This is a genomic window from Helicobacter aurati (assembly GCF_003364265.1).
GTDB classification, from domain to species: domain Bacteria; phylum Campylobacterota; class Campylobacteria; order Campylobacterales; family Helicobacteraceae; genus Helicobacter_A; species Helicobacter_A aurati.
Genome location: NZ_NXLW01000004.1, coordinates 1 through 115,343 on the forward strand (window position 1 = coordinate 1; position 115,343 = coordinate 115,343).

Here is a 115,343-nt window from a genome sequence, read left to right on the forward strand (position 1 = left end):
CATACAGAATAAGCGGATGATTCTTGGCAATTTCAAAGCTTGCTTTTAGATTCATTCCCTCCAACATTTCAAAAGTAAAACATTCTTCTGCTCCAACTTCTTTAATACGCGTCATAGCATAAGCTATTTGAAAGATATTATGTGAGGCAATACCAATATTAATGTATTTAAAATGAGAATCTTGCAAGATATGTCGCATCATATAGTCAATAATTTAATTTAGTCAATAATTGATAGATTTATTTAGATGAGATTTCTTTCATTTGTTGCTTCAAAACTTCACACAATTCGTTTGTTTCAGCTTCCACATACAGCAAGGTATCATTATAACGTAGTTCAAGATTCTCTAAAAACTCTCTATTATTAGCATCAATTTTATCATGCAACGTGCACATTTGGAGAAACCCATTTGCCATTCTCTGTTGATAGAGATCATAAGCTTGTTTGTCTTGTTGTGTGAGTTGTTTTTCTAATTTATCGCCTTTCAACGGATTACCATCTTCATTGGTGTATTTTTCTGCGATTCTAGTAGCCTTTTGCGAGGCTTTACCCATATTAACTATTGCATTGACAAATTCACACATTTCTTTCGGTTTATTCCCATACTTACATTTATTACCGTCAGCCCATTGTTGTACTTCTTCATTAGAAAATTCAACTATTCTCTGTTGTGCTCGCGAATGCACTTGATTTACCATATTTTGTAAATTATTTATATCAATATTGTCATAAGTTAAGCCCAATTCTGATAGCAATGCTACTAAGCAAAAAGCAGTAAAAACTTGTTTCATGAACCCACCTTCCTATTTGTTTGTAAAGCTTGGTTGTGTTGCGATGTTCTTTTAGTGCAACTAAGCCGTCCTTATATTTTGTCTCTTAATCCGCTTAATTCTCGCTCTATAATATGTTTAAGCTCCATAATTAGCAGGAGGCATTGAAGCAATTATTCAGCCAAAACCCTTCTGCCTAGATTCCCATACCGATGAAATGCAATGCTTGCCGCCCTCTCTGTGTGGTAATACAGCAGCTCAAAATAACCATTATCATAAGGTTTGTGATTAGCGATAAGCTTGCCTTTCGCGCCACATTCCTTAATAAGTTTTAGACAAATTTCGCTGTGAGAATCTAATGCTCCCAAATAACGAATAAGCTCATATTCTGGGGCATCAGCGATGAAGTCTTGCAGGCTTTGATAAGCAATAGTGAGATTCTGAATGCCCATTGCCTTGCTATTCTCTAGCACAAATTCTAATGCTTGGCTAATTTCTGTTGCTTTAATACTTAAAGTAAGCTTGGTATTAATAATCTGGCATGCAGCAATAATCTTGAGAATATCGCTTAATGTGTCCTCTTTGCTTACGCGATAGATAACAGATTCAACGGGGATATAATAAAAGATGTTGTCTTCACCGCGAATATGCACAACATCTCTTTTTTGTATAAATTCTTTTTCATTGTAGTATCCATAACTTTGGATGCTTTTTAACGTCCCTTTCACTTCGCTTTCTAAGCTATGCCCTTGTAAGTTTGATATTATGAAGTGTTGGAATCTATCTTCAAAGACGTTATTGCTTTGTGTAGCCTCTGCGATAGTCGCCGCGTCTCTTTCTGTCTTAGCCGTTATGTTAAGAAATTGTGTTAAATAGTTATATCCGCCTGCCTTTCTACCAAATCCAATTGCAGATTTTTTAATGCCGCCAAATGGTTGTCGTAGCACAATTGCCCCCGTAGTTGGTTTATTAATGTAGATATTTCCTGCTTGTATATGTCGCAAGTAGTATTCCCACTCTCTCTCATCAAGGGATTCTAAGCCGCTCGTCAAGCCGTAGCCTGTAGAATTGGCGATATGTAGCGCATGTTCTAAGTCTCTCGCGCACATGACAGAGAGGATAGGAGCAAAAAATTCATTAAGATGAGAGAAGCTGCCCTCTCTCACGCCATACTTGATACAAGGCTTCATTGCATAGGGATTTTCATTCGCGAAACTAGGCTCTAATGCCCATTCCTCATCTACTTGTAACTTTAATCCTTCTTTAATTTTTTCATTAATAGTATCACTAAGATAACCAATTTTATTCTTGAATTCAAATGGCGAACCGACATTTATGCTTTGTGCCGCATCGACTAAAGTACGTTTAAAGTTTTCGTCTTCATAGACTTCTTTTTCAAGGATAAGTAGCGAAGTTGCACTGCATTTCTGCCCAGAGTTTGAAAAGGCTGAATGTAGAATGTTCTTAGCGGCTTGGTCTCTATCCGCCATTTTGGTAACAATTGTCGCATTCTTGCCTCCAGTTTCCGCACTTAAGAATAGGGTGGGGTTTTGTTCTAAGATTCTGTAAGCAGTTTCTTCTCCGCCTGTAAGAATCGCGAAATCTGCCCTTGCTAAAGCCACTTCGTTAATATCTTTCCCGCTTGCTGGGAGAAAGACCAAATATTCTTTTGGCAATCCTGCTTCATAGAAGCATTCACAGATCATACTGCCCGTGATACATGAAATATTGGACGGCTTATAAATTACACGATTCCCGCTAGCAAGACTTGCTGCAATGCCACCCACAGAAATTGCCACAGGGAAGTTCCAAGGCGTAATAACTACACCTATACCTTTAGGACTAAAGTCATAATTATTATGTTCTTTTAGAATCTTCTGCATACTGTGTGGATAAAATCGCAAGAAATCTATAGCTTCACTAACTTCGGCATCCGTTTCTATGAAAGTTTTGCCAACTTCTAGCGCAGAGATTCCAATTAAATCGTTTCTCTTAGCCGCAATAATTTCAGCTGTTCGTAAAAGAATATTGCCCAATTCTTCAAAGCTTAAGATTTGCTTACTTGCTTGCAAGAAATCTACTGCTTGCGTGATGCTTGCTGCGCTTGCATTATGCACTACTCCAATCAGATGGTTTTCACCTTTTGCTTTAATCTCGCGACTATCAGAATCTTTTATTCTGTTTTCGCCAATAATAGGAGTAATAGTAACGGGAGTAAAATTCTGATACTTCTGTTTAATTTGATTTGCCCATTCTCTATTGCACGCAAGGACAAAATCAGTATCAGCTTCATTGTGGAATGTTTCTAAATTCGCTTGATTGGTAAAAGGTGCTTGCAATCTGTTTTGATTTCTATAACTTGTATCACGTACAGATTCCATGCCATGCAATGATTCAATAAAAATCTGTTCTTGTTGTTTCCATGCCGCAGAATCAATTTCCAAATCAAAAGCATAACGCATAAAATTATCTTTGCCCGTGTTTTCATCAAGTCTTCTAACAAGATAAGCTATTGCATTATTGAAATGCGAATCACTACAAACTGGCGCATACAGAATAAGCGGATGATTCTTGGCAATTTCAAAGCTTGCTTTTAGATTCATTCCCTCCAACATTTCAAAAGTAAAACATTCTTCTGCTCCAACTTCTTTAATACGCGTCATAGCATAAGCTATTTGAAAGATATTATGTGAGGCAATACCAATATTAATGTATTTAAAATGAGAATCTTGCAAGATATAATTAAGCATTTTATTGTAATTGGAATCTGTATCGACTTTATGTCTGAACGTTGGGAGTTCCCAATCTTTGATGCTCGCTATTGTTTCTTCTGATTCCATATTTGCCCCTTTAACTATGCGAATCTTAATAGGGGGCTTACCGTCTTCTACTCTTGCTCTTGAAAAAGCAACTAATTTTTTAAGATATTCATAAGAATCTGGTATATAAGCTTGCAAGACAATGCCCGCTTTAATATTAAATTTTGCAATAGATTCCATAAAAGCCGCGACGGTGAGTTCTAAATCTTTAAATTCTTCCATATCTAAATTAATAAACTTTGGATTACCATTTTCTTGTTGTGATTGCGCTATTGCATAAAGTTTGTCTAATCTTTTAACAATTTCATCTTTAGAATATTCAAAATCAAGGATATTAATTTGTGAAAAAATAGTGGTTATTTTAATTGATATGTAATCAATATATTGTGAATTGAGAGCGTTTTCATATTTACGTAAACGATAATTTGCCTCTAAATTGCCTAATACTTCTTCACCAATTAAATTCACATTCAAGCCAATATGCTGTTTTTTACGTTTGTCAGTATGCTTCTTTAAGAAAATTGGATTCTCATCGAGTACCATTGTTTTAGTATCATTTTTGAGATTCTTAATAAAAAAGGGGACACTTAAGGCAGGAATATTTTTACCAATGCCTAGAAAACTTTGCAATAAGATTTTTTCAAATGGTGAAAAAAAGTCTGCTATGCCGTATCTTTGCAATGTGTGCGAAATAAATTCATAAGCAGTCAAATGATCTTTAGAGCGAAAACTCTTGTCGAGCAATTCAATAAGCATGACTTTATTTTGAGGATTTTGAAGCATTTTCATCATTTTTTTACGAAACTGCTTTTCAGAATAGCTTAAGTCTTTGTTAATTTGATACTGTAGTTTTTTAGCGAGATCTATACTTTCTTTTATGGCGTCTTGCATCGTTGCTCCTTAACTTGAAAATGAATAAAGATTTAGGCTTATTGTATCTTAAAGTTTATTAATTACAACGCAAAATCTTGTAGCCCGACTTGTGTAATTTTGGTAGATTCTAATAGGAACAAATAAAGAGATAAAGCCTATATTGCTTTAGGAATTTGTTAGAAAGTTAAGTCTATTATATGGGATTCTTGAGCCTTGCTATGCAAGACTTCATAATAACAAAGATATTGCCGTGTTGCTCCTGCTTTGTCATGTTGAATGAATATGAAACATCTCTATTTGAATCCTTATTGAGATATTTCGCATTTGCTCAATATGACAAAGGGAAGAGCGGGATTCTTTAGTCGCTGCGCTTCTTCAGAATGACAGGCTATGGTTTTACAAGTACGTATTATTTATACTTCATTTCAGATTCTCTTTTTGTCATGTTGAGGCGAAGCTGAAACATCTCTTTTTGTTTTTAAGAGACTCTTCGCTTTTTTGCAAAAGTCTAAGGCACGACAAACGTTATTATTCCTCTATTCCTCCGCCCAAGCAGAGCGAGGGAATTTCCACTTTTTCCACCTATGCGGAAAGGGGTTAGGGCGGGTTATTGTGTTAATTCTTATCTTGTTATGTTGAGCCTCATTCTTGTCATACTGAGTTTGTGAGGCAAACAAAGTATCTCTGTTAGAAGTTTTTAAGAGATTCTATACTTTGAGATTCTTTACCTTGCCTCTTTGATATAGCTCTCATACTCTTCATCACTTAAGAGTTGTAGCCAAGTAACATTCTTGCCATCTTTTTCGTGCGTTAGCGCAATATGCGAACCGCTTTCACTTAGTCCCGCGCCATGCCAATGTGGAATATCTGCCGGACAAAGCACCGAATCGCCCTCATGTGCGACATGCACAACTCCCTCTTTTGTGCCTGTGTAAATCGTGCCTTTTGTAACAATAAGCGTTTGCCCCGCTGGGTGCGTATGCCACGCTGTACGAGCACGAGGGCTAAAGCTAACAAGCGCACCGCTATAATTGCGATAATCCCCGCTTTTAAAAAGCATTTTGACATTAACTTCGCCGCTAAAGATTTTAGAATCTCCCTTAAAGCTTCCTAGACTTCCGCTTTTGATAACTTCTTGTGCCTTTTGCATTTGTGCCTCCTTTGCTAAAAGATTAAGACTAAATAGACCGACTAAGCCAACAACAAACAACTTTTTCATTTTTTTCTCCTTTGTTTCTTGTATTGTTTTGTGCAAAAACTGGGCTTATGCCTGTGCCGATAACTGCGCCTGTGATGGTGAGAGTTTTGAGGAGTTTTCTACGATTTTGCATTATGTTCCTTTGTGTTTTGATTTTTGGATTATTGAAATATTAAAATCATAAGTCCCAAGCGTATTTGTGATAGAAAAAAGCAAATTTGCATACATTTCAGTTGCCCTAGCACTAATGATTCCATCTAAATCAATAATATTTTCTCTATCCCAACCAAAGCTTTCTAAGATAGAGGTAACTTTTCTTTCGCCTCTGCACTATCGCCAGATATAAAAGCATTATGATTGCCACTTAAGCTTTTTGGATTAAGCATTAGAGTATATACATTGTATTTAGTGTTTGTCAATGGCTATGGTTTATTAATCCTTAAACTTTGGCGGATTCCAAACTCTGGCTCTGGGGTTAATCGTGCGATAAGATGCGCGATACTCTTGCGTGAAATCAGCCCATCTGGATTCTTAAATGTTTCACCCTTTTGCGTTAGCTCATAATCTAATCAGCATTACTAAACCAACATGGGCGAATAATCGTGTATTTGAGATTCGAGCTCTCAACAAGCAGCGCATTTTCATGATGGGAATTAGCGCGGAGCTAATGCGACCAAAATTACGATTTGGAATCTCTTGCACCAATGATTAAGACTTTCATATTCCCTGTTTTTAAGGATTTTTGCAAGCTAGACTAGCCAAGCCCAAGCTAGCAGCAAAAACCAATAAATTTTGAATAAATTTTGCCATGAATGATTGGCATTTTTCTCTTTCATCATCTTATCCTAGCACTTTGCGCAAATGCGACCTGTAATTCGCGATATATTTTTCAATTTGTGGATTTTTTATTACATTATTACACATAAAAGTGGGCAGAACTTTCATTCCCAAAAATTCATGTGTTTTATGCAAAGGATAGTAGACCATTTCCACGCCCAAGCTTTCAAAAAGCCCTTGCTTATCCCTAAAAGCCTCAAGTGGCGCATTCCACGTAACGCTTAACATCACCCTTTTGCCACTTCTTGCAAGGTTTGTATAATCCTTGCTTTTTCATTGCTATCTGTTGTGCTTAAGCGCATTAATTTTAAATCATATTTTTTCAAAATGTTGTTTTTATATAAATCCCTTTGATATTGCTTTGTTTCTTGCTTGTGAAAAGCATAACCATCGACTTCTATGGCGAGAATTGGCTGTTTATTCATCGTGCTATAAAGTAAAAAATCCAAATGCGTGAGCGGATTTTGCGCATATTGTTTTTCGTTTTCATCAAGTAAATGATAGGATTTTAAGAGTTTATACAAGGGATAATGTATGACAAAATCTAAGGCGAAATTATTTTCTTCTAAGATTTCTTTAAGTAAATGATAGATGAGGTTTTCCGAATCATATTTTGAAACTTTTTGCTTATTCTTAAAAAATTGATGTCTTAAGCTTGTGTTTTCTTGGTAAAGCAAATCAAAAACAGAATGAATCTTGCTTTCTTTAAGCTCAAAATTATGATATTGCACATAATCAATAAAATCACGAATATGCCCTTTTTGTTCGTAGATTTTATGTGAAACAACCATTCTTAAATACCGCTTTGCTCGTGTTATCGCAACATTGAGCATTTGCGGGTCGTCTATAAATGCGTTTGATTCGTTTGCTGTGGTGGTGATGATAATAGCTTCTTTTTCTCTACCTTGATATTTATGCACGGTATCAATTTGGATTTTTTGGCTTATCTTGGATAGGTGATTTTGCAATAATGCTTTTTGCTCATTAAAGGGCGTGATGATGCCTATGTTTTCATGTTCTATTTTTGCTTCCAAACTTGGCAAAAGCTCTTGCATGACAACTTGTACCTCTCGCTTATTGCTTTGCCCTCTTGCAAAGTTTCCCTTTGGAGTAATCAATACTTCTATTACATCGTTTTCATAAGAATCTTTTGAAAAAATGACAAGTTCATTGTTATAAAACTTTTTGTTACAAAATCCAATGATTTTAGGATGACAACGATAATGCTCTTTTAAAAGCACTTTAGGAACATTATTTAGACTCTTGCTTGCTGAAGAAAGAAAGCTTTGCAAAGCATAATCATAATGCTTTGGAATAGAAAATTTCTTTGAGAGTATTGCGATTTTCTCTATATCGGCTTTAGAAATAACATTCCCAAGCTGCTTGCTATCACCTACAATAACGATGTTTTTCGCCGCACTTAAAGCAAGGATTGCCGTGCTTAAATCCACTTGCGAAGCCTCATCTATAATCACATAATCAAATACACAATCAAAATGCAGTGAGGATTTTATAGAATGCGTGGTGCTAAAGATAATAGGATACTCCCCTAAAAACTCTTGTGGCTTATCATACAAATCCTTAAGGCTAAAAACTTTGCGTTGTTTTTGGGAATCAAATTTTGTCTTTAAATGATTTTTTAAAAGTTGCAGTGAAGTGTTTGTGAGATTTTTTAGAATCAAGTCTTTATCTAAATCTTGTAATTCTTTCTTATTAGATTCTATGCTCTTTTTCAATTCGTCAAGTTTGTAGAGATAATACAAATTTTCATAAGTGCTTAAAATATCATTCGTGGCTTGCTTATAAAAACTAAAGTTACCGATACCTTCAAGAAAAATGAGCTTGAGTTTAGAAAAGAATGAAATATTTTTGTTATTTTCAAGGGCTATTTTTATTTGGAGTATCTTTTGTGAAGTAAGTGTTTTGGGGTTTCGTATTTTAGGCAAAAGATAAGACTTTTCTTTTATAAAATACTCAAACTCTAATGAAAAATCTTTTAAAAAAGATTGATTCTTCGCTAAGTTATTTTGCAAGATGAATATTTCTTTAAGCTTTGTGTTATAAAGCTGTATTTGTTCTATGTGGCTATGAATATTGATTGCCTCATAGCTTAAATCTGCATACTCACCACTTTGATTTTGTATGAAAGATTCTTTATTCTCTTTGTTACCCAAAAACGCGCAAAGGTATTCTAAATCATAGTCTTTTAATTTTTCATAGACATTTTGTATCGCTGCATTATTATTTGAAACCACAGCAATACTTTTATCTCTATACAATAAGTTGGCGATAATATTAAGTATGGTTTGTGTTTTGCCTGTGCCTGGTGGTCCTTCTATAATGCTGATTTGATTTGTCAGTGCATTTTGTACGGCTTGAGTTTGGGATAGATTCGAACCAAAAGGAAAGAGTAGGGGCTCTTTATCGGTAAATTTCTTGCAAATTCCATGCAAATACGCATATAGAGCTAAGTTTGATTGTATATGTGTGATTTTGTCAAAGAATTTTTGTAAAAGCGATAAGCCTTGCTGATCTTTTAACCCTATACTTGAGACTATTTCTTTGCAATAAGTAAAAACATCTGCTTTTTTAGGTTTGCTTATCTCTAACTCACAAGCAGGTATGAGTTTGGAGCTTTTATCGTTAAAAAAGATTTTATAGTATTCTTTGAAAAGAATGATTGTATTGACATTGTAGAATAAAGACTGCTGGAATTGTGTCTGTGGATTAATAATCTGCGGGTTGTCAAATACTACAAATGTTCCAGCTTTATGAGTGTAGATTCGATGATTATGAAAAAACTTAACTTTTAAGCATTCATTTTCGAGAGTATACGATTCAATATCTTGCGTTCTATCTTGATTTTTTAGAAGAATCAAATATTTTTGTGTATCCATGGCTTTCCTTATTGCTTTTTCTAACAAAAGACTTTACAATTTGTTATAACGCTTGCTTTTATCGTGTTTGATTCATTTTATGTTGTGATTTATTTATCTATTTGTCAGGTTGCCCCTTTCTTTTGTCATGCTAACCTCCCGTTGTCATGTTGAGCGTAGCGATGCGGGAGCGAGTAAATTCCCGCCGGGATAAACATCTCTTTGTTAAACGAGATTCTTCACCTTGCAAAGCCGGTTTAGAATGACAAATGCCGAGATTTTTGAGAGATTCTTCAGTCGCTTTGCTTCCTTCAAAATGACAATGCAAAGATTGAAATTCTTCGCTTTCTTAATGAAAGCTTAGAATGACAAAGACACAATTTAGAACGATAATTTTTGCTTTGTTATTTTGATTCTATTTCTTACCACATTGCGCATTCTTTCAAAATAGAAAAATATTTTGAGATTCATGCAGAAATTGAAAACATAGTGATTTTATAGCTCCATTTAATGCTTATTGCAAATTGTATACTACTATTTTATTCTTTTTTCATAATGAATAGATTGGGAGATAAAGTGCGATTTATTCTTATTTATATTCTCTGCGGTTTGTGTCTAGCACAGACGACAGAGATAACTCAACAAACCAATATAAATTCTAAAACACCTTTTAACGATACAGACATACAAGCAGAGTACCAAGCTATACAACCCCCACCAATTGCTTCTAAGACTGCATTGGCACATCAAAATTTTTTCACACGATTCAAAATTTATGAACCATGGTATATCATTCCAGCATACTACAGTTTTAGTAAAATGTATAGCCATACTTTACAGAAAGTAGACTTCAAATCACAGATTAGTTTTCGGCTAGAGTTATTAGATAATGTGCTATGTGAATTTTGTTCTTTTAGCTTTGATTACACACAAAAAATATATCTACAAACTTATAATTCCGCTCAAAGTTCGCCCTTACGAGATATTGATTTATCACCCCAACTAAGCTTTATCTATAAAAAGCCGTTGTATCTAGGCGGAAATAGCTATATCAATTGGCTCTCTATAGCGTATACACATGTAAGTAACGGAGAAGATGATAAAATCCTCGTAGAAGATTCTAGAAACACCGTACGTAGCAAGGCACTTGATAGAATCATCTTTGCGGCAAGCTATAAAAATGGGAATTTTACTATCCAACTTAGATTGTGGGCAATTATTAGCGTATTTGATGGAAAAACAACTAATCCAGATATTGGCAAATATATTGGCTATGGAGATATAAAGCTCGCCTATCAATACCGAGATCATCTTATAGAATTTACTGTCAATAATATTGTCAATAATTACTTTAATCGAGAATATTGGAATTTTAAAGGCAATGTAGAAATAGATTATAGCTATGGAATCACAAAACATTATGCTATCTTTTTACAATATCTAGTGGGACATGGAGATAGTTTGTATGAATATAGCTTGCCTGTTAATCGCATAGGTATCGGGATAAGATTAAGGGACTTTTGATGGCTTAACTGTGCAGAAATAACACATTTCAAGTTCTTACTGTATTACTCTCTTTGTATTTAATCACTATAAAAACGCATTTTGCTACAATTATCAAGATTATTATATTAAATATTAAAGGTAATTCATGGATATGAATATTGCTCAACATTATTTTAACAATGCACAATATTCTAAATGTGTTGAATCCTGTTTACAAGTTATTGCGAAGAGTATTGAAAATATTGAGGCTTGGGGGTTATGTGCGTTAAGTTATGAAAAATTAGGTAGAAGAAGTGAAGCTATCGATTGTCTTCAAGAAGCCTTAAAAATCGATAAAGTCAATGGAGGAGCTAATGCGTTCTTTTTGTCTCTAAACCTCGCGGAATTTTACAGACGTAGCGACATGACACTGCAGGCTATTGCTTTACTAAGTAGCTTTTTGCCAAGACAAGATGAAAACTTGCATTTTAATCTCGCTAAGTGTTATGGTGATTTACAGGATTATGAGCAATCTATCAAACACTATACGATGGCTATCCAGATTAATCCCGCTGATATGCACGCTGTATTCAATCTTGCCAATCAGCAAGCAGCGATTGGTAGCTTAAAAACAGCATTGAAATATTATTTGCTTGCCTATGAAGGTGGTATAGGTGATGCGGGTATTAATTTAGCGCAAACTTATGCGGATTTAGGTAATATAGATTCCGCCCTTGCCCTATACCAACAGCTAGAACCAATGTATAGCAAAGATTCTAACTTTTACTTTAATTATGCAAACACTTTATGCGTTGCAGGGGATATTGAACTTGCAAAGCAAGCCTATATCAAAGCCCTTTCTCTTTATGGTGATGTACGTTACATTATTAATCTTGCGTATTTATTTCTAAGTATAGAAGATTTTGAACAAGGCTTTTCTTTATATGAGCATCGCAGACCGCTCCTTGCTTCGGCAAAAACTAATCACTTCCCTAAGCACTTTCTTGACTTTGGTTTGCGAGATAAGAATGAGATTCTAAGATTTATTGAGGATAAAAAAGTTGCGCTTTACCACGAGCAGGGATTCGGGGATAGCATCATGTTTGCGCGTTTTATCCCGTTACTTTTATGCAAGCAAAAAATACTTTTTGTCTCAAAAGAATTATGTGCTTTATTGAGTTGTTTTAATTTGGAAGTATATACTACTTTTTCGGAAGACTATGATGTTGCTATTCCGTTGCCAAGTTTGGCTTTTTTATTGGCAGATTCTCTAACTATTAGGGAATCTTTGCAAGAATTTTCTGCATTACTCTTGCAATTCCTGAATAATCATCCTAAAGAATCCGCAATACAAGAATATCTTGGCATAACATTAGATAGCGAGCCACACAAACCACAACTTACTGACTTGCCTACAACAATGCAACAAACTACTCATGCGATTCCAACTTATCAATCAACTAAGGAAGAATCATCCTCCAAACGAATGCCAAACAATGACAAAAAAATTTCACAAGTAGCGCAACAGGCACAAACGTATTCTTCAACTACTACTTACACAATAGGCGATAAAATATTAAGGGTTGGATTGAACTTTAGCTCAAATCCGCATTTTCAAGATGCGCGTAAAAAATCTCTTTATCCTCAAAAACTCTTAGAATCTCTTCCTAGGGAAGGGTTGCAATATGTCAGCTTGCAATATGAAGGATTAGATTCTGATTTATCACAAGAATACCACGTGCTAGATATGTGTGAGCATATTAAAGATTTTCATGATAGCGCGCTAATCATTAAGAATCTTGATTTAGTTATAAGTATTGATTCAGCCGTAGCGCACTTAAGCGCGAGTTTAGGGATTGAAACACTCGTGTTGCTACACAAAAAACATGATTGGCGTTGGGGTAAAATAGGGCAGCATAAGACAACGATTTGGTATGACAAAACGCAGCTTTTTATCCAAGAGATTGCTTATCAATGGGATAAGCCCCTGAAAGAATTACAAAAATATCTTGAAAAGAAAGCGCGATTCTAAGAATCTACTATACACAGAAATGAAGAATTTCTTCTTCTAAGTCTGCTACCTGATAGATTGAGGTATGTATTTCCTTTTTACCAAAAAGAGAGAGAATTTCAGATTCTAAGGCAAAATTTGGATTGATATTTGTGCGAATTTCTTGCTGGATTTCCTGTAATGTATGCAAATCATCAAGAGCGTCCATTCTCTTTGAATCACCGCCTTTGAGTGCCTTAAAAGTGGCTTTTGCAAATTTAGCAAAATACGCCGTAGACAGAATAACTTGTGCCTCTTGCGTTGGCAATGTATTGGTGCGTAATTTCGCAAAGAGATATGCATTGCTTGTGTGCGGATCAAGCATATAATGCTCTTTAAATGCCTGATTGATACCCTCAAGACAAGCGGTATCGCTGAAACTACGTGCTTCAAATACTGTTTGAAGTTGTGCTAATTCTTCTTTTGTAAGCGAGAATATACGTTCTGTATCCAGAGATTCCATATATTGTTTTGTCTTCTCTGCGCCAAAGTATGCAAACAGCAATCGTTCGATGTTAGAACTTTTGAGAATATCCATAGCAGGGGAAAAAGACGTCACAAGGGTCTTATTGCGTAAATCATAAACACCCGTATTAAAAAATTCACTCAAAATATCATTAGGGTTACAAGCAATACAAAGTTTTGTAATCGGCACACCAAGCTCTCTAGCAAAAAACCCCGCAAGAGCATTGCCAAAATTTCCACTAGGTACAATCACATCAAATTTTTTTATGCCTTGTTTGAACATTTCTCTAGCAATCACAAAATAATAGACGATCTGAAAAGCAATGCGCCCTATATTCACCGAGTTGGCTGCACTTAAGGCATAGCCTTTGCGCGAAAGCCGCTCGCGAAAGCTTTGCTTGTTTAGCAGCGATTTTAATGCGCTTTGCGCAGTATCGAAGTTACCATGAATGCCAAACACTTTTAGATTCGGCGCAGTATGTGTAGTCATTTGTAGTCTTTGCACTTCGCTTGTGCCTCCACTTGGGTAGATACAAATCGCACGTATGTTAGTCGAATTAGCAAAGCCATGCAAAGTAGCAGGTCCTGTATCTCCGCTTGTAGCACTAAGAATAAGATATTTTTGCTTTTGCTCTTTTGCTAAGGAATCTAACAGGTGAGAAAAGGGCTGCAATGCCATATCTTTAAAGGCAAAGGTTGGTCCATGATAAAGCTCTAAACAATACAGATTCCGGGCAATTTGGATAAGCGGCGCAATTTGGGGATGTCGAAACGACTCATAGCTTTGCAGAGCGGATTCTATATGGGAATGCCCTGTTGTCGCAAGAGATTCTATAATGCCTAATTGCGAAAAAACTTTTCTACATATCTGCGTATAATTTGCTTCTTTAAGCCATGAGAAATCTTGGAATGACGTTATATTAGCAAATGTATAAAGTCCGCCTAGATCGGCATTTGGATCGAGGATTGCGTCAGTGAAAGTTGTATAAGTTGGGTTATTACTGCGGGTTTGTGTAAGATAATTCATGCCACCTCTTTGAAAAAGATTAAAGAATGATTATAGCCTATTCTTTAATCCAAAATCTTACATTCATGTTGTTATCAAATCGTATAGAAGAACAAAAACGTTACTTATGTGATTCTAAATAAGTGATGGCTTCCAAGGCAGCTTGCGCTCCGTCTCCAGCAGCACAGACTACTTGTTTAGGAGCATCTACACGAATGTCTCCGGCTGCAAAAAGCCCCTTAACGTTTGTGTGCATTTTAAGATTGACATTCACTGAACCAAATTCATTGACATCACAAAGATAAGAACCATCTGTTTGTTTTAGAATCTGATTATTTACATCATATCCTACAAATTCAAAGATTACAGGCACTTCTAATGTGCTAATTGTATTTGTTTGAAGATTCTTTATTTTAAGGCTTGATACGCCTTTGTCATCACCGCAGATTTCTTCTACCGTATACGGAACAAGGAAATTAATTTGTGGATTATTCCTTGCATGCTCTACGGTGATTGGTGCGGCACGAAAGCCATCCCGCCTATGAATCAAATGAACTTTGGAAGCAAATTTGGTTAAGTAAATGGCTTCTTCTAGCGCCGTGTCGCCACCACCTAAGACGGCTACTTCTTTCTTTTTATAAAAGAATGCATCGCAAGTGGCACATGTGCTAACGCCTCTCCCCCAGAATTCTTGTTCGCCCTTAATATTGGATTTACGTGGTCTGCCGCCAGTTGTAATGATAACTGATTTTGATTCCGTAGCTTCTTCACCCTTACCGCTGTTATGTATAATAATGAAGTGAGAATCTTGCTTCTCTATGCGAATAACCTCCGACATAGTATGTTTTAATCCAAAACGAAAGCATTGCTCCTGCCAAGGATCCATAAAGTCAAGACCAGATTTAATTTCTTTTACTCCAGGGTAATTTTCAATTTCGCTACTGCCTGTAATTTGTCCGCCAGGTGCCCCTTTTTCAAATAATACAACTTCTTTTATCCCACCCCTTGTCGCATACAATCCAGCAGACAATCCAGCAGGACCACCGCCGATAATTGCTAAATCTATCATAGTTAGCCCAACAAAGCATTAAGCTTTTCTTGCAATGCCGGCTTAGACGTTACGCCAACTAATTGATCTTTGATTTCACCATTTACCATAAAAAGGATAGTAGGGATACTACGAATCCCGAATCTTTCCCCGAGACTTTCTTGTTCGTCGGTATTAACTTTACAAATTTTTGCACGACCGCTATATTCTTCTGCTAATTCATCAATAACAGGTGCTAGCATTCGACACGGACCGCACCAAGGTGCCCAAAAATCTACCAGGGCAACACCTTGTTTTACTGTTTCGTCGAAATTACTATTTGTGAGTTCTATATATTGTCCCATGCTATTCTCCTTAAATTAGAACTTAAGAAACGATTACGTTGTTTAAGTTGAATGATTATAACAATATTTCAGTTAATGATATAATCAGGTTAATCTCTACCATATTTTAAAATGAAAATAGATAGTTATAGATAAATTTTATTGTTTAATGTTAAATAAATGGTATCGAAGTTATAATGTTTTTCCAATCAAATAATCGTTATTTATTATCTATGAGATATGATAATTTTTGTAACATTATTAGATATGCAAGCTACTTTCTTTACAATAACAATAGCAAAAAACTTGAGAATAGAGTAGAATAAACCATTATGCTAAACTTCATTTGGAGAATTAAATTCCAATTAGAATCTACAAGTTTCGCACATAATTTCATATATTAAGGAGTAGTCATGAGTAAAGATACAGTCACTCTTACTAATAATACGACAGGTGAAAGTTTTGATTTTGATTTAATTACTTGTACACGAGGACCAAAGGCTATCAATTTTAGCAAACTCTTTGAGACTGCAAAGCTATTTTCTTATGATCCAGGTTATAGCAGTACCGCAGGCTGTGAATCTACCATAAGCTATGTCAATGGTAAAAACGGTGAATTGCTCTACAAAGGCATTCCCATTCAGGAGTTGGTTGCAAACTATAAATTTACTGACGTGTGTCGCTTGTTGATTACAGATGAAGGTTTGCCAAAGAATCAAAACGAGTCTGATGAGTTTGATATAGAGTTACGTCATAGAGGCTTTTTACACGAAAGATTAAAAAGTGTTTTTACGGCATTCCCAGATAAAGCACATCCTATGGCAACTCTATCGGCACTTGTGAGTGTTTTAGCAACACTTTATTATGATCATAAAGATATGGATGACGAAGATGATTATCAAACAATGGCAAGGAGAATCATTGCAAAAACTGCAACAATGGTTGCATTTTGTTATCGACACAGTATTGGTGCGCCATTTATCGAGCCAGATGTGGAAAAGAGCTATGTTGAAAATTTCTTATATATGCTACGTGGTTATCCACACGGTCGCTTTAAACGTAAGTTGCAAGGGGAAGAAAGCATCCGACCCGTTGAAGTTGAGGCTCTTGATAAGATTCTTACTCTCCATGCGGAACATGGGCAAAATGCTTCCACTACAACAGTGCGCAATGTAGCTTCTACTGGAGTGCATCCTTATGCGGCTATTTCCTCTGGAATATCAGCCCTATGGGGTCCTGCACATGGTGGTGCAAATGAGGCGGTATTAAGGCAGCTTAATGAAATTGGAGATGTAAATAATGTTGATAAATATATTGAACGTGTGAAAGATAAAAATGACCCCTTTAGACTTATGGGGTTTGGGCATCGAGTATATAAAAACTATGATCCAAGAGCAAAAACCCTAAAAGCTTTAAAAGACGACCTAAATAAGCGCGGTATCAAAATGGATATGCGACTTAGTGAAATTGCCGAAAAAGTAGAGGAAGTAGCACTTAACGATAGTTATTTTATCGAGCGCAAGCTTTATCCGAATGTAGATTTTTATAGCGGTATTATTCTTACAGCACTAAAGATTCCAACCGAGCTCTTTACTCCGATATTCGTATTGGGAAGAATGCCCGGGTGGTGCGCTAATTTAATTGAACATGTTAAAGATCCTTCTGTAAGGATTACGAGACCTAGGCAAGTGTATTTGGGTAAATAGTTTAGCCCGATTTAAGCAAATTGGTAAGTAGAGATAAGTAGAGAGTTGGCTTTGGGCTCAAAGCAATAGGTACAGAAGTGTTAATATTCGAAGAATATCGTTTTGCTTTTTTGAATTGAATCAGTTGAGAGTTCATTTGCTAGGTTTGTATAGCTTTTATAAGCAAAGTCTGCTTGATATCTTTTATTTCTTTATAATGTAAATGATTCTGTGGTTTTAAAAGGATGAATCTGATCAAAAAGCTACGAGTTTCGATGTTGGTAATCGTGTAGTTGTTATTGTCGTTATTAGGTTTTTGTAATTTTTAAACTCTGTGATATTTGTTCTAAGATTATTTAATAAAATTAGGATTCAATATTGAGGTTATATATAATCGAAGAGTTGAAAAGTTGCAATAATCGTGATTTGTTGTATTAACTTTTTATTTCATAAAGCAGCAAGAAATGAACCAAGAACTTCCAAGAATTTGAAATTTAAATTCCAAGATTTAGATTTATGGTTTGTATCGATGCAATTCGCATCGATACAAACTAACGAACCACAAGATATAAATCATAAGTTATTCTCTAATATTAGAGAATAATATCCAAATTTAATATCCAACTTAGCCTTTTGTTTTTGTGCAAGCTTATATGATTCTAAGCTTGATTCTGCAGAAGTTACATTATGTATGAGGTAAATTATTGTAATAATTCTTCGACAGTGTGCGATAGTCTTCTTGCTTGATCTGCATTAATATTTAATACTTGTTCCCCACCTTTTAATGCTTTTTCGTATGCTTCTTTATCCATAGCTACAAGTACATATATTATTTGCGGATTGGATTTCCTGTCAATCCATCTTTCTACCATTTGTGTTTGTTGTAGATTCAGCTCCACTTTTTGTTTGGCTGCTTGTAGGTTGTTTTCAGAAATTTTCATACCATCACTTTGTGCTAAATCTTTGATTGCTTGTTCTACTTTAACACTCACGGTTTGTGCTATTTGGATCCTAGCATTCATAGTAGCTTGATTGGTTGCATAGTCTATGTTACCGTCAAGAAATTTAGCCGAACCCACTGCCACAACCATTGCATTAGCCTTTTCCTTCCCTGCTGCAATGCTATTAACCCATTTAGGCTCGTCAGAGTTAGAAGTGACTGACTGGGATTTATCCCCACAAGACAATAAGAATACTCCAAGAATAGCAGCGAAAGCAGCTTTGTTCATGTAAGATAATATATTGTTGTTTTTCATCATATTCCCCTTAAGAAATTCAAACTGATTCTTATTTTACAATAAAATTGTATATGACATTGCAAAATCGATTTGAAGAAATGACAAGATTCTTAATTACTATATTATTCCTAATATTAATACTTAAATCATTGTAGTATTTAAAATTCATTACTTAAGCTATTGTTATTCGAATTACGAGGATGTAATAGCAAAAGCCCTTGCAGGAAATCCGGGAAATCCTTTAAATTTAGGCACACCAATTATTATAATGCTTCCACAAGGAGGCAGTAAGTCAAGATTCTTTAATAATTCAATTTGGTATTTGTTGTTTTCCAAGACAAATTTCTCTGCCAACAAATGCCCATTTTTTCTAATATCACAGCTTGCATCGGTATCCAATGTCTCATGTCCTATTGCACATATACCACGTTGATTGATTAAGAAATCTAAAGCCTCTATACTCCAACCGGGAGTATGTGATACACCGTTTGAATCCTTGTGGGTAAAATCTTCTTTTTCCCAACGTTTACTCCATCCACTTTGGAAAGCCACAAAACTATCTTGTGAAATTTCTCCATATTCTTTTTCGAAATCAATAATATCTTGAGTTGTTAGAATAAAATCAGGATTTTCTCTTACCTCTTGTTCTTTATTAATGACAAAAAGAGGCAGAATAAACTCTTTAAGCTCAATTTCTTCGAGTGTTCTTTTGTTTTCCACAAAATGCACAGGGGCATCGATATGCGTACCATATTGCGTTACAAAAGATACCTTATTGACGAAAAAGCCATCTCGTTTTACTGTATAAGGCGTTTCTATTTCGACATCAGGAAAAGAACCAAATTTTGGAATCTTGCTATGTACCTCATGTGTAAGATCTATCCATTTCCCTTTACGTAACGTTTCTAATGCTTGTGTGATGGCAGTTTGTGTATGTGTCGTTTGTTTCATTGTACTTCCTTATATTACAGAATTTGACGCGTCAAAGATTGTAATCTTGGATTCTAAATGGTTATAGCAAGTGCCCCAATTTATTTTTTTTGACTTTAAGATATTCTCTATTATACTCATTTGGTTCAATAATAATAGAATCTCTAACACATTTTGCATATTTTTGCATTTGATTTATTTTACGAGGATTATTGGTGAGCAATCTAATTTCAGAAATATTAAAATGCTTGAAAATTTCTCCTACAATATCATATTCGCGCATGTCTTTATCAAAACCTAATGCTTCGTTTGCTTCTACGGTATCCATGCCACCGTCTTGTAAATTATAGGCATTGATTTTATTGAATAATCCAATACCCCTTCCTTCTTGCCGCAAATAAATCAGCATGCCGCCTTGCTCATAGATTCTTTGCATAGCAAAAGCTAACTCGGGTCCACAATCGCATTTTCTTGAGCCAAATACATCTCCAGTAAGACATTCTGAATGAATACGCACTAAAGGAATGTTTGGCAAAGGATCGGTGAAAACTACTAAATGCTCCACAGCAGTTTCTTTTGTATTGGATTGCTGGTGTTTATATTCGCGAAATGCTTTGGTTTGAAAATTGCCAAACCTTGTGGGCAACTTCGCTTGGTTTGAAATTTCAATATTCATAGTGTTGTCTCCAAGGAATATTTGTTTTTCATTGAAAAAACAAAATAGTATCGTAGAATTAATATAAAACATGAATTATAGAGTATCATTCTAAAACTATAGACAATAAGCCTATATCATCAGTAAATTCAAGTGATATTTAGGATTCAATAATGAAGTTTGTAAAAGGATATGACATGAGTAAAAGTGAGGAATTATCAAGAGGTGATTGTTTGCAAACAGAAGCAAAACAAGGCAAGGTGGATAATCAATTGTTGCAACTGGAGCAAAAGCAAAAAAAGTTTTGCAAGAGCGGGAAACTTCCTAGAGGGTTCGAGCTTTCTGGCATTAAGTCGTATATTAAATACAAAAACCGTTTTGATCTTGCGTTGGTATATTCACAAGAAGATTGCAATGCTGCTGGAGTGTGGACGCAAAATAGCATGCAGGCAGCTTGTGTTCTTTACAATAAATCACATATTCAGAATCCTATTCGAGCAATTATGATTAATTCGGGTTGTGCGAATGCCTGCACTGGGGTACAAGGAGATAAGAATTGTTTCAGTCTTGCTAAGGCATTAGCTAATGAATTGCAAATAGATTCTACACAAGTTTTGTTAGCTTCCACAGGAGTTATTGGAGAGCAATTACCCATAGAGAGGATGTTTTGTGCTATTCCTAAGCTAGCAGCTAGTAAAGCCACTACTAGGGATTCTATTAAATACGCAAGTAAAGCTATTATGACGACGGATACTTATCCAAAAACTTACGGAGTAAAGGTTTCCTTTGGTAAGTTGAAAGGTAGAATTTGGGGGATGGCGAAAGGTTCTGGAATGATTCACCCCAATATGGCGACCTTATTAGGTTTTATCCTTACGGATATATCCATAGATAAATCTCTCTTGCAAGAAGCATTGCGAGAAGTCGTACAGGAGAGTTTTAATCAAATTAGTGTTGATGGTGATACCTCCACTAATGATATGATTATTCTTCTCTCCAATAAAGCAGCTAAGAATCAAGAAATCACAACACAAAATCGCGATTATCAGGAATTTAAACGCGCATTAATGCAGGTGTGCGTCTCTCTTGCCAAACAAATCGCTAAAGATGGCGAGGGGGCAACGCATTTATTAGAAGTAATACTTAAGGGGGCAAAAACAAAAGAACAAGCACGTAGGCTTAGTCGAGCGGTTATTTCCTCGAATCTTGTTAAAACAGCTATTTTTGGTAAAGACGCAAATTGGGGTAGAATTATTTGCGCTATGGGGTATAGTGAAGTAGCATTTGATGCAAGTAAATTACACTTGGTTTTTGCTAGCAAAAATGGCAAAGTTACGATTGTAAGGAATGGTGTAGGCGTAAAATTTAATGAGAATAAAGCACGTAAGATTCTTAGTGCGTCAAAAGTGCGTATGATTATTCATTTATATGATGGAGAATATGAAGCAAAAGCTTGGGGTTGTGATTTAAGTTATGGCTACATACGTATCAATGCTGATTATCGCTCATGAAGTTGTGTTAATCTTTGGAATCTTTTAGGATTCTAAATGTCTTGTATCAGCAGGCAATTGGCGATATTGCGGTTGTTTCAAGCAATTGTTCGATAATGTAGATTCCGATTTGAAATAAGGCAAAAATATAGGTGAGTTATGAATCATAAGAATCTAAGAATTAACGCAAATAATCATCCTCCATTCTAACAATATCATCTTCTCCTAAATATTCACCTACTTGTACTTCTATTATTACCAAATCAATATTGCCCGGATTTGTCAAGCGATGTGTCTCTCCCATAGGAATATAGGTTGATTCATTGGGTTTTAAAAAAAACTCTTGCGTACCTATTTGGACAATGGCACTTCCACTAACGACAATCCAATGCTCATTCCTATGATAATGTTTTTGTAGGCTTAATCTCTGTTTGGGTTTTACAAGGATACTTTTTAGTTTGTAGTGATGAGATTCTAAGAGAACTTTATAATTACCCCAAGGTCTATGTACTTCGTTGTGATTGTTTACAAGATTTGCATTTGTTTTTTGTAGCGTCTGTACGATTTGTTTTACTTCTTGTGTGCTCCCCTTTTTCGCGATAAGCAGCACATCAAACGTGTCGATAACGATATAATCATTCAACCCAATAGTTGCCACAGCCTTATTTGACATGATGAGATTATTAGTTGAATGAATGCTTTCTAATATTCCCTTACTGATATTGTTTGCTGTGTCTTTGTGCCATAACTTTCCCCATACTTCTTGTAAGGCATCAAAACAACCTACATCGTTCCATTGAAAATTTCCCTCTACCATTTTAAGCTTTTTTGTTTTTTCTATTAAGGCATAATCAATGCTTATATCTTCTATTTTCGCGCTTAACGTTTTATCTATTCGCAAGAATTGATGTGATGATGTCTGTTGTCTTTGCAAGCTTTTAACAATTTCCAAACATATCTGATACATTTCTGGTTGATATATTTGCATTTCTTCCAGAAATATTCCTGCTTCATAGCAAAACATACCACTATTCCAATAGTAACAGCCTTGTTGTAAATAAGCTTGCGCAACGTCTAAACTAGGTTTTTCATGGAAGGCAATCACATTATGTGTCGCGCTGTGCCCGTTATTATAATCCTTATTGGTTTCAATGTATCCATAACCAGTGTGCGCATAGAGAGGAAGAATGCCAAAAACAACAATATATCCTTGTTTCGCTAGAGATTCTGCTTGTCTTATACTTTGTTTATAGGCTTCTTCGTTATCGATTAAATGGTCGCTAGGGATACTCAATATAATTTCATGTGGATTAGTTTGTGCGGTTATTAGCGCGCTTATCGTAAGAGCTGCAGCGGTATTGCGCGGGCAAGATTCTAAAATAAAGGAATCTATCGCAATATGTTCTTCCTTTGCCTCATCGAGTGCCAAAAAATAATGTAATTCATTGGTGATAATCTCAAGTCTGTCTTGTTCCTCGTTGCGCAATAATTCTGCATTGCGTCTAAGTGTGAGCTTGAAAAGAGAATCTTCGCCTATGAGTTTGATAAATTGTTTTGGCATTAAGCTTCTAGAGAGAGGAAATAGTCTCGTGCCACTGCCACCACATAGAATCGAAATGGTCATTTTACCTCCATATTGCTTGCATTTGAGGGTATGTTAATGCGAGAACTTTTTGCAGTGAAGAATCAACTAGAGAATCTAAATAGCTCTGAATCTTGGCTTTTTTGAGCCATACGGGATTTTGTATATTGGCTAGATGTTGGAGTTGCTCTATTGCTTTATCCATGCTGTCTATTTTATCAATCAATCCTATTTCTAAGGCATCATGCGCATTAAATATTCTACCATTTGCAAAGAAATCAGGATTCTGATTCTTTAGTCGTTTTCCTCTAGCCTGTATTACATCAGAATAAAACATTTGGTAGTTTTGTTGTGTGAGGGTATTTATCATATCAGATTCTTGTTTGCTCCATTCTCTTGTGATTGTGCCAGCCTCTTTGTATGCTCCTGCCTTTGCTCCCTGTGGTTTAATGCCCATTTTTTGCATGATTTCTTCGATGTTATAACTTGCAAAAATCACTCCAATAGAACCTATTAGCGCGCCTCTATTGGCGTAAATTGTTTCTGCATACATGCCTGCATAATATGCACCACTTGCCATAAGTGATTGCACATAAGCAACAACAGGCATTCTCTCTTGCAAATCCTTTATCATATCTGCTATTTCAATACTCGCGCCAACGCCTCCGCCAGGAGAATTAATAATAAGCAATGCGCCTTTAATGTTTGGATTCTTTTTAATAGTTTCTATCTGTTCGCGAAAGACATTGCTGTCCATAATAGGAAAGTCGAGATAGATTTTTGCTAGATTCGGAACGGCATGAGGTTTCCAATCAAAAGTATTAAACAATACAAAACAAAGCAATAAGACAATAAGCATGCCTTTAAAATATTTTGTGAAAAATTCTAGAATCTTTACAATAGTGCGACATATTGTGTAGAACAAACGCATAACAATCCTTAAAATAATATTCTGATATTATATCCTTTATTTAGATTCTGATTATCAATCTACTTAGTATCATCTAAGGCAATACTTCGCCTAATATGATATTATTCTCTAATAGGCTTTGAATTTTAGGATATTAACATTATTCTTTGGTTTTATAGAGTTTCTGCTTGAGGTTTGTTGTTTGTCTTTGGCTTATAGGTAACAAGAATAGAATCTCATATTGATTTAGAAAGGGCTACTTACATAAAGTGGAGTACATGGCTCATAAAAATCTTTTTTATCGAGTATTGTAGGTAGAATCAGGTTTGTTTGTGGATTCTGTGTTTGTCCAAGTTGTATTTGCCCGTCTTTATAAAAAAACGATTGATTACCAAAAGCCTTAATTTCGTTGTGCGTATTAAAATGAAAAATATTTGTTGCATAGAGCGGAATATGTTTTGTGAGATGAAGAGTTTGTAGAAAAATATGTGTAAGCTTGATTGCACTAAGACTCCCAGCCCCTCTTGCATAGTAAATACCTGTGATGTTATTGATATTTTGTAGCACGTGTATAATTTGAAATATAGCAGCTGTGCTTTTGGTATATGGTGCAACGTGTGTATGCGCAAAAGAAATGTTACAAGGATAGTTATGATATTTTACGTTAGTCGACTCTAATGTTTGCTTGTCAAATGTAAATATATTGGCAAATAGGAAAGGCAGAATATCGCTAACATGTCCTTCTATTTGCAATGAGACTATAAGTTGTTTGTTGTGCAATGGGGGAGATTCTCTATCGGGGATATTGGAATATACGGCGAATATTACCGGGCTTTGTACGCTAATTAACAACAAGTCGCTACTATCAAATGCTTTCATAGCCATTTCTCATAGACAAAAAGTATCCAAACAATACATAAAAAAAGCAATCCAAGCATTTGCGCTGCGCTTCCCATGTCTTTGGCTTTCTTTGTGAATGGGTGTAATTCCAAGCTCGTATGATCTATGGCATTTTCTATTGCTGAATTAAAAAGTTCAATGATGATACATAAAAACGCGGGCAAGATTAAAAGAATCTTTTGAGTAAATCCATCGCCTAACCAGATTCCTGCAATGCACGTAATGAAACCAATACAAACAACTTGACGAAATCCTTCTTCATCAATAAACGCCGCTTTGATTCCGTCTAGTGAATATAATGTAGCGCAATACAGACGTTTCATGCCTTTTTTACCTTTTTTGTTGTTTCTAGTGAATTGTGGGGATTGCTTGGAGGGAGTGTTTTTGTCCATATTGTTGTCCGTTTTTATCTAAATTGTAGCATGATTTTGTAGAACTTCTGATTGTGCAGTTATATAGAAATGCGTAAAATATGAAAGTGGATTTATATACTGCAATAAATGGCTATTCCCGTGATAACAAATCCTAAGCCCATTGTGCTAAATGCTGCTTTGCGATTCTTTTTTGCAAATGAAGTTACAATAAGCCCAGAGAGATAAAACAACATAAGCGAAATAGAGAATCCTATTGCAATTATGTCAAAGTAGTACTTTCCCTTTGATTTGTGCATAAGCAATAAAACACCATAGAGACTTCTCTCTACCGCGCGTAATACATAATCACCATTCTTTTCCTTGATAATCGAGACGTTGTAACGTAAATTTCCCATGGTTGGATTTCCGCGAAACATGCGCACTTCAGTATTCTTTGGAATTTCTAAATTATGCTTTTGCAATATATCTATCATAGTTTGAGCTTCTTCCCCCTTGTTTGGCGCAGAGTGAAGCTTGTATTCAGAGATATTAGCCCATGCGTCCTCTTTGAAGTTGCATATATAGAGTGCGCCTGTAAGTGCATAAGTGATTGCTGCGGGGAGGAAAAAGAGACTTAAATAAGTATGGATTTGCATCCAGCTTTTTTTGGTAATTTTCATGTGAATCCTAAGTATTTAGTTTATGATAGAGTTATTATATTATAAAAAGTTTTATTATTATTAAATAATAGTTAATAACTATTTTTATTTATCGTTTGTAGCAGAAAGATTCTATGGATTTCATTGTAAGGAATCTGAATTTTTTACAAAAAAACCGATTTATTAATGGAGATTAAATGGGAGTATTGTAATGAGAAAGATTCTTTGTTGTATCAGTATAGTATGTTATTTTGTCTTGGCTAAAGCTCCAATTGAGCCTAGTTTTTCTCTGCATAATCATGAAATACAAGAACCGCCGGCTCTGCCACAAGTTTATGGAATGGTGTTACCAGATACCATAAATTATTTTTCTCAATCACATAAAAAGCAGGAATTTAATGCCTTTTTGCCAGAATTTCCAATGATTATGCAAGTATGTGCAATCACGGAAACACCCGTTTATTATTATCCTAATAGAGAAGAATTACTTAATGGTTGTTATCGCGGCGATAAAGGATTAAGTTTCTTTGAATTGCAACCTTATCAATATTGGCAAACATTAAAGGCATTACAAGAAGTGCAACTTATTCCTCAAATAGCTAATCACAACGTTATTAGAATCTTGATTAATTATAAATATGCTTATAGTGACCAAATTACAACCACTATCGAAATAGGAGATAGTAATTATCCTGCCACATCAATTGTTATTAACGGACAAACTTTCCATAATAACTATGACGTTGTTAGTGCTTTTTATGGTTTGATTAAGGGAATTCAAGAAGAGGCTTATCCTAGAGATACTGCAATGTATTAAATCGAGTTTTACTCTATTGGATTCTGAAATCAAGTGTTGTGTTTATTCGAAATCTAAAGTATTCAGAAAGGCTTTTGCCCGTTCTGTTTGAGGATTCGAGAAGAAATCATTGGCATTACCTTTCTCTACTACAAACCCGTTTTCAAAAAACATCACAGTATGGCTAATGCTTCGTGCAAAGCGCATCTGGTGCGTTACAATAACCATGCTCATCCCTTCGTTGGCAAGTGATTTAATAACTTCTAACACTTCCTTGATCATTTCGGGATCCAAGCTGGCGGTTACTTCGTCAAATAGCATGTTTTTAGGATTAAGACAAAGTGATCGCACTTTGGCTATCTTTTTTTTCTGCCCGCCACTCAAATCTCTAGGATAACTCTTGGCTTTTGATTCTAATCCTACCCGTTTCAGCCATGCTAATGCTTCAGTTTGCGCTTGTTCTTTATTCTTTTTTAACACTTTTAACGGAGCAAGCAGAATATTGTCTAACACGGTTAAGTGCGGGAAAAGTTCATAGCTTTGAAATACCATGCCTATGTATTGTCGTACTTGTTTCCAATTTGTTTGTTTATCTAACTGCATGCCGTTGAGGAGAATCTCACCACTATTTATTGTTTCTAATCCATTGAGGCAACGTAAAAAAGTGCTTTTGCCACAACCGCTTGGTCCAATGATAGAAATGATTTCTCCCTCATGCAAACAGAAATCTATGCCTTTGAGAATCTGATGAATGCCTAAGCTATCGCTAAAAGATTTTGTAAGCCCTTTAGTTTCTAGGAGGACTTTAGTTTTAATCGGATATTGAAGATTCTGCATTGGTATATTGCTGTACAAATTCAAGGATTTTTTTGGCATGCCCTTTCGCTTTGACATTATAAAAAGCCTTTATAATGCGATTGTTATGAATGATAAATGTGCTACGAGTAATGCCTTGCACTTCTTTACCATACATTATTTTTTTACCATATACATGATATTGCAAAGCAACTTTTTTATCGGTATCGCTAAGAAGGGTGATGGCAAGATTCTGTGATTGTATAAATTTCTTATGTGTAGAGACTTTATCTGGACTAACCCCTAGTACCATAACATTAAGGGCGTCAAACTCTTGTATTAGCGCGCTAAATTCTTGCGCCTGTGTGGTGCAACCACTTGTATTATCTTTCGGATAAAAATACAACACAATAAGATAGCCGCTTAAATCCTGTAAGGCTAACTCTACCCCATCTTCATTGGGAAGACTAAAATGTGGGGCAATGTCCCCTGCTTTTAGTCTGTTAACTTGCGCAGATTCTGCTTGCATGATACTCCTTTATTTGGGTTTGAATTGCATTATAACGCATTTTAAATAACTCTTCTCTAGCAGGAATGATTGATAGATAAAGTGCAACTAATGGTCTTATTGTTTATATGTGTGTAAACTTGTAGCTTATTATTTGCAAAGGAATATTATGCGTAATACCATTATTCTTGTTGACACTTTTGGGTATTTTTTCCGAAGTTATTATGCCTTACCTTCATTGCAGAACTCTAAGCATTTTCCTACTTCTTTGCTCACAGGGTTTAGTCATTTTTTGTTTAATCTCTATAAAGAGAATCCAAATACTTGTATTATTTTTGCGCTTGAAGGTAGCGGTATTAACAGGCGCAAAGAAATCTATCCTCTCTATAAGGCTAACAGACAAGAAGCCCCCAAAGATTTACTCTTGCAACTACCCATAGCCATAGAATGGCTAGAAAAAATGCAAATACCACAAGTAACGTTTGACGGTTATGAGGCAGATGATTGTATTGCTAGTCTTGCCAATCTTGCAATCTCCAAAGGCTTAGAAGTGCAAATCATTAGTCATGATAAAGATTTATATCAGCTTATTAATGAGCAAATCAGCCTTTTTGATTACACGAGGAAGAGAAAAATCACAGCCAAAGAGTGTCAAGAAAAGTTTGGTGTTTTACCGCATGAATTTATTACTTATCAAAGCATTGTGGGCGATTCGAGTGATAATATTCCGGGCATAAGAGGCATCGGTACAAAAGGTGCGCAACGTATTCTCGCTCATTTTAAGGATTTGTCTTCGCTTTATGAAACACTGCATAATGATGAATCAAAGCTTGTCGCTCTTTTTGGTAAAAGAATAACCAATCTTATCGCAGAGCATGAAGATTTAGCGTATCTTAGTCGTTCGCTTGTTACCTTGCGAACTGATTTGCTAGCAGATTATGATTTTTTTGCCTTGCAAAATGATAATAATCCTATGCCACTATTAAAAATACAGCCAGAACTCGAAGAATATGAGCTTCATAAGATTCTCTCTTATCTTGTAAATTATCAACCCGAATTAGCTACGCAAGAGCAAGCTATACAGAGACAATCTAATGCAGCAGATTCTATTAAGGGGCATAAAGAACAAATCCCTCCAATTTCTCCAAACAATACAAACAATAAATTTCATTTTGTTTCTCATGCCCTTACAGATTCAGAGGAATTATTCAAGATTCTAGAATCCATTCCCAAAGAAACGGTTATTGCTTATGATTGCGAAACAGACGGATTGAATGTAAGAGAGAATCGTATCGTGGGGTTTAGCTTTTGTTTTGATGGGATAAATGGCTATTATGTCCCCTTTTTACATGGTATTGCAAAGGAAGAAAAGCAAGAAACCCTACTCGATACGACACATGATTCTATCAAACAGATTTCGATACAAGAAGCAAAGCAGGCGTTAGAAATTCTTTTCTCTCACACTTTGGTTGGACATAATATAAAATTTGATATTGGCATGGCATGGCATAATTTTGGAATCCTGCCAACACGTCCTATTAAAGATTCGATGATTCTTGCGTGGTTGCTTAATTCTCATCAAAGTGTAAGCCTAGATAATCTGATGCGAGAATATTTTGGACATCAAATGATAGCTTTTGATGATATTGTAGCCAAAGGAGAGACTTTTGATCGCGTTGCCATAGAGGTTGCTAGCCAATACGCAAGTGAAGACGCAGTGGCTACTTATCAGCTTTACAATAGATTAGAATCTCTTTGTCCACCAGACCTCTTACGGCTTGCAAATGATGTGGAATATCCCTTCATTCTTACTCTTTGTTTTATGGAAGATTCGGGTATTGCAATTGATCGGGAATATTTTTTGAATCTTAAGCAAGAATTTACAAAGAAACTTCATAGCTTACAACAACAAATTTATCAAGAATGCGGACATGAATTTAATATTAATTCTCCCAAGCAGCTAGCCGAAGTTTTGTTTCATCACCTTAAACTTGATTCTACACATAATAAGTCGCTTAGCACAAATGAAGCGGTACTTCAGAATCTTCTTGATTCGCATCCTGTTATTTCTTCTTTGCTGCATTATCGAGAGGCTTTTAAGCTGCTTAGTACCTATATTGAACCTCTCTTAAAGTTAAGTAAAACACAGCACAGAGTTTATACTTCGTTTATTCAAACGGGCACTAATACAGGACGTTTAAGCTCTAAATCCCCGAATTTGCAAAATATTCCCGTGCGCAGTGAATTAGGCAAAAACATCCGTGCGGGCTTTGTGGCAGAACATGGCAATATGCTTGTGAGTCTTGATTATTCGCAGATTGAACTCCGTCTTCTCGCACATTTCAGTCAGGATTCTTCACTAATCGAATCTTTTAATAACGATGCGGATATTCATGCAGAAACTGCGAAAAAGATTTTTCAAGCAGAATTTGAAAACACAGATTCTGATAAGAGGGTTTATTTGCGTAGTGCCGCTAAATCTATTAATTTTGGTTTGATTTATGGCATGGGCGCAAGGAAACTCGCGCAGACATTGCGCATTAGCAATACTGAAGCAAAGAAATATATTCAAAGTTATTTTGCTAGTTTTCCTACTGTGAAAAAATATCTCGAATATAAAAAAGAAGAAATTTTACAGAAAGGTTATAGTGAAACATTGCTAGGAAGAAGGAGATGCTTTGATTTCCTTAATGCGACAGAATTTATGCGACAAAACTTTTTACGTGAGGGCGTGAATGCTATCTTTCAAGGAAGTGCAGCAGATCTAATAAAATTAAGTATGAATGCTATCTTCAAAAATCTTGCGGATTTTCATATCGATTCTAATAGTCGTGAAGTCTATCCGAAAGCACGAATGCTTCTACAAGTGCATGATGAGCTTATTTTTGAAATAGAGGAATCACGGGTTAAGAATCTTGCCTATCTCATTAAGGAAGTTATGGAGAATGTGTATCATTTAGAAGTGCCGCTTGTTTGCAATATTGCCTTCGGGAAATCTTGGGCAGATTTGAAATGATAGAAGTCTTAAGAATGTTTTGTGCTAGTTGCCTGTATTTCTTAACTAGCTTTATTTCGATGTCGTAAGGAATGGTATGGATTCAAATGCAAAATTTATGAAAAAGATTCAGCAAATCTCTTCTCTTGTGAGCAAACTTAATCTCGATGATTTTCTTGTGCGATATAGCGAATATTTTTCGCGCGCCTTTAATGCACCGTCTTACGATAATGCACATAGAGATTTGCTACACACTAAAGTTTTGAATCATATTTTGGAAATTTTGGATTCTGAAAAACTGCAAGCACTTATTGCGCACTTTGATGATAAGGTGTATTGTGTTAGCTTGCCTACATTGCCTAAAGTAAGGGAATTAGATCAGCAATTGCTATGGCTTAGTAAAGGGGCGAATCTTACGATAGAAGAGGTTATTGCATGTGCGCAGATTGTTAAAGTTTTCTATGATTTGCAACAAGAAGATTCTTTGCAAGGAAAACAAGATTTCTTTTCAAAGTACTTACAAAGCTTTCAATTCCCATCAGATATTCTTGTGTTATTAACTTATTTTGTTTTCGAAAAAAACACACAAGAGAATTTTTATTGTATTAAAAGAGGTGTAGATAAAGAATTAGATTCTTTACGCGATGCCTTAGAATCTAAAATGCAGGAGAAAGAAAGGAAATTAAACAACGCTATTCATACACCGCACTTGGAAGAATTTCTTGTCGATACACAGCTACATTTTATTCAGGATACTTTGACATTGTTGTTGCGCGCAGGGTTTGCTAATATTCTTCCTGCAAAAGTTATTGCTCGTTCCAATCGTGGGTTTTTTTATGTTGTGCCTATGTATTTGGAATCTTTACAGCAAGAAATTATTGTTTTGCAAGATAAAATCAGACAAAGGATAGCCTTTTTAGCCGCTGAATATAGCAAAATTTACGCAAGGCATTTGCCCTTTTTACGTTATGTGAATAAGGAATTTGATTGTCTTGATAGGGTTCTTGCTCGAGTGCGTTTTGCAAGAGATTCTAATTTGGAATTTGTATTTCCGTGCAATGCTGATACAGATTCTATTGTTTTGCATGAGTATGCTCATCCAAGTCTCAAGAATCCAAAGCCAATTACTCTTCGTTTTTCTAAGAATCTTTTGCTTATTACAGGTGTTAATGCCGGCGGTAAAACTATGCTGCTTAAAAGCGTTTTAAGTGCTTTGTTTTGCGTGAAATATTTTCTGCCCTTTAAGATTCACCCCCATAAATCACATATTCCTTTGGTGCAAAATATTGTTATCATTTCGCAGGACCCACAAAATAGCAAACAAGATATTTCTACATTTTCAGGGCGAATTAAAGAATTTAGCAAGATTCTGCACCAACGTAATCTCATTGTAGGAATTGATGAAATTGAATTAGGCACAGATTCGAGTGAAGCCGCTAGTCTCTATAAAATTTTGTTGGATTATTTGTTGGATAATGGAGTAAAGGCTATTGTTACTACGCATCATAAGTTTCTAGCTTCGCTTATGGCAGATAATCCCCATACACAATTGCTAGCTGCGCTTTACAATATCAAAGAAGCAAAACCACAATATGAATTTATTGAAGGTATAGGCAAAAGCTATGCAATGGAGTGCGCCGCTTTATATGGTATTCCTATGAATCTGATTATGCGAGCAAAGCAACTGCATGGAAGTCAGGCAAATAGTTTAGAAAAATTAATTGAAAAGTCAAATGAACAAATCACACAAAACAAACAAAGAGAAACCAAATTAGAATCTCTTATTGCACAAAAACAAGCTGAATTACGTGAGTTAGAGCAAATGAAAGCCATGTTAAAAAAACAATTTGAGACGCAAAGTCTCAATCTTAAAAGGCACTACAATGAAGCAATTAAAGAGGTAAAAATGCTAGCAAGGCAAACTTCTTTGCAAACAGAAAGCCATACACAAAAACAAGACATGTTAAAAAATATTCACAAATTACTTAACAAAGCCTCTAAGCAAAAGCAACAAGAGCCCCGCATTGTTTTGCAGAGTGATAAACGTTATGAGATTAATGAGTGGGTAAAATATCATAGCAATGTTGCAAGAATTATTGCTAAAGAAAATACCCATTCTTCTCAATCACATAAAGGTGAAATGCACTTTTATACAATCGAATTACGTAATGGCGTTAGATTAAAAGGCATTCCATCAATAGAATTAGAAAGCACGAAAAATACCATTGCTCCTCAATCCTCTTATACCTTACAAGCCGATATTCAGGCTCGCACGAGGCTTGATTTACATGGTTGCACGAGAGAAGAAGCCTTAGTAAGCTTGGAAGAATTTCTCAATCAGGCTCTTATGGCGCGATTTGGAGAAGTATTAATTGTGCATGGCAGAGGGAGTGGGATGTTACGTAGTATTGTTATTCATTACTTAGAAAACGCAGATTTTGTACGTGGATTTGTTGACGCTCCTGCAAGTATGGGCGGCTCTGGAGCGAAAATTGTGTATTTGTGTTAATAGCAAGAACAAGCCTAATTAATTCTTATTGTCTGCATTTTGCTACAATGCCATTATTTAATAGAACGGACAACAATGGGACATAGACATCATAATGTATGCCAGCCGCAAGTTTTTTGCCAGCGAAAATCTTGTTTTAAAAAAACCGCTACTTTTATCATTGTGGGTTTGTTACTGCTTTTGCTCGATCAACTCATTAAATTCTATTGTATCTCTCTTGCTAATCCACGTGATATTCATGATTTTGTTATGATAGCAGAGGGCAAGGTTATTTCTCTAGCCTTAGTTTACAATACAGGTGTTGCCTTTTCGTTTCTTACTTCTTTGGGTGAATGGCTTAAGTTCATACAAGTCGGTTTTTTAGTAGTGATATGTCTTGTTTTGTATTTGCAAAGGCAATTGTTTTTGCAACACTATCTCGCTTTTGCGTGTATGTTAAGCGGAGGTATTTCCAATGTATTGGATAGATTCTTGCACGGGGGCGTTGTAGACTATATTTATTGGCATTACGGCTTTGATTTTCCTATTTTTAACTTCGCAGATATATGTATTGATTGTGGAATAGCCCTTTTTCTTTGGCAAACCATTCGCATGTCTAAATTCCGTCAATAAATCTATCTGTTCTGAAAACTAATCATTGTTATAAACTAAGTAGAATCAGAGTTATATTTTATTGAAAAGGCGTATTATGAATGTAATTACTAGGGCATTAACATTTGAAGATATTCTCCTTATTCCAGCGTATTCTGAAGTTTTACCTAAAGATGTCAGTATACAATCTATGCTTACGAAGAATATTAGTCTCAATATCCCCTTTGTTAGCGCAGCTATGGACACAGTAACAGAATATAAAGCGGCAATTGCTATGGCGCGATTGGGCGGTATAGGGATTATTCATAAAAATATGGATATAGAATCTCAAGTAACGCAAATACGTAAAGTCAAAAAAAGCGAAAGTGGCATTATTAATGACCCTGTTTTTATCACTGCAGATAAAACCCTACAAGATGCCGAGAATATTATGGGGAATTACAGTATTTCAGGTGTGCCTGTTGTAGATAAAGACGGCGTTTTAATTGGAATCCTTACCAACCGTGATACAAGGTTTGAAACTGATTTTAGCAAGTTAGTTGGTGAAGTTATGACTAAGCCGCCATTGATTACAGCAAAAGTGGATATTAGTCTGGAACATGCTAAAGATATTATGCACAAGCATCGCATAGAGAAATTGCCTCTAGTCAATGAAAACAATGTATTGCAAGGTTTAATTACAATCAAAGATATTCAAAAATGTATTGAATATCCACAAGCAAATAAAGATTCTATGGGTAGGTTGCGTGTAGGTGCTGCTGTGGGGGTTAAGCAGATTGATAGAGCCTTGGCTCTTGTCGATGCTGGAGTTGATGTTCTTGTTTTGGATTCTGCGCACGGGCATTCTAAGAATGTTATTGATACATTAAAGGAAATCAAATCAAAAGCGGATATTGATGTTATCGTAGGCAATGTTGTAACTCCAGAAGCCACTAAGGATTTGATTCTAGCAGGTGCAGATGCGGTAAAAGTAGGAATTGGACCAGGAAGTATATGTACTACACGTATTGTGGCTGGCGTTGGTATGCCGCAAGTTTCTGCGATTGATGGTTGTGCTCGTGTTGCTAGAGAATATCAGATTCCGATTATTGCAGATGGAGGGATAAAATATAGCGGTGATGTTGCTAAAGCTTTGGCTATCGGTGCTTCAAGTGTAATGATAGGTTCTCTATTGGCTGGTACCGAAGAAAGCCCCGGTGATTTGGTGATATTTCAAGGAAGACAATATAAAAGTTATCGCGGTATGGGAAGTATCGGTGCCATGCAGAAAGGCAGTGGTGATAGATATTTTCAGGAAAATATTACGCAGGATAAGCTTGTCCCAGAGGGAATAGAAGGTAGAGTGCCTTATCGAGGGAAAATCGCTTCCGTTTTACATCAATTGGTTGGGGGATTGCGTTCTTGTATGGGATATTTGGGTGCACAAGATCTTGTTTCTTTGTGGGAGCGAGCGCGTATTGTTGAGATTACTTCGGCGGGATTACGGGAGAGTCATGTACATGGTGTTGATATTACAAAAGAAGCACCTAATTATCATGGTTAATTTAAGGAACTTTTCTTGCTCTTTGTGTAATTTTAATGAACGCAAGAGATGTCGCATAAAGATGCGCTCAATTTTCAACGTTTCAAATGCAATTGATGTTGCAGTAGATTCAACAAATAAAGGGAACTTATGGATTCTTATCAGCAAAACAACCTACAACCATTGGGCAGCTTTGATAAAGCACAAGCACAAATTAATGAAAATTCGATTTACCAACAAAATCTTCATGCCTTAAGTTATCGCGACCCTTTATTATTTTATAAGCTTCTTGAGATAGAAACAAACACAAATTATGAAGTTTTTATGGGAAGTGATAGTGCAAACTTTAATATTATTGAACTTGCGAGCAATACTCCCCTCTATCAAGGCGATCCGTTGCAAGAAAATCTCGCTGTGCTCAAGCAATATGAAGTGTATCGCTATTATCCTTATCTTTATGCGTATGGATTAGGTAATGGAATCCTTTACCGCATGATGCTTGGAAGTGAGATTCTAAAACGTATTGTCGTAATCGAACCAGAGCTAGAAATCATTTATATTGTTTTGAATCTTATTGATTTTAGTGAGGATATTTTTAATAATCGATTGATTTTGTTGCATTCTCCGTCATGTAATTTTTATATGATTAATTCCTTGTTTGATATGGATAAATTCTCGAAAATTTATTCAAAAGTCTATGATTTGCTTTTACCAAATGTCTATTATGAAAAATATCAAAGTGAAATTATACGTATCAATAAAGATTTCGTCCAAGCCATCGAGCATAATGTCGTCAGTGTTGGCAATGATACGAAAGATGCAATCATTGGAATCAAGCAGCACATTGAGAATATGAAATATTCACTTTTTTCGCCATCACTTATAGAAATTCATTCCCATCTTAAAGAAAGGGATACGGCAATTATTGTTGCTACAGGACCCAGCCTTTATAAGCAGCTTAATCAGCTCAAGGAAATTGCGCCTTATGCAACATTGTTTTGCATTGATGCAAGTTTCCCGATTCTCTATAAACATGGTATTAAGCCAGATGTTGTTTTTTCTCTTGAGAGAGTGAAAGAGAGTGCGAAGTTTTATACAGATGTTCCTAAAGAAGCACAAGAAGATGTGATATTTTCTCTGACATCTATTGTGCATGAAGATACAATTCATGCAATTACAAATGGTGTGAAGCAGTTTAGTTTTCGTCCTTTTGGCTATACAACTTTATTTAATTTTTATGAATACGGCTATTTGGGTATCGGAATGAGTGCTGCAAATATGGCGTATGAGCTCGTTGTGCATTCAAAATTTAAACGTTGTATTCTTATTGGGCAAGATTTAGCTTTCGGGGAAGACGGTACAAGTCATTCTAAGGGTGCTGTGTATGGTGAAAATGAGATTAAGCCCAAAGAAGGGAAAATATTTGTAGAGAGATATGGTGGTGGAGGTGTTATTGAAACAACAGAGGTGTGGAAGCTTTTTCTTAATTTTTATGAAAAAGATATTGCAAATACGCCATACAAAATTGAAGTCATTAATGCCACAGAAGGAGGAGCGAGGATTCGTGGAACAATTGAAATGCCCTTCAAAGAGGCATGTGCACTTATTCCAAAAGTCAAAAAGAAACAGATTGTGCTTAATCCACCAAGCAAAGCAACATCGGAGAAAAACCTTGCGAAAGCCATTGAAATTTGTGAGAATTGGATTGATTATGGTGAATTGCAACAAGAAAAAGTTGAGAATGTATTTCTTGAGCTTATTAAGTTTTTGCAAGAAATTGAAGAACTCAATAAACAAAATCGTCTTCAAGAGTTTAATTATGAAACAATGGATAAGCTCATAGATTCTATTGATGAAATTAAAGACATGTTTAATTCTCGTGTATTTCATGACTATTTTACAGATGCCTTGCAATCTTATATTTTTCATCAAGAGCTTGATATAGCGCAACTTCTTGTGCGACCAATAGCAAACACCGATGACAAGAAAGCAAAAGAGCTTGAGTGGCTCTATTGTCATAGATATTGGCTTTTTAGTCTCGCAGGTGGGATTGATACGGTTGTAACGGTTGTAAGACGTGCTTTAGAATATTTGACAGGAAAAAAATATATCAGTCAGAAAGATAAAAAGGCACAAAAGAGCAACGTATAAATACAATTAAGCTTAGAATAAACAATGTTAATCATCAATAAATGGGGTATTATTTTTATTATGCTAAGATTCGCTTTTCTTTAAAGGATTATGATGTGTCTAGCCATTCCCTCACAGATTGTTAGTATTAATGCAGAAAATAATACTGCTCTCCTCGATACACTTGGAGTGCAACGCGAAGCAAGTCTTGATTTAATGCAAGATGATGTAAAGATAGGGGATTTTGTGCTTTTGCATGTCGGTTACATTATGGCAAAAATTGACGAAGAGGACGCAAAAGAAAGCCTTAAACTTTATGCACAGATGATAGAAGCATTAAAGGAAGAGGAAGAGGAACTCGAAATACTATCTCATTATAGAGAATCTCATGTCGATCATGCAAGCACTAGGAGAAATTGTGAATGATACTATTTTGCAGCAAGTAGAGATACCATCAAATTTACAACCACACTATTATGAGATTCTTTTTAGCTTGGATTGTAAAGACAATGTTGTTGATGAAATTCTCGCACAAATAATTGCCGATAAGATTCTTGAACATGGTGAAGCTGTAGAGTTTTTGTCTAAAGATATGATTGATGTATGCAATTTTAAGAATGGGTAATTCACGATTCAAGTTGCATGTTACGAAAACAAATTGTCTTTTTTTGTCTTTTTTTGTCCACAAATGTTATGCAAGCACTAAGTATTTCTTCGTTTACGAAGCCTAAGGTAGATACCAATGAAAATAAACGCGGATGGGAATTAGATTTAAATCGCGTATCACTGAATTTTACGCAATCTTCCCTTACTAACCAGAATCTCTACACAAATTTTTCTGATAGCAACCTTAAAGGTAATTCACAACTAGCTTTGCAATTTTTCTTAACTTTCAATGCAAGTTATTATGCAAGAAGATTTGTGGTCTTTAATTCTCTGGTTGGGGAATATGGTTTTACTGAAGTGCAACAAAACAATGATACTACTGTACGTAACAAAAACTTAGATAAATTTCTCATTTCTGCTGATTATACACAAAGGGTATGGGATTTTGATTGGGGTTTTGAATCATTTGAAATGGGACCATATATGAAATTCTCTTATCAAACAGAGTTTGTTGCTACACAAAGGATAGGAAGAAGACAAATTTTTACTTATACTTTAGGAGCTAAACTTTTTGAGGGAAAATATATCAAAGGTTTTTATCTTAATGTGTTTGGCGAACATGACGCAAATCCCAATATAGGGCTAAACAGTTTGGGACTTGAAACAGGTGTAGAATTGGAATATAAATTTAATTCTAACGTTCGTTGGTTGTATCTTACGAGTTTTAAACAATACCTTTTTAATGCTCGAAATTCGCTTATTAATCCCAAATATCAATTTTTACTTGAGACACGTATCGAAGCAAAACTTTTTAGACGTTTTAGTATTGCTCCTATGCTACGTTTTTATATGTTAAAGGCGGAAAATATTGAAGTGCCTGCCTCGAATTTGATTTTGGGAGTGTCTTTTGGTTTTAGTAAAATGCTTGTTCCTCCCGATCAAGTCGCTAAGGGTGTCTATGACTTTTCTAATTGATTGGAAGTTACAAAAGAGTAATTTTTAATTTTTTTATACGATGTTCTTCAATGCTTAGTACTTCATACTGACATAAGGAGTCGCTGATTTTATCCCCTACATTTGGCATATCACCAAAGACATTTAGGACATAGCCTCCAATCGTTACCTGCATAAAATTTTCATGATATTCAAACTTAAAAAGTTCTTCTATTTTTTCTAATTCCAATTTTCCATCGACTTCGTAAGATTTTTCATCAATTTTTTTCAATTCTTCTGCAGGCGTAGAATCTATAATAATGTTTCCCATAATTTCGTGCATAATATCTTCTGCTGTAATCATTCCCGCTGTTCCACCATATTCGTCAATAACAAGGGCTGTATCAACTTTCTTCTTATTCATTTTTAAAAGAATTTGCGATATAGATGCACTTTCTGGGACGACTAACATTTTTTTCACATAACTATCAAATGACATAGGCTGATATTTATTTTTGATACTTGCAGCTAAAATATCGCGAATATGAATAATTCCTAGAATCTTATCCTTACTCCCTTCACAATAAGGATATCGAGTATGATGAGGTTCGGCAATAATAATATCGATATTCTTTTGGTATTCTAGTTGTTTATCCAGACAAACCATATCTTTTCTAGGTGTCATAATTTCTCTTGCAAGAGTATCTGAAAAATCTACAGCATTTTTAATAATTTCTCCTTCTATGGAATCTAAGAATCCTCCCTTAAGGCTTTCTCCCACAATAATTTTCAGCTCTTCGTCACTATGTGCTTCACTATGTGCTTCGACTTTGAGAATCTTCAAGAATATTGCAGAAGCAAAATCAAAGAATTTAATAACGGGATAGAAAATTGCCCAAAAAATATAAAGCGGGCGCGCAATAGTGAGACAAGCTTGTTCACTCTTTGCAATAGCAACTGATTTTGGTACAATTTCTCCCAAGATAACATGGAGTAAGGTTACTAAACTAAACGAAATAAAGAGACTTATTGAATCTATGAATTGTGTGTTCTCATGAAAAATATTGCCTATACTGTGCAGTACGAGAGATGTTATATGATTCCCTACCCACCCAAGTGCTAATGAGCTAAGGGTGATTCCTAATTGGGTAGCGGACAGATAACTATCGAGAGAATACGACATTTTGAGAGCAAGTTTAGCAGTTTGATTGTTTTGCTTGACTAGCTCTTCTAGCCGTGAGCGGCGCACTTTAACTAAGGCAAATTCTGAAAGAACAAAGAAAGCGTTAAGAAAAATTAGAATAAATGCTAAGATAACCATTCCAAACGACTGATAAGGATCCGTATCCAAAGGTATCTCCTTAAGATTGCGAGTTAGATTTTAGAGAATCCGAAATTTTAAAACTCGTATTTCATTGTATCATATTTATTTACTAAAGTTTATTAAAAATTGTCAATATACAAAAATATTATTTACTACCATTAAATATTATTAATGGTTGTTATATCTGTATTATTTTATTTATTAAAGTAACTAATATTTTAATTTGTAAATATTGCTAAATATTAACATGTGCTATTTGGATTTTGTTATTTGTAGCAAATAGAATTGCGTATTGCTATAATTATCCTAATATATATTTAAGGAATACTATGGGATTATCAATCGGTATCGTAGGTTTGCCAAATGTCGGTAAATCCACGACTTTTAATGCTTTAACAAAGGCGCAAAATGCAGAAGCTGCAAACTATCCTTTTTGTACGATTGAGCCAAATAAGGCGGTTGTGAATGTGCCAGATACTAGGCTAAATGAACTTGCTAAGATTGTGAATCCGCAAAGGATTCAGCATTCTGTCGTGGAGTTTGTGGATATTGCCGGGCTTGTGCGCGGGGCAAGTAAAGGTGAGGGGCTAGGCAATCAATTCTTAGCAAATATTAAAGAATCTAATATGATTTTACATATTGTGCGCTGCTTTGAAGATGCCAATATCACGCATGTAGAGGGTAGAATCGACCCGATTAGCGATATTGAAATTATTGAGCTTGAGCTGCTTTTTGCTGATATTGCTAGTCTTAACAAACGTATTGAGAAATTGCAAAAAGAGAGCAAAGCCCAAAAAGGCACAAACGTACAACTTGCCTTAGCGCAAGAGCTTTTGGCGCATTTAGAATCTAATAATCCTGTAAGGAGCTTTACTAAGCGCGATAATGAGGCATTTATCGCATTAAATAAAGAATTGAGATTCTTAACTAATAAAGAAGTGATTTACGGGGCGAATGTAAGCGAAGAGGGCTTAGAATCTGATAATGAATATGTAGCAAAAGTGCGCGAATATGCAGCACAAAATGGCGCGATAGCCATTAAATTATGCGCAAAAATAGAAGAAGAAATGGTAGATATGAGCGATAATGAAAGGTCGGAGTTTCTAGCAAGTCTTGGGGCAAAGCAGAGTGGGCTAGAGCAGATTATTAGAGAGGGATTTGCTAGACTTGGGCTTATAAGCTACTTTACTGCTGGAGTGAAAGAGGTGAGAGCTTGGAGCATTAAAAAGGGCGATAGCGCACCAAAAGCGGCTGGTGTGATTCATAAAGACTTTGAAAAGGGCTTTATCCGTGCGGAGTGCATTAGCTATGCGGATTTTATTAAATATGGTGGCGAGGCAAAGGCAAAGGAGGCTGGAGCTATGCGTATCGAGGGGAAAGAATATATTGTGCAAGATGGCGATGTAATGCACTTTAGATTCAATGTGTAACTTTATAATAAAATGTATGCGAGAGTGGCAAGGTTGAATTTTAAAGGAGGAGGAAATGCGATATTTTATAAGTTTAATTGTGTGCGTGGGTTTGATATATGCAAGTGATTTTGAGATGCCCGTATTGAATCAAGAGTTTATAAAAAAAGGCTTTTTGCAAACAAGTAGGGCAGATTTAGGCGGAGTGCTTCAATGTGAGAATATGAGTGGTAATAAAGTTAAGAATCTTAAAACTTTTAACACAATCAAATACAATGCAAAAGCCGAATCTAAAGCTCTTTCTTTGATTGTGGATTCTATTATACAATCTCGCATAATGCGCATAAGGGAGACAGAAGAAATCCCCCACATCAAAGAACTTGTAACATTAGCAAAAGATTCTACACTTGCTAAAGTCTATCTTATGCAGTTAGCAATAGCGGATTATCACTCGCCTTGTTATACTTGTTTGAGGTTTATACATGAACAAATAGATTTTATCTCGACTTTTATGCCTGAAAAAGTAAATGATAGAGAAGTGAAGGGTTTTATGGATTTTAGACATTCACAACCAAGTAAAGAGCTTTTAGAGCGGCTTGTGAGTTTAGATTCCTATGCTTTAAGTGGTGAAGAATTGCTTTGTGAGGGATTACATAAGCAAGATTCTGTTTTGCTTGTGAATGCTTATGCGCATTTTGCGCTCTCTGGGCTCAATACTCGCGCACTCAATACTCTTATGCAAGGGGCACTTTGGGGTAACACAGACGCAGCAACTCTTATACTTTTTTTGCTTGACAATGGTATTTATCTTCCTACTAATAAAATAGCGGCACAAATGCTTGAAATTGCCATTACAAATGGGGATTATCAAAATGCGCTTAAAAATAATCCTACGATTACAAAAAGCCTTGCAGTTGTTGAGAGTAGTGCTTTAAGTAATATTTTTGAAAATATCGCTCATTGGCGTTATGTAGCTTGTGGCTTTATTTTACCAGCTACTGATAGTAGATATGCAAGACTTAATGATGAGATGAAAAAAGACATAGCACTCACATGGTTTAATCTAATAAGTGCGAGTGCGATTGCAAAGCAGAGTATCTATGATATGGGTGATTCCGTGTGGCAGCAAACTTATGGTGATATTTTAGATTTTAAAAAAAATACAGCTAAAAAGTATTAGCTCGTATCCTTTTGTGAAAACTTATAGAAATGTGAAATAGTTGCTTTGATGTTTGCATAATTATCTAAAGTTAAACTACGTTTATCGCGATATTTCAAAGGTTTATTTATCGTCTCAATCCTTTGATTACCCTGCGCATCCATTATCCGCGGCAATATGGAAAGTCTTTAGATTCTGTATTGAAATTTTTAACTATCCCTAAAATGGCATTATTTGCAAAATTTGCTTTCTTTGTATGAAAACTTATTGAATCATCGCGAATATCTATGAGCAATACGTTACAATAAGCCGCAATTTACTTAAATTTGTAGTTTCATTGGCATTCATTTTATTATTGTTGCATCATTTAAACATAGAATGTGCGCGCTAAAGTAACAATTTGCCTTTTAACTTTTCAATACTTTTCATGTAATGTAGATTTTATAAAAAACTTCTTGGAGGCATTATGTTTGTTCGAATTATCCAGCGATTTTTTTATGCAATAGCGATTCTAATTTTTTTGATAGCATTGGGATTACGTTTGGTTTATTTAGAGCAAAGAGCCGACTTGCATATTGATGAGGGATTGTCTATTGTTCTTTCAGAATATAATGATTACGGATGGGGGAAATTTTATCCAGAAGGTACTATTTTAGATGCCCATACATTAAAAGAAAAATTATTGTGGAATGATGCAACTATTAGCGGGGCATTAAACGATATTTTCAAACTATGGAAAAACAATCGTGATATACCACATACTAATTTGTATTATAGCCTTTTTCGTTTGTGGCATATTGGCTTTGCGGACAATGAAATAAAGAGTCTATTCTATCGTGGCGTTTCTCTTAATTTTGTGTTTTTTATTCTTTCTTTTTGTTTTGCATTTTGTCTAGTAAAAAAATTATTGTATGCAATGGATTCTGATTCTGATAAGACTCTTGTACAAATTGCTATACTTGTCTTTTTATCGCTTAGCTTTCTTAATCCAGCTTCTATTACCAATACTTTATTTATGCGACCATATATGTTACAGGAATGTTTGTTGATGATGTTTCTGTGGGCAAACACCAATCTTTTTTGTTGTTTGCAAGGCTATCAGAGGCAAGGGTATTTTGCAAATAACGTTTTTCCAAAAGAATTACGAAAACAGATTTGGCGGTTGTCTTTTTTGTTGGTTGTACTCACATCGTTTTTTCTACTTTCGGGTTATTTTGGGGCTTTATTTGTTTGCATGGTATTTATAACTTGTGGCGTGTATGTTGCTGTGTATATTAAAAGATATATATATATATATATAACATTAGCATCTTTAGTTTTAACACCCTTACTTTATCCCAAATACTTCAGAGGATTCTTAAAAGATAGAGGAGTAGAAGCAAGGCAAAAAATCAGTTTAGAATATTTGTCGGATTCTATTGGGAGCATTACGGAATCTTTTTTCACATTGCTCTATACACATTTAGGCTTATTGCTAAGTATTTTGTTGTTATGTAGCTTTGTGTGGTTTTGTGTCCAATTTATCAAGGCTAAATCGCTACGATATATTATGCAAAATAATCTAATAGTTTTTTATTCATTATGTGCTTTGGTTTGGATGTTCCTAGTGATATTTGTTGCTCCTTATAAAACGTTGCGTTACATTATGCCTGCATTTCCTGTACTTTTGTTGTGCGTGCCTTATTTGTTATGTTATTTGCGGGAGATAACAATTACAAAGACTCGGAGCTATTTACTAGCGATATGTATTAGTTGTGTTGTCTTAAGCAATGTTTTATATCTCTCTTTATACGGCAATCGTGTTGAGAATATTGCTCAAACAGTTGCACGACAAATTGCTTTATTAGAGCAAAAGACATCAGATTCACTTGTTGCTATATCTATACAAGAGAGTGCGAATTATGCTATTTTAATACCGCATATTACAGCAGGTCATTATATGTTTTTCCATAATTGTGCGAAGCTTCAAGAATCTTTAAGTAATCCAGAACAAAAGTTTGCTGCATTAATTATAGAAAGAGGTACTTGCAAGAATGTGATTCAGACTATCGCAAGAGTTTCTACGCGTGAAGAACTTGGCGGATTGGTGATATTTTATTTCTCGAAATAAAGAGAATAAGATAAAACTTAGATACTTATTTTTGATAAATTTAGGATAAGCATGCTATAATAAAAGCTTTTATAATTCTAATAAAGGGAGCAATATGGCAAATCATAAATCCGCAGAAAAGAGAATCAGACAGACACAAAAAAGGACAGAACGTAACCGTTATTATCGCACAAGAATAAAAAATATTACTAAAAGCGTACGTGAGGCTGTTACAAATAATGATGGTGTAAGTGCGGCAGAAGCATTTAAGATAGCAAATAAAGAACTTCACTCGTTTGTTAGCAAGGGAATTTTGAAAAAGAATACCGCTGCAAGAAAAGTTGCAAAACTTAACGGGCTCGTTAAAAAGCTTAATCAGGGAAAGTAATTTAGATTCTGAATCTCCAATATGTTAATAGAAAAATTAAAGCCAATCATTGCAAGAAATGAAGAATTAGCTGCATTGTTAAGTACACAAGAAGTACTATCTGATATGGAGAAGCTGAAAAAATTTAGTATAGAAAAAAGTGAAAGCGATGAAATTGCGCATAAAGCAAAAGAATATTTGAAAGTCCTCGATGATATAGCAAGCAATAAGTCTTTATTGGATGATAAAGATTTGGGCGAACTTGCAAAAGAAGAGCTAAAAGAGTTAGAGCTAAAAGAGTTAGAGCTACAAAATGATATTAAGATTCTTTTAATTCCCAGGGACCCTAATGATAAAAAGAATATCTATTTAGAAATTCGCGCAGGTACAGGAGGAGATGAAGCTGGAATCTTTGTCGGAGATTTGTTTGGGACCTATTGTCGTTATGCTGATTCTAAAAAATGGTATGTAGAGATTATTAGTTCTAGTGAAAATTCAGTCGGTGGATATAAAGAGATCATTGCTTTAATTAAAGGTGATGGAGCCTATTCGCGTTTAAAGTATGAAGGTGGTACGCATCGTGTGCAGCGTGTGCCAAAAACAGAATCGCAAGGAAGGATACATACTTCAGCTATTACAGTAGCTATCATGCCAGAGGTAGATTCTTTGGAAATCGCCATTAATCCAAATGATTTAAAAATTGATGTCTTCCGCAGTGGTGGGCATGGGGGGCAAAGTGTAAATACCACAGATTCGGCTGTGCGCATAACACATATCCCCACAGGAATTACAGTGTCTATGCAAGATGAGAAATCTCAACACAAGAATAAAGATAAGGCATTAAAGATTCTACAAGCGAGACTTTATGAGGCGGAGTTACAAGCGCAGATCGCACAAAATCATGAGGTAAGAAAGAATCAAGTAGGCAGTGGCGATAGGAGTGAGCGTATACGCACTTATAATTATCCGCAAAATCGCATAACAGAGCACAGAATCAATCTTACTCTATATAGCCTCGAAGAAATTATGTTAAACGGCGATTTAGATAAAATAGTCGATCCATTAATTGCGCACACACAGAGTTTGCTATTGGGCAGTGAGTGAATTTTATGGGAGATTTAAAGATTGAGATGATTTGGATAGATTCATCTTTTGTTGCTATTTAAAGGATTAAACGTGTCTTATTTGGATAACAAGTATCAAGATTCAATACAAGGCAACGTCATTTCATATTTAAAAAATTCATTTGAATTTTCTCTTCTTTTTAAAGAGGGCATGCGAATAAATCACGAATGCCTTTGCATTTATGCCCTTTCTTTCAAACGTTTTAAATATAAAGTATCTCATAGTAAAAAATACTTTCGTGAGTTAGATGCTAATATTTTATTGGGATTTAGTATCAATAGAAAAGTTGCTAAAGCGACGAAACGTAATCTTCTCAAACGTCGTATTAAGGCGATTATTGTAGATATTGGTAAAAAAATACGATTGCAGGGGCTTACTTTTGCTTTCGTTTGTCGTAAGGGAGTTATAGAATGGGATTTTTATACATTGAAAACATACATTACGCAAACTTTGCATACTATAAAAAAAATGTTTCTACAATCTGCTCGCTATAAGAACACTCGGAGGGCACAAATTTAAACAAAGAAGTCAGGTAACGGGCAACGTATCTAACGTATTAAACGCAAGATGTTGCTAGTTTTGTATTTCTAGTCTTTGTTGCAACATTAGCCTTGTTTCTTAATAAGTGTTTTTATAGGGATGTTTGAGTCACTGAAATATGACTTTAAAGATTCTTTATAAAATCTGCTATACGCATAAACCCTTTTTTGATTTGTTCTATATCACAAGCAAAGCTCATGCGCACAAATCCATCCATGCCAAATGCGCTTCCCGGTACCAAAGCCACACCATTTTTTTCTAAAAGCGATTTACAAAATTCCATACTATCACCGTTAAATCCTCTTATTTTTTGAATGTTGATAAAGAGATAAAAAGCACCTTCTGGCTTTATAACGCTAATACCAGGTATCTCTTTAATCAAATTACATGCCATATCTCTACGTTCTTTAAATGCTTCACGCATGTGGCTAATATCAAGATCTACACTCCCATCTAATGCTGGGATAGATGCTTTTTGCGTAATGGAATTAATATTAGAAGTGCATTGACTCTGCAAATTATCCATAAGTTTGATGAGAGTTTTATCTTTGGAGGCAGCATATCCCATGCGCCAACCTGTCATGGCAACACATTTGCTTAATCCGTTAATGGTAATTGTACGTTGTAGAACTTCATCGCTAAGAGAGCCAATGCTAGTAAATGTACCTTCGTAGATAAGTTTCTCATACATTTCATCGCTAACAATCCATAGGTTATGTTTGATTGCTATCTGGGCAATGGATTCTAATTGCGCTTTACTGTAAATCATGCCAGTAGGATTTGAGGGACTAGTTAGCACAATCGCTTTTGTCTTGGCAGTAATGGCAGCTTCAAAATCGGTACCGCGCGCTTTAAAATCATATTCTTCAGTTGTCGGAATAAAAACGGGTTTTCCACCGCTATAAATGACTAATTCAGGATAAGTTACCCAATAAGGTGCGGGAATAAGTACTTCATCTCCTTCATTGATAATAGCTTGAAAAACATTAAATAGAGATTGCTTCGCACCATTGCTAACAATAATCTCTTTAGAATCATATTGCAAATTATTTTCTCTTTTGAGCTTATTGGCAATAGTCTGCAATAATTCGGGTATCCCAGCTACACTTGTATATTTTGTAAAGCCAGAATTGAGTGCTCGCATAGCTTCGTCTTTGATAATCTGTGGGGTATCAAAGTCTGGTTCTCCCGCGCTAAAACTTAAAATATCTTTACCCTGTGCCTTTAGGTCTCTTGCCAATGTGGCTACTGCTATTGTAGCAGATTCACTAAGGCTTAGAATTTTCTTGGAATATTGTGGCATACTAATTCTCCTCAAACAAAATTAGCCTAATGCTAGCAAAACTAAAGCAACTATAAAAATAATCTTACATTAAATTTATCATCTAAAAATATCGATATGAAAAAACTTAACATTTTATTGTCGTTTGTTGTGATATTAACATCTATTTTATCTCTTTCGCTAAGTTTTAGTAAGAATCCTATTAGACAATCTGGTAGAGGATGAGAATCTACAAATTTTATTTCTAACGTTTCAAAAGCCTTATCTTTGAGATGGGCGATCTCGTTACTATTTGCAATGTTAAACAAATTGTTTTTAAAAGCTTTAAAGGATTCATAGTCGTGAATATGCCCTGTGCATATAACGGAAAGTTTTTTGTTGTCTATATTGCCTTCAAGCATAAAACCCATATCCATTGTGTAACTCCTTTTTAATGATTGAGAATCTTTGCTAGTATTTTCATAGCTTCACTTAAGTCTTCTTTAAAATGATAGATGATGCTTGGCACAATGAGGGTGAGGATAACAAAAGCCAATGCAATTTTAATTGGGAATCCAATTACAAGCAGATTAAATTGTGGATGTGTTTTCATAATCATGCCAAAAATAATATCTGAAAGCAATATAACTGCTATAATAGGAAAAGCCATAGAAAATCCGATAAGTATCATGTTACTAAAGGCTTTAACGAAATATTTTGCTATATCTGTTGTGTTAGTCGCAAGGAAGAATCCTCCCAAAGGTGTATCATTAAGTGTATACGCAATAATATCAATCAGCATGTGATGAAAATTGAAATGCAATGCCATGAGTATTGAAAGCATACTTATCACTTGTGCAACAATAGGTTTTGTAGTGCCGCTTGTCGGATCGTAGGCACTAGCCATTGTGAAACCCATAGAGAAACTTGCTAAGTCTCCAGCAAATATAATGGAGGAAAATGCAATCTGCAATATAAGTCCACACACAAAACCTAATGTAATTTCGAATAAACCAGCTAGGATAAAACTTGAAAGCGTCGGATACGATATTATATCTCGTAAGGTTGGCATAAAGACTATTGCGAGTATAAAAGCTAAAGCTGCACGAGCATTTATTGGTATTATCTGATTGTCAAAAAAAGGAAAAAATGCAAGTATAGAGCTAAAACGTAAGAAAAGGAGCAAGAAAGCCATAACATTAGCATTAGTAATGTAGGGGATAAAATCTAACAAAATATTCCTTTTAAGTAGAAGTTCTGTCTTAGTTTGCTTTTTGATGTCCTTACTTAATGAATCATTGCCAAGCTAATAGAGATTTGTTATCGATGAAACTCAAATATCTCGTTATTGCGCTAATTATTTGAGGCAATTCCTAAGCTACAATATTTTTTACACAAGATTTTCTTGATTAGCAAATTTTGTCTACCGAAAGAGGTTTATAATTGTTGAAATTACCATTTAGTCTTTATTATGTTTTTGTATTAATTGTGATTATAGCATATAATGCAATGAAAAATAAAAGTATCTAAGGTATAAAGTCTAAGTAATAACCTGTGTATTTAGATTCAAAAGTTTGTATTTTCCTGTAGATTCTGCGTTGTTTCTAAAAATACTATTTGAATTTTAGTTTTGAAAGATTTGCTATGCACAAACAATAGGATATTTCTATTACTTTAATTTATTGTTTCAAAGTCTTTCAAAAATTCCAAAGAATATTCCTTTGTATTTGTGTTTACTCTTTCAAAATATTTTTAGCCACTCTTATACTGAATAATCATCTTAAAAGATTCTAAAACTTCTTGCTCATTTATTTTAGAATCTTGCTTTATAAAACTTCTTGCTCTATTCGTTTTTTTGCTATTTCAAAATATTTTTTCTCAATCTCATAGCCTATAAAAAAGCGATGATTGTTTAAGGCAGCAACACCGTGAGAGCCACTGCCCATAAATGGGTCTAGTACAATCTGCCCTTCTTGTGTAAGAAGCCTGATAAGATGAGAGATAAGACACACGGGTTTGGGCGTTAAATGCTCTATTTTTATATTGCTTTCATTCTTTCTTGTGTGTTTGCTAACTTCCATTACATTACTTGGAAACCTGCCATCCAAACTCTCTTTTGTATTAATAAGCCCCAATTGATGTTTTTGCCAATTCTGCACGAATGTCCCCTCTTTTGGTTTTTGTGCCAAAACCATAGGTTCAATCTGTGGTTTAAGCTGTGGTGTCTTGTATCCTTCTAGCTTTTTGATTAGAGATTTTTTTTGTTCCTCTGTTAGATTTTTATCTTTTTTTATAAAATGATTTTGCGAAAATGCCTTTGCTTGCCCCTCATATTTCCAAGCCAACATATCTCGTATTTCAAACCCTGCCAAATCTAAACTCATCGCCATTCTATGATAGAGTCTTGCCTGCGAAAAAACGACACAGAATCCACCAGGTTTGAGCACGCGTAAAAATTCTTTTGCGAGAGGATTCATAAAAACTTGCAACCGTTCACCCTGCGTTCTATCAAATTTCATACCCACAGGCAACCCCCCAACCACACCACTTTTTGAAGCTTTAGTTTTGAGATTTGTATCGTTCCATTCATTGTCCATTCCATCAATAAAATATGGCGGGTCAGTAATAATGCAATCTATCGAATTATCCCCGAGATTCTGCAAACCCCTATGACAATCCTCATTAAAAATCCGTACATCTTGCAATTTGCTAGAATCCCTCATTAGATGAGAAAATGAACTTATATGTTGTGCTTCTCCTAATGTAGCAGGCATAATTACCCCTAATGCTTTGAATTATAAGATGTTATTAATCGATTGAAAGTTTAAAACGAAAGTTATAATTTTTAGCTAATTTTAGCAGGTTATGTGTTGGATGGTGGCGATAATATGCAGGCTTGATTTGATGTTTGGAAGACTAGGCGTAAATGTAGGGGGGTGGCGAGTGAGAAACTTAAATATATAATGCATGTATATCAATGTAGATTGAGTAAGCAAGAATATGTTTTTAAATGTTTTACAAAATGCTTTATAATATGTTATACCATAAAAGAGAACTTAGTGCAGCTACAAACACTTTATAATTTTGCGCATATTTTTTCTACACATAAATATATTAATTATATTGCGCGCGCCCATGATAATATCATTGAAATGCGACTTGATTCTACGTGTTACTGCGTTGATTTGGATAAATCTAATCCTTACATATATGTAAAAGAAAGCTCTTTTAACACAAAGACTTATCGCGCCCCTTTTGATATAGCTTTACATAAATATTGTTGTAAGTCTAGCATTCAATCATGTAAGCTTGATGGCATGAATAAGATTCTTATTTTTGAATGTTATGTAAAAAATACTTATAAAGAAAAAAAAGTTTTTTTGCATTTAGAGTTGATTAATCGCGCTACAAATGCAATTATTGTTTGCGACGGTATGATTATCTCGGCTCTTCGATTCTACTCTTTACCTCGCGTGATTCAACCCAGGGAAGCCTTTACTCCTCTATCCCAACCTAATTTCACAAAACATTTATTACTAGAAGACAAGGAACTTTTCTTGCATTCCTTGCGACAACATTATCAAGCTATGCAAGATGCACTTGTATTGCAACAGAGAGATAGGCTTTTACGAAAGTTGCAGAGCAAATGTGAAAAGTTGCAAAATTTATATGATTCCTTGCCATCTATTAAACAATTAGAAACTACGAGAGATGAATATATTATGTTGGCGAACTATATTTTAACACATTTAAGCGAGATTGCGCCTTATAGCACAAATCTTCAAATTGCCAACATGAATTATTTGATTCCGCAAGAAAAAAAGCCCTCTTTAGTTAGTCAGAGATTATTTAAGCAGGCAAAAAAGCTTAAACAAAAAATTCAGCATAGTAATTTACAAAAACAAAATCTTGAATCTAAAATTACTTTTTTACGTAATCAGATGTTGTTTGTTCGGCAGGCCAGTTTAAAAGAACTAGAAATGCTACAACAAAAAAGAATAGAGAAAAAAAACAAGGTAAAAAATCGTTTTGAAAGTTTTTACATTAATGGAATCCGCATAAGTATGGGTAGAAATGAAAATGAAAATATTTGTTTATTACAAAGTGCTAAGGCGGATTTTTTTTGGCTTCATATCAAAGATGTTCCATCTTCACATTTGATAATCCATGCTAATCGTGTAGATTCTGATGTCCTTGTGCAAGCTGGAATATTTCTTGCTAGACTTTGTGGTATAAATGATAAAACAGTTGTGATAGACTTTACTAAGCGCAAGTTTGTAAAGATTGTGCAAGGTGCAAATGTGGTTTATTCTAAAGAAAAGACACTATGTGTGCATCTTGATCATTATCATAAGGAGTGATTCATGGCACTTAATTCTATTGGGAATCTTACTTATATTAATCAAGCTAGTAGTGCAACAGCCGCTATTCAGGCAAATAATATGCCACATCCAACTGCAATTAATCATAGTATATTTCATGAACAAATGCAAAAAATTGAAGAAGTCCGTCCCACCGAACAATCGCACAAGATAGAAGATAGAGAGGGCAATGGCAAAAGAGAATTTGAAGAAAAAAAGGAAGACGAACAAGAAGATCCCAATGGATTTGAGTCAGCCTTAGAAAATACTCTTCATTCTAAAACACATTCTACTGAAAATAAAGATATAGAATCCGAACGAGTGGTTACAGAGGACACGATGCTCATGAAATTAGATTTGCATTTGTTGGATGTCAAAGGGTAGTGTGTCTATGTGCGATAGATTAAAATGTTCGTTTAAGAAGGTTATCGACACGCAAGATGGTAGTTAGCCTATCTCCCTGTTTAGCAATTCCATACATAAGATTTTCTTGTTCATTAAAAGTGTCTGGAATAGGGTCAATCAAGCTTTCATCTATGCGAATAGCCTCTGTAAGTTTATCGATAACAAATCCGGCAATTTCATCATTATGGTTTACAACAAGATAACGGGTATCACCATCTTGTTTATTTGGTGCAATACCAAACTTCATGCGTAAATTAATAAGCGGATAGACATTTCCGCGCAAGTTAAATACTCCCATAACATAATTTGGTGTGCCTGGCACACGTGTAAAATCTATGGGCTTAATAATTTCTTTAACATTAAGAATAGGTACGGCAAATTCCTCTGTCCCAACGACAAAGCCTATTAGTTGAACAATGTTTTCTGAATCACTTTGTAGTTCAGAGTTATCGAGTTGCTGTCTTGCAAATACATCTTTTAATTGTTTGTTATCCATATTTATTCTCCACTGGTTTGCAGATTAATATTTCGTCTTACAACATTGAGTAAATATTCCGGAGTATACGGTTTGGTAATATACTCGGTCATTCCAGATTCTACACCACGCATTCTATCAGTTTTGCTTGTTCTGCTTGTTACTGCTATAAGAGGTAGATTTTTAAAACGATTGTATTTACGAACTTCGCTAGCAAATGTATATCCGTCCATACGTGGCATTTCAATATCTACTAACACTGCATCTAAATCATGGTCGCCATTCTTCACTATTTCGAGTCCCTCTAATCCATTACTTGCTTCTAATACGGTAACGCCTAATGGTTTAAGGCATTTTTTCATAATCGCACGATCTGTATTGCTGTCATCAATTGCTAAGACAACGTAATCACTTGGTGCATGTTTGGCTTTTGTAGCAGCGGTTTGCGAAACAAGATTGTTGACACTCACTTTTACATCTTTTGCCATATCCATCATGGCTGCAACATCTGCAATAAGTGTAATTTTACCATCTCCACGTACGGTTGCACCAGCAATACCTTCTGTACCTTTCAAATAATAACCTAAAGATTTAATAACTACTTCTTCTTGTCCAATGAGGTAATCTACAATCACTCCGATTTTCTGTTCTGCTAATCCAATAATTACAACATACACTTCATTGAGACTTTCTAATATAGAATCTACTTTAAAAATATCTGCTAGTCGAACCAAGCTCAAGACTTCGTTACGTAGCCTCAATACACTTTTGCCATCAACCGTGTAAATTTCCTCTTGTGAAACTCGCACGGTTTCTAAAACTGAACTTAGAGGAATAGCATAATATTCTTCTTGTACGCCTACAAGTAATGCTTGCATAATTGCAAGTGTGAGAGGAATTTTTAATTTTTGTGTTGTGCCTACACCTTTTTCAGAGTCTATTTCGATGATTCCATTGAGTTTTTCAACATTTGTTTTTACAACGTCCATTCCTACACCACGACCACTCACATTTGTAATGCTTGCAGCAGTCGAGAATCCAGGTCTAAAAATAATTGCAAAGGCTTCTTTATCGCTCATGCTATCAACATCTCGTTCGCTAAGCAGTCCTTTTTCAATTGCTTTTATTTTTAGCATTTCTGCGTCAAGACCTTTTCCATCGTCTTTAATTTCAATAACAATGTGATTTCCTTCGTTATATGCTTTTAGCTCCACTTTACCCGTTTCGTTTTTACCATTTGCTTTACGAACATCTGGTGTTTCTATTCCATGATCACATGAATTACGTATAATATGGATTAATGGATCACCAATCTCTTCTACGATTGATTTATCGAGTTCAGTTTCTTCTCCACTAATAATAAGTTCAATATTTTTACCTAATTCGCGACTTAAATCACGAACCATTCTAGGAAATTTACTAAATACCTTGCCAACGGGCAACATTCGCGTTTTCATTACCGCCAATTGTAAATCCGTTGTGACTGTGCTAATAGAACTCACTACTTGGTTAAGCTCCTCTAGGAATTTTTCACCATCATAACGTTCTTCAACATCACCATAGATTCTAATTAATCTATTTTTGCCTAAAACGAGTTCCCCAATAAGATTCATGAGGTGATCTAACCTTTTTACGTCCACACGTACTGTTGGTTCAACTGCAACTGAAGGTGCTTTTTGTCCTCCATCTGGAGATTTTGATTGAGGTTTCGCAGCTGGCTTTTGTGCTGGTGGAGCAGCTTCTGGTTTTGGGGCTTGTGCTTCTTGCTTGCGTTTCTCTTCTCTACGTTTTTTGTCTTCTTCTTGCCGTTTCATAAGTAGTCGTTCAATTTCTGCCTCTACTTCTTCTGCGGACATATTGGCATAATCAGGTTCATCATCAGTTGTTTTGTCCGAAGTTTCATTATCTTTGCTGACAGTCTCTGTGCTGGTCGGTTGTGCTGTTTGTTGTTCTGGTGTAGCAGGCTGTGCTTGTTCGGTAGCTGACGTTTCGTCTGTTGGGCTATTGCCTTTCGAGATGGCTTGTAATTTTTTTACACAGTCGTTAACATCAATTCCACTATTGGCATCTGTGCCATTATCGCGAATTACATGAAGAAGTGCTTTCATAAGGTCAATAGACTCTAAAATAACATCCATTATATCTGGAGTAATTTTTAGTTCACCCCTACGTGCCTTATTGAGAACATCCTCCATATTGTGTGTTAAGTGTGTGAGTACATCAAAATTCAAAAAGGAACTAGAACCTTTGATTGTGTGCGCTACTCTAAAGATTCTATTCAGTAGATCTAAATCTTCAGGATTATTTTCTAACTCCACCAGATCTTGGTCGAGTTGTTCAACCATTTCAAAGGCTTCGATCAGAAAGTCTTCCATTATTTCTTGCATATCATCATTCATTAAAACACCTCACAGCATTTATCATTTTGGCTATTATTATATCATAAAAAGTAATATTTTGAATCCTATTCCAAGATTTTCACTATTTCATCGTAAAATATCTTTGCATCAAATTTAACCAAATATGCGTCCACTCCTATACCTCTGCTCTTTTCTGCGCTAAATTTATCACAAATAGAAGAGTTAAAAATAAGAGGAATAGCTTGGAATCTTTTGTCGTTTTTAACATATTCAGCAAAATGAAATCCGTCCATTTTAGGCATTTCAATATCAGATACAATGAATCGAATGTAAGAACTGATACCGCTTTCGTGTTGCTCGTAGAGTTCGTTTAACATTTGGATCGCCATACTGCCGTCATGTGCTTCTAGCACAACAAACCCCATTTTTTTAAGATTTTTCTTTAGCAAAGAACGTGCTACTGTGCTGTCATCTACAATCAGGACATTGCCTTCAAATTTTTTGCTGATTTCCCCTAACTCTTTTTTATCCTGTTCATTACTATAGAAATCAAGATCGTCAACAATTCCTTCTAGATCAAGGATAAGTAATGTTTTGCCATTCTCAATTCGTGTTGTGCCTGTAATCTTGCTTCTCTCTATATTGTGGCTATTAGAGCTGAATCTTGCTGCTTGCACATTGTCCCAATTAATCCGCCGTATGAGTTTTGCCTCATGTACCAAAAAGCCAATTTTAAGATTATTAAATTCAGCGATAATAATACGTTTTTTCTTAAGAGGAATTTGCAATTCTCTGTCTTTGATATTAAGCCAAGCCGCCAAGTCAATGAGTGGTATAATTACTCCACGTAAATCAAATACACCGATGACATAATCAGGACTAGCAGGTAAATCGAACGTTTCAGTCATTTGGATAATTTCTTGCACTTTAGCTACATTGATTCCATAAATGCCTTCATATACTTCGCCGTTAATTTCTTCATTAATGCGAAAGTCGACCAATTCAATATCATTTGATGATATCTTAGTTGTATATATGTTTTTTTCCACTTGGTGCCTCCTGCTTGTAATGCAATTAGTATGTTTTTGTACAATATAAAGATGGTAATGCAATATAATGGATATTATCTTGATGTAAAGATTGCCCTAAATGAAAATGTCCCTCAATGATATAAAATATATCATCGTGTTTCACGTTGTTGTTTTCAGTTAAAGGTACGATAATATGTTTTTGATATTGTCTTATCCTTTTTAGCATAAATTCCTTAAAGTCAGAACGATAAAATGAAAATTCAGCTGTTATTCTTTGGCTAACTCTACGTGAAATATTGCGGTAAATTATACCACAACTTAATCTATCTAATACTTTGAAAAGAAATATTGAAACATTACTATTAAGAATTTTTCTGTATTGGTTATAAAAAGAGTTAATCCACAGATCGCCGTGTGCCAAAATGCAGGTATTGTTTTTCCAATTTTTGAGAATAATAGGCTGCATATAATAGGTGTAGATTCTTATATTGTTTGGATTGTATTGTATATGGTGCGTTGTATTGGCTGGGGAATCTAAAGTGTCTCGCCATATATGTTGCAAGCTAAAATCGTGATTGCCCTCAAGGAATATAATCGTGTTAGTTAGGCTTAGTTGGGAAATGATGCAAATGAGTTCATGATTCTCTAAACGGCTACTTTGTAGAGCACCGATTAACAAATGGAAAATATCTCCCATAAGAAAAACCTGTATTCCCTTAGGAATACATAAAAAAAATTTTTTAAGCTTATTATTACCTTGTTTGAAGTGAGAATCTGCAATAAAAATAGCATCTTCTTGCAGTATTATATCTTCAATAAAAGTCATGTTATCTCCAAAAAGACGTTGTTGTAAAAAAAATATGTAAAGTATTCTTTGAATTATGCTATACTACCCACATAAGATAAACTTCATTATTAGGGAGAATTTATGGAACTTATTATTAACGGTGAAACACAAAGTTTTCATGAAAATATTTCTGTTTCTGAACTTTTAAAAGAGCTTAATGTTGAAGAAAGAATTGTAGCTATTTCACTTAATTCGGACGTTGTTAGAAAAGGAACATGGGAGCAAATAATATTGCAGAACAATGATAGACTAGAGTTGCTACAATTTATGAGTGGTGGATAATTCTACCTTATCCGAGCCAGAATTTATTCATATCGACATAGCAGTGTTGTGTATTGTTAAAGTTCAAGAGTTAGCATTTTAAGCTTGGTTGGGATTCTGCCCAACAGGAGTTAGTATGATACTATGTGCTTTTGAAAGTTAGAGTAGTTTTTGGATGTTATTCATGTTGTTTTTCATTTATTAATTATTAATCAGAGATCATTCATATCTTTTCTAAAAGAATTGTCTGTTTTTCATATCATTTAATCTTCTTTTTCTGCTATTTAGTTTCGAACTTTTATAATAAAGGTTTTATACTACTAAAGTTTAGCCTCTTAGAATCTTGTTATTATGTTATTATCTCGCATAATTTTATGATGGCTTATTGCGCTTTCGTGTTTTCAGTTATATATTATCTTATTAAAGTGTCGTGTATAAATTGGATTATGTTAATGCTCCCTATTGGTTTTGGCATGACACGTTTAGTCAAGTTGAAATATAAAAGTATTTTGTTAGTTACTCGTAGCTTTCTCATTTGCTATTTTTATCATTTGTGCGATACTTTCGTCAAAATTAGAGGATGTATTTTCATCTTGATATAGAAACTTTTCCATAGAAGCTTTTTTATCAATGGCTTCATCAAGCTCTGTATCATTGCCTTTGTGATAGCTTCCGATACGGATAAGAACTTCGTTTTCTTTAAGCAAAGCCTGCATGCGCCTAAATTTTCTTGCAGCCATTTTATGGTCTTCAGAAATAATGTCATTCATTACCCTTGAAGCAGAGTGAAGAATATTGATGGGTGGATAGATTCCAAAATCAGTGAGATTCCTATCTAGCATGATGTGTCCATCCAAAATACTACGACTTTGGTCTGCAATAGGATCGTTTGAATCATCGCCCTCCATAAGCACTGTAAAAAATGCCGTGATGCTACCTTTTCCTTCTTCTTTTCCGGCTCTTTCCATAAGTTGTGGAAGTAGAGTGAGTACAGATGGAGGATAGCCTTTGCTTGTAGGCGGTTCACCTAGTGCTAGCCCAATTTCTCGTTGTGCCATTGCAAAACGGGTTATTGAATCCATAATAAACAAGACGTCGTGTCCTTGTTCTTTAAAAAATTCAGCTACAGCCATAGCAGAGAATGCTCCATATTTGCGCATAAGCGGAGAGTCATCGCTTGTTGCTACAACAAGCACAGTATTTTCAAGGTTACCACCAAGATTTTTTTCAATGAATTCTGGCACTTCTCTTCCTCTTTCGCCTATCAATGCTACAACTTTGATTTGCGCTGTACTGCCTTTAACAATCATGCCCATTAATGTAGACTTTCCAACACCAGAACCTGCAAAAATTCCTATTTTTTGTCCTTTACCGCAAGTTAATAATGAATCTATGCTTTTTACACCAACGCTAAATATTTCATCTATTAGTCCACGCTTGAGTGCCGAAATGGGGGCACTAATAATTGGAGTATGGGTATTTGTGTGCAGTGCGCCTAGGTTATCAAGCGGGATTCCAAGCGGATTAATCACTCTGCCTAGTAATTCCTTGCCAACAGGAATATGCAATCCTTCCTTTGCAATCATTACCTTATCTCCGCTTTTGAATCCCTCTGTAAAACTAAAAGGGCTAATACTAAAAATGTCTTTATGCATTGCAATTACGATTCCTTCTGTGCGCGTATCGTCTCCGCGAATAAGCCACACCACATCACCTACACTTGGTGATAAACCAGTAGCTTTAATAATATTTGTTTCAACTGAAATAATTTCACCAAAATTTGGGGAAAGATTCTTAGAAAGGCTAAGTCTTTGTTTAAGATTTCGTATAGATACGTTGGGGTGTCGTATAGTCGTAGCAATATTGGAATCTAACATTTTTATTCCTTTAAAGATTTACAAACAATGAAATTTTGGTTACAATTATTAAATTATAACTTAAAAATCCTTAAGGACAGCTATGAATGCACAAAGAATAAATGATGCCAATGCGACGGCAAGTGGCATAATTTCTGCTGATGAGATTAGCAAAACACTTGATTTGCTTGCTCATAAATATGCTAAAACCGCTAAAGTTGACGGCTTTAGGCGAGGTAAAGTTCCAGTAAGTGTCATAAAAACTCGATATAAAGATAATTTAAGGGAAGAATCTAGGCAAAAGAGCATTGATGCTTTTTACGCTAACGCTATAAAAGAATTGGGGTTGCAGCAAAAGGATGTTATAGGGCAGCCGTTGGTTGTAAAATTTGAAGAAAAAAGTGAGGGTATTGAACTTGAGTTGAAGATAGGGATTACTCCAAATTTTAGTGTTGAAAATGTAATTTCTTGTATGCCGCATTTTGAGTTACAAAGTATTACTGACGAGCAAGTAGACAAACGTTTGGAAGAAATTGCAAAAAATCATGCTCCAGTTATCGATTCGACTGATACAACGTTAGTAAATGGGCACATCGCGCATATTGATTTTGAAGGGTTTTTAGATGGTCAAACGTTTGAGGGTGGCAAAGCGAATGGATTCGATCTAGTCATTGGGTCTAATCAGTTTATACCGGGCTTTGAAGATTCTCTTATTGGTATGAATGTTGGTGAGGAAAAAAGTATTGATGTTACATTTCCAGAGGATTATCATGTTGCAAACCTTGCGAATAAACCGGTTCGCTTTCAGGTGAAACTTCACGCCATCAAACAAAAGGGAGAAATAAAAATTGACGATGCCCTTGCAAAAATGGTTTTAGGAGACAAAGAGGAAAATACATTAGAAAAGCTTAAGGAGCAAATTAGAGAGAATTTGCGAGCAGAACATAAAATGAAGCTTTATAATGACAAGCTTAAAGAGGAAGCTTTACTTAATATTGATAAAGCTTTTACATTTGATTTGCCGGAAAATATTTTAGAGCAAGAGATGAATGTATTGTTCAACAATGAAGTTGCTATGATGAAACAAGAAGAATTAGAGGAATTGCGGAATAATCAAGAAAAAGGCAAAGCCTTACGTGAGGCGCAAAGATCAAAGGCGGAAACTAGCGTTAAAGTTACTTTTATTGTAGATAAACTTGCAAAACAAGAAAAAATTAACGTTGATGATAAAGAGGTGTTTCAAACTTTGTATTATGAATCTATGATGAGTGGACAGAATCCTCAAGAAGTCATTGAGCATTACCGTAAAAACAATTTGCTTCCAGCCATAAAAATGGCGATGATTGAAGATAGGGTGATTACGTATTTATTAGACAAAAGTATAGGATTGTAAGAAAAGCATTTGAGGGGTTAATTTATATATTCTTTTGTGGAAGCCTCACAAGAGTTAATTGTTAAGAGTAGACAAGAGTGTGGTTGTCGTTTTTATGATTTGATGGTGAAAGATGACAATAAAGAAATTCTTTGCTTTTTAGAGGAATGGCAAGATAAAGAGGCATTGGATTTGCACATGAAAACAGAGCATTTTATCAAGGCAATGGGCACATTGAAGTCTTTTTGGACGCAAGACCCACAAGTTGAAATTTATCAAGAGATTTAGAATCTCTAGTTGTGTTGTATTATTACAATAGTTACGATGATATTAGTTTCGGCTGCCCGGTTTGTAGGCAACGGAGCTTTTGCACAATGGACAAGAATCCGCAGGATAAATCTCAAAAGAGAAGTTAGCTAAAGCAAACAATGGGAGATTCAGTGGAAGTTTACAAGTTACTTGTTGTTTGTCTTTTGTAATGACGTCTTGCTCATTTTCATTTCTTTGTCGTTGCTTATTAGGTAGAATCGCTTCACAGAATCCACGATTTGCAAGCCCAGCGAATGCCGTTACTACTGCTTCTTGTTGCAATATACACTGCGCGCTTTCAAGCGCGCTTCCCCCAGTCGTAATAATATCTTCACAAATTAAGACTTTTTCCCCCTTTCTTACTTGGAAGCCTCTACGCAATGTCATTTCCTTATTGATTCTTTCTGTAAAAATAAACCGCACATTAAGTGCACGTGCAAGTTCGTATCCTGCCAAGATTCCTCCAAGTGCAGGAGAGCAAACGCATTCTACCTCGATATTATATTGTTTGATGAGATTAGCTAATGCTAATGCAAGCTTTTGTCCTACTTGAGGATATTCTAAAACCTTTGCTGATTGCAAATAATATTGTGTGTGATTTCCGCTACTAAGCAAAAAGTGCCCTTCTAATAGGGCGTTATGTTCTTTATAAATTTTTTCTATGTCTATCATATTGCTTTTTCTCCATTGATTTGTAACTCTATTTTCATAGCCATAAATTACCGCCGCCAAGTTTTATTTAAGCTTGAATGTACGTATGTGCAAGCAATTCAATATAAGCAATATAGCATGTTCAAATGCAATAGCTCTAAATATGTTTTATTGTGTTAAATTTTGAGAATCTCTTCTTCTTTTGCTTTTACCATAGATTCTATTTTTTTGTTGTATTCATCGGTAATTTTTTGTATTTCATCTATACTTTTTTTGCTCTCATCTATGGTTATAGTTTTATCTTTTTCTAGTTTTTTTATAGCATTGTTAGAATCTTGTCTGACATTACGGATAGCTACTTTTGTTTTTTCGCCCATTGTACGTGCTTGTTTTGCAATTTCTTTACGTTGTTCTGAAGTCATTGGGGGAAAAAAAAGCTTCACAGAATCTGCGTTGGTATTGGGATTAACGCCTATATTAGCCTCCTGTATTGCCTTTTCAATATTTTTTGTTAGTGGTTTCTCCCATGGAGTGATGATAATTGTATTGGAATCTTGAATAAGGATTGTGGCTACTTGAGATAATGGCGTAAGAGTACCATAATAGTCTATGCGAATATTATCAAGTAAGCTAACGCTTACTCTATTGCTTCGTAGAGTGGTAAAATCCCTTTGCAAAGCATTAAGGCTTTTTTGCATAGAATCTTTTGTGTCTTTATAGATATTTTGCAGCATATATTTCCTTCATGCGTGAAATTAATTATTGAGAATTTGTAGGTTTTTGTTGTTCTTGGTGTTGTGAGTCAAAAGGCGGTATGGGCTGTGAGTTATTTATTGTCGCATTGTCCTTGCTTGTCCCTGTTATATTATTTTGATTAAGTATGGGTTGTTGTTGATTGGCATTAAGATTAGGATTGCTAAGGGGTGTTGTATTATTTGTGTTGAAGCCATCAAATGGTACGGAAATAGGCAAAGTTTCTTTAGGCAGACTGATTCCGTCTGTAATACTTTTGTTGGCTTTAACATTATATAAATATCCTAATGCAACGGTATTTACTATAAATACCAATCCTAAAAACATGGTTATTTTTGCCATGAAGTTTGCTGGACCTTTAGCACCGAAAAGACTCTCATTACTTCCGCTGTAAGCACCTAAGCCAATGCTCGAGCTTTTTTGCAACAGAACTACTGCTACTATGCTGATAGATAGAATAACTTGTATAATAATTAGGATGTCAGTCATTATTTGCTCCTACAAATAGCAAATTTAGGATAAAGATCCTATCTAAATAAGATTAATAATACAAAATGCAATTTAATGTGCGGAGTTGATAAAGGCTAGTGCGGTTATTGAGCGTTACCTGCTTGAATGAGAGAATCATAATAGCCAAAGTAATCCTTACGACTTTTTTTGGAAGCAAACATATAGGTTAGTGAACCGCCACCGTCAAAATCTATGCGCGTATAAAAAGGCGATTGAGGAGTAATATGGGCGGGCAATGTGATATTGTGCTGATGGATAGTTTTTAGATTCTGGCAATTAAGCACGGCGAGTGTGTTGCTACCCATGATAAAAACCAAGCCGACAGCGTATTCATTGCAAGCGGCAGGCAACGTTTTGCTAGTTGGATCGTGCTTGCCTCTTGAGTTAAGAAATCCCATAAGTAAATCCGAGCTAACAAAGTCAATAAAAGGATATTGTGCCTTTATGGCATTATAGGTTTTTTCATCGGGGGCAATTAAGAAAGCTTTGTTGTTATAACTTCTAAAGATGACTTTATCATTCTTTTGTGGTGTGATTCTAGGTGTAGGCAAATAAGGTTGCTGCAATTGAGTAAAAGGCAATATTTTAGCCGTAGCGGTTGCTCCATTGACATTTATAACTTCAACACTTGCTGCAATTCCTTGGTAGGATTCCAAATCGCGCATAACAATTCCCGTTTCACCCACCTTGAGACTCATAGCGGGAAATGTAATAAACGTTGCGTTGTTAGATTCTGCGTTTTCTACATCGCCAATTTGCGTTATTTCGATTTGTGTAAGATTTTTGATTTCTGCAATAGATTCATGACTCATTGCGATTTTAAGTGAATCATTCTCAATATTGCTTTTGTCCGTATTACTTTGTACGTATAAACTACTACACAAAAACAACATAGCGATATATCGTAGCATAATCTTCTCCATTCTGAAAACCAAGATTATAACTTAAGTATTTTAATAGATACTTGTGTATAGGCAATGTGTTGCTTCTTACTTGTGCTTGCAAGCAAAAAGAGATTAAAAAGTATGGAGCAGAGATTGCAGTGCATAATCCTCCTTTGGTCATGTTTGCGCTTGTATTTCCCAATAGCAACGAAATAATGCACGTCCTATTTCAACTCTTGAATTAATAGGATCTGATGAGACTTGTTCTTTGTAAGAATCTATCGTAGATATTAATACTGAAATAGAGCAATTAGAGTCTTTGTGTTCTGATTGTTTTTCTCTTGTAGAGGGAAATGAAAATGCCTTTTTACAAAATAAAGCTCGCATAGAATCCACTTTAACATCTTTTAGGGTTAAGTCGACGTTTCTTAGGTTTATGGCTAAAGAGATATAGAGCTTTTTTAAATGTAAAAGGATTAACATGCGCGAGCAATTAGATAAATTTTATTACTCACTAGAACAGCTTAAAGTCGTAGGTTATGTCTATGACAAAAAAGAATGGAGAGCTTGCACGAGAATATATCCAAGCTGCTGATTATATCATTTTCCCAATTAGTTCAGATTCTCCTTGGCAGCAAGATGAAGCTAAGGAACTTAGAGATCTCTTACAACCACAAAGCAATGCCGACGTAGACCACGATGTTTTTTATCAAGAAATCAAGAAAATTATAGATGATAAAAAGCCCGTTATTGTCATTCTCAACAGGAAACAAAACTATGATGAAAAAACGATGCAAAGGGTGGCAGACAAAGTCTATGATAATCTTGAGAAAGTTCAATTAACAAGGGAAGATATAGGAAAGAAGCTCACAGTTTGCACAGTGAATGCACGAGCGCGCTAAGGGGAAAGCTTGAGGGCAAAAATCTCCTTTTAGAATCTAGTAAATTAGCAGAGTTGGAGTTGCGTATCAAAAAATTATTTGCAAAAAGTGGGATTGCAGAGATTATGCGTACTTGCAATAACAATATTGCGACATTTGCCACACAGGTTAAGCGATCCATCGATAGCAAGATTGATAATGAAGAAGCAAAAATATTGCAGGAATGCCTGACTTCCTTAGAGTCAACAAACAGAGATGAACGTTCTAATCTTGATTCTATAATTAATGAGGAATCAAACCGATTATTGAATGACTTACAACGTATACCTTATGAAGAAGCTGCACGTGCTTCTTCGCACTTAGCTTCTACTCAAGAGCAAATACAACAAAAACTTAATGGAGAATTGCAAAGAATCGTAGATGAGATTAAGAGTGAAGTTTGGCATGTGCAGGCAGAATATGCAGCAATCACTCATGGTGATTCTGATTCTAGCGATACTCTTTCTACCCTTGCAGCCCTAGCAGACATGGTTGGCAAGGTAGTGGTATTAATCCCCCATCATCCTATAGCGAAAATAGTCGCGCCTATCGCGCTAGCTGCTAAATAAATTCTTAATGTGCTTAGCGATGCAGAGCGAGAAAAAGAGAAGCGCAGGCAATGCAGTACTATAATAGTATAGACAATACCGTTAGGGAATTAAAAGAGAGTTTTAGAAGAGACAAGCAAAGTACTTGATTCTATGTTTGAATGTGTTATTAAGAAAACAAATGAGCAGATTCAATCAGTTACAACTCATGACAATAAGCTTGCAGAGCTTAAAGAAAGGGTAAGGAATAATATTGAAGAGCGATTGCCTACTTTATTGTAGTGTGGAAACATTGGATAGGTTCGTTTGTTTGTGCGGATTGATTGAAATGAATGTATCAACTTGATGAATGAAGAGTCTTTAGATTCTCTATCAAGAATCTTAGCATTTAGAATCTTGACATTTAGCTTGCCACCAACAAGACATTTCGATGTTTTCCCATAGAGGAATAATTTCCCCAATTTTTGACGTTATAAGCTGAAATTTGATTTTCTTCTGTTTTACTCCCTCTTGATAGAGTTCATAGAGTGATTGCAGTGGCTTACTCCAATGATGCGGTGTGAGTCGATGATGGGCAAATCATCTGCGCTAAAAATATCTACGTCTTTAAAGGGTTGGAAAACAAAAGGAAACGAAGAAGCGCTACTTTTCAATAACGGGTCTAATAAAATAGTTTTATCGCGCAACCAAAGCATAAGCGAGGAATGTCCAAACCACACAACACTATCTTGTGTGTGGGGTTATTTGTAAATTGCTTTTTATATGCGGATTGCAACAAGCGGTTGCGGGAGTAATGTCGAAGTATGAAATGCAATAAGGCTTTTTGGCTTGCTGTTGATAGGATTCTATGATATGCAATTCTTTAGAGGGGAATCGCGCCTTGTTAGTTGAGGTGCGAATCGCTGTTGTTACTAGGCTGTGGTTATGGGCGCTTTGCCGTTATGAAAATACGGTGAGTTTTTACGTTCGTGTAAATTGCGCACTTCTTAACCCCCTGTTGATAAGCAATTAGCAGCACATTGAGATTACCGCTAAGAATCTATTAGCTGAATTATAATAAGTGTAAGCGAGATACCGCATAAACTATGAAAAATCCCCCAATAAATAGGAAAATACAAAGCAGAAAAGCAAGCTTAAAGGCAGCTCCTCCAAAGGTAATAAACTTTTTGAAGTCAATTTGAAGTCCAAGCGCGCACATAGCCATTGTTAGACAAAGAACAGAAAGGAATTTTGCCCATTCAATAAGTGGTGCTGGCAATGCAATCAAAGAGTGTATTATAATTACTACTAAGAATCCTATGGCAAACCAAGGGATATAAAGCTGTTTGTTTGTGGTTGCTTGTGTAGAAAATTTTTCAAGGCATAATGGAATAATAAGCAAGGCTGGAGCTAAGAGCATAACACGAATCATTTTTACAATAAGCGCATAGGTAGCACATTCTTGTGAGATTGCATCTCCTGCGCCAACAACGTTTGCAACTTCATGCAAACTAATACCAATATAGAGTCCTTCTTCTATTACATTAAATGGGATAAAGCCTAGCTTGTAAAGTATCGGGAAAAGAAACATGCCTATTAATCCAAAAACTACAACCGTTCCAACAGCAATAATGCCTTTATGTGGAGCAGATTTGAGAGCAGATTCCATAGCTAGAACTGCTGCTGCGCCGCAGATAGCACTACCTATGCTTACTAAGATGGCTAATTCTTTATCAAGCCCTAAAAATTTTATTCCAATAAAGACACCTAAACCTAGAATCAAAACTACAATTGCTAGAGAAAGCAAGATTCCTATGATTCCAACGTTATTAATATCGCTTAAAGAAACATTGAAACCATAAAGGATAATGCCTAGTCGTAGGATTTTTTTTGCACTAAAAGTAACGCCAGCCTCTAGCTTATTGTTTATAGAAGATGTTTTTTGATAGATAAGTGAAAGTATAATTCCTAAGCAAATGCCAATAATGAGTGGAGAGATGTGTAGCTCTCTGATAATGTTTAAATGTCCGATAAATATACTTGCAAAAGCAATGCAAAGCGCGAGGCAAACCCCTCCTATATAATGAGGTAGGGCGCGGAAAATAGAGTTGTTCATATAGAGATTCCTTATGTAATTGAGAGTATCATTGGGGCTCGAATTGTAGCAAAACATAGTATAATTCTGCTTGGATTCTTGGATCTATCATAAGTAAAATGAAGGAGGTAATATGCTAAACAATAAAGATTCTAAACAGATAGAATCTTCCTTTGATACAGCTGAACACAACGATACTGAAGCCCAAATTGCTGTTTTACGTGAGGAAATTGACAAGATAGATTCTAAGCTCATTACATTGCTTAATGAGAGGTTTGAGTTTGTGAAGCAAATAGGGCATCTTAAGGTGCAAAATAATGCAACCATTTATCGCCCAGATAGAGAAAGATTGATTATCGATAAATTACTAAAATATGCTAGGCAACACAATCTTACCAATTTAAATAAAGAGCGATTAGAATCTATTTTCTATGAAATATTTGGAGTAGCACTCAATATAGAAATGCCACAAAAAATTGCTTTTCTTGGTCCTCTTGGGAGTTTCTGCCATCAAGCCGCAGAAACAAGATTCGGTCCTTTGAGTTATTATTTGCCTGTTAAAACCATTACGGCTGTTTTTCATTCATTACAAAATGGCAATGCAAAATACGGCGTTATTCCACTTGAAAATAACACTAATGGAATGGTCGGAGAAAGCATTGACAATCTAGCGAAGTATTGTTTTAGTATTATAGGCGAGATTGTTTTTGATATTCATCATAGTTTTGCAACCACTGCTAGCTCCCTTACAGATATTGATAAGATTTACTCTAAAGATATTGCATTTGGGCAATGTAGAGATTTTATCAATGATTATAATTTATATGATATTAAGCAAATTGCTGTTAGTTCTACTGCTTATGCCGCGGAACTTGCTAGCAAAGATTCTAAAAGTGCTGCGATTTGTTCCGAAATTGCGGCAAAACTTTATAAATTACCTATTATGTTTCATAAAATTCAAACAAGTTTTAACAATCAAACGCGTTTTGTCATTATTAGTGATTTTTTTAATCCTCGCGCAGAGAATCATAAAACTTCAATATTCGTAAGTATAAAAGACTTTGAAAAGTCTGGATCTTTATTTGAGTTACTACGTGATTTTAAAGAAGAGAATATTAATATTACAAAAATCGATTCACGACCTATTTATTATGATAAAGGTTTTCGTTCAGGATTTTATATGGATTTTCATGGACATAGAGACGATCCAAATATAGCAAGGATTTTTACCAAGCGAAAAGATGAGATTAAATGGCTTGGCAGTTACCCCGTGTTTTATTAAATGTTAAAAGGATCGTATAATTAAGTCAATTTCAAGTATAGAAGTGTTTAAGTTTTGTACTTTGTATTAAAAATTATGATTTTGGTTACGGGAGAGGGATTTGAACCCCCGACCTTTGGGTTATGAGCCCAACGAGCTACCTGGCTGCTCTACCCCGCGATGAGTATAAGTGTATTTGCAAATGTATTTGTTTGGCTGGGGTACAAGGATTCGAACCTCGGAATGGCAGGACCAAAACCTGCTGCCTTACCGCTTGGCGATACCCCAATGAATTAATACATTTGAAATTCAGTGAATTTAAATATAAAGCGTGATTATAACATGTAAAATTTAGAAAGTCAAATAATCTTGCTATAATTTTTATAAAAATAGAGAAAAGGTTCTTTATGTATCAACAGCGAGTAAAAGAAGCAATCAACTCAATAAAAAAAGGCGAAATGATTATTATTATGGACGATGAAGATAGAGAAAATGAGGGTGATTTGGTTATGGCTGGTATCTTTTCTACGCCACAAAAAATAAACTTTATGGCGCAAGAAGCACGAGGATTAATCTGTGTTTCCATCACACAAGATCTTGCTGCAAGATTGGATTTACCACCCATGGTGAGTAAAAACGATAGTAATCATGAGACAGCCTTTACCGTTTCTATTGATGCCAAGAGTGCAAGGACGGGTATATCTGCCTATGAGCGAGATATGACAATAAAACTTATGTGCGATGTGAATACTACACCTAATGATTTCGTAAGACCCGGGCATATTTTTCCTTTAGTTGCAAAAGAAGGTGGCGTGTTAGCTCGCACAGGACATACAGAAGCAAGCGTGGATATTTGCAGACTCGCAGGTGTATTGCCGCTTAGTGTTATTTGTGAGATTATGAAAAAGGACGGTACAATGGCCGGAAGAGGCGACAAATTTCTACTTGATTTTGCCAAAGAGCAGAATCTGAAAATACTTTACGTTTCAGATATTATTCAATATAGGCTTAATTATGAGAATCTTGTTTGTAAAATCACAGAAGAAAATTTTATATTTTTAGGTGTTCCATGTACTCGCGTTATCTTTCGTGATCATTTGGGTTGTCGCCATACTGTTTTTACCTTTCAGACAGATTCTATGCACGTACCACTTGTTAAGTTTCATACAATAAAGAGTGATTTAGCACTTTTAGAGAGCGCAACGGAATTTGATGATCTAACGCGCGGCATTGCAAAGATTCAGAAAGAGGGTGGTTATTGCATATTCTTGAATGCAGATTCTACACAAAATAAAGATGTAAAAAATTACGGTGTTGGTGCGCAAATCTTGCGTTTATTGGAAGTTGAGAATTTTAGATTACTTAGTTCCAGCAAGAGTGAGTATGCTGCCTTAAGCGGATTCAATCTTAAGTTGATAGAGAAAGTAGAAATTTAATTATCTTTGTAGTGGCAGCACCTTGAAGCAATATGTAAATCTTATAGATTTTGTTTATCTGCTAAATATCGTTATAATATGGAATCAATACATTTAAGAAAGGTTCGCAATGGCAATTGATTCTAACAGACAGAAAGCTTTAGAAAATGCGATGAAATTAATTGATAAAGCTTATGGTAAAGGCATGCTTGTACGTTTAGGAGACAAGCAGGTAGAGAAGATTGATTCTATTTCTACTGGTTCTCTGGGGCTTGATTTAGCACTTGGTATTGGAGGGATTCCAAAAGGTAGAATTATTGAGATTTATGGTCCAGAATCAAGTGGGAAGACAACTTTATCATTACAAATTATTGCAGAATGTCAAAAGAGTGGAGGTGTTTGCGCGTTTATTGACGCGGAGCATGCTCTTGATGTGTATTATGCAAAGAATTTAGGTGTAGATACAGAAAATTTATTGGTTAGTCAGCCAGATCATGGAGAGCAAGCTTTAAGTATCTTAGAAACTATTGCATGCAGTGGAAGTGTTGATTTGATTGTTGTAGATTCTGTGGCAGCCCTTACCCCAAAAGCAGAAATAGATGGAGATATGGGCGACCAACATGTGGGGCTACAAGCGAGACTTATGAGTCATGCGTTGCGTAAAATAACTGGCGTGCTTTTTAAAATGAATACTACCGTTGTTTTTATCAATCAGATTCGTATGAAAATTGGTGTTATGGGTTATGGTAGTCCTGAAACTACAACAGGTGGCAATGCACTCAAGTTTTATGCGAGCGTGCGAATTGATATTCGTAAAGTGGCGACTCTTAAACAAAGCGATACGATTATAGGCAATCGAGCAAAGGCAAAAGTTGTGAAAAATAAAGTTGCCCCACCTTTTCGCGAGGCGGAATTTGACATTATGTTTGGTGAGGGAATTAGTCGCGAAGGAGAAATTATTGATTATGGTGTGAAACTCGATATTATTGATAAAAGTGGCGCATGGCTTTCCTATGGTGATAAGAAGATAGGGCAGGGAAGAGAAAATGCTAAGGTATTCTTGAAAGAAAATAAAGAGATTGCTTTAGAAATTGCCAATAAAATAAGAGAACAAATAGGAACAAGTGAAGAAATTATGCCTCTACCTGATGAGTTAGAAAACACAGAGCAGTAGGATTTGTCGCCGTGCAACGTTTATAATCATTAAAGTTAGCAAAAGTAAGTATAATTTATTTGTGTTGCTAATAAAGTTTTAATAGTTGATGATTAGACATGCGATAAAGCAATCCCACAAGAGTTTTGATAGATAAAAGAGCAGAAGTAGACATGTGTAAGTAAACTAATTGCCCCGTGTGCCAGCAAGCGTTTGTTTGAGTGCAATTTGTTTGATGTTGAATCGTACTTTAGAATCTTGTGGAAACTATCAAAAGATCTATGTTCGTAAGAGGTTTTAAGTGTGCTGAAGATTCTAAGAAGTCCAATTGACAAGCTATTATTTTGAATATTTCAGACTTGCATTATGAATATTGCTTTATAGCCGCACAATAACGCTACATTACTCTATCCATCATAAGCTAATTTGCCCATTTTGGATTTTATCATTCAATGAATGCCATTTGATTGAAATATTACCGCGTTGTATTATTGTCATATTAGAATTAAGTTATCGCGTGCCGCAATAGTTAATTTACTGATACAAAGCAATGAGGTTTTGATAGGTTGTATTAGAATATTTTTGGAAAATTTGAGTTTTAAGGAAGATATTTTTGCAGATTATTATCGATTCTTGTCATATTATTATAGCTGCTGTGATAGCCTTGTGTCTTTTTGTTCTGATATTGTATAGAATCCAACGAGGTTCACGTAATCTCAAAGTGCTAGCTGCTGTTGTATTTAGTCTTTGTGTGCTTAGCACAACGATTTATGCTTTTAAACAGAGTTCAGATACCCGAAGAATTGCAGAATTTCAGAAAGCATTTTATGCTGATAAGGTTCTTACATGTAATTATCGCGATTCACAAATTGCCATTCACAAGAAACATTTTATTTATAGATCAGATTCTTTTATGTTTTTGGGCAAGGATTCTCATAAAGGTATAGCCGTGAATATTTTAGATTGTGAAAGTTATCAATCGCCACAAAATGATGAAATTCTTACAGATTGACGTTATATAAGGATGGTTATGGAAAATACAATGCTAATTTATCAAGGTAAAGATGTTTTATTATCTACCCCAGCTAAACCTAGGATTATTAGTGTGGGGTCTTTGGAACAATCTAAATATATTACACTGCATCGAGTTATATTTGAAGAACAAGGCAAAAGAAAAGAGTGGGACATTGCTAAGTCGCATGATAGCGTTGCTATTGTGCTATATCACAAGGATAGAGATGGCTTTATTTTTGTAAGGCAGTTTCGCGTTAGTGTGTTTTTACAAAATGAAAGGCATGGATATATGTATGAGTTATGCGCTGGGTTATGCGATAAAAATGTTGACATAATGCAAACCGTTATCGAAGAATTGCAAGAAGAATGCGGTTATTTTTTATCGGGGGATAATATAATCCCTATTGCCGAGTTTTATAGCAGTGTCGGTATGAATGGAGCAAAACAACATCTTTTTTATGCAGAAGTAAGTTCTCAAGATAAAAGAGCCTTTGGCGGTGGTCTTGCAAACGAAAATGAAAATATCGAGCTTATTTTTGTACCACGGGCGTTAATAAGTGAATTCTTAGACGATGTAAATTGTCCAAAAACGCCTTCTTTATGTTATGGGATTCTTTGGAGTCAATCCAAGATTCTATCTAAGGTTTTTTGATTTTTGTTATAATTGTTTACTTTATGGGCTAAGGAATACATGATGAGTTCCAAAAAACTTGATGTAAGTCTTGCTAAAATAGAATCGTTAAAAGCAAGCTCTTATGAAAAAGATGTCATTCGCAGTGCTTTTTATAACCATCTCAATAAGATTCCTCTTTCTGCTGAAGTGCAACGAACAATGCGAAAATATAATATAAGTTTTGCGCAACAAGATATTGTAGTCGGGAATTCGCAAGCTTTACAGAATCGCAAAAATCATTATAAAAGAACTTATCAACCACAATCCATAGAGAAAAATCATACTACTCGTGATACAAAAGTTTATAAAAGAAGCTACTTAGATTCTTCTGATAACAAATCACAGCAACTTATTGTAATACTCCAAGAAGCAAATGTATTACGTTTAGAATCTGATAAATTGCTCGCACAGTGCAAAGATATTCTGGTTTGTTGTTTTACAGCCAATGAGCTTTCCTACGGTATGATTACTTCGCTCATTACTAATATCACTGATTCTTTTACGAGGAATACACAGGCATTACAAGAGTTTCTTACTCCGTTTTTGGATATGTTCGATGGTTTGCACGACGGTGCTAAAGAAGAGATTTTGCAGAAAGCAAATGTATTTTTGCAAACAATGCGCGATCTTAAGGAGATAGCTACAAACCTGTGTATTAAACTATCTGCTATACGTGCGAAGTCTGTCCTTAAACAAGAGAGCGGTATTAATGATTATTTAGAAGATACAATACAAAAAATGGAAGCTTATTTAAAATAAAGGTTATTATGAAGAAGAATAGCACAACAAAACATCAAAAAATCGGCAAGCTACATTCCTTAGGGAAAAAGACTCATTATCATTTTACCTATAATCCGCAGATTTTAGAATCTGTTCCTAATCCACATCCTCAAGTTGATTATTTCGTTAAATTTAATTGTCCAGAATTTACTGCTTTATGTCCAATTACTGGGCAGCCAGATTTTGCAACAATTTATTTGAGTTATATCCCAGACCGTAAAATTGTTGAATCTAAGTCGTTAAAACTTTATTTGTTTAGTTTTCGTAATCACGGCGGATTCCATGAAGATTGTATTAATATTATTGCGCAGGATTTGATTAAGATTTTGGATCCACGTTATTTGGAAGTATGGGGAAAGTTTACGCCTAGAGGGGGACTAAGTATAGATCCGTATGTAAATTACGGGAAAAAGGGAACGAAATTTGTCAAGATGGCAAGGAAAAGACTATTATTGCATGATTTATATCCAGAGACTATTACAAATCGTTAATGTATAAACTTACACAACGATCCATAAGCTCTTTTATGCGCAAGCATTGTTACTTTTGATTTTTGTAATGAAAATAAATAAAATGTTTGATTTTATATTTATATAAATGCAAGTGCATAAAATATTGTTAGCACCTTACAAAGATATTCTTATTAAGAGTTTTTGGCATTACTTAATATAAAAATAATGTATAAATAGAAAGCAATAGTTTCTTAAAACTTCTTCTTATGAACATCGTCAAAAATTTCTTGTGCTACATTGCTTATATCACGTGTAATCGAGTTAGTACTGTTAGCAATTGTTGTATTTTCTTGCGTTATACTTTCTAATTGTGCCACCGACTCATTGATTTGTGTAATGCCAGCAGTTTGTTCTCTAATAGATTCTGCCATATCATTTACAGACTGCACAAGAAGATTCATGTTTGCTTCTATTTCTCCTAGAGACTTCTGTGTTCTTTCTGCTAATTTTCTTACTTCATCTGCTACAACTGCAAAGCCTCTGCCATGTTCTCCTGCACGTGCTGCTTCTATGGCTGCATTTAATGCTAAGAGATTGGTTTGGTCTGCAATGTCTCTAATGATTCCAATTACATTTTTAATGTCTTCTGTCTGTGAAGTTAACTCATTTGTTTTTTCAGAGATATTTTGCATGGACGAAGTAATCTCTTCAACGGCAGTCGCACTTTCTTGTAGTGAATTTGCTTGCGTATTGTTTGCAGTAATAAGTTTATCCATTGAAGTTTTTAATTCATCGCTCTGTTTAGAAAGCGTGGCAGCAAATGCAGCAGAAGCTTTTAGCATATTTTTGATCTCATCTCCTAGGATATTCGTGGTTATTTCTACAGCACCTTTTGCATCTTGAATAGAATCGGTGAAATCAAGCCGCTTATAGCTTTCAAATACTTTATTAATAGTATTCATATTCGCTCCAACTTTGAGCTGTAAAGTATTTAGCATATTGTTTAACACACGCGATAAATCAATAAGTATAGGGTTGGCGGGAGTTTTTGTAATACGCAAAGTAAAATCACCAGATTCTATGAGACCCAAGACAGAAATCGCTTCTTCAACAACATTCCTATCTTGGGCTATATTGACTTGAATAAGCCCGATACTGTGTTTGATCGCAGCCGTCATTTTGCCTAGTTCATCATTGCAGAGAATTTGGCGATCTTTTATGTCGTCTTTTTCATGTCTTAAAAAGGCAAAAAAGTCAAAAAGATATTCTTGAATATCAAGTATACGATTACTTACACGCCATTTTATATATGCCGCAGTGACTAAGGCTATAAGAAGTACGGCGACAATAGATGCAATAATAATAGTACCTAGTATATGCATTACCGATTCTTGTATGGCATCATTTGGTGCTAGAGCAATGACTGCCCAGTGTTTATCTGTGTTTGGAAGTTGTACGTTAAAGAGTGCAGCGGTTGCTGAAGCTTTGTTTGTGATTGAATAATATTCATATAATCCATTTTTACGTTGTTGGATAGCCGTAAGGATATTTTTTGCATATTCCGTGTTGTTGTGTGCAATAAATTCTGCATCGACAGCTTTAGGATTAGGATGAGAGATAATTACGCCTCTTTGATCGACTAACATACGAATCTCTCCCTCAAAGCTTTTGTCACGTTTAGTCAATATGTCTGTGATTCTATTGATATCTAAGAAAGCACCAATGGCTCCGATTTCTTTTTTATCTCGATCAAAAACAGGAGCGAGGATATTTACTCCAAAAACCTCTCTCCCACCGATATTCATTCGCTTAGGATTCCCAAATATTATATTATTGTTCCCGCCTTTTATAAATTGCTGAAATGCTGAATCATTAAGTATGTTTTTGTCAGCAGGTAATTGGTTGTTGCCATCAGTGATAAAGAGCAATTCATTTGTGTCGAGTTTACTAAGAGATTTTTCTGAGGGAATTATGCTTGAAGAGTCTTTAAAATAAAGATAGCCAAAGGTTATAGATGGATTAGAATCTACTAGACTGTCAACAATATTAAATAGTCTGGCTTCTGTTGGTTGTGCGGTATTTTCAAAAATGCCGTCTATAATCCTTTGTCCAGTGTTAACAGAAATTGCGCCATCGGATAAAATAGAAGCTATTAAGTTGGCATATCTTGCTGATGTATTATTGAGAAGTTTATTTGATTCTTGTGTGAAACTTTCTTTACTAATGTTAGCAATAATAAAAGCAATCGAAATCATGACTATAACTACTATTGATATAACAACGGCAGAAATTTTTGTCCCTATTCGAAGATTCTGAAAAAAAATCATTTGTAATCCTTATAATTAAATAACCGTTTTATTTCTCGCATAATACCAAAAAAAAAAAAAAACAACCTTAAAGTTTTGATAAAAATTTTTATTTTTTAATAAAAATTATTTAAAAATAAAAATTTCGTAATTTTATGATTTTTTCGGAAAAAACTTGATAAAAATTTCATAGAATCTATGAAATTTGATTTTTTAGTTATATTATTATGTAAATTTGCATTCTATTTAGATAAATATTAAATATTATTTAAGGAAATTGTATGGCTTTTACTGATTCTAGAGAAAAACAAGTTGATAATTTTTTGGTTTCTAAAACAGATACAAGGGGCAAAATCTTGTATTGTAATGAAGAATTTATTCAAATATCAGGGTACACCGAACAAGAATTACTTGGTAAACCCCATAGTATTGTGAGACATCCTGATATGCCCAGAACAATATTTCGTTATCTCTGGAGCAAAATTTCGATGGGAAGTGAAGTAAACGCTTATGTTAAGAATCTTGCGAAAGATGGCTCATTTTATTGGGTATTTGCTAATGTTTCACCGTCTTTTTCTTGTGTAGGCAATGAGATTATTGCCTACAATTCAGTGCGCAGAAAGCCAAATAGAAATGGGCTTCAGATCATTGAAACCTTATATACCGAATTAAGGCAACATGAAAAAAGAGGCTTAGATGATGCCGTAAAGTGGTTCCATGAGTATTTTACCTCGAAAAATGATACTTATGAAAATGCTATTTTATGCTTACAATCAGATACTACGTGTAATGTGAGGAAAAATAAATGATGGTTATATTTTTATCTGTATTAATCTCTATACTAATTATAGTACTGGCGATTGTGGTACGTAAGTTCGCAAGTTGGAAATCCAGAGCAATCTTAATAAATAAGTTTTTAGATGACATTAATGCGGGAAACTTTGATGTTCGAAGAACGAATATTCCAAGAGATGAATTAGGTGATATTCCAAGAAAGATTAACAAACTTCTTGATCAGATACAAACCTATAATACTGAAACTAGTACTGCCTTTCATTATGCAGATACAGCTACAATCCAACGTGAAGTAATGACTGATGGCTTATTGCCAAACCTTGCTGGTATTGGTAGTAGAATCAATAAAAATATTGAAGCTATGCGAGCGAATAGAATCTTACAGAATAAGCAACTTTTAGACAACGAATTAGCACAGGTTAATGAAAATGCCTTGCAGTTGGTTGATTTACAACAAAGTTTTAGAACAAGTGTAGATAAGCTTTTTAACGTCAATCGTCAAGTTGAAGAAGCTGCACAAGAGTCTCAAGCTCATGCCGGAGGAGTGAATCAAGCTTTGTCTTCACTAGATGAACTAAAAATACTTGCAGAATCCAATAATCAAGCTACTAAAACATTAGCACAACGTTCAACTGATATTGATTCTATTGTGAATCTGATTAATGATATTTCTGAACAAACTAATCTTTTAGCTCTTAATGCCGCCATCGAAGCAGCACGTGCAGGAGAGCATGGCAGAGGCTTTGCAGTCGTAGCAGAGGAGGTACGGAAGCTAGCAGAAAAAACACAAAAGGCTACAAGTGAAATCCGCACAAATATTTCTGCCTTACAAGAAGATACAAATAATATTTCTACTAATTCCGAAGATATGCACATCAAAATGAATGTCTTTAGCGAATCTATACAAGGATTTTCGGATATGCTAGAAAAACTTAATGTTTCAACAGAAGATATAAATCATACTCTCAAAGAAGTGGTTTCTCGCCTACATATTAATCTTTTTATGGTTGATCATATTATCTTTAAACATAGTGCTTATTATATGGCTTCGGTTGAATCAGATGAAGAATTAATGAGTAAGGAACAATGCCATTTTGACAAATTCTTGATTGATGGCAAAAAGGATTATGGACATACAAGTGGATATCAACAGTTAGATGAGATTCATGCTTCTATTCACCAACATGCAAAAGATGGATTACAAAGAGCAAGAAGCAGACAAAATCCTAAAGATGTTGTTGTTGATTATAGATTAATGGAGAAGGCTTCCAAGAAATTCTTTGTAACTTTGGAAGAGATGATTCAACAGAAATTTCATAAAAGAAAGCAAAGTTAATTATTTCTGATTTATCATGTTACTGACATTGCACTTGATACTCGATAAGCTTATATTAAAGCAATAAGTATAAAATAAAGTACAACATTGGTTGTATGTTTGAAATTCACAGAAGCATGAGGCTTTCAGTGTTTTATTTAATTTTACTTTGTGCTAGCTTTGAACATATAAACGCAAGAGCAATGAATCCTATACCAATAAGCCCTGTAATTACTTCACTTATTTCAATAAAAATCTTTAATAGCATTATGCAAGCTAGCGCACAGATAGCATAATGTGCACCATGCTCAAGGTAGATATATTCTTGCAATGTTTGCTTTTCTACCAAATAGAGAGTAATGCTTCTAACAAACATGGCTCCTACCCCTAAGCCTATCATAATAATAAATATATCATTGCTTAATGCAAAAGCACCGATTACACCGTCAAAACTGAAACTTGCATCTAAAACTTCGAGATATAAGAATCCCATAAGTCCACTACGCACGCCACTATCCCCTAATGTAGAGCTAAAAGCAGAGAGGAGCAAATAGAGAAGTAAAGCAGAGAAATAAGCCACCCCAATCATATACTCTTTAGTAAGTAGTAAGAGAATGACGCCAATGCTAGACGCACATAATAGAGAGATATTTGGAATATTGGCAAGCTTTTTTGTAAGAGGATTTGATTCTATCCATGTAAGCCATTGTTCTTCGCGAGTAGAATCAAAGAAAAAATGTAAAAAAACCATAATGAGGAAAGCACCACCAAAAGCGTAAACTTGAGCAATATTGTTTTCTAGTGCTTTATGATACTTTTCGGGATTGTGTATTGCAATATGTAGAGTGTCATAGAATCCCATTTGTCCAGCTACCGAAACAATAACAATAGGGAAAATGAACCGCATACCAAATACTGCAATGGGGATCCCCCAATAAATAAATCGCTTACGCCATTTTATATCCATTGTATGCAAAACTTTCGCATTCACTACAGCGTTATCAAAAGACAGGCTTACTTCAAGAATAGAGAGTAATGCACAGATGCAAGCAGCTTGCCAGCTCCCTAAAGAAAAAGCAATGCTAAGTCCAATTATCGTGATGAAAAATGAGCTATAAAAGTGTTTCATGCAAATCCTTATCTAAGTTATGACGAAGTATTCAAGAATTAGTCCAATCTCAAGAAGTTTTAGCCTTTTTGTTTTTGCGGAGTTCTCTAAAAATCGTATAAATCGAAGTTTGCTTGCTACCTCTGGTTATCATAAAGCTTTGTTCAAAGAAGATAATGAAAGTAACTAAAGCACCAGCTACGAGCGAAAGTGAGACAGAAGTCATTGTAATAAAATTATTAAAAAAAGCGAGTAAATAATTAATTTGTTCGGGCTTATCTGTGTTTTGTAGGAAAGTAAGCAAGGAAATAATGCTTTTGTATCCATAGCTACCTGGGAACATGGGGAGCAAACCAGGGAAAACAATCACTTCAACGGGGACCTTGACACGTTTAGCAATCACCATAGCGCATCCACCCATGCAAAGCGATGCAAAGAAGCTAGCCGCGGCTAAACTAAAAATCGGAAAAAGCATTAAGATTGAACGTATAAGATAACCCAATCCAGCTATTATAATGATACCAAATAGAATCTTTTTTGGAGGGTTAAAAGGATAACCAAAACCTAACGCTGCAATCATCGCGAATATCATATTAATCCCGATATGTTCAAACGAATCGGAGCTAAAGAAATCTGTGTAAAGAATTTCTGCAATTTGCGGAAAAGATTCCATCATGTTAAACATTAATAATACTCATTTTAAAAATAACCAAAGTCATATAGCCGCCTATCGCAATACAGGTAAGCCAGACACACATATTAATTCCTCTCCTAACCGCCATAAGTGTATATTCATGAAGAATATCAACCAGCGCGTTAATAATTTGCATACCAGGAATGAGATAGATAATACTACATCCTACTGCGATCTCTGGAGTACTTGTGATTCCAATAGAGACACCAAGATAAGCAGTAAAGGAAGAAGCAAAGGCAACTAGCACTAAAATTCCACGTACGTCAATTTGCAGCTTATTAAGGATAAAACGTAAAGAAAATCCGACTAAAGTTCCCACAAACACACAAAGCAATGCCCCTAAATCTCCGTTAAAAAGCTTACAAAGTGTTGCATTCGCTAGACTTGCAAAAAAGAGCGTTGCAATAAAGCTATGATTCTTTACACTCATAATATGTTGGAATCTAATGTTGGCTTCTTTGAGTGTAATACGATTATCATAAATTTGCCAACTCAATGCGCTTAAATCTGAAATAATACGTAAGTTCATACTTACTAAACTATTTGGTGCTACTCGCGTGCGTCTATTATTATAATTATCTTTTTGCGCAATATTGAGCGTAATATACTTTAACCAAATAATCATATTAACTTCATAACCAAAACTATCACCAATACGTTTTGTACAACGAACTATTCGTGATGTATACGCGCCATTTGCAAGTAGGCTTGTAGCATATAGAGAGAGGAAATCAGCCAACTCTTCAATACTAGCACGAGTGGTTGTTGATGGCTTGGGATTTGATGGGGAATGATGTGAAAGATTTACATTATTTGTCATGTTATGCAATGTCTGCGTTGGTAATTTTACCTGTTTGTCTTGCTTCTTGGTATTCTTGTTGATTCCATTCATTAATAACATGTCCTTTGTCTATTCTTAATATCCTTTCTGCAAGCTCTATTGTGCTTGGTCTATGAGCAATAATAATAAGAATTTTGTCTTTTTTTAAGAGATTAAGCGTATTTTTAAAGACTTCTTCGGTGTGCTCGTCAAGTGCGCTTGTTGCTTCATCGAGGATAAGAATATCGGGATTTTTATAAATAGCTCTAGCGATAGCTATTCTCTGTCTTTGCCCGCCGCTAAGATTTGTTCCAAATTCTTCTAACATAGCGTGGATTCCGAGTTCAAAACTCTCTACAAATTCGTATGCCTGTGCTTTCTTCAAGGCGTCTATTACTCGTTCTTCGTCTATTGTATTTCCGTAAGCGACATTGCTTGCAATACTACCATGAAATATAAAAATCCTTTGTGTAACAATCGCTATATGTTCTCTTAAGCTTGTTTGTTGCAAGTCCTTAATATCTATTCCATTAATGATTACATTCCCGCAGCTTGGTTCATAGAATCGTAGAATAAGATTCACAAGCGAACTCTTGCCGCTACCACTTTTTCCAATTAACGCCGTAACGGTGTTACGTTCAAACCTTGCATCAAGATTCTTTAATGCTTCGAAGTCGTCATATTTTAAGGTAACATTTTTGACTTCGATAGATTGAATCGGTGCTTGTAGTGTTTTTGTGCCGTCTTTTATATTCGGTTCTCTATCGAGTATATCAGAGATTCTTTCGCTTGCAACGAGTGCTGCTTGCACACCTACAAAGCTTCCATTAAGATTCTTAATTGGCTTATATAATAGGAGCATTGCTGCTGTAATGGAAAAGAACTCCCCTGTCGTTAGTTGCCCGTGGATAACTTCTCTACCGCCTATGATAATAACAAGGGCAATAGCAATAGAAGCGAGAAATTCCATAATAGGCGAAGTAAGGAGACTCGTGCGTGTGGATTTTCTTGTGAGTCGGAACATATTGTCGCTTTCACGTTTGTAGTTATTGTATTCTAATTTTTCGCCGCAGTTTGCTTTAATGATTTCAATATTATTAAAAATCTCGAGTAGCCTAGAGGACATATTTGCACCGCTTTGAAAGCTTTCATTGGCAAGCGAACGTAATTTCTTAGCAATTATGCGAATAGGAATAAGGCAAAGCGGCATAATGGCAAAGGCTAGTAATGCAAGAAATGAACCATTATAGAGGATTACAACAGCGTAGGCGAGAATCGTCAAACAAGTATTGACAAGATTCATAAGATAACAAGTAGCGAAATCAGTTACTGTGCCAATGTCATTAATCCTCGCAAAAAGCTCGCCCCCTCGTTTTTTATCAAAGAATCCAAGCTCAAAGCTCAAGAGATGTTTGAGCATATCTTCACGCATTAGTCGATTCACATTTGCGCTTATATAGGACATATAATATCCATGAATGTAAGCACCTAAACCTTTTACAAAGAAAACTGCTATAAGTGCTAAGGGGACTAGGTATAGCATAGTTTCATCTTTTGCTTCAAAGACTTTGTCGGTTAAAGGCTTCACCACATAAGCACTGCCTCCAGAGCCGATAGCTCCAATTATTATGCCAAAAAGTACCATGCTGTAATGCCACTTGTGCATGACAATATAGTGCCAATAACGTTTAAAAAAAAGTTTTATATCTTTTTTTAGGTTCAGTTGAGGAGAAACCGTGTCAGGCTGCATAAAGCCTCCTATTCATACAAATCACGATGGCATTATAACATCAAGTTATTAATACCATTAATGCGCAACTTGTAGCGTAAGATACACATGCCGTCTTAAATGTGTATCTGGTTGCTTCTCTTTTATAGTACTTTGTTATTGGATAGAAATAGGAGTAGAAGAGGGTTTTTTGCTGCCTCCTGTAATTTCATAAAATGCTTTCAATATTGGATTCTCATTATGTTGATATTTCGCTATGCTTAAGAGCATGGATTCATAGTCGCGTGGAATAACCTTAAAAAATTCATATCTATCAAAGTTTTGCAGAATCTTTTTTGCAATGTCAGATTGTGTGTATTGTATGTGTTTTGCAATAAGCGATTCGACTTCATTGGAATCTTGAGAATCTAATTCACGAATATCTACTAATTCTGTATTAATATGTGAGGTATTATGTTTACCGTAAATATAAGCGATACCGCCGCTCATGCCAGCTGCAAAGTTTCTACCAATATCACCAAGTACTACTACAACACCACCAGTCATATATTCACAACCATGTTGTCCTACTCCCAAACAAACTGCCTTGACGCCAGAATTACGGACACAGAATCTCTCACCAACGACACCGTCTAGATACACTTCTCCTTCGATTGCACCATAGAGACAAACATTTCCAGCTATGATATTTTCTTCTGCTATGAAGTCTGCTATGGGCGATTTTTGTACGATAATTTTTCCTCCACTTAATCCCTTGCCTAAATAATCATTGGCATCACCAATGATTTTGAGTGTTATACCATGATTAAGAAAGGCGCCGAAGCTATTGCCGCCATTCCCATGCGTAATAATGGTAATACTATCATCTTCTAAGCCCTTTTTACCGTGTATACGTGTGATTTCAGAACTTAGAATCGTTCCAAATGTTCTCCCAGTGATATTGCTTATTTCCAACTCTAAATGTACTTTTTTGCCTTGCGTAATTGCAGATTTGACTTGAGGTAAAATGACGCTAACATCTTTACTCATATCTAAATTTAGACGTTGATAGTCCTTGCAAAACGTGTTTGTTTTATTGACAGTTAAAGGGTTATGTAGGATTCTCTCTAAACTGATTTTTTGTGCTTTTTTATGGGATTCTTTTGTGAAATTATGTGAGCTTAATGAAATAGCTTTATCAAAAGACAATGATAATGTGCTGCTACGCGATAATTTATCACTACGACCTACCATAGAATCAAGATTTTTAAAACCTAGTAATGCCATATACTCGCGGAGATTCTGAGCAATAAAGTGCATAAAATTCACCACATGTTCGGGCTTTCCTGTGAATCTTTTGCGTAAAAATTCATTTTGTGTTGCAATCCCAAATGGACAAGTATTGAGGTTACATACGCGCATCATTGTGCAACCAAGCACGACTAAAGGCGCAGTAGCAAAGCCAAAATCTTCGGCACCAAGCAATGTTGCAATAGCCAAATCTCTCCCGCTTAGTAATTTACCATCAACCTCTAGTCGTACTTTTTCGCGCAAACCATTCAGAATCAAAGTCTGATGTACTTCAGCCAATCCTAATTCCCATGGTGTTCCAGCATTTGCAATTGAAGTTCGCGGACTAGCTCCTGTGCCGCCGTCATAGCCAGAGACTAAAATCGTATCAGCACCAGCCTTAGCAACACCTGCAGCTACTGTGCCTATACCACTTTCACTTACTAATTTCACTGAAATTTTTGCTTCTCTATTGGCGTTTTTTAAATCAAAGATGAGTTGCGCTAAATCTTCGATTGAGTAAATATCATGATGAGGAGGTGGCGAAATAAGAGTAACTCCGGGCGTTGAATTTCTTGCGTTGGCTATCCATGGATAGACTTTTTTACCCGGAAGTTGTCCTCCTTCGCCTGGTTTTGCCCCTTGTGCGATTTTTATTTGAATCTCTTTGCTGTTGACAAGGTAGTTGATACTTACTCCAAACCTCCCGCTCGCCACTTGTTTGATTGCAGAATTTGCACTATCTCCATTGCTAAGGATTGTGAATCGCTCTTCATTTTCACCACCTTCGCCCGTATTGCTTTGTCCGTGGATTCTATTCATTGCGATAGCAAGGCACTCGTGCGTTTCTTTTGAAATAGAGCCATAGCTCATTGCACCTGTTTTGAATCTTTTAACGATAGATTCTACGCTTTCTACTTCATCAAGAGAAATTGCTTGTGAGAAATCCATATCCATGCAGTGTCGAATATGGGTGAATTTAGAATCTACAATTTGTATATATTCTTTAAATTCCTTGTAATCAGCATTTCTACATGAATTTTGTAATTTGTAAATCATAAGCGGGTCATAGAGATGCTCTTCTTTTGTGCTGTCTGTATTGCCATGCAAATAATTGCCGCTGCGATACCCATGTAATCCACTGCTTTCTAATTCTTGTGTAAAATTATCTGTATTTTTATTCATTGTATAACCAAACGCATTGCCGTGCAACCGTATAACATCTTGCAAAATATCATCGCAATCAATGCCCTCAATGTTGGTTTGTGTCCCACTAAAATGGGAATCAATAAGTTTCTTGGAGATTCCTAAAGCCTCAAAGATTTGCGCTCCATTATAGCTTTGCAGTGTGGATACTCCCATTTTTGAAGCAATTTTAATAATACCGCTTGTTGCCGCATTAATAAAGTTGTTCATGCCCTCTTGATATGCAACTTGCAATCTTCCTTGTTCTCTCAATAAAGCAATAGAATCGTAAACCAAATAAGGATATACCGCTGTTGCTCCATATCCAAGCAAACAAGCTAAATGATGAATTTCTCTTGGTTCAGCACTTTCTATCACAATGCTAGCCTTTGTACGTTGCGATGTGCGAACCAAATGATGATGCAACGCAGAAGTAGCAAGAAGGCTTGGAACATAAAGATGATTACTATCTAAACCGCGATCGCTTAATACAAGGATTTGCACACCATTTGCGATAGCTTCATTTGCTTGTAGGAAAATTCGCTGCAATACTTCCTCTAAGACATTGATTTCGCCATAAATGTCTTTATAGAGTTCGTTTTTTTCAAAAAGAAGTGAGATTGTTTTACTTTTGAATCCTTTAGATTCTAAATGTGAGATTTTATAGAATTCCTCATTACTCAAGATAGGACGTGAAATACGTATTCTTTTCGCATTGTCTGCGCTAGGCTTTAAGGGATTGCCCTCTGCGCCTATGTAGTTTCTGCAGCTTGTAACAATTTTTTCGCGCATAGAATCTAATGGTGGATTAGTAACTTGCGCAAAAAGCTGCTTAAAATAATTAAAAAGCGGTTGAGGATTTGGGCTTAAGAGTGCTAGCGGTGTATCTACCCCCATACTTGCTAGAATCTCCTTCCCGCTTTGCGCCATTTGTTCAATACTTAATGTAAGTTCATCATAGTTATAACCAAAAGCTTTCTGTAATGCTATGATATGTTGTGAGTTGAGCTGTGTTTGAGGAATCGCGGGTAAGGAAGTTTTGCTAGTTTTTGCATTGGCAGCATGAGTTGTATTGTTGTTGGAATCTGTATTGTTTTTTTCTGTCTTTTTGCTGCAAGTTATTTGCGTATTGTTGTAATAATCGCAGTCTTTGTCTAAATCTTCAAAATTGACTTTGTCCAGCACAATGAGATTTTGCAACCATTTTGCATAGGGCTTTGCATGAGCATATTGCATTTTAATTTCTTCATCTGCAATAACTCTGCCTTTTTGTGTATCAACCAATAAAAGTTTTCCGGGCTCTAGCCTCTTTTTTTCTTTAATATTGGCTTCGTTGATTCTAAGTGCCCCTGTTTCACTTGCAAGAATTAAAAAGTCGTCTTTCGTAATATAGTATCGTGATGGACGAAACCCATTTCTATCAAGGCTAGCACCCATAACCACACCATCACTAAAGATAATAGAAGCAGGTCCATCCCATGGTTCCATGAATGTGGAGTTAAATTCATAGAAGCTACGTTTTGTTCTATCCATAGAATCGTTTTTGCTCCAAGGCTCGGGTATCATTAGCATGATTGCTTCTTCTAAGCTTCTGCCATTCATAATCAGAAATTCCAACGTATTGTCGAACATTGCTGAATCGCTACTAGGCTTCGCGATAATTGGAAAGACTTGCGAAAGGTCGGTAATATATTCTGATTGACAAGTTCCTTCCCTAGCTTTCATAGAATCTACATTGCCGTTAATTGTGTTGATTTCACCATTGTGTACCATATAGCGGTTAGGATGGGCGCGCTCCCAACTAGGAAAGGTATTGGTTGAAAAACGCGAATGCACAAGGCAAATTGCGGATTCCACATTAACATTCTGAAAATCAAGATAGAAATGACTAACTTGTGTAGAAACTAACATGCCCTTATAGACAATAGTACGCGAAGAAAAACTAGAAATATAAAACTTGGGAATATTGATTGCCTTTTTTTCGATAAGTCGGCGAGTGATATAAAGTTTACGTTCAAATTCAGTGCCCCTTGCAATTTCTCTTGGCTTTTTTACAAAGGCTTGCAGAATATACGGCATTGAATTTCTTGCAGCTTTACCGATAATGGCTGGATTTGTCGGTACTTCACGAAATCCTAATAATTCCAAAGTATTCTCTTGTATTCCTTGTAGAAATATAGCTATACCCTCTTGTTTGGAAGTTTCATTAGGCGAAAGAAAAATTTGTGCCACTGCATAATCACCTTCATCGGGCAAAGTGAAATGAAGATTCTGTGTTTTAAAAAATTTGTGTGGAATCTGTATGAGCATTCCCGCGCCATCCCCGCTATTTTTTTGTGCTCCACCTCTGTGCTCTAAATTTTCTAAAATTGTCAGCGCATCTTTAATGAGTTTATGTGATTTTATCCCTTTGATATTCGCAATTGCACCAATGCCACATGCATCATGTTCATTACGAGGATGATATAGCCCATTTTGAGTGAAATGCTGCATATTATCTAAGTCTATCATCTGATGCTCCTTGAATTAAGTTTAACCTAAGCTTATGTATTATAACTAAAAATATTCTTTACAAATTGGAAAATAAAAATGATTCATATTTGATAAATATTAGGGTTATTAATTTAGAAGATTTCACATAGATAAAATCTGATTTTAGAAAGGTTACGAGATTTTAGATTGAATATAAAATTGCAAATTAAGAAGAGATTCCGATTCTAAACATATTAAATTGCAGTTTTGACTGTTTGCGTTTTCGAGAATGTGCTGATAACGGGCTGTTTGTTCAAACTTTAGAGAATTAAGTAAGTCTAAGAAAAAATTAAAATTCAGATATGCTGACATTAAGAAGCAGACTTTTATTAAGCACTATAAATTCAAACATGCTAAGAGTTTTATAGTAACTAAACGTGATTTTTTGTATAATTTCGATTTTCTTATTTTATTATTTACAAGTTTTTTGGTTAGAATAAGAAATCTATTTTATTTATCTTAGGAGTTGCATTATGAGTTCAGAAATTTTTGATAAAGTCAAGACATTAGTGGCAGAAGAACTAAAAGTTAAGGAAGAAGAAATTAAGCCTGAATCGGACTTTGTAAAAGATCTAAATGCAGATAGTCTTGATGTAGTTGAGTTTATTATGGCACTAGAAGAAAAATTTGAGATAAAAATTCCCGATGAGGCAGCAGAAAATATTAAAACTGTTCAGGACGTAGTTAATTATATTTCTGAATATAAAGCTGATTCTGAATAACTACTAGGATATTTTTTTGTTGTAAGGAATAGCATTGCGAAGAGTTGTAGTAACAGGAATGGGTATGGTCAATGCACTCGGATTAAACAAAGAGGTTTCTTTTGAGCGCGTAGTCAAGGGAGAATGCGGGGTTAGACATATACAGTCTTTCGATACAACAGATTTTCCCGTTCAAATTGCAGCTGAAATTGAAGGATTCAATCCCGAATCTGTCCTTGAGGCAAGAGAAGTAAAGAAGGCGCATAGATTTATTCAATTGGGGCTGCTTGCAAGTAAAGAGGCATTGTTAGATAGTAGCGGAAAAGCAAAACAGTCTTTTTTGGATTCTAATTTAATGATTTTAGATGATATTAACGAAAGATTTGGAATCAGCTCTGCTGCTGGTATAGGCGGGCTTGAGAATATCCAGAGTAATTCTATTGCTTGTTATACTAAAGGTCCTAGACGCATTAGCCCTTTTTTTATTCCTTCTGCCCTTGTCAATATGCTAGGCGGATTTATTTCCATTCAACATAACCTTAAAGGCGCAAATGTTTCTAGCGTTACTGCTTGCGCAGCAGGTACGCATTCGATTATAGAGGCTGCAAAAACAATTATGATAGGCAGTATGGATAGAATGCTTGCTGTTGGCGCAGAATCTACTATTTGTGCAGTAGGCATTGGTGGATTTGCTGCGATGAAAGCACTTAGTTCTTGTAACGATCCACAAAAGGCATCGAGACCTTTTGATAAAAAACGCGATGGATTTGTTATGGGCGAGGGTGCTGGAGCATTGGTTTTAGAAGAATATGAGCAAGCAAAGGCACGAGGAGCATTTATTTATGCAGAACTTTGTGGGTTTGGTGAAAGTAGTGATGCTAATCATATTACTACGCCAGCACCGCAAGGTGAGGGTGCTTATCGTGCTATACGGGATGCATTAAAAATGGCAAATATCAGACCAGATTATATTAATGCACATGGCACAAGTACATATTATAATGATTTGTTTGAAACCCAAGCATTAAAACGTGCTTTTAATAATGATGTTCCACCTGTGAGTTCAACTAAAGGGCAACTAGGACATTGTCTTGGCGCAGCAGGATCGATTGAATCTGTCATTTCAATACTTGCAATGCAGAATAGTGTTATGCCTCCAACAATTAATCAAGAGGAAAAAGATGAGCTTTGCGATCTTGATTATATTCCTAATTTTCCCAGACAAGCAACTCTTAAAAGTGTCATGAATAATTCATTTGGGTTTGGTGGAACAAATAGTGTAGTGATTTTCAAGAAAGTATAATTGCATGGCAACTTATTTAGATTTTGAGCAGCGGTTGAAGTCCTTACAGGAAGATATAGAATCTGCAAGTATGCGAAATGATGAAGTGGCAATGCAAATTTTACAAAAAGAATTAGATGAAGAAATCAGTAAAATTTATTCGAATCTTAATGATTATCAGAGATTGCTTCTTGCGAGGCATCCAGATAGACCGTATGCTCTTGATTATATAGAGATATTAATGCGGGATTCTTATGAAATCTTTGGTGACAGGCATTTTCGCGATGATAAAGCAATAGTTTGTTTCTTAGGCAAAATAGAGAATCAAAAAGTGATGGTTATTGGAGAAGAGAAAGGAAGAGGTACTAAGAATAAAATTATCCGCAACTTTGGTATGCCCAATCCAGAAGGTTATCGCAAAGCTTTACGTGTTGCAAAAATGGCAGAAAAGTTTGATATTCCTATTCTTATGCTTATTGATACAGCAGGTGCTTATCCTGGATTAGGTGCCGAAGAAAGAGGGCAAAGTGAGGCGATAGCTAAGAATTTACAGGAATTTGCTTCTTTAAATGTTCCCACAATTTCTATTGTTATTGGAGAAGGTGGCAGTGGTGGCGCACTCGCAATTGGTGTAGCTGATAAATTAGCTATGATGGAACACTCTATTTTTAGCGTTATTTCCCCGGAAGGTTGTGCAGCAATTTTATGGAATGATCCTACAAAAATTGAAGCGGCGACAAAAGCCATGAAAATTACTCCCCACGAATTAAAAAAAGCAAACCTCATCGATGATATTATCGAAGAGCCTCTCAATGGGGCACATCGCAATAAAAACGAGGCTGCAAAGAATATCAAAAAATACTTTTTGGAATCTTTAGAATGTATACGTTCTGATTCTAATTTTCTTAAAACACGTTATGAAAAACTTATGAACTATGGTTCATTCAGAAGTAGGTAGTTGTTGATAGTCATTAAACCCTATTAAATACTTAATGCCAACTTAATACTTAGGCACTAAGTGATTATAAATTATAGTAACTTTACCTAACTATCCAACAAGCAGAGAGGTTTTGCATTTACTGCGAGTGAAGTTTAATTCATTCCAAGAATCTTGCTTTACAAGATTCTCAATTCTCACTTCTAAAATATAGAACTAATTATTTTTTGTGGATTTCATTGATATAGAATCTAATGGAACTTACCCCTTCCTTTTTTGCCCATTCATAAGCTTTGGAAACAAAAGCCCAATGAATATGTGTAAAGAATTTTTCTAAATATGCAGGACGAGCATTTTTATGGTCAATATAATACGCATGTTCCCACACATCAACCACTAAGAGAGGAATTTTATCTTCTGTAATAGGGGTTGCCGCATTACTTGTTTGTATGATTTCTAGTTTGGCACTCGCGGTATTATAGACAAGCCAACACCAACCCGCACCAAAAAGTGTCGTAGCAGCTTGAATAAATTTCTCTTTAAAGCCGTTCAAAGAACCAAATTCCGCATTGATTGCGTCTTGTAGTTCATCAGACAGCTTGGTAGAAGATGGGCTTATGCAGTCCCAATAAAAGTCATGATTATACACTTGCGCTGCATTATTAAATAATCCCCCACTAGATTTTTTAATAATGTCATATAGGTCAGAATCTTGGAATTCATTTCCCTGAATAAGGTTATTGAGATTATTCACATAAGTGCTGTGATGTTTGCCATAATGATAGTCAAAAGTCGAAGCACTTAAAAAATCCCCCATTGAATCTTTGCTATAAGGTAGTTTTCTTAATTCAAACATAATATTTTCCTTTAAAATTTGATAAAATAGTGAGGATATTATAATATTTTTTGTTGAATTTTTAACTATCCAGTAATTTTTGTGTAGATAGTTAAAAAAGATATGATATATAAATTTTAAAATATTAGAAATATGATTTTTACATAACTTGTAGTTGTTAATTCTTAAGTCAAATGACGTATTGATATTTCACAAAGTAACGAAGATATGTAAATTATTTCAAATTGTAATGTTGGGTTTTATCAATTTTTATATAATGCTTTTTCGCAATGTTATTATAATTGGGTATTTTAGAAAAACTCTAATTTATATAATTACTTTTTGTAACAATTAATACTCAAAATATAGAATTTGTCGCGATAGAATAACATTATTTCATTATTACTTAATGATATTCTGATTTAAATATTTATAAATTTTAAGGAGCAACGATGGATACTAACCCTATCACTTGGCAACAAAATTACACTCCTATTGCTGATAGTCTTTGGCTTAGCGGGTTTGTAGCATTATTACCTATTTTGCTATTTTTAGCATGTCTTGTATGGTTTAAATTGAAAGGTTGGATGGCCGCAGCTCTAACTGTTGGACTTAGTGCAGTAATAGCATTGGTTGTTTATGGTATGCCTTTCAATATGGTAGTTATGAGCTTTATACAAGGATTCTTAACAGGACTATGGCCTATTGCTTGGATTATTATTGCGGCAATATTTCTGTATAAAATTGCAGTTAAGACAGGATATTTTGAGATTCTTAAGCAAAGTGTTATTGCCGTTACCCCAGATCAACGATTACAAGTTATTTTAATTGCTTTTTGTTTTGGAGCATTTTTAGAGGGCGCAATTGGTTTTGGTGGACCTGTCGCTATTACTGCCGCTTTACTTGTAGGGTTGGGTTTACCTCCTCTTTATGCTGCTGGTTTATGTATGATTGCGAATACTGCTCCTGTTGCTTTTGGTGCGGTTGGGATTCCAATTACTGCTTTAGGTAATGCAGTTGGAGTACCAGCTGATGCTATTGCGGCTATGGTTGGACGTATGTTACCGCCACTTACGATGTTTGTACCGTTTTTTATTGTATTTCTTATGAGTGGTTTCAAAGGGGTAAAAGAAACTTTCCCCGCTGTTTTTGTGGCTGCATTTTCATTTGCTATTGTGCAGTATTTTAGCTCAAACTATTTGGGACCTGAATTACCCGATATTGTTTCTGCTATTGCTTCGATTGCTGCAACATCAGTATTTTTAAAGTTTTGGCAACCTGCTAATATTTATAGAGGAGATTCCAATATAACTGTGGAAGTACAGCAATATCATATTTGCAAAGTTATTGTAGCGTGGATGCCTTTTATCTTGCTTGTTTTTACAATCACCCTATGGAATATGCCATTTTTTAAGAGTCTTTTTGCAGCAGGTGGGGCATTAGTTAAGACGAATTTTGTTGTGCTTATGGACGGCTTGCATAATGCTGTTATACAAATGCAACCACTTGTTAACAAACCCACCCCATTAGTTGCTGATTGGAAATGGAAATTAATTGACAATCCTGGGACTGCTATCTTCCTAGCTGCGATTTTAAGTATTTTTGTTCTACGTGCCACTCCAAAGATTGTTATTGAATCTGCTCAAGATACTATCAAGGAAATGTCTATACCAGTGCTTACTATTGGGCTTGTGTTGGCGTTTGCTTTTATTTCAAAAAATAGCGGTCAAGCAGCTACGATGGGGCTAGCACTTTCCCATACCGGCGGATTGTTCCCATTCTTTTCACCTCTTATTGGTTGGATTGGCGTATTTCTTACAGGTAGTGATACAAGTAGCAATCTCCTTTTTGGTCCATTACAGCAAGTAACTGCAAAGATTTTAAATATGCCTGAAGTTCTATTTATGGCTGCTAATACTGTTGGTGGTGTTGTGGGTAAAATGATTAGCCCGCAAAGTATTGCCATTGCTTGTGCAGCAGTTGGTTTGGTTGGTAGAGAGTCTGAACTCTTTAGATTTACACTGAAATACTCTATTGGTTTTGTTGTGTTTATTGGTGTTTGGACTGTGGTGATTGCGTATATGATTCCACAAATCATTGTATTAACGCATTAACTATCAAGCTTCTTGATTACTCTAAATAATGTTATTTCTTCTCTCATGAAGTGAGAGTATAAGAAATTGCTCATTATACTTGTATTATAAATTCATGTAGATGCCTCATTGAGGCTTACTTGGTTGTTATATCAATGTAAAGTAACCTTATTATATAGTTCTGATAGATAATAGAAAGTGGCAGTATGAATTTGATTAAAGAGATTCTTAGCAACAATAAATATAGAGTTTTAGGTTTCTTATTTATTAGTATTTTTACTAGCCTTTTAGGAATTGGAACTTTAGCATTTATTAATGAATATCTTTTAAAGCCAAATATACAAAATAGCAATATCATTTGGTACTTCTTACTACTTTTAATTGTGTTTCTTATCAGTTCATGTTTTGTAGAGATTGCTCTTGGTTATTTTGGGCAAAGCTTCATTTTTACTATGCAAACAATGCTTGTTAAGCAGCTACTTGATACTCCATTCTTGAAAGTTCGTGAGATCGGTAAGGCAAAATTGCTTGCCTCTTTGGGCAATGATGTCCGCACTGTATCCTTTGGATTGTTGCGGTTGCCCGATTTTATTCAATCTTTTGTTTTAATTTGTTGTACAAGTTTCTATCTTTATTACCTTTCAGCACAATTGTTTTTTATCAGTTTTGTGTGGATTGGCATTGTGGTATGGATTAATCACTATCTTATACGAAATGTCTATAAGCATTTTAAAAAGTCTCGTGATAGTGATGATGCTTTACAGTTGAATTATCAACAGATAATTGATGGGCATAGAGAGCTTATGCTGAATCGATTCCGCGCACAATATTACTACGATGGCGATTTTAAATCAAATGCTCATGCAAAGAGGCAAAGCAATGTAAAAAGCAATATAATGCAAAGTATTTCTGGCAATTGGAGTAATACTGCTCTTTTGGGGCTTGTAGGATTTGAGTTCTATTGTGCCTTATATTTTGGTTGGGCAAGTCTCGAGAATGCGACAACAATTGCTCTAGCCATTCTTTTTTTGCGTACCCCAATTGTTACTTTGGTAGGAAATCTCCCTACAATTTTGCTTGCTAAAATTTCCCTTGATAAAATCAGGCATTTAGATTTGGAACAATATAAGCAAGATTTCGCAGTGCCTAGCGATTTGCCCGAATGGAAGAGTATCAGATTTGAAGATGTAAGTTTTAGTTATAACGATACTTTTAGTCTTAAACCCACAAATCTTGAGTTTCGTAAAGGAGAGCTTGTTTTTCTTATTGGGAAGAACGGTAGCGGTAAGTCTACTTTTTCTATGATTTTAGCTGGATTAGTAGAGCCAAAGACGGGCAGGATATTTTTGGATTCTTTGCCTATTACGCAGGATAATATTGGCACATATCGAAGTCTTATTAGTGCGATTTTTAGCGATTTTCATTTATTTACGGAGACTCTTGCAAGAAATTGCTGTGCAGATTGGCGTAATATTCATGAATGGTTAGAAGTTTTGGAATTGAGTGATAAGATTAATGTTCAAAACAATAGGATTAGCACCACAGATCTTTCTACTGGGCAGCGCAAACGTATTGCTATGCTTATTGCTTTACTTGAAGAGAGGGATATTCTTATCCTTGATGAATGGGCAGCCGATCAAGATCCTATTTTTAGGAAGTTTTTTTATAAAGTGGTGTTGCCGAATCTCAAAGCAAGAGGCAAGACAATCTTTGCTATTAGTCATGATGATACGTATTTCGATATGGCAGATAGAATCATTTTAGCGCAAGATGGAATGATTAGTGAAATTAAGGGGGATAATATTCAAGAAGTTGCCAAAAATGTTGTAGAGAGATTCTAAAAATTTTAAAGATGAGATGATAGAGCGAGTTTGTTTGCCGCGCTATTATCTCTCTAAGAGAGATAATATGAAAGATAATAATGCCAAGAACCTTTAATTATTTCTAAGATTCTTATTAAGTTTCTTATATTGATAGATTCTTCTACAAAGAAACATGAATGATGGTATATAAATACTCCAATCATCAGGATTAATGGTATTGATTGAGTTACAAAGTATAGGGCAGCTGGCACAAGATGCCTATGAGCAAAATGAAACTTATTGCAGATATTGCAAATAAAGAATAGCAATAGAGTTAGAACTTTGAGGTTAGTGAAATAAAACACAACATAAGAAACTCTATATTTCATAAAATACCTATTATATGAAGCATTACCAGCTTCAAGGTCGATTAAGTGTGCCATGCCAAAGAGGTGTATTAGGATTCATGGGGGGGGGCATTAGCAAAGCTTGTATATCCTATAAATGTAATTAGAATCGACAAAAACTCTCCCTTAGTTTCTTTCATCTTTTTGGAATCTAACAAGACTACTTTGCTTGTTTCAATCCTGTTAAACAAGAAATTAGCATCAGTTCGTGAGATTATTGCAATTATTGATTCTAAATTCTCTTTTGCTACTTGTGCTTGAATCATGCTTAGGCTCAAAATAGAACTAAACATTATAATTGAGATTTTACGTTGCAACGAAGTTCGTTTTAATATCGCAAACATCAAGCATGAGCAAACAAATATATAATAACATTAGATATTTGCTAAAGATTTGTGCTTAATCTATTTATTAAATATATATAAGGGCATATACCTTGTTTTTAATGCTTAACTCCAAACTATAACTTACAAAAGCTTTTGAAGAAATCACATCAAGCAAAGCCTGATGTGACTGTCATAATCAAAAACAAACAATAATATTTAGAAGAAATTAAATCTTTTGTTAGTATGACTTACCATTACGCTTTTTAGCTGCTGATAGTTCTCAAGTGTTCTTTTATGTGTCTCCCTACCAATTCCACTTTGCTTATATCCACCAAAAGCAATATGAGCTGGGGCGTCGTCAAGCGAATTTACCCACACTCGCCCAGCTTTAATGCCTCTACTGAAACGATATGCTCTATCAATGTCTTTTGTCCAAATATAGCTTGCTAAGCCATACAACGTATCGTTGGCGATTTCTAATGCTTCTGCATCAGTTTTAAAAGTAGTTACAGAGCTAACAGGTCCAAAAATTTCTTCTTGGAAGATTCTCATTTTATTATGTCCCTTAAACATTGTTGGCTTGACAAAGCAACCTTTTGCCAATTCACCCTCTGTATTTCTTTCGCCACCAATAAGCAACTGCGCCCCTTCTTTTTTGCCGATTTCGATATATTCAAGTATTCTTTGTACTTGCTTTTCATCAACTTGAGAACCTATCATCGTATCATCATCAAGCGGATTGCCCTGCTTGATAGCCTTTGCTCTTTGTAGAGCTTTTTCCATAAGCCTATCATAAACACTTTCATGAATAATAGCACGAGATGGACATGTGCAATTTTCCCCTTGATTGAATGAGAAAAATAGCAACCCTTCAATGATTTTATCAACAAAATCTTCGCCATGATCAAGCACATCAGAGAAGAATATATTAGGAGATTTTCCACCAAGCTCTAATGTACATGGAATAATGTTTTTTGTTGCAGATTGCATAATTTGCCGTCCTACAGCTGTTGAACCAGTGAAAGCAACTTTTGCAATGCGAGGATTGGTTGCAAGATATTCGCCAATTTTGCCACCATCCCCATTAACCACGTTTAAAACGCCAGCTGGTAATAAATCTCCAATAACATCGAGCATTACAAGCACGCTAGCAGGAGTAGCCGATGCAAGTTTTACTACTATAGAATTCCCAGCAGCCAAAGCGGGAGCAATTTTCCATACGGTCATGAGTATAGAAAAATTCCATGGAACGATAATGCCCACAACGCCTATTGGTTCATGATAATGATACGCTACAGAATCATAAGTAATTTCTGAAGCCCCTCCTTCTTGAGCCCGAATACAACTAGCAAAATATCGGAAGTGATCAATGCTCAAATCAAGATCAATAGCACGACTTTCTCTAATTGGCTTGCCCTTATCCCATGTTTCTGCATGTGATAATAATTCAAAATTTTCTTCGAGTCTATCAGCAATTTTTAAAAGAATATTTGCTCTTTGCATTACACTTGTTCTCTCCCAACCAATTTGTGCTTTATGTGCAGCATCTAAAGCTTTATCAATATCTTTTTCTGTTGATGAGGGTACTTCACACAAAACTTGACCATTAATTGGACTTTTGTTTTCAACATATTTACCATCTACTGGTGCTACCCATTCTCCGCCAATATAATTACCATAGCGAGATTTAAATACATTTTTGCTATCTCTATACTTGCTCATAAAAATCCTTTATAAATTAAAATATCAAAGGCAAACAAATTTGTGAGCCTTTAACTAGAATATAATGTTCTACAATAAAACACTAACAATTTATGATATTGTATAAAATATTTAACACCATGTTACTTTTTGATATGTCAATGATAAATAATCGACCTCATTTAGCTATCAAAATAACTTATAGTGTTTCTTTTAAAGAGAGAATTGTATTGGATACATTAATAAGAATTATCAAAAATCAAAAGAGAAAGTAAGCCTTATTGGGGATTTGTGCGACTAAAAGATGACGAGTTTCAACAAAATCCTAAAAGCTGGGGGAGTGAATGAAAGTATTATTATCCATTAAGCCCGAATTTACCAAAGCCATTTTATACACATGATGACGAAATAAGCACTACGAGTTAAGCGCGCGAATAGCAGATTCTACGTTTTTAATTACCCAATTTGGTGTGCTAGCTCCAGCAGTAATACCACATATTTGTTTATCAGCAAACCATTGTTGTTGAATATCATTTTCATCTTCTACCAAATAGCTATCTTTACAATGCGTTTTAGCGATAAAAAAAAGCTGCTTAGTATTAGAAGAGGTTTTGCCACCTACAATAATCATCACATCTGCTTTTTGACTAAGAGTACGCGTTGCTTCCTGATTTTCAAAAGTCGCATTACAGATCGTGTTAAACACACGTACTTCCAATGAATTTGCAATCAAGTATTGGACAATTTCTAAAAATTTCTCAATTTGCTTTGTTGTTTGCGAAACGATAGCGATTTTCTTAGGGATTCTTTTGATATTTTTGATTTCTTCTAGGTTGCCTATAACAATTGGCACTTCTATGCTGTAACTCATAACACTACGTACTTCAGGATGACTAGAATCTCCAAAAATAATAATGTGATACCCTTCTTTGCTCATCGCTTCCACAATTTTTTGTGGTTTTGTTACAAATGGGCAAGTGGCATCGGTAATTTCTACACCTTTTTGTTGCAATTCTATAAGATTCTGCTTTGTGATTCCATGCGTACGAATAACAACATTTTTGCTTTCACCTAATCTATTAATATCTTCTTCTACATGCACATCAAAATCTCTTTGTAGTCTTTGTATTTCTAATGGATTATGGATAAGCGGTCCTATTGTAAGTGTGCGCGGGTTACTTTTTGCGATTTTTTCTGTGATTCTAATGGCACGTTTAACACCAAAGCAAAAACCATATTTTTCTGCTAAAAGAACTTGCATAATTTTCCTTAGTAAATAGTCGTGCCTCTTGCACTAGCATTATTATTTGGTTGTTGTTGTGGATTGGCAGATGTTTCCTTGTCTATATTAATACCTTCAGATTGCGGCGGCGGAGCGGTTTGTTGCGTATTCGTAGCTGTCATAGATTTGTCAGTATGGGGATACATGCGAATAAGCTTGCTTAGTTCAGCCGCTTTATCTGGCTGCATTTGCGCAAGAATGCTACCCATTTGATTGGGCTTTAAGCTTAGTAGAATCAAGATGGCATCTTCATCTGGCATTGCGGCAATAATGGGAGCGGCTTTATTATCTTTCATTTTTGCGTAACTTTCAGCCAATTTATTTTCTTTGATTCCATTGATTTGTTGCAAGATTTCTTCATTTTTCGCAAGTAAGGCTTTTGCTTCTGCTAGCTTCGCGTCGCTCTCGGATTGTTTTTTTGTTTGTTCTTGTTTCATTTCCCCGTACATTTCTTTAAGTGCTCGTTCTTTTAACTTAATTTGCTCTTCTTTTTCTTTGAGAAGTTTCGTATTTTCTGTTGTGAGAATCTGCAATGTACTTTGTTGTTGGCGCAGCTGTAAGAGACTGGTAACAATTTCTTGTTTTCTGGCTTCAAAAATCGCATCACATTGTTTTGCTAATGCTTGGGCAGCCTCTGGATCAAATAGGGCATTTTTGTTTTTTGAAGTGCTTTGAGAATGGGCAGAGCTATTAGATTCTGCTGCTAGAGAGTAGGTTGCGCTGTGTAGCAAAAGAATTGTTAATAAGAGTCGCTTCATGAAACTCCCTTTTGTGTAATGCTTTAGAAAGGTATTTTACAATAAATTTATATAATTGCTCTGATAAGCTTAAGAATAGAAATAAATTATTGCTTAATTTTGTTGATGATAGTAGTTGTGCTACGTTCCGATAGAAATTCTATAAGCTCCACTTGTTTGGCATACTGCGCCCCTACTATTTCTTTGTCTTTATAATCTGCACCTTTCACTAAGATGTCGGGCATGATTTGGGCAATGAGTTTGAGCGGTGTTTCTTCTTCAAAGATAATGACATAACTTACGCATGCGAGACTTGCGAGGATAAGGGCTCTATCTTCTTGTGCGGTAATAGGGCGGAGTTCGCCTTTAAGTTTTTTTACCGAATCATCGCTATTTACTCCAACAATTAAAACGTCGCCTAGTTTACGCGCTTTTTGTAGGTAGGATACATGCCCCGCATGAAGAATATCAAAGCAACCATTAGTAAAAACTATTTTTTTATTTTTTATGTTTTCTTTGAGTGAATCTATGTTGTCAATTATCTTTGATTCTGCGTCTTTGATTGCTCTACGAGGCGTAAGGAAATCATTAATTTCAGCGAGCGTAGCAACGGCACTACCTAGTTTTGCAATTACAACAGCAGCAGCAGCATTAGCAAACATTGTTGCTTCACTTAGACTCTTTTTCTGTGCGAGCGCAATAGCAAGAGCCGCAATAACAGTATCTCCTGCGCCGCTTACATCATAGACTTCTCTGGCTATTGTGGGGTTTTTGTGTAAGATTCCATTTTCTAGGAATCCTATGCCTTCTTCGCTTAATGTAATCAGAGGATATTTCACACAACTAATATGTTGCAAGGCTATTAAAGCTTCTTTGAGCGTTGTGTCATTATGAATGGAGACTTTTGTCGCAGTCATCGCTTCTTTTTTGTTGGGAGTTAAAAGTGTAGCGTATTGATATTTCGTATAATCGTCTCCTTTTGGGTCGCATAATACAGGTATGTCAAGGCTATTGGCTAGATGTATTAACTTCTGTGTGAAGTCATAACTAAGCACGCCTTTGTGATAATCGCTAAGAATCAGACAATCAAAACGTCTAATTTGCTTTTGTAAATCCTCAAACATTTCTTCATATAATGCAGATTCTAAAGGTTGCGTATTTTCTTTGTCAATACGTAGCATTTGATGTTTGGAAGCCATGACGCGAGTTTTTGTTGTTGTTGGTCGATGTGATTTATAGCAATTTGCTTGTATGCCTTTATTGATTAAAAAGTCTTGTAATAATGCCCCTTCGGTATCATTGCCTATTGCGCCATAGATTGCCACTTTTGCATCCATAGCAACAAGATTATTGGCTACATTACATGCACCGCCAAGTGTGAAACTTTCTTTATCTATGCGCACGACAGGAACGGGAGCTTCAGGGGAAAGCCTATTTGCATTGCCCCAGATATATTTATCTAACATTAAATCACCAATGACTAGCACACTCACTTGCTTGTGTTGCAACATTCTTTCTCCTTATTTGCGATAGAAGATTCTAATATAATTTTTATAGATATGTTTGTATTTGCTTGTTTAAGCGAAAGATTTTAAAAGTTTATTCAATTCGCCTATAGCCCATTTGCGCAAGCTTTTTTGTATCCTTGCTCCAACCTCTTACAGTCTGGACTTGTAATGAGAGAAAGACTTTTTTGTTGGCAATGTTTTCGCATTTTATTCGGGCTAATTTTCCTAAGGCTTTGATGGTTGCTCCGTTTTTCCCAATGCACATGGATTTTTGAGAATCTTTTTCAGTAATAATTTGCGCGCTAATGGAAACGAGTCGTGCTTTTTCAGTAACTGTGAGGATTCTGACATCACTTTGATAAGGAATCTCGTCATTCATTCTTTCGAAAATGGCTTCTCGTATGGCTTCTTTGTAAATATCGCGCAGCAACGTTGTGCTTGCCAAAGAATCATCATAAAAATGAGGATGTATAGGCAGCGCAGAAGCTATTTCTAACAACAAGGAATCTTTTTGTCTTGTTTGCAACTTTATCGCACAAAGCGGAATAAGAGCAAGATAGTGCTGTTGAAATTTTTGGTATTGCCTTATACAGGCTAAAAGCTGATGATGTTGTACCTTATCGATTTTATTAAGCACTATAATATGCGGCTTTGTGCATTTGCGTAGAAATTCTGTATAAAATACAATGTCATTTGCATTTGCCGCAACAACAAAAAGACACATATCACAATCACCAAGAGCCCTGTATGCTTCATGTGTCATATATTGATTCAACGTATGACGTGATTTTGTTTGTAAATTAGAATCTTTCTCGGTTATAAGCGATAAACCTGGTGTATCAATGAATATAATTTGAGAATCTATTCTTTCATTTTCAAAAGGTACAATAAAGTCCATACGTTTTCTTGTCGCATTTGCTTTTTGAGAAACAAGGGCTAAAGGGGATTGTATTAGCTGATTCAGTAGTGTTGATTTACCTGCGTTTGGCTTGCCAATCACGGAGACAAATCCACTTCTAGTCTGTTTGTGGTCTGTTTGTGGTCTGTTTGTGGTCTGTTGCAAGGATTTCCTTTGGAATGTAAAAGTTTCAGAGTTGTTGCAGTAGAACGTTCTTTTCTCGAAGAATGGCATTTCTTTTTTGCTCTAGCTCTCGCAGGGCATTTTGATTATTTTCTACAACCTCTTGTGGAGCGTTGCGCAGGAAATTTTCATTACTTAGTATGCTTTGTAATTTCGCCACTTCCTTTTCTATTTTAGCTTCTTGTTGCGCAAGTCTTGCCTGTATTCCCTTTAAATCGAGCTTTTTAGATTCAATGAAAATTTGCGCATAATTGCCGATGTCCGCGATGCACTTTTCTGGTTTATAATCCACCAAGAAGACTCTTTTAATTTTTGCAAGTTTGGTGATAAATCGTAAGCCTAATTCTTGTAGAGAAATTTGCGAGCTAAGTAATTCTTTGCCTTGTATTTTGTCGTCATTGTTTTGCTTGAAATTCTTGTGTGGCTGTATGAATACTGATTCTAACTCTTGATTGGCAATATCCAGAGTTATGCGCATGCGTCTAATAGTGGTAATGCAATCGGCGATAATTTCAAAGGCTTGTTCATAGCCAATCGCGCGCTTGCTCTCATAAGGAAAAGATTCTATCATGATAGAATTATGTTCTCCTAATCCGTTAGCAATATCTCGTCCTAGCAAAGTATGGAAAACATATTCACTAAGAAAGGGCATTAGAGGATGAAGTAGCTTCATGGATTCTATTAAAATGCTTGCTAGTTCAAAGACGCTTTGTTTATCGGCTTTAGCGTATTCTATACCAATATCACAAAATTCATTCCACAAGAAGCGATATAGAATGCTGGCATATGAATCAAATCGGTACGAATCTAGTGCGTTACGAGATTCTAAAATTGCGAAATTTAATCGCGATTTCATGTAAATTCCAAGCGGACTTTGATAGTCATTTAGAGAATCTCTCTGTATGAAAGCATAATGAGGGTTGAGTTGCTCGGCATATAGTTGCAAGAATTTCATTGCATTGATGATTTTATTGGTGAAGTTACGTGTGATTTCTAATTGTTTTTCTGAAAGACGTATATCACGTCCTTGTATGCACAAAAAAGCAAGGCTAAATCTAACAATATCGGGGTTATATTTTTTGCATAATTCCAACGGGTCAATAATATTGCCCTTGCTTTTGCTCATTTTTTGTCCTTTAGAATCAAGCACTAAGGCATGTAGATAAATATCTTTAAAGGCAATTTGCTGCATATTAGAATCTGCTGCAAGAAGCATTCTGGCTACCCAAAAGAAAAGTATATCAAAACCAGTGATAAGTAAAGAATTGGGGTGAAATTTCTCTAAGTCCTCTTCATGCCACAATTCCCCCTTGCCAAAATCACCATTCCCAAATCCCAATGTGCTATGACTCCAAAGCGCAGAGCTAAACCACGTGTCAAGCACATCGCTGTCCTGCTCTGTCTTTGTGCTGCCACATTTTGGACAAACTGCGGTAGCAGATTCAGAATCCTGATTAATAAATTCATTGCCACATTCACAATAAAATATTGGGATTCTATGCCCCCACCATAATTGACGACTAATGCACCAATCTCGTAAATCTCTCATCCAAGCATCGTAGTTGTTTTTCCATTGCGCAGGATAGAATCTTGCTTCGCTTTTTGCCACACGTTCCATAGCTCCTTTGGCAATTTCTGCTTTCACAAACCATTGTTTAGAAATGTAAGGTTCAATGACATTACCGCAACGGTAGCATATCCCAAGCTTGTTGTGATACTCTTCAACTTTCTCGATAAAACCCTCTTGTTGTAATTTTTCTATAATTTTTTCTCGTGCTTGAAGTCTCTCTAGTCCCTCAAATTCTCCGCATTGAGCATTTAATATCCCTTTTGTGTCAAAAACTACGATTTGTGCTAAACCATGCCTTAATCCTACTTCATAATCATTCATGTCATGCGCGGGAGTTACTTTGACCGCACCGGTGCCAAATTCAGTATCTACAATGGAATCTGCAATGATTGGAATTTCTGTGTTCATTAAAGGCAATCGGACTTTTTTACCAATTAAATGCTTGTATCGCGAGTCTTCAGGATGTACCATAAGCGCGCTATCGCCGAAATAAGTCTCTGGTCTGGTTGTCGCAACGACAATATAGGAATCATGAGAATCTGCAAGAAAATAACGTAAATAGTAAAGTTTGCCCACATTGTCTTGATATTCCACTTCAATATCGCTTAGTGCGCCATCATGCGTACACCAATTAATCATTCTTTCTCCGCGATAGATCGCTCCCTTTTGATACCACGCGCTAAAGGTTTGTCGCACAGCATTTGCTAGCCCTTTATCCATAGTGAATCTCGTTCTTTTAAAGGCTGGGGAAAATCCCATAGCGCGCATTTGCTCGAGAATCTTGCCACCGCTTTGTTGCTTCCATTCCCATACTTTTTTGATGAACTCTTCTCTACCAATATCCTCTTTTTTTATGCCTTGCGCTAAGAGTTGTTTTTCTACGATATTTTGCGTAGCAATACCAGCATGATCTAAGCCCGGCTGCCAGAGAACTTCGAATCCATCCATACGTTTGTATCGTACGATAATGTCTTGCAGGGTAAAGGTTAATGCGTGCCCGATATGTAACACCCCAGTAACATTTGGCGGAGGCATCATGATGCAAAAAGTATTGCTCGAGATAGAATCTTGTGCTTTTAATGTATTGCGCGCTTGTTTTGTTTGTTGCAAAGCTTTATTGCCGTTTGTTTCAAAGTAGCCACGTTTTTCGCATTCACGATAGATAAGAGATTCCCAATCTGTAGTAAATAATGACTTGTCGCTCATATTTTATGTAAATCCTTAGTAAAAAGCTTAAAAAGCTAGTATTATAACATGTTTATAAATCGCAGACAAATAGTAAGTTTTATTGCGTAAAGGTTGGGATTTCTAAAGGGTAATTATGGAAAATTCTGATTTCATCGAACAATTTGTTGACAAACTTTGCAATAAAAAATGTATAACTTATGAGATTTGTCCAGATAAATCTGCTTCTATTATGCCTATCATTACTAAGATTCAATCCGCAGGATTAGATAAAGGAATCATTGACGGATTTGTTTGCACGGATTCTCCTCTTGCTCGATTGAAACTGCATTCTGGCATGGCAAGCATTAGATTGCAACAAGCATTGCAAAAGCCGCTTATTTGCACAATTAGCATGCGTGATCGCAATTCCCTAGCTTTAAGTGCGGAATTATTAGGGCTTAATGATTTTGATATTAGAATCTTCCTAGCTCTTAGTGGCGATCCGCTAAAGCTAGGAGATCAGCCACAAGCAAAGGCTGTATTTGAAGGTAATAGTTTAAGAATCTTAGAGCTAATTGCCGCTTTGAATCAGGGGTTAGATTTAAATGCCGGCGCATTGCAATCGGCTGTAAAGCGAATCTATGGGTTTAGTGTGATAAATTCGTATGCAAAAAAAATGGAGCTTTTAAGAAAAAAAATGGAATCTAAAATATGTGCGAATGCTTTAGGGCTCTTTACCCAGCCAATCTATGACATAGAGGTAGCGAAACTGCTGCATGAATGGCTGCATTCCCTTAATTATCAACACAATAAACGTTGTGTTCTTATGCAAGGATTTTTCCCTATAACAAGTTTCAAGCGAGCACTTTTTTTACATCAAAAAATACCCGACGTATTTGTTCCACAATTATGGCTAGAAACATTGGAGAAAGCTTCTTTAAAAGGCACGCAATACGAAAAGCAAAAAGGCATGGAAATGAGCATTAAGCTTTTTGCACAACTCTATGGGTATAGTCCTAAGATTCACTTTATGAATCACAATGCAGTCAAAAATGCAAAAACCATATTAAATAGCATTCAATAGTGTTTGTTAAGATGATTCTATGCTTTTTAATTCGGCTCTTTTTCTCTTTTGTTTTTTACCGATTACTTGGGGATTGTTTCATTTCTTAAAATCCTTGTCTTTCCGCGGGCATTGGTTAGCTGCGAGGCTCTGTTTGCTTAGTGGCAGCTTGGCTTTCTATGCGTATTGGAAGCTTATTTATTTGCCTATTATGCTTAGTTCTATTCTGATAAATTTTGTTATAGCTCGCAAGATACTTACATCTTTGCAGAAAATACCACAGCAAAACCCACACGCAGAATCGCCCTGTAATCTTAAGTCTAATCCGGCTAAATTTTGGTTATTACTCGGAGTTTGTTTTAATGCGGGTTTGCTTGGGTTTTTCAAATATACAGACTTTTTCTTAGAGAATTGGAATCTTTTTTCTCAAATTACACATTTGGATTTTGCTATTGCTTTGCCTCATATTCTCTTGCCATTTGCTCTCTCATTTGTAACATTTCAACAAATCGCTTTTTTGGTGGATTGTTATAAGAACGAAGTGGCAGATTCTTTGCATTTTTTAGATTATTGTTTATTTGTTACTTTTTTCCCGCAGCTTATTGCTGGACCAATTGTGCATCATAGGGAGATGATGCCGCAATTCGCGCGAATGTCTCATAATAAGTCTATCGTTTGGGAGAATGTCGCGAAAGGAATATTTATTTTTGCGATTGGATTGTTTAAAAAGGTTTGTATTGCAGATAGTTTTGCAAAATGGGCGAATGTTGGATTCCATGCGGTGGATAATGGACAAATTCTTAATATCTTTGAATCATGGGCTACTTCTTTGTCCTATACCTTTCAGTTGTATTTTGATTTTAGTGGCTATTGTGATATGGCAATAGGATTAGGTTTGCTTTTTGGTATTAGGCTGCCTTATAATTTTCTTTCTCCCTACAAAGCAACCAATATTGCGGATTTTTGGCGTAAATGGCATATTACTCTAGGAAGATTCTTAAAAGACTATCTCTATATTCCTTTAGGAGGCAATAAGAGAAACAAGATTCTAACCATTCGGAATCTTTTTATTGTCGCTGTGTTAAGTGGGGTGTGGCATGGAGCTGGATGGGGCTTTGTGCTATGGGGGATTTTGCACGGTTTAGCAATGTGCATACATAGAATCTATACTTGGTGTCTTCAAGTCTGGCAAGCACATGGAAATGTTACATACATTAGTTTTATTGTGCATTCTAAGTTGTATAAGATTCTGTGTTGGATACTTACTTTTAACTTTATAAACATTGCGTGGGTATTTTTTCGAGCAGAGAGTTTGCAAGGAGCAGTGAATCTTCTAAAAGGCATGTTTGGTATTGTGTGGGTAGAATTGCCGCATAAAGCGCGACTCATACCACATTTCTTAGAGAATATTTATGGACGCAATGAGACGGTGATTTATCTCGTTTTGGCTTTTATTATTTGTCTTTGCTTGCCAAATAGCATACAGCAGATGCAAAATTTTCGCTCCAGATTTGTAACTGCCGCTTTTACTGTGGGGATTTTATATTTCTCTATCATTGTGCTTGTTATGAATCCTTACAGCGAATTTCTTTATTTTAATTTTTAGGCTGATAAATGCAACGGAATCCTTATAAGCTTTTTGTTTTTTGCGTATTGTGTATTCCCTTGCCTTTTATAGTATGTATTGGAATCATGCTTTACCTTTATGATCCTATGCAAGTTTGGCATAAGCCGTATTGGCGAGACGTAGCATTTTTTAACTATATAGGGCATGGACGCTCACAAGCGAAAGCCGTGATAGATTTTTATCCGTTTGATTCTATAATCATGGGTTCTTCAATGCTCTTTAAATCTTCAGAAGATTTAGCAGATAGGAAGCTAGGCGGTGTTTGGGTGAATTTTTCAACAGGTGGAGCAGATAATCACGAGAAAGCTATCATACTTGATTATGCGTTATCGCATAAAAAGATTAAGCAAGTTATTATGTCTATTGAGGGGTTTTGGCGTACCGTGGATAAGGATGGAGAGAATTTTAGTTATCTCTATGACAATAATCCTTTGACGAATATGAAGTTGTATGTGAATTATCGTTTCATTGCTTGTGCAGTTACATGGTCGGCAAAGCCAGATTGCATTGGAGATAGAAAGGAGTATCGACATCATTTTATACAGGATGAAACTCTACCTAATCTTTCTGCGTTGGATGGAGTTGAAGCGTGGCTTCTGCGCAATGATACTAAAAAGAATAAAGCACTCTTTACTAATCTAAGAAATTTTAACAATGAGCCCTATGTGGTAACACCGCATCATATTGATATTACAAGACATCGGCAATACTTGCGTGAGAACATTCTTTTCCTTGCGAGTAAATATCCTAATACAAGGTTTCATTTCGTGATTCCAACCTATACGAGATTAACGTTTCGCCTAAAAGATGAGGTGCATGACTTTTATCAATGGAAAATTATTCTCACATTGTTAGTCGAAATGGCTAAAGAGATGCCTAATGTAAGGATTTATGGGTTTGATGATTTAGATTATGCGGATAATTTAGCTAATTATTTTGACACAACGCATTATTCTGCAGAGATGAATGCTATGCAGATTGAGGCTATTGCGACAAATACGCACAGGATAACCTCTACCACTCTTCCTGTATATCTTCAGGCAACAGAGGACAAAATCAAGAAGTATAATCTCACACAATTAGCAGAATTGTTAAAAAGCAAATAGCTAGGCTCTATTAGAATCCATACAGGGCAATGTCTACTTTGCTAATCACGCAAGAAATAAACATGTTAGAATCTTGCCTTTGTAATTTATTCAAGGATAGAAAATGCGATCATTGGTTAGGTGGTTTATGTATTTGATGTTGTTATGTGGCATGGCGCGAGCAGAAGAGGTTGCTTTTAAAGTTCATAATGAATCTTTTCGCGCGCTTCTTGATACAACGCAGCAGCCTATTTTGCTTTATGATAAAGGAATTTGGTTAGAAGGTCCGCAAGTTTTGCCTAATGGAAATGTGGTATTTAGTGATGTGAAAGCCAATAAGGTATTATTGCTTGAGGTAGAGAATCAAATACAACACTCCAAGATTCGCACATGGCTTAAAACATCGCATTTTCAAAACGGACATGCTCTCGATACAAAAGGCAGGCTTCTTGCCGCGACACATGGCAGACGTGCTATTGAGCGACTTGATAAAACGGGCACAACGGACAAATGGGAGGTGCTTGTAAATTCTTATCAAAACAACAAGCTTAATAGCCCCAATGATATTCTTGTGGATAGCGATGGGGATATTTGGTTTAGCGATCCTAGGTTTGGGCTGCTAAATCCCCATGAAGGCTATGGCGGGCGAGAGGAACAAGGAGGGGATTTCCTTTATCATTATTCAGAACGTACAAAAACACTCATTCGTCTTGAGACACCTCTTCTTAAAGCCCCCAATGGCTTAGCTCTAAGTCCAGACGAAAAGATTCTCTATGTTGCGGATAGCGAATTGGCATACAACACAAACGATAAAAGCTTGCAACATCAGATTCTCGCTTATGATATTGCTCCCAATAAGACATTGCATAATGCGAGAGTGTTCGCCGTCATTCATTCGGGATTCCCCGATGGAATCAAAGTGGATAAAAAAGGCAATATTTGGTCAAGTAGTGGTAATGGTATTCAGGTTTTTGATTCTAAAGGCAGTATGATAGGAGAGATTCTCTTCCCCCAAGTAGTAAGTAATTTCGCCTTTAGCCTCAATGATGAAACATTGTTAGCCTTGCAAAAGCAGGGCATACAAGTGAAGCAAGATCATCAAACATTGCTGTATGTAACTTCGCTGTCTAAGCTCTATGTGCTCACACTCAAAGTGCAATCAGGAATAAAACGTAAGCAAACGTTAGAATAATGTAAAGAGACGTAACGTTTAGGGTTAGCAAGATAGATAAATTGCTTCATTTGCAACATTGCAACGAATTGTTTTTGGTGGATTACTATAAGAATGAAAAGTAGATTCTTTGCATTTCTTAGATTATTATTTGTTACTTTTTCTGCATTATCCTGCATTATCCTGCAAACTACCTTGCGATTATCCCGTTTATTCGTTTGATCGTTGTGGATTTGCCGTTTTACGGGTTTATGATTGGGTTATTTTGCTGCATTTTAATCGAATGTTGTTTCTTGGTTTTATGTGGCAAGTCTTATCATGTAGAGAGGTTTAGAATCGTGGAGAAGTTTAAAGAGAAGTTTAATTGACAATCAAGCCGAAACCCGCAAGTATTAGGTTTTAAATTGAGAGATTGCTTCTTCTAGCTCTGTTGCTTTATGGGTGATTTCATGTACGGATTTTTGAATCTGATGTCCTAGCGTTTGGTTGCTCTGGCTAGAATCGGTAATAGATTCTATCATTGTTTGTAATTCTTTTGTGTGGGCGGCAATAGTATTGCTAATGTCTTGGAGCTTGAGAGAATTTTGCTTAGTGACTTGTAGTTTGTCCCTTGTATTATTGGCATCGTGGATGAGCGGTAGAGTTTTTTCTGTCATAGATTCCATATCGGTAGATACGTTTTTGATAGTTTCTTCCATTGTATTTACGCTTTGTGAAACAAGGTTGATGTTGCTTGTAATTTGCACGAGACTTTTTTGTGTTTGTTCCGCAAGCTTTCTCACTTCATCGGCTACTACTGCAAAGCCCCTGCCATGTTCCCCTGCGCGTGCGGCTTCTATGGCGGCGTTCAATGCTAAGAGATTGGTTTGGTCTGCGATTGTTTTGATAATAGTAAGAATATCTTTGATATGTGTAGTATGCGTACTTAATTCATTGGCATGCGCTATTACTTCTTGTTGCTTTTGCGCAGATTCGGTAATCAAAGTAATGCACTCTTGTAGCTTTGAGACAAATTCATGTAAGGTTACTTCAGTGTCTTGAAGGTCGTTAATTGTGAAATTTGTAGTTTGAGAAGCAACGGTTAGATTGTTATTTACCTCTTGAGTGAGATGATTAGCTTGGCGAACGAGAGCAAATTGTTTGTCAGAATTGCCTGAGAGAGTGTTAGCAATGTTTAAGAGTTCAAATGAAATAAGTTTGTTTTCTTTGCCGACATTTTTGCTTATTGCAACTGCATTTTGTATAGTTTTGATAAAGGCGTTGATATAGCTCGAAGTTGTACCAACCTCATCTGCTCTTGTGATGGCAATACGTCTTGTTAAATCTCGGCTACCAAATTGCAATTCTTTTGCCATGTTTTGTAAATTACGAAGCGGCTTGACTAGCTCTACTTCAAAGAAAATATACAACACGATTATAGCAATAATACCCGATGTGAGCATGGTAAGTAACAAATAGTCTTGAGCGTTATCAATCGTATCATAGATATTTTGTAATGATATTTGTAACTCTAATACTCCCAAGACATCACCACTATTAGCATTCACATGGCATACAAGGCAGCTATCATTCGCAATCAGCGGTTTTTGCAACGTAATATGGTGAGCCTTTTTGTCTTCTAGTATGATTTCTTGTTTGTTCGCGAAGATTCTTTGAATATCTGGACGGGTAGCGTCTGTATCGGCCGGCGTATTTGGCATGTCAAATAACGTAATAACTTGAGTAGATTTATGGATTTGCAAAGAGCTTATGCCTTCCATTGTTTTTGCCTCATGTACTGCCATATCAATAATGTCTCTTTCTCCTGAATTCATACTCATACGTACAGTGTGAAAGATAGATTCTCCTAGCATTGTGGCGGTTTTCCTACCCTGATCTTGTGCTATGTTTTTGTAGGTTATTGAAACACTCCAATACAAGACGCCGATACCAATTGTAATAAAAACACATAGTGTAACGAGAACTTTAGCGCGAAAAGTTTTTAACATAGTACCCCAATTCAAAGAGATTCCCCTCTCTTTAATTCTATACTATTCTCTCTTATAAACTACTTAGAATGTAATGCGCTTTGCAAGAGTGTATTGCTAATGGGCTTAATTTGTTGTTTTTCTATCATGTTTTTTAACGTTAATATTACGTCATTGATGACGTGCATTTGTGATTGTGAATCTAATTCATGTTTAGCTTTATTAATAAATATATAGCGATTATCTTTTGTCCCCCATCTGCCTGTATCCCATTCGGCGTAAAGTCCGATAGTCGGGATATTTAGATTTGATGCTACGTGTATAGTTCCTGTGCTAGGGCTAATAACGCAGCTAACCATTTGCATAAGAGCCACGAGATTCAGAATACAATCATTATTAGGAAAGAGAAGTAGCTTTTGTAAGTCTCTTTGTGATTGTTTGAGTTGCTGCATAAATTGCGTTTGCACTTGAGGATAAGTAACAACAAGGGGAATACAGAGCGAAATCTTTGCCACTTCTTCTATGAGTTGTAACCAATAAGGCATTGTAAGGCTAAAACAATTATTGATATTAAAGGGATTAATCAGAATCAAATAAGGTTGTGAATCTAGCGCGTATTTTTGCAAGGCAGAGAGCAAAAACTGATGAATATTTTCCTCATTATCTTTAGACGCATGTAACGCATATTTGACAGAATCCAAATTGGCTATTTGTTGATGAAATAAACGAGGATTAATTTTTTTTACAAAATGCAGCATAATATCTTCATGCCTCATATTTCGATATTTTTTAAAGAAATAAATTGGTACAGTTTTGCATCGCAGAGAAAAAAAACTATAGAGTTTTGTTGCACAAATTATAGTTTTTGCGTTGCTAGATAGAAGGAATGAAATGAAGCTCGAGTTAGTTGTAGTGGCTATCAAATAATGACAACGATATTGATTGATGATTGCTCGCTGTTGCTCCTTTGTATCTTGTGTTTCCATGTTGCCCATGTCAAGTGATTCATCAATGTATTCGCAATGTTGAAAAAGATTTTTGGTTAGAGAATTGCCAAAAACGATTACATGGGCTTGGTAAATTGTTTTGAGTGCAAAAAGAGCTTTGATATATCCGATACTTGCGCCTAATTCTTTTTTATAACACACAAGTCCGACAATCATGTTTTCCTCTTGTTTAGATGGGTAATCTGAATTATCAACCGATATTGTATCTAGTTTCTATAAATTAGATTCTTTAGCAAGAGATAGCTTATTGAGAAACCATTGTTGCATCAAGACTTACTTTCCAAAAAGCCTGAAAATTCTTTGTTGTCTTTTTAAAGATATAATCTAAAGAAATCGAATAATAAGGGGAATGAAATTATGTTTAATGTAATAAAAGGCAAACAAACATTGCAGTATACCTTTTCCTTATTGGGCTTCGGTATGTTCGCAGGGACATTTCTTACAGGAACGTTTTTGCAAGCAGCACAAGATATACAAAACAATATTTATAATCTAAATGATCAAAATAACAACGCAAATGATATTTTTTATAGTCAGAATATGGGGTCTACATGGTCTAGCCTTGGGGCTAATTTCATTCAAAATTATCAAAATGGCACATTAATTATTGGCAATAGTAGTAAGTCTCCTGCTCAAAATAATAGACATTGGTTTGGTACAGGAGGATGGCTAGGATATATCAATGCAACTTTTAACGTTAAGGAGGCATATCTTACAGGGATAATTGGTTCGGGCAATAATGCAAGGACAGGTGGAGGAGCAAATCTTATTTTTAATGCGAGTAATTTGCTCACTCTTGATGGTGCAACCATTCAAATATATAAGGCAGGCACACAAAACTCTACTACTTTTTTGTATGGCAATACGATTGATGTGAGAAACTCATCTTTTATTTTAGAGGGTAATTTAGCAGGAGGTGGCCTCAATACGGTACGTTTAGGCTCTGATGCTACGCGACAAATCATGCTTAAAAATACTTCGATACGCTTTGATTCTATCACTGATGTAGGTCCTGTTTTGCCACAATTAATAATAAAATCAAATAGCAATCAATCCGAAATAGAT

At 35.5% G+C, this 115,343-nt stretch carries 99 protein-coding genes, 2 tRNA genes and 3 pseudogenes (1 of these 104 running past the window's edge); 47 read left to right on the forward strand and 57 right to left on the reverse strand.

Annotated elements, in window-relative coordinates; genetic code table 11:
• From CQA66_RS02865 to CQA66_RS02885, 5 genes and pseudogenes are all read right to left on the reverse strand, one after another.
• Nucleotides 1–172, reverse strand: a pseudogene (locus CQA66_RS02865) (proline dehydrogenase family protein); the annotation flags it as partial.
• 67 nt (nt 173–239) lie between these two features.
• The gene (locus CQA66_RS02870; RefSeq protein WP_104763125.1) at nt 240–791 is read right to left on the reverse strand and encodes a hypothetical protein; all 552 of its coding nucleotides are present in this window, start codon (nt 789–791) and stop codon (nt 240–242) included.
• 152 nt (nt 792–943) lie between these two features.
• Entirely contained in the window at nt 944–4,480 is a 3,537-nt protein-coding gene (locus CQA66_RS02875) for a bifunctional proline dehydrogenase/L-glutamate gamma-semialdehyde dehydrogenase (protein WP_104763126.1), read from the reverse strand.
• A 706-nt stretch (nt 4,481–5,186) separates the two neighbouring features.
• Entirely contained in the window at nt 5,187–5,612 is a 426-nt protein-coding gene (locus CQA66_RS02880) for a cupin domain-containing protein (RefSeq protein ID WP_233707748.1), read from the reverse strand.
• Between the two features lie 28 nt (nt 5,613–5,640).
• Nucleotides 5,641–5,793, reverse strand: a complete 153-nt coding sequence (locus CQA66_RS02885) for a twin-arginine translocation signal domain-containing protein (RefSeq protein ID WP_104763128.1) — start codon at nt 5,791–5,793, stop codon at nt 5,641–5,643.
• 224 nt (nt 5,794–6,017) lie between these two features.
• Here CQA66_RS02885 and CQA66_RS09235 point away from each other — a divergent pair, with 224 nt between their 5' ends.
• Nucleotides 6,018–6,224 (forward strand): hypothetical protein, encoded by a 207-nt coding sequence (locus CQA66_RS09235; RefSeq protein ID WP_158657013.1) that lies wholly within the window; start codon nt 6,018–6,020, stop codon nt 6,222–6,224.
• On the forward strand, nt 6,196–6,372 hold the full coding sequence (locus tag CQA66_RS09240) for a hypothetical protein (protein ID WP_158657014.1): 177 nt from the start codon (nt 6,196–6,198) through the stop codon (nt 6,370–6,372). The genes CQA66_RS09235 and CQA66_RS09240 overlap by 29 nt, the downstream gene beginning before the upstream one ends.
• Nucleotides 6,373–6,500: 128 nt before the next feature.
• Here the strand turns inward: CQA66_RS09240 and CQA66_RS02890 are convergent.
• From CQA66_RS02890 to CQA66_RS09245, 3 genes and pseudogenes are all read right to left on the reverse strand, one after another.
• A pseudogene (locus CQA66_RS02890) lies at nt 6,501–6,737 on the reverse strand (NAD(P)H-dependent oxidoreductase); the annotation flags it as partial.
• Nucleotides 6,725–9,394, reverse strand: a complete 2,670-nt coding sequence (locus CQA66_RS02895; RefSeq protein WP_104763130.1) for an AAA domain-containing protein — start codon at nt 9,392–9,394, stop codon at nt 6,725–6,727. The gene CQA66_RS02895 and the pseudogene CQA66_RS02890, both read right to left, overlap by 13 nt.
• 130 nt (nt 9,395–9,524) lie before the next feature.
• A complete protein-coding gene (locus CQA66_RS09245) occupies nt 9,525–9,701 on the reverse strand; it encodes a hypothetical protein (protein ID WP_158657015.1) in 177 nt (58 codons plus the stop codon).
• 248 nt (nt 9,702–9,949) lie between these two features.
• On the opposite strand from CQA66_RS09245, the gene CQA66_RS02900 reads away from it, so the two are divergent.
• Entirely contained in the window at nt 9,950–10,897 is a 948-nt protein-coding gene (locus CQA66_RS02900; RefSeq protein ID WP_233707745.1) for a phospholipase A, read from the forward strand.
• A gap of 127 nt (nt 10,898–11,024) precedes the next feature.
• Nucleotides 11,025–12,890 (forward strand): tetratricopeptide repeat protein, encoded by a 1,866-nt coding sequence (locus CQA66_RS02905; RefSeq protein ID WP_104763131.1) that lies wholly within the window; start codon nt 11,025–11,027, stop codon nt 12,888–12,890.
• Nucleotides 12,891–12,897: 7 nt separating this feature from the next.
• On the opposite strand, the gene thrC is transcribed toward CQA66_RS02905, so the two are convergent.
• The 3 genes from thrC to trxA all read right to left on the reverse strand — a co-directional run bounded on the left by thrC (nt 12,898) and on the right by trxA (nt 15,771).
• A complete protein-coding gene (thrC, locus tag CQA66_RS02910) occupies nt 12,898–14,400 on the reverse strand; it encodes a threonine synthase (protein WP_104763132.1) in 1,503 nt (500 codons plus the stop codon).
• 100 nt (nt 14,401–14,500) lie between these two features.
• Nucleotides 14,501–15,448, reverse strand: coding sequence for a thioredoxin-disulfide reductase (gene trxB / locus CQA66_RS02915; protein WP_104763133.1), 948 nt, complete (start codon nt 15,446–15,448; stop codon nt 14,501–14,503).
• Between the two features lie 2 nt (nt 15,449–15,450).
• Nucleotides 15,451–15,771, reverse strand: coding sequence for a thioredoxin (trxA, locus tag CQA66_RS02920; protein ID WP_104763134.1), 321 nt, complete (start codon nt 15,769–15,771; stop codon nt 15,451–15,453).
• 392 nt (nt 15,772–16,163) lie between these two features.
• Between trxA and CQA66_RS02925 the strand changes: the two genes are divergently transcribed.
• Nucleotides 16,164–17,456 carry a citrate synthase gene (locus tag CQA66_RS02925; protein ID WP_104763135.1) on the forward strand — a complete coding sequence of 431 codons (1,293 nt, stop codon included), beginning with the start codon at nt 16,164–16,166 and terminating at the stop codon, nt 17,454–17,456.
• Between the two features lie 680 nt (nt 17,457–18,136).
• On the opposite strand, the gene CQA66_RS02930 is transcribed toward CQA66_RS02925, so the two are convergent.
• The 3 genes from CQA66_RS02930 to ribA form a co-directional block, all read right to left on the reverse strand.
• Complete coding sequence (locus CQA66_RS02930) at nt 18,137–18,691, reverse strand: LPP20 family lipoprotein (protein WP_233707746.1); 555 nt, start codon at nt 18,689–18,691, stop codon at nt 18,137–18,139.
• A gap of 174 nt (nt 18,692–18,865) precedes the next feature.
• A complete protein-coding gene (locus CQA66_RS02935) occupies nt 18,866–19,624 on the reverse strand; it encodes a cyclase family protein (protein ID WP_104763136.1) in 759 nt (252 codons plus the stop codon).
• Between the two features lie 61 nt (nt 19,625–19,685).
• Entirely contained in the window at nt 19,686–20,279 is a 594-nt protein-coding gene (gene ribA / locus CQA66_RS02940) for a GTP cyclohydrolase II (protein WP_104763137.1), read from the reverse strand.
• A 176-nt stretch (nt 20,280–20,455) separates the two neighbouring features.
• Here ribA and argJ point away from each other — a divergent pair, with 176 nt between their 5' ends.
• On the forward strand, nt 20,456–21,769 hold the full coding sequence (gene argJ / locus CQA66_RS02945) for a bifunctional glutamate N-acetyltransferase/amino-acid acetyltransferase ArgJ (protein WP_104763138.1): 1,314 nt from the start codon (nt 20,456–20,458) through the stop codon (nt 21,767–21,769).
• 160 nt (nt 21,770–21,929) lie between these two features.
• On the opposite strand, the gene CQA66_RS02950 is transcribed toward argJ, so the two are convergent.
• From CQA66_RS02950 to CQA66_RS02970, 5 genes are all read right to left on the reverse strand, one after another.
• A complete protein-coding gene (locus CQA66_RS02950; protein ID WP_104763139.1) occupies nt 21,930–23,372 on the reverse strand; it encodes a mannose-1-phosphate guanylyltransferase/mannose-6-phosphate isomerase in 1,443 nt (480 codons plus the stop codon).
• A 1-nt stretch (nt 23,373) separates the two neighbouring features.
• Nucleotides 23,374–24,261: a signal peptide peptidase SppA gene (sppA, locus tag CQA66_RS02955; protein ID WP_181882224.1), complete on the reverse strand. Its 888-nt coding sequence runs from the start codon at nt 24,259–24,261 to the stop codon at nt 23,374–23,376.
• A gap of 225 nt (nt 24,262–24,486) precedes the next feature.
• On the reverse strand, nt 24,487–25,119 hold the full coding sequence (locus CQA66_RS02960) for a hypothetical protein (protein ID WP_104763140.1): 633 nt from the start codon (nt 25,117–25,119) through the stop codon (nt 24,487–24,489).
• Nucleotides 25,116–25,532 carry a diacylglycerol kinase gene (locus CQA66_RS02965; RefSeq protein ID WP_324843342.1) on the reverse strand — a complete coding sequence of 139 codons (417 nt, stop codon included), beginning with the start codon at nt 25,530–25,532 and terminating at the stop codon, nt 25,116–25,118. The genes CQA66_RS02960 and CQA66_RS02965 overlap by 4 nt, the downstream gene beginning before the upstream one ends.
• 92 nt (nt 25,533–25,624) lie before the next feature.
• Nucleotides 25,625–26,173, reverse strand: coding sequence for a PepSY-associated TM helix domain-containing protein (locus CQA66_RS02970; RefSeq protein ID WP_104763141.1), 549 nt, complete (start codon nt 26,171–26,173; stop codon nt 25,625–25,627).
• A 190-nt stretch (nt 26,174–26,363) separates the two neighbouring features.
• Between CQA66_RS02970 and CQA66_RS02975 the strand changes: the two genes are divergently transcribed.
• A complete protein-coding gene (locus tag CQA66_RS02975) occupies nt 26,364–26,969 on the forward strand; it encodes a hypothetical protein (protein ID WP_104763142.1) in 606 nt (201 codons plus the stop codon).
• Nucleotides 26,970–27,011: 42 nt separating this feature from the next.
• On the opposite strand, the gene CQA66_RS02980 is transcribed toward CQA66_RS02975, so the two are convergent.
• Nucleotides 27,012–27,785, reverse strand: coding sequence for an amino acid ABC transporter ATP-binding protein (locus tag CQA66_RS02980; RefSeq protein ID WP_115582540.1), 774 nt, complete (start codon nt 27,783–27,785; stop codon nt 27,012–27,014).
• A complete protein-coding gene (gene bcp, locus CQA66_RS02985) occupies nt 27,760–28,272 on the reverse strand; it encodes a thioredoxin-dependent thiol peroxidase (RefSeq protein WP_104763144.1) in 513 nt (170 codons plus the stop codon). The genes CQA66_RS02980 and bcp overlap by 26 nt, the downstream gene beginning before the upstream one ends.
• A 148-nt stretch (nt 28,273–28,420) precedes the next feature.
• Between bcp and polA the strand changes: the two genes are divergently transcribed.
• The 8 genes from polA to CQA66_RS03025 all read left to right on the forward strand — a co-directional run bounded on the left by polA (nt 28,421) and on the right by CQA66_RS03025 (nt 39,579).
• Nucleotides 28,421–31,267, forward strand: coding sequence for a DNA polymerase I (polA, locus tag CQA66_RS02990; RefSeq protein WP_104763145.1), 2,847 nt, complete (start codon nt 28,421–28,423; stop codon nt 31,265–31,267).
• Between the two features lie 76 nt (nt 31,268–31,343).
• Complete coding sequence (locus CQA66_RS02995; protein WP_104763146.1) at nt 31,344–33,755, forward strand: endonuclease MutS2; 2,412 nt, start codon at nt 31,344–31,346, stop codon at nt 33,753–33,755.
• Nucleotides 33,756–33,830: 75 nt separating this feature from the next.
• Nucleotides 33,831–34,367, forward strand: a complete 537-nt coding sequence (gene lspA / locus CQA66_RS03000; RefSeq protein WP_104763147.1) for a signal peptidase II — start codon at nt 33,831–33,833, stop codon at nt 34,365–34,367.
• Between the two features lie 76 nt (nt 34,368–34,443).
• A complete protein-coding gene (guaB, locus tag CQA66_RS03005; protein WP_104763148.1) occupies nt 34,444–35,889 on the forward strand; it encodes an IMP dehydrogenase in 1,446 nt (481 codons plus the stop codon).
• A 129-nt stretch (nt 35,890–36,018) separates the two neighbouring features.
• The gene (locus tag CQA66_RS03010; protein ID WP_104763149.1) at nt 36,019–38,019 is read left to right on the forward strand and encodes a motility associated factor glycosyltransferase family protein; all 2,001 of its coding nucleotides are present in this window, start codon (nt 36,019–36,021) and stop codon (nt 38,017–38,019) included.
• Between the two features lie 93 nt (nt 38,020–38,112).
• Entirely contained in the window at nt 38,113–38,424 is a 312-nt protein-coding gene (locus CQA66_RS03015; protein ID WP_104763150.1) for a HypC/HybG/HupF family hydrogenase formation chaperone, read from the forward strand.
• Nucleotides 38,417–38,623 (forward strand): hypothetical protein, encoded by a 207-nt coding sequence (locus CQA66_RS03020; RefSeq protein ID WP_104763151.1) that lies wholly within the window; start codon nt 38,417–38,419, stop codon nt 38,621–38,623. The genes CQA66_RS03015 and CQA66_RS03020 overlap by 8 nt, the downstream gene beginning before the upstream one ends.
• A gap of 17 nt (nt 38,624–38,640) precedes the next feature.
• Nucleotides 38,641–39,579, forward strand: a complete 939-nt coding sequence (locus CQA66_RS03025; RefSeq protein WP_104763152.1) for a hypothetical protein — start codon at nt 38,641–38,643, stop codon at nt 39,577–39,579.
• Between the two features lie 7 nt (nt 39,580–39,586).
• Here CQA66_RS03025 and CQA66_RS03030 read toward each other — a convergent pair whose 3' ends face one another.
• Entirely contained in the window at nt 39,587–40,858 is a 1,272-nt protein-coding gene (locus CQA66_RS03030) for a hemolysin family protein (protein WP_181882229.1), read from the reverse strand.
• Nucleotides 40,859–41,190: 332 nt separating this feature from the next.
• Here CQA66_RS03030 and ychF point away from each other — a divergent pair, with 332 nt between their 5' ends.
• From ychF to rnpA, 6 genes are all read left to right on the forward strand, one after another.
• Entirely contained in the window at nt 41,191–42,291 is a 1,101-nt protein-coding gene (ychF, locus tag CQA66_RS03035) for a redox-regulated ATPase YchF (protein WP_104763154.1), read from the forward strand.
• Nucleotides 42,292–42,346: 55 nt separating this feature from the next.
• Complete coding sequence (locus CQA66_RS03040; RefSeq protein WP_104763155.1) at nt 42,347–43,450, forward strand: hypothetical protein; 1,104 nt, start codon at nt 42,347–42,349, stop codon at nt 43,448–43,450.
• A gap of 445 nt (nt 43,451–43,895) precedes the next feature.
• Nucleotides 43,896–45,539, forward strand: coding sequence for a hypothetical protein (locus CQA66_RS03045; RefSeq protein ID WP_104763156.1), 1,644 nt, complete (start codon nt 43,896–43,898; stop codon nt 45,537–45,539).
• 94 nt (nt 45,540–45,633) lie between these two features.
• Nucleotides 45,634–45,906: a 30S ribosomal protein S20 gene (rpsT, locus tag CQA66_RS03050; protein ID WP_104763157.1), complete on the forward strand. Its 273-nt coding sequence runs from the start codon at nt 45,634–45,636 to the stop codon at nt 45,904–45,906.
• A 21-nt stretch (nt 45,907–45,927) separates the two neighbouring features.
• A complete protein-coding gene (gene prfA, locus CQA66_RS03055; protein WP_104763158.1) occupies nt 45,928–46,989 on the forward strand; it encodes a peptide chain release factor 1 in 1,062 nt (353 codons plus the stop codon).
• A 72-nt stretch (nt 46,990–47,061) separates the two neighbouring features.
• Nucleotides 47,062–47,529 (forward strand): ribonuclease P protein component, encoded by a 468-nt coding sequence (rnpA, locus tag CQA66_RS03060; protein WP_104763159.1) that lies wholly within the window; start codon nt 47,062–47,064, stop codon nt 47,527–47,529.
• A 145-nt stretch (nt 47,530–47,674) separates the two neighbouring features.
• Here the strand turns inward: rnpA and CQA66_RS03065 are convergent, their stop codons facing one another.
• The 4 genes from CQA66_RS03065 to CQA66_RS03080 all read right to left on the reverse strand — a co-directional run bounded on the left by CQA66_RS03065 (nt 47,675) and on the right by CQA66_RS03080 (nt 51,585).
• Nucleotides 47,675–48,853 (reverse strand): pyridoxal phosphate-dependent aminotransferase, encoded by a 1,179-nt coding sequence (locus CQA66_RS03065; protein ID WP_104763160.1) that lies wholly within the window; start codon nt 48,851–48,853, stop codon nt 47,675–47,677.
• A 50-nt stretch (nt 48,854–48,903) separates the two neighbouring features.
• A complete protein-coding gene (locus tag CQA66_RS03070; protein ID WP_104763161.1) occupies nt 48,904–49,248 on the reverse strand; it encodes a hypothetical protein in 345 nt (114 codons plus the stop codon).
• 14 nt (nt 49,249–49,262) lie between these two features.
• Nucleotides 49,263–50,045 (reverse strand): flagellar biosynthetic protein FliR, encoded by a 783-nt coding sequence (fliR, locus tag CQA66_RS03075; protein WP_104763162.1) that lies wholly within the window; start codon nt 50,043–50,045, stop codon nt 49,263–49,265.
• Between the two features lie 592 nt (nt 50,046–50,637).
• On the reverse strand, nt 50,638–51,585 hold the full coding sequence (locus tag CQA66_RS03080; protein ID WP_104763163.1) for a DNA-methyltransferase: 948 nt from the start codon (nt 51,583–51,585) through the stop codon (nt 50,638–50,640).
• Between the two features lie 285 nt (nt 51,586–51,870).
• Here CQA66_RS03080 and CQA66_RS03085 point away from each other — a divergent pair, with 285 nt between their 5' ends.
• Nucleotides 51,871–53,172 carry a DUF814 domain-containing protein gene (locus CQA66_RS03085; protein WP_104763164.1) on the forward strand — a complete coding sequence of 434 codons (1,302 nt, stop codon included), beginning with the start codon at nt 51,871–51,873 and terminating at the stop codon, nt 53,170–53,172.
• Nucleotides 53,173–53,175: 3 nt separating this feature from the next.
• A complete protein-coding gene (locus CQA66_RS03090) occupies nt 53,176–53,556 on the forward strand; it encodes a hypothetical protein (protein ID WP_104763165.1) in 381 nt (126 codons plus the stop codon).
• A gap of 19 nt (nt 53,557–53,575) precedes the next feature.
• On the opposite strand, the gene CQA66_RS03095 is transcribed toward CQA66_RS03090, so the two are convergent.
• From CQA66_RS03095 to CQA66_RS03110, 4 genes are all read right to left on the reverse strand, one after another.
• On the reverse strand, nt 53,576–54,073 hold the full coding sequence (locus tag CQA66_RS03095; protein ID WP_104763166.1) for a chemotaxis protein CheW: 498 nt from the start codon (nt 54,071–54,073) through the stop codon (nt 53,576–53,578).
• A gap of 2 nt (nt 54,074–54,075) precedes the next feature.
• Nucleotides 54,076–56,451: a hybrid sensor histidine kinase/response regulator gene (locus tag CQA66_RS03100; RefSeq protein ID WP_104763167.1), complete on the reverse strand. Its 2,376-nt coding sequence runs from the start codon at nt 56,449–56,451 to the stop codon at nt 54,076–54,078.
• 65 nt (nt 56,452–56,516) lie between these two features.
• Complete coding sequence (locus CQA66_RS03105) at nt 56,517–57,461, reverse strand: chemotaxis protein (protein WP_104763168.1); 945 nt, start codon at nt 57,459–57,461, stop codon at nt 56,517–56,519.
• A 25-nt stretch (nt 57,462–57,486) separates the two neighbouring features.
• Nucleotides 57,487–58,269 (reverse strand): metallophosphoesterase family protein, encoded by a 783-nt coding sequence (locus CQA66_RS03110; protein WP_104763169.1) that lies wholly within the window; start codon nt 58,267–58,269, stop codon nt 57,487–57,489.
• 102 nt (nt 58,270–58,371) lie between these two features.
• On the opposite strand from CQA66_RS03110, the gene thiS reads away from it, so the two are divergent.
• Nucleotides 58,372–58,572 carry a sulfur carrier protein ThiS gene (gene thiS / locus CQA66_RS03115; protein ID WP_104763170.1) on the forward strand — a complete coding sequence of 67 codons (201 nt, stop codon included), beginning with the start codon at nt 58,372–58,374 and terminating at the stop codon, nt 58,570–58,572.
• A gap of 491 nt (nt 58,573–59,063) precedes the next feature.
• Here the strand turns inward: thiS and fliI are convergent, their stop codons facing one another.
• Entirely contained in the window at nt 59,064–60,428 is a 1,365-nt protein-coding gene (gene fliI, locus CQA66_RS03120) for a flagellar protein export ATPase FliI (RefSeq protein WP_104763171.1), read from the reverse strand.
• Between the two features lie 82 nt (nt 60,429–60,510).
• Here fliI and tig point away from each other — a divergent pair, with 82 nt between their 5' ends.
• Nucleotides 60,511–61,800: a trigger factor gene (gene tig / locus CQA66_RS03125; protein ID WP_104763172.1), complete on the forward strand. Its 1,290-nt coding sequence runs from the start codon at nt 60,511–60,513 to the stop codon at nt 61,798–61,800.
• Nucleotides 61,801–61,836: 36 nt separating this feature from the next.
• Nucleotides 61,837–62,067, forward strand: coding sequence for a putative quinol monooxygenase (locus CQA66_RS03130; RefSeq protein WP_158657016.1), 231 nt, complete (start codon nt 61,837–61,839; stop codon nt 62,065–62,067).
• A gap of 42 nt (nt 62,068–62,109) precedes the next feature.
• On the opposite strand, the gene pyrE is transcribed toward CQA66_RS03130, so the two are convergent.
• From pyrE to CQA66_RS03155, 5 genes are all read right to left on the reverse strand, one after another.
• On the reverse strand, nt 62,110–62,757 hold the full coding sequence (gene pyrE, locus CQA66_RS03135) for an orotate phosphoribosyltransferase (RefSeq protein WP_104763194.1): 648 nt from the start codon (nt 62,755–62,757) through the stop codon (nt 62,110–62,112).
• A gap of 158 nt (nt 62,758–62,915) precedes the next feature.
• Nucleotides 62,916–63,473: a ribosome recycling factor gene (gene frr / locus CQA66_RS03140; protein ID WP_104763174.1), complete on the reverse strand. Its 558-nt coding sequence runs from the start codon at nt 63,471–63,473 to the stop codon at nt 62,916–62,918.
• A gap of 25 nt (nt 63,474–63,498) precedes the next feature.
• The gene (gene secG, locus CQA66_RS03145; protein ID WP_104763175.1) at nt 63,499–63,981 is read right to left on the reverse strand and encodes a preprotein translocase subunit SecG; all 483 of its coding nucleotides are present in this window, start codon (nt 63,979–63,981) and stop codon (nt 63,499–63,501) included.
• Between the two features lie 104 nt (nt 63,982–64,085).
• Complete coding sequence (locus CQA66_RS03150; RefSeq protein WP_158657017.1) at nt 64,086–64,913, reverse strand: plasminogen-binding N-terminal domain-containing protein; 828 nt, start codon at nt 64,911–64,913, stop codon at nt 64,086–64,088.
• Between the two features lie 150 nt (nt 64,914–65,063).
• The gene (locus CQA66_RS03155) at nt 65,064–65,369 is read right to left on the reverse strand and encodes a hypothetical protein (RefSeq protein ID WP_147289199.1); all 306 of its coding nucleotides are present in this window, start codon (nt 65,367–65,369) and stop codon (nt 65,064–65,066) included.
• A 62-nt stretch (nt 65,370–65,431) separates the two neighbouring features.
• On the opposite strand from CQA66_RS03155, the gene CQA66_RS03160 reads away from it, so the two are divergent.
• Both CQA66_RS03160 and CQA66_RS03165 read left to right on the forward strand, forming a co-directional pair.
• The gene (locus CQA66_RS03160) at nt 65,432–65,788 is read left to right on the forward strand and encodes a P-loop NTPase family protein (protein WP_104763178.1); all 357 of its coding nucleotides are present in this window, start codon (nt 65,432–65,434) and stop codon (nt 65,786–65,788) included.
• On the forward strand, nt 65,761–66,375 hold the full coding sequence (locus CQA66_RS03165) for a hypothetical protein (RefSeq protein ID WP_104763179.1): 615 nt from the start codon (nt 65,761–65,763) through the stop codon (nt 66,373–66,375). Before CQA66_RS03160 ends, CQA66_RS03165 begins: the two co-directional genes overlap by 28 nt.
• Nucleotides 66,376–66,854: 479 nt before the next feature.
• On the opposite strand, the gene CQA66_RS09125 is transcribed toward CQA66_RS03165, so the two are convergent.
• On the reverse strand, nt 66,855–67,073 hold the full coding sequence (locus CQA66_RS09125) for an MBL fold metallo-hydrolase (RefSeq protein ID WP_147289200.1): 219 nt from the start codon (nt 67,071–67,073) through the stop codon (nt 66,855–66,857).
• Nucleotides 67,074–67,405: 332 nt separating this feature from the next.
• Nucleotides 67,406–68,449, reverse strand: a complete 1,044-nt coding sequence (locus CQA66_RS03170) for a YeiH family protein (protein ID WP_104763180.1) — start codon at nt 68,447–68,449, stop codon at nt 67,406–67,408.
• Between the two features lie 112 nt (nt 68,450–68,561).
• Here CQA66_RS03170 and CQA66_RS03175 point away from each other — a divergent pair, with 112 nt between their 5' ends.
• Nucleotides 68,562–69,710 (forward strand): bifunctional chorismate mutase/prephenate dehydratase, encoded by a 1,149-nt coding sequence (locus CQA66_RS03175; protein ID WP_104763181.1) that lies wholly within the window; start codon nt 68,562–68,564, stop codon nt 69,708–69,710.
• 82 nt (nt 69,711–69,792) lie between these two features.
• Here CQA66_RS03175 and CQA66_RS03180 read toward each other — a convergent pair.
• Together CQA66_RS03180 and CQA66_RS03185 are read right to left on the reverse strand one after the other, a co-directional pair.
• Nucleotides 69,793–69,869 (reverse strand) — tRNA-Met (locus CQA66_RS03180).
• A gap of 33 nt (nt 69,870–69,902) precedes the next feature.
• Nucleotides 69,903–69,977: transfer RNA gene (locus tag CQA66_RS03185), tRNA-Gln, on the reverse strand.
• A 119-nt stretch (nt 69,978–70,096) separates the two neighbouring features.
• Here CQA66_RS03185 and CQA66_RS03190 point away from each other — a divergent pair.
• From CQA66_RS03190 to queF, 6 genes are all read left to right on the forward strand, one after another.
• Nucleotides 70,097–71,125 (forward strand): bifunctional 3,4-dihydroxy-2-butanone 4-phosphate synthase/GTP cyclohydrolase II, encoded by a 1,029-nt coding sequence (locus tag CQA66_RS03190; RefSeq protein ID WP_104763182.1) that lies wholly within the window; start codon nt 70,097–70,099, stop codon nt 71,123–71,125.
• Nucleotides 71,126–71,234: 109 nt separating this feature from the next.
• Nucleotides 71,235–72,278 (forward strand): recombinase RecA, encoded by a 1,044-nt coding sequence (gene recA, locus CQA66_RS03195; protein ID WP_104763183.1) that lies wholly within the window; start codon nt 71,235–71,237, stop codon nt 72,276–72,278.
• Between the two features lie 592 nt (nt 72,279–72,870).
• Nucleotides 72,871–73,269, forward strand: coding sequence for a hypothetical protein (locus CQA66_RS03200; RefSeq protein WP_104763184.1), 399 nt, complete (start codon nt 72,871–72,873; stop codon nt 73,267–73,269).
• Between the two features lie 18 nt (nt 73,270–73,287).
• On the forward strand, nt 73,288–73,923 hold the full coding sequence (locus tag CQA66_RS03205) for an NUDIX hydrolase (RefSeq protein ID WP_233707747.1): 636 nt from the start codon (nt 73,288–73,290) through the stop codon (nt 73,921–73,923).
• A 42-nt stretch (nt 73,924–73,965) separates the two neighbouring features.
• Nucleotides 73,966–74,703: a hypothetical protein gene (locus CQA66_RS03210; RefSeq protein WP_104763185.1), complete on the forward strand. Its 738-nt coding sequence runs from the start codon at nt 73,966–73,968 to the stop codon at nt 74,701–74,703.
• A gap of 8 nt (nt 74,704–74,711) precedes the next feature.
• A complete protein-coding gene (gene queF / locus CQA66_RS03215; protein ID WP_104763186.1) occupies nt 74,712–75,215 on the forward strand; it encodes a preQ(1) synthase in 504 nt (167 codons plus the stop codon).
• Between the two features lie 212 nt (nt 75,216–75,427).
• On the opposite strand, the gene CQA66_RS09665 is transcribed toward queF, so the two are convergent.
• Together CQA66_RS09665 and CQA66_RS09670 are read right to left on the reverse strand one after the other, a co-directional pair.
• On the reverse strand, nt 75,428–76,558 hold the full coding sequence (locus tag CQA66_RS09665; RefSeq protein ID WP_411698717.1) for a methyl-accepting chemotaxis protein: 1,131 nt from the start codon (nt 76,556–76,558) through the stop codon (nt 75,428–75,430).
• A gap of 45 nt (nt 76,559–76,603) precedes the next feature.
• Nucleotides 76,604–77,503 (reverse strand): annotated as a pseudogene (locus CQA66_RS09670) (cache domain-containing protein); the annotation flags it as partial.
• 260 nt (nt 77,504–77,763) lie between these two features.
• Here CQA66_RS09670 and CQA66_RS03225 point away from each other — a divergent pair.
• Both CQA66_RS03225 and CQA66_RS09575 read left to right on the forward strand, forming a co-directional pair.
• Nucleotides 77,764–78,291, forward strand: coding sequence for a PAS domain-containing protein (locus CQA66_RS03225; protein ID WP_104763792.1), 528 nt, complete (start codon nt 77,764–77,766; stop codon nt 78,289–78,291).
• Nucleotides 78,288–79,613, forward strand: a complete 1,326-nt coding sequence (locus CQA66_RS09575) for a methyl-accepting chemotaxis protein (protein WP_104763791.1) — start codon at nt 78,288–78,290, stop codon at nt 79,611–79,613. Before CQA66_RS03225 ends, CQA66_RS09575 begins: the two co-directional genes overlap by 4 nt.
• Nucleotides 79,614–79,746: 133 nt before the next feature.
• On the opposite strand, the gene CQA66_RS03235 is transcribed toward CQA66_RS09575, so the two are convergent.
• The 5 genes from CQA66_RS03235 to gltB all read right to left on the reverse strand — a co-directional run bounded on the left by CQA66_RS03235 (nt 79,747) and on the right by gltB (nt 88,908).
• Complete coding sequence (locus CQA66_RS03235) at nt 79,747–80,721, reverse strand: DUF475 domain-containing protein (protein WP_104763790.1); 975 nt, start codon at nt 80,719–80,721, stop codon at nt 79,747–79,749.
• A 49-nt stretch (nt 80,722–80,770) separates the two neighbouring features.
• Nucleotides 80,771–81,376, reverse strand: a complete 606-nt coding sequence (locus CQA66_RS03240) for a threonine/serine exporter family protein (RefSeq protein WP_244910950.1) — start codon at nt 81,374–81,376, stop codon at nt 80,771–80,773.
• A 1-nt stretch (nt 81,377) separates the two neighbouring features.
• Complete coding sequence (locus tag CQA66_RS03245; RefSeq protein ID WP_244910951.1) at nt 81,378–82,286, reverse strand: threonine/serine exporter family protein; 909 nt, start codon at nt 82,284–82,286, stop codon at nt 81,378–81,380.
• Nucleotides 82,216–83,964: an ABC transporter ATP-binding protein gene (locus CQA66_RS03250; RefSeq protein ID WP_104763788.1), complete on the reverse strand. Its 1,749-nt coding sequence runs from the start codon at nt 83,962–83,964 to the stop codon at nt 82,216–82,218. Before CQA66_RS03250 ends, CQA66_RS03245 begins: the two co-directional genes overlap by 71 nt.
• 135 nt (nt 83,965–84,099) lie before the next feature.
• On the reverse strand, nt 84,100–88,908 hold the full coding sequence (gltB, locus tag CQA66_RS03255; RefSeq protein ID WP_411698908.1) for a glutamate synthase large subunit: 4,809 nt from the start codon (nt 88,906–88,908) through the stop codon (nt 84,100–84,102).
• Nucleotides 88,909–89,402: 494 nt separating this feature from the next.
• Between gltB and acpP the strand changes: the two genes are divergently transcribed.
• The 3 genes from acpP to accA are packed head-to-tail and all read left to right on the forward strand — an operon-like array spanning nt 89,403 to nt 91,870.
• Complete coding sequence (acpP, locus tag CQA66_RS03260) at nt 89,403–89,651, forward strand: acyl carrier protein (RefSeq protein WP_181882225.1); 249 nt, start codon at nt 89,403–89,405, stop codon at nt 89,649–89,651.
• A 34-nt stretch (nt 89,652–89,685) separates the two neighbouring features.
• Complete coding sequence (locus CQA66_RS03265) at nt 89,686–90,933, forward strand: beta-ketoacyl-ACP synthase II (protein ID WP_104763786.1); 1,248 nt, start codon at nt 89,686–89,688, stop codon at nt 90,931–90,933.
• Between the two features lie 4 nt (nt 90,934–90,937).
• On the forward strand, nt 90,938–91,870 hold the full coding sequence (accA, locus tag CQA66_RS03270; RefSeq protein WP_104763785.1) for an acetyl-CoA carboxylase carboxyl transferase subunit alpha: 933 nt from the start codon (nt 90,938–90,940) through the stop codon (nt 91,868–91,870).
• A gap of 199 nt (nt 91,871–92,069) precedes the next feature.
• Here the strand turns inward: accA and CQA66_RS03275 are convergent, their stop codons facing one another.
• The gene (locus tag CQA66_RS03275) at nt 92,070–92,705 is read right to left on the reverse strand and encodes a superoxide dismutase (protein ID WP_104763784.1); all 636 of its coding nucleotides are present in this window, start codon (nt 92,703–92,705) and stop codon (nt 92,070–92,072) included.
• 431 nt (nt 92,706–93,136) lie between these two features.
• Here CQA66_RS03275 and CQA66_RS03280 point away from each other — a divergent pair, with 431 nt between their 5' ends.
• Both CQA66_RS03280 and CQA66_RS03285 read left to right on the forward strand, forming a co-directional pair.
• Nucleotides 93,137–94,798, forward strand: coding sequence for a lactate permease LctP family transporter (locus CQA66_RS03280; protein ID WP_181882226.1), 1,662 nt, complete (start codon nt 93,137–93,139; stop codon nt 94,796–94,798).
• A 185-nt stretch (nt 94,799–94,983) separates the two neighbouring features.
• Complete coding sequence (locus tag CQA66_RS03285; RefSeq protein WP_104763068.1) at nt 94,984–96,618, forward strand: multidrug ABC transporter permease/ATP-binding protein; 1,635 nt, start codon at nt 94,984–94,986, stop codon at nt 96,616–96,618.
• Between the two features lie 418 nt (nt 96,619–97,036).
• Here CQA66_RS03285 and CQA66_RS03290 read toward each other — a convergent pair whose 3' ends face one another.
• The 7 genes from CQA66_RS03290 to CQA66_RS03320 form a co-directional block, all read right to left on the reverse strand.
• On the reverse strand, nt 97,037–97,252 hold the full coding sequence (locus CQA66_RS03290) for a hypothetical protein (RefSeq protein WP_147289201.1): 216 nt from the start codon (nt 97,250–97,252) through the stop codon (nt 97,037–97,039).
• 276 nt (nt 97,253–97,528) lie between these two features.
• Entirely contained in the window at nt 97,529–99,034 is a 1,506-nt protein-coding gene (locus CQA66_RS03295; RefSeq protein WP_104763070.1) for an aldehyde dehydrogenase family protein, read from the reverse strand.
• Nucleotides 99,035–99,428: 394 nt separating this feature from the next.
• Nucleotides 99,429–100,274 carry a 4-hydroxy-3-methylbut-2-enyl diphosphate reductase gene (locus tag CQA66_RS03300; RefSeq protein WP_104763071.1) on the reverse strand — a complete coding sequence of 282 codons (846 nt, stop codon included), beginning with the start codon at nt 100,272–100,274 and terminating at the stop codon, nt 99,429–99,431.
• 8 nt (nt 100,275–100,282) lie between these two features.
• Entirely contained in the window at nt 100,283–101,053 is a 771-nt protein-coding gene (locus CQA66_RS03305) for a MotE family protein (RefSeq protein WP_104763072.1), read from the reverse strand.
• Between the two features lie 86 nt (nt 101,054–101,139).
• Nucleotides 101,140–102,543 carry a D-glycero-beta-D-manno-heptose-7-phosphate kinase gene (gene rfaE1, locus CQA66_RS03310; protein ID WP_181882227.1) on the reverse strand — a complete coding sequence of 468 codons (1,404 nt, stop codon included), beginning with the start codon at nt 102,541–102,543 and terminating at the stop codon, nt 101,140–101,142.
• Between the two features lie 88 nt (nt 102,544–102,631).
• Nucleotides 102,632–103,603 carry a GTPase Era gene (gene era / locus CQA66_RS03315; protein ID WP_233707738.1) on the reverse strand — a complete coding sequence of 324 codons (972 nt, stop codon included), beginning with the start codon at nt 103,601–103,603 and terminating at the stop codon, nt 102,632–102,634.
• A gap of 25 nt (nt 103,604–103,628) precedes the next feature.
• Nucleotides 103,629–106,397: a valine--tRNA ligase gene (locus CQA66_RS03320; protein WP_104763074.1), complete on the reverse strand. Its 2,769-nt coding sequence runs from the start codon at nt 106,395–106,397 to the stop codon at nt 103,629–103,631.
• 115 nt (nt 106,398–106,512) lie between these two features.
• Here CQA66_RS03320 and CQA66_RS03325 point away from each other — a divergent pair, with 115 nt between their 5' ends.
• From CQA66_RS03325 to CQA66_RS03340, 4 genes are all read left to right on the forward strand, one after another.
• Nucleotides 106,513–107,442 (forward strand): methylenetetrahydrofolate reductase, encoded by a 930-nt coding sequence (locus tag CQA66_RS03325; RefSeq protein ID WP_104763075.1) that lies wholly within the window; start codon nt 106,513–106,515, stop codon nt 107,440–107,442.
• Nucleotides 107,443–107,461: 19 nt separating this feature from the next.
• The gene (locus CQA66_RS03330) at nt 107,462–109,027 is read left to right on the forward strand and encodes an MBOAT family O-acyltransferase (RefSeq protein ID WP_104763076.1); all 1,566 of its coding nucleotides are present in this window, start codon (nt 107,462–107,464) and stop codon (nt 109,025–109,027) included.
• Nucleotides 109,028–109,035: 8 nt separating this feature from the next.
• Entirely contained in the window at nt 109,036–110,154 is a 1,119-nt protein-coding gene (locus tag CQA66_RS03335; protein ID WP_104763077.1) for a hypothetical protein, read from the forward strand.
• A gap of 103 nt (nt 110,155–110,257) precedes the next feature.
• Entirely contained in the window at nt 110,258–111,325 is a 1,068-nt protein-coding gene (locus CQA66_RS03340) for an SMP-30/gluconolactonase/LRE family protein (protein WP_104763078.1), read from the forward strand.
• A 371-nt stretch (nt 111,326–111,696) separates the two neighbouring features.
• Here CQA66_RS03340 and CQA66_RS03345 read toward each other — a convergent pair whose 3' ends face one another.
• Entirely contained in the window at nt 111,697–113,292 is a 1,596-nt protein-coding gene (locus CQA66_RS03345) for a methyl-accepting chemotaxis protein (RefSeq protein ID WP_104763100.1), read from the reverse strand.
• A 59-nt stretch (nt 113,293–113,351) separates the two neighbouring features.
• Nucleotides 113,352–114,434, reverse strand: coding sequence for a glycosyltransferase family 9 protein (locus tag CQA66_RS03350; protein WP_104763079.1), 1,083 nt, complete (start codon nt 114,432–114,434; stop codon nt 113,352–113,354).
• Between the two features lie 201 nt (nt 114,435–114,635).
• On the opposite strand from CQA66_RS03350, the gene CQA66_RS03355 reads away from it, so the two are divergent.
• Nucleotides 114,636–115,343, forward strand: partial view of a vacuolating cytotoxin domain-containing protein gene (locus tag CQA66_RS03355; protein WP_233707739.1) — the beginning only. It continues 4,149 nt past the right edge of the window; 708 of the gene's 4,857 nt are visible here — the first part of the coding sequence; the start codon lies at nt 114,636–114,638; its stop codon lies beyond the right edge, outside the window.

Coding starts and splice junctions, on each gene's coding strand:
- CQA66_RS03300 (WP_104763071.1), bottom strand. CDS start 100,274: ATGCAAGTTCTTTTAGCAGAAAAATATGGTTTTTGCTTTGGTGTTAAA.
- CQA66_RS03250 (WP_104763788.1), bottom strand. CDS start 83,964: ATGCAGCCTGACACGGTTTCTCCTCAACTGAACCTAAAAAAAGATATA.
- CQA66_RS03235 (WP_104763790.1), bottom strand. CDS start 80,721: ATGAAACACTTTTATAGCTCATTTTTCATCACGATAATTGGACTTAGC.
- CQA66_RS03210 (WP_104763185.1), top strand. CDS start 73,966: ATGAGTTCCAAAAAACTTGATGTAAGTCTTGCTAAAATAGAATCGTTA.
- CQA66_RS03225 (WP_104763792.1), top strand. CDS start 77,764: ATGGCTTTTACTGATTCTAGAGAAAAACAAGTTGATAATTTTTTGGTT.
- argJ (WP_104763138.1), top strand. CDS start 20,456: ATGAGTAAAAGTGAGGAATTATCAAGAGGTGATTGTTTGCAAACAGAA.
- CQA66_RS03305 (WP_104763072.1), bottom strand. CDS start 101,053: ATGAAGCGACTCTTATTAACAATTCTTTTGCTACACAGCGCAACCTAC.
- rfaE1 (WP_181882227.1), bottom strand. CDS start 102,543: ATGTTGCAACACAAGCAAGTGAGTGTGCTAGTCATTGGTGATTTAATG.
- CQA66_RS02870 (WP_104763125.1), bottom strand. CDS start 791: ATGAAACAAGTTTTTACTGCTTTTTGCTTAGTAGCATTGCTATCAGAA.
- trxB (WP_104763133.1), bottom strand. CDS start 15,448: ATGATAGATTTAGCAATTATCGGCGGTGGTCCTGCTGGATTGTCTGCT.
- lspA (WP_104763147.1), top strand. CDS start 33,831: ATGGGACATAGACATCATAATGTATGCCAGCCGCAAGTTTTTTGCCAG.
- thrC (WP_104763132.1), bottom strand. CDS start 14,400: ATGAATTATCTTACACAAACCCGCAGTAATAACCCAACTTATACAACT.
- CQA66_RS03205 (WP_233707747.1), top strand. CDS start 73,288: ATGGAAAATACAATGCTAATTTATCAAGGTAAAGATGTTTTATTATCT.
- CQA66_RS02970 (WP_104763141.1), bottom strand. CDS start 26,173: ATGAAAATTACCAAAAAAAGCTGGATGCAAATCCATACTTATTTAAGT.
- CQA66_RS03045 (WP_104763156.1), top strand. CDS start 43,896: ATGTTTGTTCGAATTATCCAGCGATTTTTTTATGCAATAGCGATTCTA.
- gltB (WP_411698908.1), bottom strand. CDS start 88,908: ATGATAGACTTAGATAATATGCAGCATTTCACTCAAAATGGGCTATAT.
- CQA66_RS03040 (WP_104763155.1), top strand. CDS start 42,347: ATGCGATATTTTATAAGTTTAATTGTGTGCGTGGGTTTGATATATGCA.
- secG (WP_104763175.1), bottom strand. CDS start 63,981: ATGACTGACATCCTAATTATTATACAAGTTATTCTATCTATCAGCATA.
- CQA66_RS03030 (WP_181882229.1), bottom strand. CDS start 40,858: ATGGTTATCTTAGCATTTATTCTAATTTTTCTTAACGCTTTCTTTGTT.
- CQA66_RS03290 (WP_147289201.1), bottom strand. CDS start 97,252: ATGATTCAAGCACAAGTAGCAAAAGAGAATTTAGAATCAATAATTGCA.
- CQA66_RS03320 (WP_104763074.1), bottom strand. CDS start 106,397: ATGAGCGACAAGTCATTATTTACTACAGATTGGGAATCTCTTATCTAT.
- CQA66_RS03090 (WP_104763165.1), top strand. CDS start 53,176: ATGGCACTTAATTCTATTGGGAATCTTACTTATATTAATCAAGCTAGT.
- CQA66_RS02950 (WP_104763139.1), bottom strand. CDS start 23,372: ATGACCATTTCGATTCTATGTGGTGGCAGTGGCACGAGACTATTTCCT.
- queF (WP_104763186.1), top strand. CDS start 74,712: ATGAAGAAGAATAGCACAACAAAACATCAAAAAATCGGCAAGCTACAT.
- rpsT (WP_104763157.1), top strand. CDS start 45,634: ATGGCAAATCATAAATCCGCAGAAAAGAGAATCAGACAGACACAAAAA.
- CQA66_RS03345 (WP_104763100.1), bottom strand. CDS start 113,292: ATGTTAAAAACTTTTCGCGCTAAAGTTCTCGTTACACTATGTGTTTTT.
- guaB (WP_104763148.1), top strand. CDS start 34,444: ATGAATGTAATTACTAGGGCATTAACATTTGAAGATATTCTCCTTATT.
- ychF (WP_104763154.1), top strand. CDS start 41,191: ATGGGATTATCAATCGGTATCGTAGGTTTGCCAAATGTCGGTAAATCC.
- CQA66_RS03065 (WP_104763160.1), bottom strand. CDS start 48,853: ATGCCACAATATTCCAAGAAAATTCTAAGCCTTAGTGAATCTGCTACA.
- CQA66_RS03025 (WP_104763152.1), top strand. CDS start 38,641: ATGTTACGAAAACAAATTGTCTTTTTTTGTCTTTTTTTGTCCACAAAT.
- CQA66_RS03190 (WP_104763182.1), top strand. CDS start 70,097: ATGTATCAACAGCGAGTAAAAGAAGCAATCAACTCAATAAAAAAAGGC.
- CQA66_RS03070 (WP_104763161.1), bottom strand. CDS start 49,248: ATGGATATGGGTTTTATGCTTGAAGGCAATATAGACAACAAAAAACTT.
- CQA66_RS02930 (WP_233707746.1), bottom strand. CDS start 18,691: ATGAAAAACAACAATATATTATCTTACATGAACAAAGCTGCTTTCGCT.
- CQA66_RS03080 (WP_104763163.1), bottom strand. CDS start 51,585: ATGCCTGCTACATTAGGAGAAGCACAACATATAAGTTCATTTTCTCAT.
- CQA66_RS03280 (WP_181882226.1), top strand. CDS start 93,137: ATGGATACTAACCCTATCACTTGGCAACAAAATTACACTCCTATTGCT.
- CQA66_RS02880 (WP_233707748.1), bottom strand. CDS start 5,612: ATGCAAAAGGCACAAGAAGTTATCAAAAGCGGAAGTCTAGGAAGCTTT.
- CQA66_RS09665 (WP_411698717.1), bottom strand. CDS start 76,558: ATGCATATACTAGGTACTATTATTATTGCATCTATTGTCGCCGTACTT.
- CQA66_RS02885 (WP_104763128.1), bottom strand. CDS start 5,793: ATGCAAAATCGTAGAAAACTCCTCAAAACTCTCACCATCACAGGCGCA.
- CQA66_RS02895 (WP_104763130.1), bottom strand. CDS start 9,394: ATGGATACACAAAAATATTTGATTCTTCTAAAAAATCAAGATAGAACG.
- CQA66_RS03325 (WP_104763075.1), top strand. CDS start 106,513: ATGGAAAATTCTGATTTCATCGAACAATTTGTTGACAAACTTTGCAAT.
- recA (WP_104763183.1), top strand. CDS start 71,235: ATGGCAATTGATTCTAACAGACAGAAAGCTTTAGAAAATGCGATGAAA.
- CQA66_RS03155 (WP_147289199.1), bottom strand. CDS start 65,369: ATGTTAATCCTTTTACATTTAAAAAAGCTCTATATCTCTTTAGCCATA.
- thiS (WP_104763170.1), top strand. CDS start 58,372: ATGGAACTTATTATTAACGGTGAAACACAAAGTTTTCATGAAAATATT.
- CQA66_RS02875 (WP_104763126.1), bottom strand. CDS start 4,480: ATGCAAGACGCCATAAAAGAAAGTATAGATCTCGCTAAAAAACTACAG.
- CQA66_RS09575 (WP_104763791.1), top strand. CDS start 78,288: ATGATGGTTATATTTTTATCTGTATTAATCTCTATACTAATTATAGTA.
- CQA66_RS03015 (WP_104763150.1), top strand. CDS start 38,113: ATGTGTCTAGCCATTCCCTCACAGATTGTTAGTATTAATGCAGAAAAT.
- CQA66_RS03240 (WP_244910950.1), bottom strand. CDS start 81,376: ATGATGGAATCTTTTCCGCAAATTGCAGAAATTCTTTACACAGATTTC.
- bcp (WP_104763144.1), bottom strand. CDS start 28,272: ATGCAAGCAGAATCTGCGCAAGTTAACAGACTAAAAGCAGGGGACATT.
- CQA66_RS02965 (WP_324843342.1), bottom strand. CDS start 25,532: ATGGACAAAAACACTCCCTCCAAGCAATCCCCACAATTCACTAGAAAC.
- CQA66_RS03295 (WP_104763070.1), bottom strand. CDS start 99,034: ATGAGCAAGTATAGAGATAGCAAAAATGTATTTAAATCTCGCTATGGT.
- CQA66_RS03335 (WP_104763077.1), top strand. CDS start 109,036: ATGCAACGGAATCCTTATAAGCTTTTTGTTTTTTGCGTATTGTGTATT.
- CQA66_RS02925 (WP_104763135.1), top strand. CDS start 16,164: ATGAGTAAAGATACAGTCACTCTTACTAATAATACGACAGGTGAAAGT.
- CQA66_RS03150 (WP_158657017.1), bottom strand. CDS start 64,913: ATGCTACGATATATCGCTATGTTGTTTTTGTGTAGTAGTTTATACGTA.
- CQA66_RS03095 (WP_104763166.1), bottom strand. CDS start 54,073: ATGGATAACAAACAATTAAAAGATGTATTTGCAAGACAGCAACTCGAT.
- acpP (WP_181882225.1), top strand. CDS start 89,403: ATGAGTTCAGAAATTTTTGATAAAGTCAAGACATTAGTGGCAGAAGAA.
- prfA (WP_104763158.1), top strand. CDS start 45,928: ATGTTAATAGAAAAATTAAAGCCAATCATTGCAAGAAATGAAGAATTA.
- CQA66_RS03330 (WP_104763076.1), top strand. CDS start 107,462: ATGCTTTTTAATTCGGCTCTTTTTCTCTTTTGTTTTTTACCGATTACT.
- tig (WP_104763172.1), top strand. CDS start 60,511: ATGAATGCACAAAGAATAAATGATGCCAATGCGACGGCAAGTGGCATA.
- sppA (WP_181882224.1), bottom strand. CDS start 24,261: ATGCGTTTGTTCTACACAATATGTCGCACTATTGTAAAGATTCTAGAA.
- CQA66_RS02995 (WP_104763146.1), top strand. CDS start 31,344: ATGGATTCAAATGCAAAATTTATGAAAAAGATTCAGCAAATCTCTTCT.
- CQA66_RS03100 (WP_104763167.1), bottom strand. CDS start 56,451: ATGAATGATGATATGCAAGAAATAATGGAAGACTTTCTGATCGAAGCC.
- polA (WP_104763145.1), top strand. CDS start 28,421: ATGCGTAATACCATTATTCTTGTTGACACTTTTGGGTATTTTTTCCGA.
- CQA66_RS03285 (WP_104763068.1), top strand. CDS start 94,984: ATGAATTTGATTAAAGAGATTCTTAGCAACAATAAATATAGAGTTTTA.
- CQA66_RS03110 (WP_104763169.1), bottom strand. CDS start 58,269: ATGACTTTTATTGAAGATATAATACTGCAAGAAGATGCTATTTTTATT.
- fliI (WP_104763171.1), bottom strand. CDS start 60,428: ATGTTAGATTCCAATATTGCTACGACTATACGACACCCCAACGTATCT.
- CQA66_RS02960 (WP_104763140.1), bottom strand. CDS start 25,119: ATGAAAGCATTTGATAGTAGCGACTTGTTGTTAATTAGCGTACAAAGC.
- CQA66_RS03175 (WP_104763181.1), top strand. CDS start 68,562: ATGCTAAACAATAAAGATTCTAAACAGATAGAATCTTCCTTTGATACA.
- CQA66_RS02975 (WP_104763142.1), top strand. CDS start 26,364: ATGAGAAAGATTCTTTGTTGTATCAGTATAGTATGTTATTTTGTCTTG.
- CQA66_RS03245 (WP_244910951.1), bottom strand. CDS start 82,286: ATGAATGGAATCAACAAGAATACCAAGAAGCAAGACAAACAGGTAAAA.
- CQA66_RS03170 (WP_104763180.1), bottom strand. CDS start 68,449: ATGAACAACTCTATTTTCCGCGCCCTACCTCATTATATAGGAGGGGTT.
- accA (WP_104763785.1), top strand. CDS start 90,938: ATGGCAACTTATTTAGATTTTGAGCAGCGGTTGAAGTCCTTACAGGAA.
- CQA66_RS03010 (WP_104763149.1), top strand. CDS start 36,019: ATGGATTCTTATCAGCAAAACAACCTACAACCATTGGGCAGCTTTGAT.
- trxA (WP_104763134.1), bottom strand. CDS start 15,771: ATGGGACAATATATAGAACTCACAAATAGTAATTTCGACGAAACAGTA.
- CQA66_RS03340 (WP_104763078.1), top strand. CDS start 110,258: ATGCGATCATTGGTTAGGTGGTTTATGTATTTGATGTTGTTATGTGGC.
- CQA66_RS03275 (WP_104763784.1), bottom strand. CDS start 92,705: ATGTTTGAATTAAGAAAACTACCTTATAGCAAAGATTCAATGGGGGAT.
- CQA66_RS03160 (WP_104763178.1), top strand. CDS start 65,432: ATGACAAAAAAGAATGGAGAGCTTGCACGAGAATATATCCAAGCTGCT.
- CQA66_RS02980 (WP_115582540.1), bottom strand. CDS start 27,785: ATGCAGAATCTTCAATATCCGATTAAAACTAAAGTCCTCCTAGAAACT.
- CQA66_RS09240 (WP_158657014.1), top strand. CDS start 6,196: ATGTTTCACCCTTTTGCGTTAGCTCATAATCTAATCAGCATTACTAAA.
- CQA66_RS02935 (WP_104763136.1), bottom strand. CDS start 19,624: ATGAAACAAACGACACATACACAAACTGCCATCACACAAGCATTAGAA.
- ribA (WP_104763137.1), bottom strand. CDS start 20,279: ATGAATATTGAAATTTCAAACCAAGCGAAGTTGCCCACAAGGTTTGGC.
- frr (WP_104763174.1), bottom strand. CDS start 63,473: ATGCTGCAAAATATCTATAAAGACACAAAAGATTCTATGCAAAAAAGC.
- CQA66_RS03350 (WP_104763079.1), bottom strand. CDS start 114,434: ATGATTGTCGGACTTGTGTGTTATAAAAAAGAATTAGGCGCAAGTATC.
- CQA66_RS02905 (WP_104763131.1), top strand. CDS start 11,025: ATGGATATGAATATTGCTCAACATTATTTTAACAATGCACAATATTCT.